Genomic DNA, 90,220 nt, shown 5'->3' on the forward strand with positions numbered 1-90,220 from the left:
TCACCGCGGTCGCGCTCGTCCCCGTCGGCGACCTCGTCGACGAGTCGAGGGGTTCCGCGCTCACGCAGGTCGTCGCGGCGGGTGCGCCGAACCTGCCGTTCGACACGATCTTCCCGTTCATCGGCATGTTCGCCGTCGCGAACTCGGCGCTCATCAACATGCTCATGGCGTCGCGCCTGCTCTACGGGATGGCGAACCAGGGCGTCCTGCCGCGCGCGTTCGGGCAGGTCCACCCCTTCCGCCGCACGCCGTGGGTGTCGATCCTCGTGACGACGGCCATCGCGTTCGCGCTGATCACCTACGTCGTGCTCCAGTCCGCGACCGAGGGCGGGGCGAACGCGATCGCGCTGCTCGGCGGGACGACGTCCCTCCTCCTGCTCGTCGTCTTCACGATCGTCAACATCGCGCTCCTCGTGCTGCGTCGCGACCACGTGGACCACGCGCACTTCCGGACGCGGACCTGGCTCGCGGTCCTCGGCGCGCTGACGTGCGCGTACCTCGCCGGTCCGTGGGCGCGCAGCGCCGAGCAGCAGGAGCAGTACGTGATCGCCGGGGCGCTCGTGGCCCTGGGCATCGTGCTGTCGTTCGTCACCTGGCTCTACAACCGCGCGGTGCGCCACCGGCAGATCCAGTTCTCCGACGTCTCGCGGCTCGAGGACGACATCGACGAGAAGTGAGCCGCCGCCGCCCGGACCGCCTATCGTTCGCGACATGGCGCGACGAACGGACGACGCGGAACCGGGTGCCCCTCGCGTGCAGCACGTCGGCCCCACCGACGTCCTCGCGTTCCTCTGCGAGATCGCTCTGGTCGTCCTGCTCGCCGTCGCCGGCTGGCGCCTCGGGACGTCGACCGGTCTCGCGTCGCCGCTCCCCGTGCTGCTCGGTGTGCTCCTCGCGCTCGCCCTCCCCGCGGCGGCGATCGCCGTGTGGGGCCGCTGGCTCGCGCCGCGCGCCGCGCGTCGCCTGTCCCAGCCGTGGAGGCTCGACGCCCACATCGCCGTCTTCGTCGCGTCCGGTCTCGTCGTCGCCGCGGCAGGGCTCGTCTGGTGGGGCGTGGGCCTCGCGCTCGTCGGCACGACGGCGTTCGCCCTCACCCGGGCCCGCTGAGCCGGCCGAAGCGCACTGTCGCGCACCGGCCGGGCAGGATGGGGTCCATGCAGATCCGCGTCGCCGCCTACGCCGTGATCGTCCGTGACGACGGGAGGCTGCTCCTGCCGCACTGGACCGAGGGCGGTCACGACGGCTGGACCCTTCCCGGCGGCGGGATCGACCCCGGCGAGCATCCCGAGGACGCGGCCGTTCGCGAGGTGCGTGAGGAGACCGGGTACGACGTCGAGCTCGACGGGCTGCTCGGCGTCGACAGCATCGTCGTCGGCGCCCGCGACCGGCTGCGGCCCGAGGACCGGGACCACGCGATGCAGGGGATCCGGATCGTGTACCGCGCGCACGTCGTCGGCGGCGAGCTGACCGTCGAGCAGGACGGGAGCACCGACGACGCCCGCTGGTTCACGTCGGACGAGGTCGACGCGCTCGACCGGGTCGAGCTCGTCGACGTCGCCCGTCGCTGGGCAGGGCTCGTGCCCGACCCGGCCGTGCCGCACCCGTCGTCGACGCCGCGGAACCCGTGAGACGGTCGTCCCCGCGCGCCCGACGCGCGGGGCTCCTCCTCGTCGCGGGCCTCGCCCTGGGCGCGGCGAGCGCGTGCACGACCGACGCTCCCGCGGCACCGGCCCCCGCGACGACGCAGGCCGGCACGTCCGCGCCCGACACCGACGACGAGAGCCCGGAGGAGCAGCCGTCCACGACCGTCGCCACGGCGCGCGTGTCCTCGGGTGACGTGGCCCTGGACGTCGAGGTACCCCGCCCCGCCGAGGCGACCCCGGCCCCGGCCCCGGCCCCGGCCCCGGCCCCGGAGGACGGTGGCCCGGGAGCCGTCGAGGTCGGCACGGACGACGACGGTGCGGCGACCCTGACGGTCGCGGCCGTCACGGGGCCCGTCGCGCCCGTGCTCGCCACGCCCGGGACGTTCGCCGCCAACGCCGACGGGACGGTCACCGTCCTGGCCGCGGACGGCACGCCCGTCGGCGGCCTGACCCGGCCGACCGCCACCCCCGCAGGGTCGGCAGCGGGACCGGCCGGCGGTGCCGACGGACCGGCGGGCAACGGGCCGGGGACCGCACCGCGCGCCCGGTTCGCCGTCACCGGGCCGACCCGGGTCGAGCTGACGGTCGACGCGGCGGAGGCTGCGGCGTCGGGCGCCCCGGGCGCCACCGTGACGACGACGCTCGGCACCGACGCCCTGCGCACCGCGGACTGGGGCGAGCGCGAGGGCGGGCGGTCGCTCGCCGTCGACCCGACGGCCTGGGGGCGCACCGGCGGGACGGCGGCGCAGGACGTCCTGTGGACGGCGCTCGTCGCCGCCGAGCCCGAGGCGGACGCGCCCGGCATGCACGACCAGCTCGCCTGTCACGCGCTGGGCGCACCGGACAAGGCGACGTGGAACCTCGAGCCCTGGCGGCCCGACGTCGGGCTCGTCGCCGTGCTCGCGGCCCGCTGCAACCCGACCTGACCGTCGAGAACGCGCTCGCGCGCCGCCGAGCACGACCTGAGGGACGTCTACGGCCCCGGAACGACCGCCAGGTCGTGATCGGCACAGCAGGAGGCCCGGGCGTCGCGACGGCTGGTGGTCGTCACGACGCCCGGGCCGGGCCCCGACAGGCGGTACCGCTCCGCCGTGCACGTCGGGGCAGGTGGCGCGCCGGACCCACGCGTCCGGGTCGACGCGGTGGCCCGGTGGCGCGGCGTCAGTGGCGGGTGGCCACCGACGAACCCTTCGCGGCCTTCTCGGCCTTGCGGAGCGACTTCTCGCTGAGCGGCTGGTCGCCGCTCGCGCGCAGGCGCCGGTAGTAGTCGCGCGCCTCGTCCTGGCGCTCCTTCTCCGCGCCCGACGCGATCTTCGCCCGCAGGTGCTCGGGGCCGTAGCCCCATGCGTCGACCAGGTCCTGCGCGTGCGGGCGCAGGCGGTCGATCAGGCGGTCGAGGTAGCTCGTCACCGTGCGCGCGCGCTGCGTCGAGAGGCGCCCGTTGAGCAGGTACCACGCGAGGTGGCGCTCGACGAGGCTCAGCCCGTACAGGTCCCGGACCGTCGTGAGGACCTCGCGTGTGCCCTCGTCCTCGACCGTCGGCAGCGCCTGCGTGAACGCCTCCCAGCGCAGCAGCTCGGCGTGCGCGCGGGCGGCCTCGACCAGCTCCACCTGGTGCGCATTGAAGAGGTTCGCCGCGGTCTCGGGGTCGGCCTTCTGCGCGGGGCGCAGCGCCTGCGCGACCTCGGCGACCATCGTCTCGACGCGGTCGGTCAGGAGCGCGCGCTGCGTCTCGGCGTCGCGCAGGTGCCCGGCCGCGCGACGGGGGTCGCCGACGTCCGCGAGCGCCTGCGCGGCGCGCTTGAGCGGCGTGCGGTGCAGCGCCATGTCGCCCGCGCGCTCGACGACGACGCGCGCCATCTGCCCGGGCGTGATGCCCTTGAACTGCTTGCCGTAGTCGGCGAGCAGGCGCTTGGCGACGAGCTGGAGGAGCACGGTGTTGTCGCCCTCGAACGTCGCGTAGACGTCGAGGTCGGCGTGCAGGCTCGTGATGCGGTTCTCGGTGAGGAAGCCCGCGCCACCGCAGGCCTCGCGCGTCTCCTGCAGCGTGTCGAGCGCGAACCGGGTGCTCGTCGCCTTGAGCGCGGCGGCCGTGGTCTCGAGGTCCTCGCGCTGCTCGGGTGTGTCCTCCTCGCCGGAGAACACCGAGTGGAAGAGGTCCAGGAGGCGGTCGTGCGCGAAGTGCCCGGCGTACGCCTCGGCGATCGGGACGACCAGGCGGCGCTTGTGCGTGCCGTAGTCGAGGAGCACGACCTCGTCCGTCGCGGACCCGCCCGTGAACTGACGGCGCTCGTTCGCGTACCGCACGGCGATCGCGAGGCCGAGCTTGGCCGCGGTGACGGCGGCGCCGTCGAGCGACACGCGACCCTGCACGAGCGAGCCGAGCATCGTGAAGAAGCGGCGACCGGGGCTGTCGATGGAGCTTGAGTACGTGCCGTCGGCGGCGACCGACCCGTAGCGCGCGAGCAGGTCGGCGCGCGGGATGCGCACGTGGTCGAAGTGCAGGCGGCCGTTGTCGATGCCGTTCAGGCCGCCCTTCTGGCCGTCGTCCTCGCCGCCGACACCCGGCAGGAAGGGCAGGCGGCCGAGCTCGTCGCGCTCGCCCTGCGGGTCGCGGATCGGCACGTAGAACGCGTGCACGCCGTGGTCGACGTTCTTCGTGACGAGCTGCGCGAAGACCACCGCCGCGGTCGCGTGGACCGCCGCGTTGCCGAGGTAGTCCTTCCACGCCCCGCGGAACGGGGTGTGGACGACGAACTCCTCGGTCTCGGGGTCGTAGGTGGCCGTCGTGCCGATGCTCGCGACGTCGGACCCGTGGCCCGTCTCCGTCATCGCGAACGCGCCGGGGACCGACAGGTCCATCGCGCCGGGCAGGAGGCGGTCCTGCTGCTCGGGCGTGCCGAGGTGGAGGATCGCCGACCCGAACAGGCCCCACTGGACGCCTGCCTTGATCTGCAGCGACGGGTCTGCGGCCACGAGCTCCTCGAAGCCGGCGAGGTTGCCGCCCGGGTCGTCGGCGCCGCCGAGGCGCTCCGGGTACCCCCGCCACACCTGCCGCTTGTCGACGAGGAGGCGCATCTGCTCGAGCACGTGCTCGCGGTGGACCTCCTTGCTCTGGCCCTCGACCCGCCAGAAGGCGGACTCGCCCGCGGTGGCGCGCGCCGCGGCGCGCAGCTCGGACCACCGACCGAGCAGGAGCCGCTCGAGGCCCGGGACGTCGACGCGCGCGTCCGAGCCGGTCGTGAGGGAGCCGTCCACGGGGCTGAGAGCGGGACGGTCGGACGTGGCGGTCATCGGGACTCCTTGGGTGCTGAGGACGACGTCGGAGGACGGTGCGAGCCGCCGGGGTTCTGGGAGAGGACGCCCACCGGCCCGGCCCACAGCCAGGCGGCGACGCGCTCGGTGAGCTGATCGCGGTCGGGGGTGCCGGGACGACCGCGGTGCGCGAGCCACCACTCGCCCGCGCCCCGGACGAAGCCGACCGCGCCGGCCGCCCACGCCGCGGCGTCGGCGGGCGGGACGTCGGTGGCGCGGGCGAAGGGCTCGGCCACGAGCTCGATGACGGAGTCGAGGAACGCGGCGAGCGGGGCCTGCGACCCGGTGGCGACGTGTCCGGCGGCGAGCGCGACGCCCGCAGCCTCCTCGGTCCCGGCGACGGCGCTCGTGCGCGTCACGAAGTAGTAGACGTTGGGCGAGCTCTCGATCATCTCGAGATAGACGCCGACCATCGCGCGCAGCGCGCGCCGCGGCGTCTCGGCGGCCTCGGCCGCCTGGGTCAGCGCGTCGTGCATCTGCCCGACGACGGCGGCGCCGAGCGCGATCTGGAGGCCCGTCTTGTCGTCGAAGTAGCGGTAGATGATCGACTTCGACGTGCCGGACGCCGCGGCGATCTCGTCCATGGAGACCCCCGGGCCGCCACGGTGCACGGCCTTGCTGGCGGCCCGGATGAGCTCGGCGCGGCGCGCGGCGCGGTGCTCGTCCCAGCGGGTGGAACGCCCGTCGGTCGACGGGCCGGGCTGACCCCGTCCTCGGGTCCCGGCGGCGGTGCCGATGCCGCCCACGCTTGTGTTCACGCTGTCCTCCGTCGCGACGTCTGTGTCGTCATGGGTCGTGATGGGTCGTGATGGTTCGTGATGGGTCGTCGCGAGCCCTTCGCGGCACTCACCGCCGGTGCCGTCGGTCGAGGGCAGGGCGGATCGTGTGACCCGACTCACGATACTGACAGTATCAGGTACTGTAGGTCTTGGACACCCGAGCAACGCAGCGCAGCGAGTGCGGACGAGGAAGTGAGACGCAGTGGCCATCAGGAAGACACCGGCGACCAGGTCGACGCAGGCGGGCACCGAGCAGGGCGCAGGCGGTGGGTCCGGTCGCGAGACCCCCGGGCTGCGCGACGCCTACGTGATCGGCGGCAACCGGATCCCGTTCGCCCGCGCGGGCGGCAAGTACTCCCGCGCGAGCAACCAGGAGATGTTCACCGCGGCCCTCGAAGGGCTCGTCGCGCGTTTCGGCCTCCAGGGCGAACGGATCGGCGAGGTCGTCGGCGGTGCGGTGCTCAAGCACTCGCGCGACTTCAACCTCGTGCGCGAGTCCGTGCTCGGCTCGTCGCTCTCGCCGCAGACCCCGGCGTACGACCTCCAGCAGGCGTGCGCGACCGGGCTCGAGGCGACGATCGCCGTGGCGAACAAGATCCGGCTCGGGCAGGTCGAGTCCGCGATCGCCGGCGGCAGCGACACGGTCTCCGACGCACCGATCGCCGTGAGCGAGGGGCTGCGGCGGGCGCTCCTCGACGCCTCGCACGCCAAGACCTTCCAGGCGCGGGTGAAGGCGTTCGCGAAGGTCCGCCCCTCCGACCTCGCTCCGCTCACACCCGCGACCGACGAGCCCCGCACCGGCCTCTCGATGGGTGAGCACCAGGCCGTCACGACGGCGCGCTGGGGCATCACGCGCGAGGCGCAGGACGAGCTCGCGCTCGCCTCGCACGAGCACCTCGCCGCGGCCTGGGACGCCGGGTTCTTCGACGACCTCGTCACGCCGTTCCGCGGCCTCGTGCGCGACCAGAACCTGCGCGCCGACTCGTCGCTCGAGAAGCTCGCGGCGCTCAAGCCGGTCTACGGCAAGCGGCTCGGCGGCGCGTCCGAGGGCGTCGAGCCCACGATGACCGCGGGGAACTCGACGCCGCTCACCGACGGTGCGTCGACCGTGCTCCTCGGCTCGCGCGAGTGGGCCGCCGCGCGCGACCTGCCCCTGCTCGCGCGCGTCGTCGACGCCGAGACCGCGGCCGTCGACTTCGTGCACGGTCACGAGGGCCTGCTCATGGCGCCCGCGCACGCCGTCCCCCGCCTGCTCGCGCGGAACGGCCTCGCGCTCGGCGACTTCGACCTCTACGAGATCCACGAGGCGTTCGCGTCGACCGTCCTCACCACGCTCAAGGCCTGGGAGGACGACGACTACTGCCGGACCGAGCTCGGCCTCGACGGCCCGCTCGGCTCGATCGACCGCTCGCGCCTCAACGTGAACGGCTCCTCGCTCGCCGCGGGGCACCCGTTCGCCGCGACCGGCGGACGTATCGTCGCGACGGCGGCGAAGCTCCTCGCGGCGAAGGCCGCGGAGACGGGCCGCCCCGCCCGCGCGCTGATCTCCGTGTGCGCGGCCGGCGGTCTCGGCGTCGCCGCGATCCTCGAGTCCGTCCCCGCCACCGCGTGACCGCCCCGACGACCGAGAGGACCACCCCGTGACCGACTCCTACGTCCAGGCCGTCAACTCCGGCTTCACCAAGACCCTCGCGAAGAAGCTCGGCCTGCCCCGCCCCGCGGTCCTGCGCCGCCACCGCGCGGGCGACCCGTTGACCGTCGGGCCCGTCCTCGTGCTCGGCGGCACGCCCGGCGTCCACGACGACGCCGACCGGGTCGCCTCCGCGCTGCTCGACACGTTCGGGCTCGACGTGCGGCAGAACGCCGACGACCAGATCCGCTGGGGCGCGATCGTCGTCGTGCTCACGCAGGCCGAGCGGCCGCAGGACGTCTCCGGCACCGTCATGGCGCTGTCGGCGAGCCTGCGCGGCCTCGCGCCGAACGGCCGCGTCGTGACGATCTCCCGTGCCCCGGACGACGGCGACTCCCCTGAGCTCGCCGCGACCCGCGAGGGCGTCGAGGGCTTCCTCCGCTCCGTCGCCAAGGAGCTCCGCAACGGCGCGACCGGCAACGGCGTCCAGCTCACCGACGACGCGCCCGTCGACAGCGCGAGCTCCCTCGCCACGCTGCGCTTCTTCCTCTCCGCGAGGTCCGCGTTCGTCGACGGCCAGGTCCTGCGCGTCGGCGGCTCGACCGCGGCGGACCGGGGTACTACCTCGGCCTCGGGTGAGCCGAGCTCCGGGGCGGGGGTAGCGGCCTCCCCTGCAGCGGCTGACCCGAGCATCACGACCGACCGACCGCTGCAGGGCAAGGTCGCCGTCGTCACGGGCGCGGCACGGGGCATCGGCGCCGAGGTCGCCCGCACGCTCGCGCGCGACGGCGCGAAGGTCGTCGTCGTGGACGTCCCGGCGGCGGGCGAGCAGCTCGCCAAGATCGCCAACGAGATCGGGGGCACGGCCCTCCAGCTCGACGTCACCGCCGACGACGCGGGCGCGCGCATCCTCGAGCACGCCCGGGCACGGCACGGCGGCCTCGACGTCCTCGTCCACAACGCCGGCATCCTGCGCGACAAGCTGCTCGCGAACATGTCCGCCGACAAGTGGGACGCCGTGGTCGCGGTGAACCTCGCCGCGCAGCTGCGCATCACGGAGTACCTGCTCGGGGCCAACGGGTTCTCGGGCGAGCCGCGCATCGTGTCGCTCGCGTCGACGAGCGGCATCGCCGGCAACCGTGGCCAGGCGAACTACGCGTTCTCGAAGGCGGGCGTCATCGGGCACACGCGGGCCTTCGCGCGTCTGCTCGGCGGGCCGGCGGGACCCGGCGGCACGGCGAACGCCGTCGCGCCGGGGTTCATCGAGACCGAGATGACCGCGTCGATCCCGTTCGTCACGCGCGAGGTCGCGCGCCGCGTCTCGTCGCTGCAGCAGGGCGGGCAGCCGGTCGACGTCGCGGAGGCGATCGCGTTCCTGGCCTCGCCCGGGGCGGCGGGGGTCAACGGGCAGGTCCTGCGCGTGTGCGGACAGAGCCTGGTGGGCCGGTGACGGCGGCTCAGGACACCGGGCCGGACCCGGTGGCGGACTCGGTGCCCGAGCGCGTCGAGACCCTGCCCGCGATCCCCGGTCTCAGCGGTCTCTACGCCCGCGGGGTCGTGGCGTCGGCCCGTCTGGCCGCCGCGAGCCGCCTGCCGGGCCGGGGCAGCGGCGACCTCGATCTTCCCCAGGTCGTGTATCGCGTCGCCGGCGTCCCGACGGGTGACGCCGCCGGCCCCGGCGCGGTCGGCAGCACCGAGCACCTCGCGCGGTACGACGACGTCGTGGGCGAGGCGCCGTCGGACGTGCTGCCTGCCGGCTACCTGCACGTGCTCGGCTTCCCGCTCGCGACGGCGCTCATGGTGCGCGGCGACTTCCCGCTGCCGCTGCTGGGCATGGTGCACCTCGCGAACTCGGTGTCGGTCGTGCGGCCCGTGCGTCTCGGCGACTCGCTCGAGGTCCGGGCGTGGGCGCGCGACCTGCGGCCGCACCGGCGGGGCGTCCAGGTGGACCTCGTCACGGAGATCTCGGTCGAGCGCACCGACGCGGAGCGTGCTGCGGGCTCCGGGCTGCCCGCGACGACGCTCGCGTACCGCGGCGTGTCGACCTACCTCGCGAAGGGCGTGCGCCACCCCGACGAGTCCGGCCGACAGGACACCCCGGTGACCTCGGGCCCCGACACGTTCGTGCCACCGCTGCCCACGGCGCGCTGGTCGCTCCGGCCCGGGACCGGACGTGCCTACGCCGCGGTGTCCGGGGACCGCAACCCGATCCACACGTCCGCGCTCGGCGCGAAGGCCTTCGGGTTCCCGCGGGCGATCGCGCACGGCATGTACACCGCCGCGCGCGCCCTCGCCGAGGCAGGCCCGACGCGGGGCGAGACCTACGACTGGACCGTCACGTTCGCGAAGCCGGTCCTCCTGCCGAGCACGGTCGACGTCGCCATCCGGCCGGCCGGGGGTGTCCCGGCCGAGGTGCGGGCCGCCGTCGGGCACGTCGCACCCGCCGTGCCCGACGGCGCGGCCGACCCGGGCTCCGGTCTCACCTACCTCGCGTGGGACCGCACCGGCCGGCTGCACCTGTCGGGGTCGGTCGTCCCGCGCTGACCAGCCCTGGGATGTCGTCGCGACCGGGCGACGGAACGGCCCGGGCAGACCACGTCCCGGGTGCAGCACGCTCCCTGTCAGGAGGTCTGCAGACGGGCGAGGAGCCCGTCGCGGACGGTCGGCCACTCGTCGAGGAGGATCGAGAAGTACGCGGTGTCCTGGCGTGAGCCGTCCGGGGCGACGCGGTGGCTGCGGAGCACACCCTCGGGCACGGCACCGATCCGGGTGATCGCCCCGATCGACCGGGAGTTGCGCGCGTCGGCGCGGAGAGCGACGCGCGCTACACCGAGCTCGTCGAACGCGTGCCGCAGGAGCAGGTACTTGCAGGCCGGGTTCGTCACGCCGCCCCACCACTGCCGGGCGTAGAACGTCGAGCCGAGCTCCACCCTCCCCTGCGCCGGGACCCACTCGTAGAGCGAGGTGCTCCCCCGGACCGTCCACGCGGCGTCAGGCGCGGCGTCCTCGTGCAAGCCGGGAGCCGGGTCCGGCCCGAGGACCGCGAACGCGAGCCGACCGGGCGCGGCGACGGCGTCGCGCACGTACGCGGTCATGGCCTCGTCGCCCCGCGGCGTCGGGCTCGACATCCCTGCCCAGATGCCGTCGTCGACGAGCGCGCCGAGGGCAGGCGCGTGGTGCTCGGCGAGGGGGACGAGGCGGATGCCGAAGCCGTCGAGGGTCGTCTGGTGCTCCACGGAGGACATCTGACCACGATCCCTGGCCGTGGCGAGGGCGGCGCGGACGAGTTGCGGCACGGAGGACCGCGCGAGAACGTCAGCGGGGGCGGTACGGATCGACGCCCTCCACCGCCGTCACCAGCCTGTCGAGGGAGCCACCGTGCCGTACACCCCGAAGGACGCCACCGCCACGACCGCCGCCGCGAACCGGGACGACCGGGCGCTCTACGCTCTCGACGACGTCGAGGACTTCGAGACCGCCCGGCAGGGGAAGATCGCCGACATCCCGGACGGCAAGGTCCGGCTCGCCGACGGGAGCGTCGCCTACGACCGGACCGCCCTGTCGTTCCTCGACGACGACGGCGCACCCAACCCGGACACGGTGAACCCGAGCCTGTGGCGGCAGTCCCAGGTGATCCACGAGCCCGGCCTGTACAAGGTCGTCGACCACCTCTACCAGGTGCGCAACAACGACATCGGCAACCTCACCATCGTCGAGGGCGACGACGGCCTCGTCGTCATCGACTGCACGACCGGCGTGGAGATCGCGCAACAAGGGCTGGCGCTGTTCCGCGAGCACGTCGCGGACAAGCCCGTCGTCGCGGTGATCTACACCCACACGCACATCGACCACTACGGCGGGGTCAAGGGCGTCGTCGACGAGGCCGACGTCGCCTCGGGCAAGGTGCCCGTCATCGCGCCGGGCACGATCGCGAACTTCGACAAGTTCGCGATCGGGGAGAACGTCGTCGCGGGCAACGCGATGAGCCGCCGCGCGGCCTACGCGTTCGGCAACCTCCTGGACAACGACCCGCACCAGATGATCACCAACGGCATCGCGTCCGTCGGCGGCCACGGGATCACGGTGTCGTACATCTCGCCCACGGACCCGATCACCGAGACCGGCACGACGCGGAGCCTCGCCGGCCTCACGTTCGAGTTCCTCTACGCGCCGGACACCGAGGCGCCGGAGGAGATGCACGTCTGGATCCCCGAGCTCAAGGCCCTCACGTGCGCCGAGAACGCGAACCACTCGCTGCACAACATCCAGACCTTGCGCGGCGCGCGCACGCGCGACGCCCGCAACTTCGCCCGCTACCTCGACGAGACGCTCGTGCGGTGGGGCGACGAGGTCGAGGTCCACTACGGCCCGCACACGTGGCCCGTGTGGGGCAACGCGAAGGTCGTCGCGTTCCTCGAGTCGCAGCGCGACACGTACAAGTACATCCACGACCAGGCGCTGCGCCTGGCCAACAAGGGGTACACGCCGCTCGAGGCCGCGGAGGTGGTCGAGCTGCCCGAGGTGCTGCGCCGCCGGTGGTTCAACCGCGGCTACCACGGCACCCTGCACCACAACGTGCGGGCGGTGTTCACCAAGGAGCTCGGCATGTGGGACGGCGACCCGGTGTCGCTGCACCCGCACACCCCTGTGGACACCGCGAGCCGCTACGTGACCGCGTTCGGCCGCGACACGATCCTCGCCGAGGGCCGCCGGGCGTTCGAGGAGGGCGACTACCGGTGGGCCGCGCAGGTCCTGCACCACCTCGTGTTCGCCGACCCGGACGACCGCGAGGCCAAGGATCTCCAGGCCGACACGTACGAACAGCTCGGCTACCAGGTCGAGGGCCCGCAGTGGCGCGGCATCTACCTCACGGCCGCACGCGAGCTGCGCGAGGGCGTCATCCCCGCACGGTTCGCGAGCGGGAGCCCGGACACCATCGCCGGGATGCCCGTGGACATCCTCTTCGACTACGCCGCCGTGCACGTGATCGGTGAGAAGGCGGCCGAGGTCGACGTGCGGTTCGACGTGGACTTCACCGACCGCGGCGAGACCTGGACGGCCTGGGTCGCGAACGGCGTCCTCAACGCCCGCCCCGGCGCGTCGACCGACGCCCTCCTCACCGTCCGCGCACCCAAGGCACTGGCCGCCGCGGTGCTCCTGCAACCAGCAGCGGCGGGGAAGCTCGCGGCGGCCGGGAAGGTCACGCTCGACGGCGACCCCGCCGTCCTCGACGCCTACGCCTCGGTCCTCGACGAGTTCGACCCGAACTTCGCCATCGTCACACCGTGACTCCCGCCCTCGTCGCCATGCGGTCCGCTCACCTCAGGTCGCCCAGCGCGTGCGAACGCGCGCAGCCGTGCTTACGGTCGGAAGGACCGACGAGAGGAGACCCCCATGGGACTCGGTGACAAGATCGAGCACGCTGCCGAAGAGGCCAAGGGCAAGATCAAGGAGACCACCGGCAAGGCGAAGGACGACGAGCGCCTCGAGGCCGAGGGCAAGGCCGAGCAGTCCAAGGCCAACGTCAAGCAGGCCGGTGACGACGTCCGCGACGCCTTCAAGTAGTCGGACCCCGCGGTCCACGTGACCGCGGCTGCGCATCCCGAGGGCCCCGCCGTGAGGCGGGGCCCTCGTCGCGTCCGGGACGATCGCGCAGAGGACCTGATGTCAGGAGGCGACGCGCAGCGCGTCGCGGAGACGATGCCGGCGAGCGGCTCACCGCGCTTCGGGGCCAGCAGCTCCCGGGCGAGAGCACCGACGTCAGTCGGCCGGACCGCACCCCGCGGCGTCGGCGAGGAATCCTGCCGCGGCGGTCGCGAAGAGCCCTTCGAGACCGGAGCCCGCGGGGACGGGACGCGGGTCGTCGACGACGGTCCAGCACCCGTCGACCACGGCGTACCGGACCTGCGGCCCCTCCTCCACGTACGCGCGCACGGCGTCGACGAGGCGCGCGACCTCCGCGCCCGACGTCCCGACGCCGACCGACGCGCGGATGGCACCGGCGTCGTGCCCGAGCCGGGCGAGCAGCGGGTGCGCGCAGAACCGGCCGTCGCGGACACCGATGCCGTGCTCCGCCGACAGGTACGCGGCGACGAGGCCCGGGTCGTGCCCGGTCACGGAGAACGTCACGACGCCCACCGGGTCGACGGCGTCCGGCCACACGCTCACGACCTGCACGCCGTCGATCGCGGACAGCCCGGCGACGAGCCCGGCACGCAGCGCCGCCTCGTGCCCGTGCAGTGCGGCCGGGTCGAGGCCCGCGAGGGTGTCGCACGCCGCGGCGAGGGCGACGGCGCCGACCACGTTGGGCGAGCCGGCCTCGTGGCGCGCGGGGGCCGGCTGCCAGTCGGTGCCGTCGACGCGCACCTGGCGCACCGCCCCACCGCCCGCGAGGTACGGGGTGCCCGCGTCGAGCCAGTCGCGGCGACCGACGAGGGTGCCCGCGCCGAACGGCGCGTAGGTCTTGTGCCCCGAGAAGGCGACGTAGTCGACGCCCGTCTCCGCGAGCGAGAAGCCACGGTGCGGGACGAGCTGGGCGCCGTCGAGCACGACCCGCGCCCCGGCGTCGTGCGCGATCCGCACGACGTCCGCGACGGGCAGCGACTCACCCGTGACGTTGGAGGCCCCCGTGACCGCGAGGAGCGCGTAGTCGAAGCGCGCGAGCTCCGCGCGCAGCCCGGACAGCGTCTCGGCGACGCTCACGCCGCCCGCGAGGACCGTCGCGCCGCCCGTCCGCTGCCACGGCAGGAGGTTCGCGTGGTGCTCGACGTCGAGGACGAGCACGCGGCCGGGCGACCCGTCGGGGTTCGCCGGCACGCAGCCCGCGAGGAGGTTGAGCGAGTCGGTCGTGTTGCGCGTGACGACGGTGACGTCCTCCTCGCGCGCGCCGACGAACGACCCGATCGTGCGGCGCGAGGCCTCGTAGAGCGCCGTCGACACCTGGGAGAGGTAGCCCGCGCCGCGGTGCACGCTCGCGTACAGCGGCAGGACCTCGGTGACGCGGTCGGCGACCGCGCGGAGCGCCGGTGCCGACGCGGCGACGTCGAGGTTCGCGTACGGGACGGTGCGGCCGTCCACGAGCGGGACCAGCGTGTCGGCGCCGACCACGGGGAGCAGGGCCGGCAGCGCGGCGAGGTCCTCCGTCCGAGCGCCCGTCGCGGCGGCCGTCGGACAGGAGAGTTCGGCGAGAGCGGTCATGGCACGGTCCTCCGAGGTCGTGTCGGGGAGGTGCTCCCCGCGCTTGCCGCGCGCCGGTCGGCGTGCGGCCCGGTCGTCACCCGGGGCACCCCGCCGCGAGAGGAGGGTTGCCGGCCAGCAAACCGGGGTTTCACGCTGGCACTCATGACCTGTCACCCAGGATGTGCGCGGGGCGCTCGTCGTGTCAACCGGTGGTCAGCAGGTCTCGCATCGCGGGACGACGCACTGCCGCCCGGCCCTTCCACGACGCGAGACGCACGTTCCGGCCACAGGGCACCGTGACGTACGATCCGAGCAACCATCCGGAGCGGCCGAGTGACGTGGCACGTCGACGCCGCAGCAACCCCCCGACCCGAGAGGGCACGGGCGAGGGTGCTACTGCCACGATCGATGGAGGAGAACCATGAGCGAACTGACTCCCCGACCCGCCGTCGGCTACGCGGGCGACATCACGCCGCAGGAGGCGTGGGACCTGCTCGTCGCGGACGAGCGCGCCGTCCTCGTGGACGTCCGCACCGAGGGCGAGTGGCGCACCGTCGGCGTGCCCGACGTCGCGGGGCTCGGCCGCGAGGTCGTCTTCGACGAGTGGGTGACGCCCTTCGGGCCCAACCCCGCTTTCGTGGACCGGCTCGCCCAGGCGGGCCTCGCCCCGGGCGACGAGCGACCCGTCGTGTTCCTGTGCCGCTCCGGCCAGCGCTCGATCGGCGCCGCGCGCGCCGCGACCGCCGCCGGGCTCGGCCCCGCCTACAACGTCCTCGAGGGCTTCGAGGGCGCGCCCGGCTTCTCCGGCGTGCGCGACGCCGAGGGCTGGAAGGTCCGCGGTCTGCCCACCACCGCCTACGCCGACACCGAGGGCGAGGCCGGTCGGTGAGCGCGGGAGACGGCGTCGGGCAGGTCCCGGGCGGCTCCGGCCGCAAGCCGCTGCCCGCGAGCGCCCGTCCCGCGACGCTCGCCGTGCGGGGCGGCAACGCGCGCACGGAGTTCCAGGAGACGTCCGAGGCGCTGTTCCTCACGCAGGGCTACACGTACGACCGCGCGTCCGACGCCGAGGCCGCCTTCAAGGGCGAGCTCGACCGGTTCGTGTACTCGCGGTACGGCAACCCGACCGTGCACACGTTCGAGGAGCGGCTGCGCCTGATCGAGGGCGCGGAGGCCTGCTACGCGACGGCGTCGGGCATGTCGGCCGTGTTCACGTCGCTCGCGGCGCTCGTGCAGTCGGGGTCGCGGATCGTCGCGGCGCGCGCGCTGTTCGGGTCGAGCGTCGTGATCTTCGACGAGATCTTCGCCAAGTGGGGCGTGCGGACCGACTACGTCGACGGTCACGTGCTCTCCCAGTGGGAGGAGGCGCTGTCGACGCCGGCGGACGTCGTGTTCTTCGAGACGCCGTCGAACCCCATGCAGGACATCGTCGACGCGCGCCGCGTGGCCGACCTCGCGCACGCGGCCGGCGCCGTCGTGGTGCTCGACAACGTGTTCGCGACGCCGCTCATGCAGAAGCCGCTCGAGCTCGGCGCGGACGTCGTCGTGTACTCCGCGACGAAGCACATCGACGGCCAGGGGCGCGTGCTCGGCGGGGCGATCCTCGGGACCGAGGAGTACATCGGCGGGCCGGTCCAGACGTTCATCCGCAACACGGGCCCGACCCTCTCGGCGTTCAACGCGTGGGTCCTGCTCAAGGGCCTGGAGACGATGCCCGTGCGCGTGGCCGCCCAGAACGCCGGGGCCGAGCGGATCGCCCGGGTGCTCGAGGGCCTGCCGGGGATCGCGCGGGTGCGCTACCCGTTCCTCGAGTCCCACCCGCAGGTCGAGCTCGCGCGCTCGCAGCAGACGGGTGGCGGGACGGTCGTGACGTTCGACCTCGCGGTGCCCGAGGGGACGGATCCGGAGACCGCGAAGAAGCGCGCGTTCACGTTCCTCGACGCGCTGCAGGTCGTGGACATCTCCAACAACCTGGGCGACGCGAAGTCCATGGTCACGCACCCGGCGACGACGACGCACCGCAAGCTCGGACCCGAGGGCCGCGCGGCGGTCGGGATCGCCGAGACGACGGTCCGGCTGTCGGTGGGGCTCGAGGACCCGCTCGACGTGATCGAGGACGTCGAGCAGGCGCTGCACGCCTGACCGCGCCCCCGGAGCGTGGTCGACGCCGACATTGCCGTGGACGACGGCGGGCTGCGCGCCTAGCGTCGCGGTCGTGCCCGACGCGATCTTCGACGACCCGACCCTCGCCGCGCTGTACGACCCGCTCGACCCGGACCGCTCCGACCTCGACGCGTACGTGGCGATCGTCGACGAGCTGGGCGCGCGGTCGGTCCTGGACGTGGGCTGCGGCACCGGCACGTTCGCGTGCCTCCTGGCGCTGCGGGGCATCGAGGTCGTGGGGGTCGACCCTGCCGGCGCGTCGCTCGACGTCGCGCGCCGCAAGCCCGGCGCAGACCGCGTGCGCTGGCTCCACGGCGACGCAGCCACGCTGCCGCCGCGCCCGCCGCTGCAGGTCGACCTCGCGACCATGACGGCGAACGTCGCGCAGGTGTTCCTCACCGACGACGCGTGGACCGCGACGCTGCGCGGCGTGCACGCGGCCCTCGCCCCAGGCGGTCACGTGGTCCTCGAGACCCGGGTGCCCGCGCGCCGGGCGTGGGAGGGGTGGGTGCGCGACGAGACGTTCGTGCGGGTCGACGTCCCCGGTCTCGGGATCGTCGAGAGCTGGACCGAGCTGGCGGAGGTCGCCCTCCCCCTCGTGTCCTTCCACGACACGACCGTCCTGCCCGACGGGCGCGTGCTCCGCTCGGACTCGACGCTGCGGTTCCGCTCGCGCGAGGAGGTCGAGGCGTCGCTCGCCGCGTGCGGGTTCGTGGTCGAGGACGTCCGTGACGCCCCGGACCGCCCCGGCCGCGAGTGGGTCTTCGTCGCAAGAGCGGCCGACACGGGTGACGGGGGCGAGACGCACCGCCACCGCCGCGTCGTCCGGCCTGGTCAGGCGTCGCCCCACACGCCGAGCTCGTTGCCGCTCGGGTCGAGGAAGTGGAACCGGCGACCACCGGGGAACTCGTAGGGACCGTTGACGACGGTGCCGCCGGCGGCCTTCACCTGGTCCAGGGTGCCGTCGAGGTCGTCGCTGTAGAGGAGGACGAGCGGGCCGCCTCGGCTGACCGACTCGGCGAGCAGCAGCCCACCGGCCTCCTCGGAATCGCTCTCGGACTCCGCGGCCGTGCGGATGCCCGAGTACTCGTCCCCGTACGAGGTGAACGACCAGCCGAAGGCCGCGCCGTAGAAGTCCTGTGCCGCGCGCATGTCGGTGACGGAGAGCTCGATGTAGTCGATGGTGAGCGGGATGGAGTGCGTGTGCCGAGCCATGCGGACACGTTCCCGCACGCCACCCACAGCGGCGGTGGCCGGAGCGCCGGCTGTGGACGGCGGTTCGACGGTGTCGGTCGCACCTCGTAGCCTCCTCGTAGCGCCCGGCGGTCCGGCCGGCGCGGCGGCCCACCGGCCGGTCGTGGACAGAGTCGAGGGGGCAGCTCCGTGTTGCACGTGCACCGCTCCGAGCGTGCCGACGCGCTCGTCGAGCCGCTCGCGCGCCTCCTGGCCGACCCGCTGGACGACCCGTTCGCGGCCGACGTCGTCGCCGTCCCCACCCGTGGTGTGGAGCGCTGGCTCGCGCAGCGGCTGTCCCACCACCTCGGCGTACCGGCCGACGGGTCCCCCGGCGCGCCCGACGGCGCGTCCGGGGTGTGCGCGAACGTCGACTTCCGTGGACCGCGACGGCTCGTCGAGCAGGTGGTCGCCGACCTCACCGGCGTGGAGCCCGAGGACGACCCGTGGCGGCCCGAGCGCCTCGCCTGGTCGGTGCTCGAGGTGCTCGACGCCCATCTCGGCGAGCCGTGGGCGGCGCCGCTCGCGCGCTACGTCGGCGATCCCGGCGACGAGGTCCGCAGGGGCCGTCGCCTCACGCTCGCGCGTCGCGTGGCAGACCTCCTCGTCGACTACGCGAGGCAGCGGCCCGACGTCGTGCTCGCGTGGTCGGCGGGCGTCGACGCGTCGGCCCCCGGACCGCGGAGGACGCGGGCCGTGGACGTGCCCGACGACCTCGCGTGGCAGCCCGAGCTGTGGCGGCGTCTGCTCGCCCGCGTGCCCGGCACGGACCCGGCCCGCCGTGTCGAGGACGCGGTCGTCGCGCTGCACGCCGACCCGGCGGCGGTCGACCTGCCGCCGCGCCTCTCCGTCTTCGGCCCCACGCGGCTGCCGGAGGACGAGCTGCGGGTGCTGCGCGCCCTCGCCGAGCACCGCGACGTCCACCTGTGGCTCGTGCACCCCTCCCCCGCCCTGTGGGAGAAGGTCGCCGGCCACGACGACGGAGGGACCCTGCGCGCCGACGTGCCGACGTTCGCCCGGCACCCGCTGCTCGCGTCCACCGCGCGCGACGCCGTGGAGCTGCAGCTTCGACTGGCCGGCGCGGAAGCGACCCACCACACGACGACCTCGCCCCCGCGCACCCTGCTCGGCGCCCTGCAGTCGGCCCTCCGCGCGGACTCCCCGGACGGTGCGCACGTCCTGGACCCCGCCGACCGGTCGGTGCAGGTCCTGTCGTGCCACGGCCGCGCGCGGCAGGTCGAGGTCCTGCGGGAGACGCTCGTCGGGCTCTTCGCCGCCGACCCCACGCTGCAGGCGCGCGACGTCATCGTGCTCTGCCCCGACGTGGAGACGTTCGCCCCGCTCGTCACCGCGACGTTCGGCGCGGTGCCGGAGCTCGGCGACGACGCCCACCCGGGCCAGCGCCTGCGCGTCAGCCTCGCGGACCGGGGTGCGGGCACGACGAACCCGGCCCTCGCGCTGCTCGCGACGCTGCTGCGCCTCGCGGACGGGCGCGTCACGGCGTCGGAGGTGCTCGACCTCGCGGCGAGCGACCCGGTGCGCCGCCGCTTCCGGTTCTCGGACGACGACGTCGACCGGCTGCGCCAGTGGGTCGTCGAGGCGGGCGTGCACTGGGGCGAGGACGGCGAGCGTCGCGCGCGCTTCGGGATCGACCCGCACGTGCGGCAGGGCACGTGGGACGCCGCGCTCGACCGCATCCTGCTCGGCGCCGCGATGGCGGACGAGGGCGCCCGGTTCGTCGGTCCGGCGCTTCCGCTCGACGACGTCGGCTCGACCGACGTGGACCTGGCCGGGCGCCTCGCCGAGCTCGTCGCCCGGGTGACCCACGTCCTGGACGGCCTCGACGGCGTCCACCCGCTCGGGCACTGGCTCGACACGCTCGACCGGGCGCTGACGCTGCTCGCGGAAGCGCCACCGACGGAGACGTGGCAGATCGGCGCGGCCCGTCGCGCTCTCGGCGACGTGCGCGCCGCCGGGTCGGACCACGGCGGCGTCCCGCTGCGGCTCGCGGACGTGCGCGCGGTGCTCGCCGACCGGCTCGCGGGACGGCCCACCCGGGCCGGCTTCCGGACCGGAGCGCTCACGGTGTGCTCGCTCGAGCCGATGCGCTCCGTCCCGCACCGCGTCGTGTGCCTGCTCGGCCTGGACGACGGCGCGTTCCCCCGCGTCGGCGCCGCCGCGGGCGACGACCTGCTGGCGCGCCACCCCGAGATCGGTGAGCGCGACCCGCGCAGCGAGGACCGGCAGATCTTCCTCGACGCCGTCGCCGCGGCGGGCGACCACCTCGTCGTCGTGCACACCGGCGCCGACGAGCGCACGGGCGCTCCGCGGCCGCCGGCCGTCCCGGTCGCGGAGCTCCTCGACGCCCTCGGCCGCGTGGCGACGACACCCGACGGCGGACCGGTGCGCGAGCACGTCGTGGTCCGGCACCCGCTGCAGACCGTCGACGCGCGCAACTTCACGCCCGGCGCGCTCGGCGTGCCCAGGGCGTTCAGCCACGACCGCGCGGCGTTCGCCGGCGCGCGCACCGCGCGGGGCGAGCGTCAGACGGTCGGAGCGCTGGTCAGCGTGCCGCTCGCCCTCCCCTCCGCGGACCGCGGTGCGCCGGGCGACGTGGCGCCGGGTGCTCGCGACGTCGAGCTCGACGACCTCGTGCGCCTGCTCGAGAACGCGCCGCGGTGGTTCGCCCAGACGACGCTCGACGTGGGGCTCGTCGTGGACGAGGACGACGTCGACGACCGCCTGCCGCTCGCGCTCACGGGGTTGTCCGGCTGGGGCGTCGGCGACCGCGTGCTGCGTGCCGCGCTGGCGGGAGTCGAACCCGGCCGGGCCATGCAGGCCGAGTGGCGGCGTGGCCAGGTCCCGCCGCGCGAGCTCGGCCGCACCGCGCTGCAGGAGGTGGCACAGGCCGTCGGCCCACTGCGGCTGGTCTCCGTCGAGGCCGCGCGCGAGGCGGACGCGGCGGCAGGGCGTCCCCCGAGCCCGGACGTGCTGCGGTCCGGCGAGACGGTGGACGTCCGTGCCGTGCTGCCGGACGGCCGCACTCTCGTCGGGACCGTGCCCGGGGTGCACGGCCGCCGCGTGGTCCGCACCGAGTACTCGCGGCTCGGCCCCAAGCACCGCCTGCGCGCCTGGGTGCAGGCCCTCGCCCTCGCGGCGAGCAGCCCCGGTCACGCGTGGGACGCCGTGACGGTCGGGCGGTCGCCCCGCGGTCCCGGGGTCGCCTGGTCCACCATCACCCCTCCGGAGGCGGACGCCGCGGCGACGCTCCTCGGCGAGCTCGTCGCGCTGCGCGACGAGGCGGCCCGCGAGCCCCTGCCGCTGCTGCCCGAGGTGTCGTTGAAGTACGCCGAGGAGCGGCGCACCACCGACGCGCGCGACGCCCTGATGCGCGCCGGCTGGCTGTGGAACAAGGGGTTCGAGCGCAAGGACCCGTACGTCGTGCTCGCCTGGGGTCGCGACCCGCAGCTGGCCGACGTCGCCGGTCAGGCGTCGACGGCGGACCTGGGCAGGTTCCCCGACGACCCGTCCCGGCTCGGCGCCCTGTCACGCCGCGTGTGGGAGCCCTTGCTGGAGAACGAGCTGCGAGGTGCCCGATGATCGGCCCGACGTCCGCCCCGCTGCCGACGACGCCGTCGACGACACCGCCCACGCCCGTGACACAGAGCGCGACGAGGTCCGGCGGCGCGCCCCGACGCTTCGACCCCTTCGCCAGCCTCCCCGACGGGACCGTCGTCCTCGAGGCGAGCGCCGGCACGGGGAAGACGCACACCATCGCGACCCTCACGACGCGGTACGTCGCCGAGGGCGTCGCGACGCTGCCCGAGATCATGCTCGTCACGTTCGGCCGTGCGGCGACGTCCGAGCTCCGTGACCGCGTCCGCGAGCGCCTCGTCGCCACGGAGCGCGCCCTGCGCGAACCGGACCCGGCGAAGGACCCGGACCCGCTCGTGGGGTTCCTCGGGGCGGTCGACGCCGCCGAGCTCGACCGTCGCCGCGACCGCCTGCGCGTCGCGCTGTCCCAGCTCGACGCCGCGACCATCACGACCACCCACGGGTTCTGCCAGCAGATGCTGTCCGCCCTCGGCACGGCCGCAGACGTCGACCTCGCCACGGGCTTCCTCCCCGACGTCTCCGACCTCGTCGAGGAGGTCACGGACGACCTGTACGTGCGGCTCTTCGCCGACCAGGCCGAGCCACCGCTCGCCCCGCGGGACGTGTCCGACGTCGCGCGCGCCGCGGTGAGCGACCACGGCGCCGTCCTCGCCCCGGGCGACGCCGCCACGGGCTCGGTGGCGGCCGTTCGGCACGAGGTCGCCGTCGCCGCGCGGCGTGAGGTCGAGGCGCGCAAGCGCGCGATGCACCTGCTCGACTACGACGACCTCCTCGTGCTCCTGCGCCGCGCGCTGACGGACCCCGAGCACGGCGAGACGGCGGCCGAGCGCGTCCGCAGCCGGTACCGGGTCGTCATGGTCGACGAGTTCCAGGACACGGACCCCGACCAGTGGGAGATCCTGCGCACCGCGTTCCACGGGCACCGCACGCTCGTGCTCATCGGGGACCCGAAGCAGGCGATCTACGCGTTCCGTGGGGCGGACGTCGTGACGTACCTGAGCGCCGTCGAGGTCGCGGAGGACGTCGCGACCCTGAGCACGAGCTGGCGCAGCGACGGTCCTCTCCTCGCCGGGCTCCACGCCCTGCTGGGCGAGACCGCGCTGGGCGACCCGCGCATCGTCGTGCGGCCGGTCGACGCCGCGAACCCGCAGGCCCGCCTCGCCGGCGGCGCGCCGGTCCGGCTGCGGCAGGTCACCCGCCGCGCCTACCGGCTCGGCGGGTCGTCCGCGCCGTCCGCCCCCGACGCGCGGTCCCTCCTCGCGAAGGACGTGGCGGCCGACGTCGCAGGGCGGCTCGGGACCGCGAGCGGAGGTGACCGTGTGCTCGACGGCGTCGATCCTTCCGACGGTTCCGAGCACTGGCGCGGGCTCGAGCCGCGCGACGTCGCGGTGCTCACGAGGACGAACGCGCAGGCGGAGGCGGTCCGGTCCGCGCTCGTGGCGCTCGGGGTCCCCGCCGTCGTGTCCGGGCCGTCGAGCGTGTTCGGCTCCGCGGCGGCCCAGGACTGGCTCACGCTGCTCGCCGCCCTCGAGCAGCCAGGTCTGCACCGCCGCGCGACGGCGCTCGCGCTCACGCCCTTCGTCGGGTGGGACGCGCAGCGGCTCGCGACGGCCGACGACACCGACCACGACGAGCTCGGCGACACGGTGCGCGCGTGGGCGCGGTTGCTCGCCGACCGCGGGGTGGCCGCCGTCGCGGAGGTCGCCGCGCGGCGGGGAACGACGCAGCGGGTCATGGCCCGTGCCGACGGCGAGCGCTACCTCACGGACCTGCGGCACGTCACGCAGGCGCTGCACGAGGCCGCCACCACCGAGGGCCTGGGTACGGCGGCGCTCACCGCGTGGCTGCGCAGCAGGATCGCCGAGGTCGGCACGGTGTTCACCGACGAGCGGACCCGGCGCCTCGAGACGGACGCCGCCGCCGTCCAGGTCGTCACCGTGCACGCCGCCAAGGGCCTCGAGTTCGGCGTGGTCTACGTCCCGTTCGGCTGGGAGCGGTTCGAGCCCGACGACCAGGAGCTCTTCGCGTTCCACGACGACCACGGTCAGCGCGTGCTGCACGTGGGCGGCATCGGTTCGCCAGGGTTCGTGGACGCCCGGACGCGCTCGCGCGACGAGGAGCTGGGCGAGGACCTGCGCCTGCTGTACGTCGCGCTCACGCGCGCCCGGCACCAGGTCGTCGTGCACTGGACGCCGTCGAAGCGCAGCACCGGCTCCGGCCCGCTGACGCGCCTGCTGCTCGCCGACCGGCTGCTCGGTGGCGAGCCGGGTCGTCACGCGCGGCCCGACGCGATGCGCGACGACGCGGTGCGCGCCGCGTTCGAGGCCGTCGCTGCGCGCTCGGGCGGGACGGTCGTCGTCGAGCAGGTGGACTCGCGCCCGAAGGGCCGGCGGTGGTCGCCGGCGCAACGCCCCGAGACGGAGCTGGAGGTCGCGACGGCCGGTCACCTGCCCGACCGTGAGTGGCGGCGCGCGTCCTACTCCGCGCTCACCGCCGCCGCGCACCACGGTCCTGTCGGTGGGGTCGAGTCGGAGCCGGAGGACCCCGGGGTGCAGGACGAGCCGGAGGACGTCGCCGACGACGACGCGCAGGACGTCGGCCCTACCGCGACACCCGACGCCGCGCCGGGTGCCGACGTCCCGTCACCGTTCGAGGGCCAGCCCGGCGGGACCGCGTTCGGCACGCTCGTGCACGAGATCCTCGAGTACGTGGACACCGCGGCCGACGACCTGGACGCGGAGGTTCTGGCCCGGTGCGCCCAGGCGGCGACCGTCCGCGTGCCAGGGGTCGAGCCCGTCGCGCTCGCCACGGCGCTCGGACTCGCTCTGCGCACCCCGCTCGGGCCGCTCGCCGGGGGGCTCACGCTCGCCGAGGTGCATCCGCGCGACCGCCTGCCCGAGCTCGAGTTCGAGCTGCCGCTCGCGGGGGGCGACCTCACGGAGGGCGTCCGCCCGTCGACGCTGCGCGACCTCGCCGCCGTCCTGCGCGCCCACCTCGCCCCGGACGACCCGTTCGTCCGCTACCCCGACCTGCTGGCCGCGCTCGCCGACGAGTCCGGGACGGTGTCCGACGGCGTGCCGCTGCGCGGCTACCTCACGGGCTCGATCGACGCGGTGCTCCGCGTGCCGGGACCGGACGGGCGGCTCCGCTACCTCGTCGTCGACTACAAGACGAACCGGGTCGGCCCGCCCGGTCTGCCGCTCACCGTCGCCGACTACCGGCCCGAGGCGACGCGCGACGCGATGCTCGCCTCGCACTACCCGCTCCAGCTCGTGCTCTACCTCGTGGCGCTCCACCGCTACCTGCGCTGGCGGCTGCCCGGCTACGACCCGGACCAGGACCTCGCGGGCGGTGCCTACCTGTTCGTGCGCGGCATGGCCGGGCCGAGCACGCCGACAGGTCCCGACGGCGCCCCGTACGGGGTCGTCGCGTGGACGCCGCCGCCCGGGCTCGTCGTCGCCCTGTCCGCCCTGCTCGACGGAGTCCGCGCATGACCGCTACCGCAACGTCGGTCCCGCTGCCGGACGAGGGCGACCCGCGCCTCGCCGTCGGCGTCCCGGCCTGGCTCGCGCGGTTCAACGCGGCCCGTGTGGTCTCGGCGACCGACCTGCGCGTCGCGCTACGGCTCGGCCGCCTCACGGGCGAGCACGACGACCGGGTGCTGCTCGCCGTCGCGCTCGCCGTGCGCGCGGTCCGCAACGGGTCGGTGTGCGTGCGCCTCGACGACCCGTCCCTCCGGCTCCCCGAGGACGAGGAGGCGGCAGGAGCCGAGGCCGCGCACCTGCCGTGGCCCGACGACGCGGCCTGGGCCGGGGCGGTCGCGCGCAGCCCTCTCGTCGCGGCAGGGGTGGACGCGCCCGACGACCGGCCGGCGCGCTGGGTCGGCGGGCTGCTCTACCTCGACCGGTACTGGCGCGACGAGCTCGCGGTGCGCCGCGACGTCGACGGCCGGCTGGCCACGGACGACCTCCCCGTGGACGACGCCCGCCTGGACGTCGCCCTGGCCCGCCTGTTCCCGTCGGGACGCGACGCCCGCCAGCGCCTCGCCGCGGCGCACGCCGCCCACCGCCGTCTCACCGTCCTGACGGGTGGCCCCGGCACCGGCAAGACGACGACCGTCGCACGCCTTCTCGCCGTCCTGCACGACGCCGCCGTCCCGGCCGGACAGCAGGCCGACGGCCAACCGGCCGGACAGCAGGCCGGTGGTCTGGTGGACGGGTCGGTCGGCGGGCCGACCGAGAGCACCGTGCTCCGGGTCGCGCTCGCCGCCCCGACGGGCAAGGCCGCCGCCCGCCTGCAGGAGGCGGTGCGCGACGTCGTGTCCCGCTTCGACGACCCGGTCGACCGCGAGCGCGTCGGGTCACCGGTCGCCTCGACGCTGCACCGCCTGCTCGGCTACCGGCCGGGCAGCACCACGCGGTTCCGGCACGACGCGCACCACCACCTGCCGCACGACGTGGTCGTCGTCGACGAGACGTCGATGGTCGCGCTGCCGCTCATGGCGCGGCTGCTCGAGGCGTTGCGGCCCGACGCGCGGCTCGTCCTCGTCGGTGACCCGGACCAGCTCGCGTCCGTGGAGGCGGGTGCGGTGCTCGGCGACCTGGTGAACCGGCCACAGGTCGCCGCCCACCCCGCCGCCGCAGCGGTCCGCGCCGTCGCCGACGACGCACTCGCCGACGCTCCTGCGCCCGCCGAGGGCGAGGTGGACGACCGCTCGGCCCTGGGCAACGGTGTCGTCCGCCTGCGCACCGTCCACCGGCAGGAGAGCGGCTCGGCGATCCTTCCGCTCGCCGAGGCGATCCGGCGCGGGGAGGCGGACACGGTCCTCGAGCTGCTGCGCGCGGGCGACGCCTCCGTGGAGTTCTTCGAGTCCCCCGACGGCGAGCCGGACGACGCCGCGCTCTCCGCCGTCCGGGCCGACGCCGTCGCCGCCGGCACACGGCTGGTCGCCGCGGCGCGCGACGGTGACCCCACCGGCGCCCTCTCGGCGCTGGCGCAGCACCGCGTCATGGTCGCGCACCGCCGGGGACCCGCCGGCCGCACCCGCTGGGCGGCGCAGGTCGAGGCGTGGGTCGAGGAGGCCACCGAGCGTCCCGCGACGGACACGCCGTGGGTCGCCGGCCGGCCGCTTCTCGTCACGACCAACGCCCCGGACGTCGGCCTCTACAACGGCGACACCGGCGTCCTCGTCGCCGACGGGGACGGCGTCGTGGCGGTGTTCGGCGACCCGGGCGCCCCCGTGCGCGTCCGCACCCATCGCCTGCCCCCGGTCGAGAGCGTGCACGCGATGACCGTCCACCGCGCGCAGGGCAGCCAGTTCCGCCGCGTCACGCTCCTCCTGCCGCCCGAGACCTCGCCGCTGCTCACGCGCGAGCTGCTCTACACGGCGGTCACCCGCGCCCAGGACGCCGTGCGCGTGGTGGGGAGCGAGGCCGCGGTGCGGGCCGCCGTCGGGCACGCGGTGCGCCGGGCGAGCGGGCTGCGGGAGCCGCTCGGGACCGGCTGAAAGCCCTGGAGCGTGGGTCGCGTGCGTGCGACGATGCAGCGTCGTCCGAGGACGTGCCCGTCCCTGACCCTCGGCTCCCTCTGGAGGTCCCGTGCCGAAGAACGTCACCCTCATCCGTTCACGCGAGCTGTCCGACGTCGCCGAGTACGCCTACGCCGCCACCGTCGCGGCCGACGCGAGGCTGGTCTTCCTCGCCGGCTCGTGCCCGCTCGACGCGGACGGACGGACCGTCGCGCCCGGCGACCACGCCGGCCAGGCCGCGCGCTGCGTCGAGAACATGGTCGTCGCGCTCGCGGCGGCCGGCGCCACCCTCGAGGACGTCGTGAGCACGCGGGTCCTCGTCGCGTCGTCGCGGCAGGCCGACCTCGTCGCCGCGTGGGAGGTCGTGCGCGACGCGTTCGGCGACCACGACGTCCCGAGCACGCTGCTCGGCGTCACGGTGCTCGGCTACGACGACCAGCTCGTCGAGGTCGAGGCGGTCGCGGCCGTCCGGGACTGACGCACGCGGACGTCCGCCGGCATCATCGAGCCGCGAGACCGGGCCACCTCGTCACACGAAGCCCGGGTACTCCCACGGCTCGACGTCGAACAGCGCACGCGACGCCGGGTTGCCCTGGACGAGCGCGTCCACCACGTGCTGGTGCAGCACCTCGGCGCCGCTGCGCGTGAACGACGAGCTGAAGAGGCCACCGGGCTCGACGCGCGTCGAGTACATGAGCGGCATGCGGCCCTCGGACCGGTCGTAGCCGACCCAGCGCGTGAACACCGACCAGCCCGCGACCACGTCCAGCCCGACGACCGACCGGTCGTCCCCGCGCAGCTCGTGCCAGGTCTGCTCGTCGATCGGCATGCCGTCGAAGTCGTAGTACAGCACCACGTCGGCGTGGAAGTTGATCTCGTCGTCCACGGCCGCTCCCCTCGCCCCAGGGTCGTCGTCCCCCAATACGGTCGCCACGTCGTCGCGACCACCGCACCGCCTTGTGCAGCCGATGATGCCGCTCCCGGTCCGATACCGCCATCCGGCGCGCGCACCGCCGGAGGACGGCGGGAATGCGCGTCCGGTGCGCCGGGGTTGTCCCTCGTGATGAGCACCTCGCCCGACGCCGCGGCGTCCCCCAGCCCTCGCCTGTCCGTCCTCGACCTCGTGCCCGTGCGCACGGGCCAGACGAGCCCCCAGGCGGTCCACGCCTCCCTCGACCTCGTCCGTCTCGCGGACCGGCTCGGGCTCGAGCGCTACTGGTTCGCCGAGCACCACAACATGGCCGCGGTCGCGGCGTCGACGCCCCCGGTGATGATCGCGGCGGCCGCGTCGGTGACGGAGCGGATCCGGGTCGGCTCGGGCGGCGTCATGCTGCCGAACCACGCGCCGCTCGTCGTCGCGGAGCAGTTCGCGGCGCTCGAGGCGATCGCCCCGGGGCGCGTGGACCTGGGGCTCGGGCGCGCGCCGGGCTCGGACCCGGTCGTGACCCAGCTCCTGCGCATCACCGGACCGACGGCCGACGTCGACCGCTTCCCGCAGCACGTGACGGACATCCTCGCCCTCATGAGCCCGCAGGGCGCGCAGCTCCGGCTCACGAGCGGCCAGGTGTACGACGTCCACGCGACCCCGGCCGCCGAGAGCACGCCCACCGTCTGGCTCCTCGGGTCGAGCGACTACTCGGCCCGGCTCGCCGCCGAGCTCGGCCTGCCGTACGTGTTCGCGAACCACTTCTCGGGCCAGGGGATCGACGAGGTCCTCGCGCTCTACCGCGAGGGCTACCGCGCGAGCGAGGCCCACCCGGAGCCGCGCACGTTCCTCACCGCGAACGTCGTCGTCGCCGAGACCGCGGAGGAGGCCCACGCCCGCGCGCTGCCGCAGCTGCGGATGATGGCGCGCCTGCGGTCCGGTCAGGCGCTCTCGGCGCTGGAGACCGTCGAGGAGGCGCAGGCCACGCCGCTCGACGCGCTGTCCGAGCAGACCATCGAGGCGATGCGGTCGCGCTGGATCATCGGGACGCCCGACGACGCAGCGGCGGAGCTTCGCCGGCTCGCCGACCGGCACAGCGTGGACGAGGTCATGGTCGTCCCCGTCGCGGCGTCGCGCGCGGACGAGCCGCTCGACGCGACCCCGGGCCGCACCCGCACGCTCGAGCTCCTCGTCGGTGCCCTCGGGTAGCGTCGCCGCCATGACGACGAAGCTCGACGACGCGTCCTGGCACTCCGACGGCGAGGGGTTCCCGCCCGAGGCCGGCCCCGAGGCGGGAGCCACGCACATCGGGGTGTTCCTCGCGTGGGCCGTGCTCGGCGGGCACGTCTCCGACGACCTGGAGGAAGAGTCCGCCGAGGAGCTCGCCGCGCTGCGCGCCCGCGAGCTCACCGGTGGCCGGTTCGTCCACGAGTCGTGCGACGGGAAGCTCGTCACCGACGACCTCGCCCCCGACGCCACCGCGTTCGCCCTCGCGTACTACGCCGGGGACGACGAGGACGAGGACGACGGCGGCCTCTACCTCGAGGACTACGTGGACTCCGTCAGCCCGGGCGACGGCGAGCCCGAGGACGTCTACCGCGTGCCGGACACGTGGGAGACGTACGACCTCGTCGGCCCGCTGATCGACGCGCGGTTCTCGCAGTGGCAGGACGAGGGCCGGCCTGCTGTCCTGCGTCAGCGGTCCTGACCGGGCGTCGTCACTCTGCCGCCCTTCCTCGCCGATCGGTGATGGACTAGCCTGACTTAGTCCGCCTGGTCCAGTCCCGTTCTCGGCGCGGAGGCACCATGAAGACCGTCAATGTCCACGAGGCGAAGACCCACCTGTCGCGCCTGCTCGCCGAGGTCGAGGCAGGCGAGGAGATCGTCATCGCCCGCGCCGGGAGACCGGTGGCCCGCCTCACGGCGGCTTCGCCCGCCACACCTGCGGAACGGCGGCTCGGGTTCTTCCGGGGCCGCACCACGGTCCCTGACGACTTCGACACGTGGGGGCAGGACGAGATCGTCGCGATGTTCGAGGGGACCGAGTGAGGATCCTGCTGGACACGCATCTGCTGCTGTGGGCGGGCGACGAGGTAGACCGCCTGCCACGCGGGGCTCGCGACCTTCTGGCCGACCCGGACGTCGAGCCGTGGTTCAGCGCGGCCAGCATCTGGGAGATCAGCATCAAGCACGCCCGGAGACGGGCGGACTTCAGCGTCGAGCCCGGCCCTTTCCGTCAGGCACTCCTCGGAGCAGGCTTCGTCGAGCTCGCCGTGACGGGTGCCCACGCCGCCGCCGTCGCCGCACTCCCACCGGTCCACCGCGACCCGATCGACCGGTTGCTCGTCGCACAGGCGGTCAGCGAAGGCGTCCAGCTCCTGACGCACGACGCCGTTCTCGGCCGTTACCCCGGCCCGATCCGGGTCGTCTGAGATGACCGCACCCCGACGCGTCACCCGGATCGCCTCCGCCGTGCGCGCCGACAACCCTGGACCCATGACGCTCGACGGCACGCGCTCGTACGTCCTGCGCGCGCCCGGTGCCGACGCGTGCGTCGTCGTGGACCCTGGGCCCGACGACACGACTCACCTCGACGCGCTCGCCGCGGCCGGGCCGGTCGCCCTCGTGCTCGTCACGCACCGCCACGCCGACCACACCGCGGGGTCGGCCCGCCTGCACGCCCTCACGGGCGCGCCGGTCCGCGCGGCCGACCCGGTGCACTGCCACGGAGGCCGGCCGCTCGTCGACGGCGAGACGATCGACGTCGCCGGTGTGCGCATCGCCGTGCTCGCCACGCCGGGTCACACCGCGGACTCCGTCTGCCTGGTCCTGCCCGACGACGGCCCGGTCATCACCGAGGCCGAGGCACCCGGGCACGACGCACGCGCGGACGCGGCCACCGAGGCCGGGGCACGGTCGGGCACGGTGCTCACGGGTGCCACGGTCCTCACGGGTGACACGATCCTCGGGCAGGGCACGACCGTCATCGCCGAGCCGGACGGGTCGCTCGGCCGCTACCTCGCGAGCCTGGACCGGCTGGGCGCGCTCGTCGTGCACCGGCGCGTCATCGGGCTCCCGGGTCACGGCCCGGTGATCGACGACCTCGGTGAGCGGGTGCGCGCGTACCGGGCCCACCGGCTCGAACGGCTCGCGCAGGTGCGGGCCGCGCTCGCGACGCTCGGCCTCGCGCCGGGCGACGAGTTCGCGGCCGAGCGCGTGACCGCGCACGTCTACGCGGACGTCGACCCGTCCGTGCTCGGAGCGGCCCGGCAGAGCGTCCTGGCGCAGCTCGCGTTCCTCGCCGAGGTGGACCGGCGCGCACGCCCACCGCGCCGCGGGCCGTCGGGAGTGCGGCAGCGCGACACCTGAGTGTCCGAGGCGCGCGGCACGATGGGGGCATGACGACACCTCGGCTCGGCATCGCCTACGTCCCCACGCACCCTCCGGAGACGCTGCGCGCGCTCGCGACGGGCGCGGAGGCCACCGGACTCGACGACCTGTGGGTGTGGGAGGACTGCTTCAAGCAGAGCGGTCTCGCGTCCGCGGCGGCGGCACTCGCCTGGACGAACCACGTTCGCGTCGGGCTCGGGCTCATGCCGGCGCCCCTGCGGAGTACGGCGATCACCGCGATGGAGGTCGCGAACCTCGGGCGCATGTTCCCCGGGCGGTTCGTCGCGGGCGTCGGGCACGGCGTCCAGGAGTGGATGGGGCAGGCGGGCGTCCGGGTGTCGTCGCCGCTGACGCTCCTGCGCGAGCACACCGTCGCCCTGCGCGCCCTGCTCGCGGGCGAGGAGGTCACGACGTCGGGCCGGTACGTGACGCTGGACCGCGTGCGTCTCGACTGGCCGCCGACCGAGCCGGTCCCGCTGTGGCTCGGCGGAGTCGGTCCGCGGTCGGTCGCGCTCGCGGGCGAGCTCGGCGACGGACTGATCCTCGCCAACGCGTTCACGCCCGCCGAGGTCCGCGAGACGGTGGACGCCGTCCGGGCTGCGGCGCGAGACGCGGGGCGCCCGGACCCTGACGTGCACGCGACCCTCATCGCGGCGACGGGATCCGGCGCGCAGGAGCGGGTCGACCGCGAGGTGCCGACGTGGGGCCGGGAGGCAGGGATCGGCATCGGGGCGGGCGGCGACGCGCGCGCGATCGCCGACGGCGTGCTCGCCCTCGCGGGCGCCGGGGCGACCGCCGTCGCGGTGCAGCCCACCGCCGACGAACCGGACCTCGACGCGTTCGTCCGGTTCCTCGGCGAGGAGGTCCGGCCGCTCGTCGTCGCGGGCTGAGGACCGGCTGGCCTCAGCGTCCGGTGTGCGCCAGTGCCCGACGCCGCTCGCGCACCCCGTGCACGACGGCGGCCGTCGCGCACACGAGCGCCACCAGGGCGACGGCGAGGAGGAGACGCGAGGGGAAGGCGGCGTAGAGGTCGGTCACCTCGGCCACCGGGATGCCCCAGTCCGTCACGATCTCCCGGGCCTCGGTCGCGAGACCCCCGACACGACCCGGAACGAGCGCGACGGCTCCGAGGACCCAGCCGAGCAGCTCCCCGAGCAGTGCGGGCACGGAGTAGGCACTGGTCAGAGAGGGGATCACGCGGCCCACCCTATCGGCTCACCGGAGGACGAACCAGGGCAAAGCTCCGCCCGCACGCGCCCGTTCGCGACGGACTTCACGGGCGGACGATCAGTGCAGCGTCATGGCGAAGCACAGCGCGATGCCGTTGTCACCGCGGTCGAACGGCGGGTAGGGCAGCACGGCGCGGAAGCCGAGGGATCGGTAGAGCGTGATCGCGCTCGGCTGCCGGATGCCGGTCTCCAGGAGCAGCGCCGTCGCACCACGACGGCGCGCCTCGCGCTCGACCTCCGCCATGAGCAGCCGGGCGACACCGGCACCACGAGCCGACTCGCGGACGAAGACCTTCTTCACCTCGAGCGCCTCCGCGTGGCGGTCGGGCGCACCGGCCGTCGCGCGCTGCAGCGACGCGCAGCCGAGCGGTTCGTCGCCGCGCCAGGCGACGAACGTCGCGACGGAAGCGGCGCCGAGACGGGCGTCCACGGCGTCGAACCCGCCCGCGGCCTCCAGCCCGGCGAACAGCTCCGGGTAGAGGACCGCCGACGACGTGTCGTGCATCTCGCGGCGCAGCGCGGACGCCTCGGGGTCGTCCCACGGCACCGCTCGCACCTCGATCCCGGCGCGCTCATCCGGGCCGGCAGCACGTCGGTCGTACCCACCGCTGCCGAGGCCTCGCGGTCCGAGCGTTCCGGTGCGCGCGACGTCACGAGACGACCGCCGTCGCGCCGTGGCCCCGTCACCGTCCGCCGCTCCGTCGAGGTCGAGCGCGAAGCACCGGGAGAGCGGGTCACCGGCGTAGTGGCCGTAGGACTCGGTCGGGAGGTAGCCGAGGTCGAGGTAGAGGTCGATCGACTCCGGCTGCCGCGTGCCGGTCTCGAGCACGAGGCGCCGCAGGCCGAGCGCGGCGGCGTGCTCGTGCACTGCACCCATCGCGGTCCGTGCGTGCCCGCGCCCCCGGTGCTGGGGCAGGACGAAGAGGCGCTTCACCTCGCCGGTCGACGGCGCGTGGTGTCCGCCGCGACCATCGGGCGTCCCGGAGACGTCGCGCAGCGCGACGCACGCCACGGGCTCCGTCCCGTCACGCACGACGAGCGCCGCGAGGAGCTCCGCTGCGTCGAAGGCACCGCTGTCGGGCTCGCCGTAGCGTTCCGCGAGCTCGGCCTGCTGGCGCGCGAACAGGGCGAGCGCGTCGGCGTCGTCCCCGGGTACCGGGACCACGGTGACACCCGCCGACCCGACGGCCGACGCGCCGTCGGCCGTGCGAGCGACGACGCTCACGCGTGGACGAGCGCGCTCAGCACCGAGGTGAAGAAGCCGAGCCCGTCCGTGCCCGCGCGCGGGCCGGCCTCCGAGGCCGGACCGAAGCCGGCCTCGACGGCGTGCTCCGGGTGCGGCATGAGACCCACCACGTTGCCTGCGGCGTTCGAGATGCCCGCGATGTTGCGGCGCGAACCGTTCGGGTTCCAGCCGTCGTAGCGGAACACGACGCGACCCTCGGCCTCGAGCTCGTCGAGCGTGCGGTCGTCGGCGACGAACTGCCCGTCCTGGTTCTTCAGCGGGATCGTGATGCGCTGGCCGGCGGAGTAGTCGCGCGTCCACGCGGTGTCCGCGTTCTCGACGACGAGGACCTGCTCGCGGCAGACGAAGTGCAGGTGGTCGTTCTTGATCATCGAACCCGGCAGCAGGTGGGCCTCGGTGAGGACCTGGAAGCCGTTGCAGATGCCGAGCACCGGGAGCCCGCCCTGCGCGGCGTCCACGAGGGTCTCCATCACGGGCGCGAAGCGGCTGATCGCCCCGGCACGCAGGTAGTCGCCGTAGGAGAAGCCGCCCGGGAGGACGACCGCGTCGACGTCGTGCAGGTCGGCGTCCGCGTGCCAGAGCGCGACGGGCTCGCCGCCGGCGAGGCGGACGGCGCGCGCCGCGTCGCGGTCGTCGAGCGTGCCGGGGAAGGTGACGACGCCGACCCGCGCCGTCGCGAGGGAGGTGGCCCCGGTCATCAGGCGAGCCCCTCGGAGGCGATCGTGCCGGCCGCGTCGGTCGCGGCGTCGGCAACGCGGACGACGTCCTCGATCACGGGGTTGGAGAGCACCGTCGCGGCGGCCTCCTGCGCGGCGGCGAGGACCTCGGGCGTGACGTCGCCCTCGACCTCGAGCTCGAACCGCTTGCCCTGACGGACCGACGTGAACTGGGTGAAGCCGAGGCGCGGCAGCGCCCCGACGACGGCCTTGCCCTGCGGGTCCAGGATCTCGGGCTTGGGCATGACCTCGACGACGACGCGTCCCACGGGTGCTCCTTGGCGAAGAGTTCGGGAGGGCCGGGGCTCCGGGATCCCGGTCACGGGCGCGTGCTGCACGTGGCGGCACGTCACGGCGTGAGCGAGCGGGAGCCGACGGCGGGATTCCGCGGTCAGTCTACCCGCGCGCCGGGCGCGACCAGGTCGCCGTCCAAGGTCCCGGGAAGACGCCGACGGCCCGTGCGAACCGGCCCTTCGTCAGGGCTCGACGGCGCGCCTCGGTGCGACGGGGATGTTGCCGTCGAGCACGTGCTTGCGCCACGCGCGGGCGACATTCCTCTCGCGCCAAACCGCGCCTGCGAGAGCAAAGGTGGCCATGACCACGAGGACGATCCACGGCGAGAACGTCACGGGACTCTGCCCGAACAGCCAGCCCTGCACCGCCGGCACCCCGAACCAGACCGTCAGCAGAATCACCATGTTGAACACATTCGTGCGCCAGGAGAACAGTGCCCCGTGGATGTCGTCCGCGACCCACCACCAGTAGCGCGCGGGGAGCCGCGCGTCGAACAGCCGGTAGAGCAGCCACCGCCCGAGCGTCGGGTGCTCGCGCCACCGCAGCCCCCATCCCGCCCGGACGAGACCCCACGCCTCGCGGGCGCCGATTCCCGCCACGGAGGACGCGTCGTCGGTTGCGGGCGCGAGGTCCAGCAGGACCCCGAGCGCCTCGTCGCCGTGCGCATCGCGCCACCGGAGCGGGTAGGCGCGGAGCCAGAACCGCGCGGAGCGTTCGTACCGCCCCCCGACACCCTCGCGACGACGGGGCTCGTCACCGTCCGCCTGCACGCTGCGGCGGCCGCCCGGCGTCATGCCGGTCCTCCGGCGGCAGCTGCGCCGTCCACGCCGGGCCGCCGGGAGAGCGACCGCCGTGCCCGCTCGGCGAGCTCGGCGAGGCGCACTGTCTCCGCGCGGGCAGCCCGTCGCCCGCCGCCCGTTGCACGGTAGTAGCGGCGTAGCCGACCGTCGACGACCTCTTCGCCCACGGCCTCGACGAGACCCGACGCGACGAGCCGGTCGAGGTTGCCGTACAGCGTTCCCGCGCCGAGCGAGGTGTGCCCGCCCGAGAGCTCGCGGACGGCCTGGATGACGGCGTACCCGTGACGTCGCTCCTCGACCAGGGCGAGGAGCACGAGGTACGACTGCTCCGTCATGCGGAAGCTATCGCCGGTCGCTGCGTTCATCTCCGATATATATCGCACAACGACCCATGGCGCCAAGGCTGCGTCGACGGAGCGCCACCGCGGCGGTGTGCGCTGTCCAGCACCCGCCGAGTCACTGTCAGAGGCTATCGCTAGTCTCGAACACGTGTTCGAGACGCACGCTCGACCACGCGTGCGAGGGCGGGGTCCTGCCCCTTCCCCGCCCTCGCACGCCTCACGACGCCAGCGGACGGAGACCGGTCATGGCCGCACCACCACTCCCCCCGACCAGCGACCTCGCGACGACGGGCCGCCCCTCGGTGCGGACGGTCGCCGCGGTCCTCGCACGGGACGTCACGTGCACGTTCCCGGGGTGCGCCGTGCCGGCGTTCCGGTGCGACCTCGACCACGTGGTCGCCCCACGGCCCGGCGACGAGTCCGCGCACGCGGCGGACAACCTCGTCGCGCTGTGCCGGCACCACCACGTGGTGCGTGCCCGCGACGGGTGGCGTCCCAGCCTCCTGCACGACGGCACGGTCCGGTGGACGGCTCCGAGCGGTCACACCTACGTCCGCGCGGGAGCACGGACGGCGTGAACGCCTCAGGCCAGCGACGAGCCCGTGAGCCGCTCGTAGGCCTCGAGGTACCGGTCGCGAGTGCGGGCCACGACGTCCGCGGGCAGCGGCGGGGGCGGCGCGTCGGCCGAGCGGTCCCAGCCAGACTCCGGCGAGGTCAGCCAGTCGCGCACGTACTGCTTGTCGAAGCTGGGCTGCGCACGGCCGGGCTCCCACTGGTCCGCGGGCCAGAACCGCGACGAGTCGGGCGTGAGCACCTCGTCGCCGAGCACGGTCGCGCCCGTGGTCGGGTCCACCCCGAACTCCAGCTTGGTGTCCGCGAGGATCACACCGCGCTCGCGCGCGATCTCGTCCGCCCGCGCGTACACCGCGAGGGTGAGGCCGCGCAGCCGCGTCGCGTCCTCGACGCCGATCTGCTCCGCGACCACCTCGAACGACACGTTCTCGTCGTGCTCCCCGACGGCGGCCTTCGTCGCGGGGGTGAAGATCGGCTCGGGCAGGCGCGAGCCGTCGACCAGGCCGTCGGGCAGCGGCACGCCGCACACGCCGCCGCCGGCTCGGTACTCGACGAGGCCCGAGCCCGTGAGGTAGCCACGCGCGACGCACTCCACCGGGAACATGTCGAGCCGGCGGCAGATCATCGCGCGGCCAGCGACGACGTCGGGCACGAGCCCGTCGCCGGGCTCGGCCGACACCTCGGTCGACACGACGTGGTTCGGCACGAGGTCGGCCAGCTGCTCGAACCACCACAGGCTGAGCTGCGTGAGCACGACGCCCTTGTCCGGGATGCCCGGCGACAGCACGTGGTCGTACGCGCTGACCCGGTCGCTCGCCACGACGAGGACCACGTCGCCGAGCGGGTGCACCCCGCCGACGGCGGGCAGGTCCGGCTCGTAGAGGTCCCGGACCTTGCCCGAGTAGACGTGGCGCCAGCCCGGCAGCTCGAGCGTGGCGGTGTCGAACGCGTCGGCCTCGCCGAGCGAGAGCGGCGGCGTGTGGTCCCGTGGCGTGTCAGTCACGGGCCCTAGTTTCGCACCATGCACTTCACGCCCTCCGCCGCGTCCGCGCCCGAGCCTGCCGACGACCTCGCCGACGACGAGCGGACCGCCGACTTCCTGGACACGTTCTCGACGTTCATGGCCGTGGTGAACCAGCGCAGCCAGCGACAGCAGGCCGGATCCGCTCCCTCGGTCGCGTCCGTGCTGCGCGAGCACCTCGGTGCCGACCCGCGCGGCCTGGCCGTGGTCTCCGAGACCGTCTCCTCGCTCCGCCAGGTCGACGCGGACGTGGCGCTCGAGGTCGTGATGGCCCGGCACGGCGGCGGACGGCTCGTCGGCGTCGGTGGTGGCGAGCAGCGCATGCACACGTCGTTCTCGGAGATCGTCGAGCACTCGACCCTGTGGCAGCAGTTCCCCGTCGGAGCGGTCGACTACGCGCGCGCGGCGACCGGACCGGACTCCGACCGGCGGACCGTCGCCTTCGGCCTGCACCTCTTCACGCACGCGAGCACCCCGGTCGCCGTGCTCCAGCGTGCGGGCAGCCCTCGGCACGGGAACGAGGCAGCCCTGGAAGTCATGTGCCAGGGCGAGGACGCGGCGCTCGAGCTCCTCGCCGAGCTGCGTACCGCCATGGTGGAGCACAGCGTGCTGCGCGGGCAGGTCGTCACCTTCACGACGTCCGACTTCGGCCCCACGGCAGGGGGTCTCACGTTCCTGCGACGCGACCGGGTCCCCGCGTCGGACGTCGTGCTCCCCGAGGGCACGCTGGGCCGCATCGAGCGTCAGGTCGTCGGGGTCGCCCGTCACCGGGAGGCGCTGCGGGTGGCAGGTCAGCACCTCAAGCGGGGCGTCCTGCTGTACGGACCGCCCGGCACCGGCAAGACGCACACCGTGCGCCACCTCGTCGGCGAGAGCCCCGGCACCACCGTGCTGCTGCTCGCCGGAGGGGCGCTGCAGCTCGTGCGGCTCGCCGCCGAGACCGCGCGCGCGATGCAGCCCGCGATCATCGTCCTCGAGGACTGCGACCTCATCGCGGAGGACCGGTCGTTCCACGGCGGACCCCAGCCGTTGCTCTTCGAGGTGCTCGACGCGATGGACGGCCTCGGGAACGACGCCGACGTCGCGTTCCTGCTCACCACCAACCGCGCCGACCTCCTCGAGCGCGCCCTCGCGCAACGCCCCGGGCGCGTGGACCTCGCCGTCGAGATCCCGCTCCCGGACCAGGACGCGCGACGGCGTCTCTTCGAGCTCTACCGAGGAGGGTTGCCGTTCGCGCCCGCGACCCTCGACGCCGCGGCGGAAGGCACCGACGGCGTCACCGCCTCGTTCGTCAAGGAGGTGATCCGGCGCGCGGTGCTCCGTGCGGCCGAGGCGGGCCGCGGCCCGACGGACGACGATCTGCTGACCGCCGTCCACGAGATGACCGAGGACGAGGAGCGCATCACCCGGTCGCTCCTCGGCTCGTCGCCCGACGCCGAGCAGTGGCCCGACGTCGACGAGGAGTGACGTCCCTCGGGATCAGGCGGGGGCTCAGCCCGCGGTCGCGACGCCCCCGGCGGCAGCCGTCGCCGCGATGTCGGTCCGGTGGTGCGAGCCGGGCAGCACGATGCGGTCGACCGCGGCGTACGCGCGACGTCTCGCCTCGGCGAGGTCAGCGCCCTGCGCGACCACCGAGAGGACGCGGCCGCCCGACGCGACCAGCCCGCCGTCGTCGTCGCGAGACGTCCCGGCGTGCAGCACGTGCACGCCCTCGACGTCCTCGGCCGCGTCGATACCCGTGATCGGGTCGCCGCCGCGCACCGTACCGGGGTAGCCGTGCGCGGCGACGACCACGGTGACCGACGCGTCGTCGGACCACGAGAGCCGGGGCTGCTCGGCGAGCCGGCCCTGTGCCGCGGCGAGCATGAGCGCGGACAGCGGGGTGAGGAGCCGTGCGAGCACCGACTGGGTCTCCGGGTCGCCGAACCGTGCGTTGAACTCGACGACCCGCGTCCCGCGGCTCGTCAGCGCGAGGCCGACGTAGAGCACCCCGACGAACGGGGTCCCGCGTCGCGCCATCTCGTCGATCGTCGGCTGCGCGACGCGCGCGACGACCTCGTCCACCAGCCCGTCCGGCGCCCACGGCAGCGGGCTGTACGCGCCCATGCCGCCCGTGTTCGGGCCGGCGTCCCCGTCGAACGCGCGCTTGAAGTCCTGGGCGGGCTGCAGCGGCACGACGGTCGCGCCGTCGGACAGGCAGAACAGCGACACCTCGGGTCCGTCGAGGTACTCCTCGACGACGACGCGCGGGTCCTCGGGCGTCCCGTCCGCGGCTGTCCGTGGGGACGAGAAGCACGCCGCCGCGTGCTCGAGCGCCGCCTGCCGGTCCTCCGTGACGACGACGCCCTTGCCCGCGGCGAGGCCGTCGTCCTTGATGACGTAGGGGGGGCCGAACGCGTCGACCGCCGCAGCGACCTCGTCGACGTCCGTGCACACGTGCGCGAGCGCCGTCGGCACGGACGCGGCGGCCATGACCTCCTTGGCGAAGGCCTTGGAGCCCTCGAGCCGCGCGGCCTCCGCGGAGGGGCCGAACACCGGGACCCCGGCGGCGCGCACGGCGTCGCCCACGCCGGCGACGAGGGGCGCCTCCGGGCCGACCACGACGAGGTCCGCGCCGAGCTCCGTCGCGAGCGCGGCGACCGCAGCACCGTCGAGCTGGTCGACGCGGTGCAGCGTCGCCTCGGCGGCGATCCCCGGGTTGCCGGGCGCCGCGTGGATCTCGTGCGGCGCGGTGCCGAGGCGGTCGGCCTCGCGCGCGACGGCGTGGACGATGGCGTGCTCGCGGGCACCGGTCCCGACGACGAGGATCTTCACGGGCGCCGAGTCTACCGAGGATGTCCCCGCGGCCCTCCGACGACGGGGCTCAGTGGATGAGGTCGTGCCGCGGGATGATCGCGTCGCGGCTCGGGCCGACGCCGATCGCCGACATCCGCGTCCCGGACATCTCCTCGAGCGCGAGCACGTAGCGCTGCGCGTTCACCGGCAGGTCCTCGAACGTGCGGGCGCCGGAGATGTCCTCCCACCAGCCGTCGAGCTCCTCGTAGATCGGCGTCGCGTGGTGGAACGCCGTCTGGTCGAGGGGCATCTCGTCGTGGCGGACGCCGTCGACGTCGTACGCGACGCAGACCGGGACCTTCTCGAAGCCCGTGAGGATGTCGAGCTTGGTGAGCACCATGTCGGTGATCCCGTTGACGCGCGTCGCGTAGCGCGCGATGACCGAGTCGTACCAGCCGCAGCGCCGCGCGCGACCCGTCGTCACGCCGTACTCGCCGCCCTGCTTGAGCAGGTACTCGCCGTTCGCGTCGAAGAGCTCGGTGGGGAACGGCCCCTCGCCCACGCGCGTCGTGTACGCCTTGATGACGCCGATGACCGAGCCGATGCGCGTCGGACCGACGCCCGACCCCGTGAGCGCGCCGCCCGCCGTCGCGTTCGACGACGTGACGAACGGGTAGGTGCCGTGGTCGACGTCGAGCATGGTCGCCTGGCCACCCTCGAAGAGGACGTTCTTGCCCTCGTCGAGCGCCTTGTTCAGCACGAGCGACGTGTCGGCGACCATCGGCTTGATGCGCTCCGCGTACTGCAGGAGCTCCGCGAGCGTCTCGTCGACGGTGATCGCGCGGCGGTTGTAGACCTTGACCAGCAGGTGGTTCTTCTGGTCGAGCGAGCCCTCGATCTTCTCCGCGAGGATCTTCTCGTCGAACAGGTCCCACATCCGGATGCCGACGCGGTTGATCTTGTCCGCGTACGCCGGGCCGATGCCACGGCCGGTCGTGCCGATGCGGCGCTTGCCGAGGAAGCGCTCGCTCACCTTGTCGATCGTGCGGTGGTAGCCCGCGATGATCTGCGCCGACCCCGAGACGAGCAGCTTCGAGACGTCGACGCCGCGCGCGACGAGGTCGTCGAGCTCCTGGAACAGGACCTCGATGTCCACGACGACACCGTTCGCGATGACGGGCGTGACGCCGGGCGACAGGATGCCCGACGGGAGCAGGTGCAGCGCGTACTTCTCGTCGCCGATGACGACGGTGTGGCCGGCGTTGTTGCCGCCGTTGAACTTCACCACGTAGTCGACGCGCGACCCGAGGAGGTCTGTCGCCTTGCCCTTGCCTTCGTCGCCCCACTGGGCACCGATGAGCACCACGCCTGGCATGGATTCCCCACTTTCGACTGCCTGTTCCTCGGGCCGGTCATGTCGTGCGCGCGTCGATCGCGCGACAGGTGCCGGTCGTGCCCGACGGCGCGGCTCCCGCGGGGCCCGAGGCGTCCCCCGGGCGGCAGTCACCCGGGGACCGCGACGAGTTTACCGGTCGTTGACCTTCGGGGTGCAGGCCGTCCACGGCGCGCCGCCCGCGGGCTGCCGAACCCCGGGAGCCGCACGACCCCGGGTTCGGCACAATGGGCCCATGAGCGACTCCCACCAGAACCTCCTCGACGGACCGGCGCCGGTCCGTCTCCCCGACGACTTCGCCGCCGTGCGCGACGGCCTCGACGCCGGGGGCGACCCGTACGAGATCGCGGCGCGCGAGCCCGCGTCGTCGCTCGCGTGGGCGTTCCTCGCCGAGGACTACCTCCACGAGAACGGCTCGAAGGGCGCCGTGACCGCGTACGCGTTCGCCCGCACGGGCTACCACCGCGGTCTCGACGCGCTGCGCCGCGCGGGTTGGCGGGGCCAGGGACCCATCCCCGCCGACCACGTCCCCAACCAGGGCTTCCTGCGCGCGCTGCTCGCGCTCGCCGAGTGCGCCGCGTACATCGGCGAGGTCGACGAGGCCGAGCGCTGCGAGCAGTTCCTGCGCGCGTCCGGCACGTCCGCCGACGAGGTGCGCGCCCTGCGCTGAGCGGGCGCCGCCGGGCTCGTCGGTCGGCGCAGCCGCAGAGCCGCGGGGTGCAGGTGCTCCAGGCCGCGTCTACAGTCGACAGCATGATCGAGATCGCCACCTCCCCCGCGACGACGACGCTCGTCATCACCGGGGACCTCGATCTCGCCGAGCGTGACCAGTTCCCGGAGATCGCGGCGCGCGTCGTCGGGCTGCGGCGCCAGCTCCTCGTCATCGACATGTGCCGCGTGACGTTCATGGACTCGACGGGCGCGGCGTTCCTCATCTCGCTCGCCGACTCCGGCCGCAAGCGCGGCGGTGCGACGGTCCTGCGCGGCTGCGACGACCGTGACCTCTTCGTCCTGGAGGTCTGCGGCGCGCTCGAGCTGTTCCGCATCGACGCGGACCACCGCTGCGAGCCCGCGACGCCGCCGTCGGGGTTCGCCAAGGTCGAGCCCCAGGCCTAGCACCTGCTCCCCGCGTGCGCCGGGAGCAGGTGTTCCCGGCGACGCCTACCTGCGCGACGCCTACCTGCCGGTCAGGCCTGACGCGCGGCCGACTGGGGCCGCAGGGTCGCCCAGACGAGCTTGCCGGACGCCGTCGGACGCCAGCCCCAGTCCGCGAGCCGCTCGACGATCTGCATGCCGAACCCGCCCATGCGGTTGGCGTGGCCGTCCGTCGGGACGGGCGGCGCGGGGTTGGAGTCCTCGACCTCGACCCGGATCCCGTCGCCCGTGTCGAACAGCCGCAGCGCGAGGTGGCCCCAGCCGTGGAGCACGCCGTTCGCGACGAGCTCCGACACGACCAGCTCGGCGTTCGCGCTGTCCTTGACCCCCCACGCCTGGCACGTGCGCACGACGGCGTGCCGCGCCCGCCCGATCGACGCCGGCTCGCTCGGCAGGAGCCACCGGCGGCTGCGCGGGCTGAGCACGACGGCCGTCGCGTCGCCCACCGGGTCGGGGATGCGCACGACGACGAGGGCGACGTCGTCCTCCGGGGCGTCCGCGAGCCGCGAGAGGAGCTCCTCGCCGACCCCTGCGGCGTCCACGGCGGTGACGGCGGCGGACGCGGCGACGAGCGCGTCGAGCCCGACGCGCAGCGCGCGGTCCCGTCGTTCGATGAGGCCGTCGGTGTAGAAGACGAGCGTGTCCCCGGGGCGCAGCGACACCTCCCCGGTGGACCGGGTCCGCCCGCCGAACCCGACGAGCGCGCCGCCGGCGTCGTCGAGCTGGGTGACCGTTCCCTCGCGCAGGAGCAGCGGGGGCAGGTGGCCGGCACGCGAGTACTCGATGCGCCACGCGTCCTCGGTGTCCGTCGCGTCGGGGCGCGTGAGCGCGGCGTACACGAGGCTCGCCGAGCGCGGGATGCGCATCCCTTGGACGAGCTGGTCGACCCGGTCGAGGACCGGTCCCGGGGTGGTGAGCTCGTAGGCGTAGGACCGCACGACGGACCGCAGCTGGCCCATCGCGGCAGCCGCCTCGACGTCGTGACCCACCACGTCGCCGATGACCAGGCCCACGACGTCCGGGGTGATCTGCAGGACGTCGTACCAGTCGCCGCCGACCTGGGCGTGCTCGGAGTTCGGCGCGTAGTACGTCCAGACGTCGAGACCCGTGACGTCCGCCTGCTCCGGCAGCATGGCCCGCTGCAGCGTCTCCGCGAGGCGGTGCTCGCGCGCGTAGAGCCGGACGTTGTCGATCGCGGTGCCCGCGCGCCGGGCGATGACCTGCAGCAGCGTGCGGACGCTCTCGCGAGCCTCCGTGTCGACGCCGCGCGGACCCGTGGTGTCCTCGTCGCCGCACGACACGAGGAGCCCCAGGATGCGCCGACGGCCCGGGACGGCCGTGACCGTCACGGCGCGAGGCCGGCGCGCGAGGCGCGAGAGCCGGTGCTCGAGGTCGCGCCGGAGCCAGCCCGAGGCGGACCACTGGGGGAACTCGGCGGTCAGGTCGAGCTCGACCGGGCCCTCGATCCGGCCGTCGAGCAGGTCCTGGACGCGGTCGGGGACGTCGACGAGGCGGGGCCGCGGGGACGACTCGTCGGTGACGGCCGCGTCACCGAGCGCGTCGGTCTCGGCGATGCCCGGACGCCCCAGCGCCCCCACCCCCGGCGTGTAGCGACCGTGGCGCTGCCCGCGTCCGCTGGGCGGGGCCGACGTGTCGACGCCGTCCGCGAAGCGCAGCCCGTCGTCGTTGAGGTAGAAGCCGGCCCAGTCCACGACGTACCCGGCGAGGAGGCTCGTGATGTCGCGCAGGGCGTACGGCTGGTCGAGGTCGGCGAGCAGGTCCGAGCTGCGCGCGACGACGTCGAGCACCGCCCGCTCGCGCCGCTCGAGCGCGAGAGACGCGACCTGGGCCGCGTACCGCTCGAGATGGTCCGACACGTCGACCTGGACGCCGACCCAGTGCGTGACCTCACCCTCGGGGCCGAGGATCGGGGAGAGCGAGAGCTGGGCCCACACCGGCTGGCCGTCGCGCCGTCGCGCACGGACGGTGTGGGTGATCTCACGCCCGGCGAGGATCGCGGCCCGGAGCTCGTCCACCTCGACCGGCTCGGCGAGCAGGGCCTCGAGCGCGCGCGGGCTGCGCCCGACGACGTCCTGCGCGGCGAACCCCGTGTCCCGCTCGAACGCCCGGTTGACCCAGACGAGAGGCATGCCCGCAGACCGTGGGCCCGTGACGAACATCGCGACGCCCGCGCTGTCCATCGCGCGGGTGCACAGCTCGAGGACGTGTGCGGGCAGGTCGGTGCCGAGTCCCAGCGGTCCGCCCATCCTCACCTCCGACGGTCTGCTCTGCGCGTGAGCCATCGTCAGGCACCGTCCTGTGGACGCCTGACGGTCGCATCTGGCTGCACACGCTCCGGTCGCGTTACTGTCCCGACTGGACATTCAACCGTAGATTGGTGCTTCCCGAGACCGGAACGGTCCTGGAGCCGCTGAAAGGAGCGCCGTGCGCGAAGGTACCTCCTCGTCCGCCGACCGGCCGGTCGGCGTCGCCGGTGACCCTGCACGGTCGGGCGACCCGGCGAGCGTGCACGTCATCGTGGGCACCACGCGTGCCCGCATCGTCCTGTCGGGTGAGATCGACGCCGACCTGGGCGCGGACCTCCAGGAGGCGACCGCGGCCGCCGAGGACTCGGGGCTGCCCGTCGAGATCGACGCGCACCACGTGACCTTCATGGACTCGTCCGGCGTCGCGTTCCTCGCCCGTCTGGCGTCGCGCGGCCCGCACCGCGTCCGCGTGCTCCGCGCACCGCCGACCGTCCGGTTCCTCCTCGAGGTGACACGCATCGGCGAGCTGCTCGACATCGTCGACACGGATCCGGGCTTCGACCTCGAGGAGCCTGCCGACGGGCCGGAAGCGCCCGGCTCCTGACCGGCACCCGACCACCACCGCGACACGAGAAGGCCCCCGGTCCGCGGACCGGGGGCCTTCTCGTGCGGCGCAGGTCCTGACGCAGTGCGTCGGGACACCGTGTGCGTCAGCGGAGCTTGTTGCCCGCCGAGCGCAGCTGCTGCGCGGCCTCGACGATGCGGGCGGCCATGCCGGCCTCGGCCAGCTTGCCCCAGGCGCGCGGGTCGTAGGCCTTCTTGTTGCCCACCTCGCCGTCGACCTTGAGGACGCCGTCGTAGTTGCCGAACATGTGGCCGACGACGGGACGCGTGAACGCGTACTGCGTGTCCGTGTCGATGTTCATCTTGATGACGCCGTGGTCGACCGCCTCGGAGATCTCCTCGGCCGTGGAACCCGAGCCGCCGTGGAACACGAGGTCGAACGGGTTCTCCTTGCCGATCTCCGCGCCGACGGTCTTCTGGATCTCGGCGAGGATCGACGGGCGCAGCTTGACGGCACCCGGCTTGTAGACGCCGTGCACGTTGCCGAACGTGAGGGCCGTCAGGTAGCGGCCCTTCTCGCCGGCGCCGAGCGCGCGGACCGTCGCCAGGCCGTCCTCGGCGGTCGTGTAGAGCTTCTCGTTGATCTCGGCCTCGTGGCCGTCCTCCTCGCCACCGACGACGCCGACCTCGATCTCGAGGATCGTGCGGGCCGCCTGCGAGAGCTCGAGGAGCTCCGCGGCGATGACGAGGTTCTCGTCCAGCGGGATGTCCGAGCCGTCGAACATGTGCGACTGGAACGTCGGCAGGCCGCCGTTCCTCACCTGCTCGGCCTCGATCTGCAGGAGCGGGCGGACCCAGGAGTCGAGGTTCTTCTTGACGCAGTGGTCCGTGTGGATCGCGATCTGCACGGGGTAGCTCTTCGCGACCTCGGCGGCGTACGCGGCGAGCGCGAGCGAGCCGGAGATGCGGTCCTTGACCGTCGAGCCCGACGCGTACTCGGCGCCACCCACCGAGACCTGGATGATGCCGTCGGACTCCGCCTCGGCGAAGCCCTGGAGCGCGGCGGTGACGGTCTGCGACGACGTGATGTTGACGGCCGGGTAGGCGAACTTGCCTGCCTTCGCCCGGTCGATCATGTCGGCGTAGACCTCGGGGGTTGCGATGGGCATGCGGAGCTCCTGGGGAGTCGTGCGGGGTGGTGTTGTCGGTCAAAGTCTGGCACGGATGGCCGCGGGGCCGTCAGGGCCGTTCGACCTGTGGTCCCCCGACGTCCGCGTGCTGCACGACCCACGCGTGCATCGCGATCGCGGCGGCCGCACCGGCGTTGAGCGAGCGCGTCGAGCCGAGCTGCGTGATGTGCAGGACGGCCTCGCTCGCCGCGACGGCCTCGGGCGTGAGGCCCGAGGACTCTTGGCCGAGCAGCAGCACGCACGCGCGCGGGAGCGCGAAGCCCTCGATCGGCACCGAGCCCGGCACGTTGTCGACGCCGAGGACGGGAAGCCCTTCGGTCTCCGCCCACGCCGCGAGGTCCTCGACCGTGGCGTGGTGGTGCACGTGCAGGTAGCGGTCGGTGACCATCGCGCCGCGCCGGTTCCAGCGTCGTCGGCCGACGACGTGCACGCCCGCCGCGCTGAACGCGTTCGCCGTGCGCACGACCGAGCCGATGTTGAGGTCGTGCGCCCAGTTCTCGATCGCGACGTGGAAGAACCGGTCCGCGGGCCGTCGTGCGTCCAGGTCCGCGACGACCGCGTCCACCGTCCAGTACCGGTAGGCGTCGACGACGTTGCGCCGGTCGCCGTGCTCGAGCAGCTCGGGGTCGTACCGCGGGTCGAGCGGGTCCTGCGGGTCGGTCGACGGCGCGCCCGCCGCGTCGACGCGCGGCCACGCCGCCCGACCGCCCGGCCAGGGCCCGACGCCGACCTCACGCTCCTCCGCGGGACGCCTCGAAGCATCCGGCGCCCCGGACGCCGCGGTCACGCGTCCGCGGCCCGGCGCGCGACGCGCGCCTCCCAGACCATCGCGCCGGCGACGACGGCCGCGCCGGCGAGAGCCAGCAGCACCGGCACGACCACGGACCCGGTCGGGGCGAGGAGGGTCCCGTCCTCCTCCTGCCAGGGCCACAGCGCCCGCAGCGACCCGATCATCAGGCCCGCGAGCACCGCCATGGTCGTCTGACGGCGGTGGTGCAGCAGCCACTGCAGCAGCTTGACGAACGACGCGAGGCCGACCGCGGCCCCGAGCACGAACGCCCCGACGAACGCGAGGTCGCGGTCGGACAACGCCTGCTGGACGGGCACGTACAGACCCATGGCGAGGAGGACGAACGAGCCGGAGACGCCGGGGAGGACGAGCGCGTTGATCGCGATGGCGGCACCGAGGAACACGAACCACAGCGAGGGGTCGTCGACCTGCCCGGGCGGCAGGCTCGTGAGGAGGAAGCCCACGACCGCGGCGACGACGAGCAGCGCGCCGTCGAGAGCGCGGAAGCGGCCGGGCATGAGTCGCAGCGGGACCGCCACGGAGACGACGATCATGCCGAAGAACACCGACCGGACGGGGACGGGGTGCGACTCGAGCAGCGGCGCGATGAGGCGCAGGGACAGGAGCAGCACGACGAGCATGCCGAGGAGGACGGGGACGAGCAGCGGCCAGTCCACGGCACGGAGCGCGGCCACCGCCGGGGCGACGCCACGGCGCCGGACCACTCCGACGACGAGCTCCCGGGCGGCGTGCAGCAGCTCGCTCGCGGCGTCGATGAGGTCGTCGTACAGGCCGACGACGAGGGCGATCGTGCCGCCGGAGATGCCGGGGACGGACTCCGCGGCACCGACGAGGCCTCCACGGACCGCGGAGGCGGGCGCCGAGCGCCACGAGGTCCGCCGACGCGCGAGGTGCGCGGGGTGCTCGTCGTGCTCGGGCCGGTCGAGCTGGTCCAGCCGCTCACCGAGGTCGGCGGGTTCGTCGCGAGGGGTCGTCACCCGCGAAGGGTAGCCCGGACGCCCAGTACCCTGGCGGTGGCACCACCGGCGAAGGAGAGCGCAACGTGACACACCGGACGATCGAGTCGTGGCTCACGGACATGGACGGGGTCCTCGTCCACGAGGGCCACGCGATCCCCGGCGCGCCCGAGTTCGTCCGGGCCCTGCGGGACAAGGGCCGGCCGTTCCTCATCCTCACGAACAACTCGATCTTCACGGCGCGCGACCTGCGGGCCCGGCTCGCGACGTCGGGCATCGAGGTGCCCGAGGAGGCGATCTGGACCTCGGCGCTCGCCACGGCGCAGTTCCTGCACGACCAGATCCCGGGCGGCAGCGCGTACGCCGTGGGCGAGGCGGGGCTCACGACGGCGCTCTACGAGGCGGGCTACACGCTCACCGAGTCGGACCCGGACTACGTGGTGCTCGGCGAGACGCGCACCTACTCGTTCGAGGCGATCACCAAGGCGATCCGGCTCGTGCTCGGCGGCGCGCGCTTCATCTGCACCAACCCGGACACGACCGGCCCCTCGCAGGAGGGTCCCCTGCCGGCGACCGGCGCCGTCGCCGCGATGATCACGTCCGCGACGGGACGCAAGCCGTACTTCGTCGGCAAGCCGAACCCGATGATGTTCCGGTCCGCGCTCAACCGCATCGACGCGCACTCGGAGAAGACCGCGATGATCGGGGACCGCATGGACACCGACGTCGTCGCGGGCATCGAGGCGGGCCTGTACACCTACCTCGTCATGACGGGCTCGACCCGCATGTCCGAGGTCGACCGCTTCCCGTTCCGGCCGAGCAAGGTCGTCGACTCGGTCGCGGACCTCGTCGACCTGGTCTGAGCCGAGCCCCGCTGAGCCGAGCTCCTCGGAGCCGATCCCTCGGAGCCGAGCCCGCCCACGGGCGTCACCTCACGGGCCAGCGCGGACAGCACGACGGCGCCCGGTCACCGAGGTGACCGGGCGCCGTCGTGCTCCCTGTGCCGTCAGGCGGTCACACGCGCCCGAGCCCGACGACGCGTGGTGGCGCCCACGAGGACCGTGCCCGTGAGGAGCAGGACGAGGGCCGTCAGCGCCACGTCCGCGCCGTCCGAGCCGGTGGCCGCGAGGCCCGAGTACACGTCGCACTCGACGTCGCCGCCGACGGGGAACGAGAACGTCACCGGCGAGAGCGCGGTGCCCGCGTCGTAGAACCCGGCGAACGCCGCCGCCCCGGCCGCGGTGAGCGTCGCGGGCGCGCCGCTCCACGTGACGGTCGAGCCCGACGTCGACCTCGCGCCCGACAGGTCCAGGCTCGCGAACGCGACGCCGTTCGACGAGGACTTGGCGCCCTCCATGTCGCTGCTCCGGACGTCGACCACGAGCGTCCCCGTCGAGCCGTCCACCACGACGCGCGGGTTCGAGATCTGCAGGTCGAGGATGCCGTCGTGGCCCGAGAAGGAGACCGTGCCGCCGTAGCTCGCGCGTCCCTTGCCGAGGTCGGTGTTGAAGGACCCCTTGCCGCCGCTCCACGTGAACGTCGTGCCGTTGTCGCGCACCCCGCTCGTCGAGACGGCGCCCTGGGCGATCGGGCCCGTGACGTAGGCGCGGAAGCGGTCGCTCACGCCCCACGTCAGCGTGGCGCCGTTCACGCCCTGCGCGAAGCACTTCTCCTCCGCAGCACCCTGCCCGGAGCCCGAGCCCGTCGTCGTGCCGCTCCCGACGATCGTGATCGGTGCCGTCGCCTCGTGGCTCGCGCCGACGAGCGCGAGCGTGTGCTCACCCGGCGCGACGTCCGCCGGGATCGTGACCGTCGTGCTCGCGGCACCGCCCGCGTTCGCGACGACGCCGGTCGCGAGGGTCTGCGGCGTGGACCGGATCTCGGAGCGGATGCCGGCCTCGTTCGCGCCGAACCCGACACCGCTGATCGTCACCTCGTCGCCCGGGGCGGCCTGGGAGACCGAGAGCGTCGCCCTCGCCGGGTCGACCGAGCCGCCCGTCGACCCGTCGCCGGGGGTGCCGATCTGGCCGCCGTCGCCGCCGGGCAGCGTCGCCGCGGCGCCGATCGTGAAGGTGACGTCGTCGAGCGCCGTCCCCGCCGGGTAGAAGCCCGCGAACGCGGCGGAGCCGTCGGCCGTGAGCGTCGCGCGCGCGCCGCGGTACGTGACCGCGCCGTCGGCTCCCGTGGTGGGCGTGCCGAGCGCGAGCGTCGCGAACACGACGCCGTCCCGGTCGAACGAGGAGCCGTCGAGGCCCGTCGACGTCGCGTCCACGAGGAGGCGAGCCGTGCCGGCCCCGGTGATGTCGACGACCGGGTTCGTCAGCGCGAGGCCGAGCAGGCCGTCATGGCCGGTGAACCGGACCGCCCCGGCGTACTCGACCGTCCCGCGACCCGCGCTCGACGACCACGTGCCGCCCTCGGCCTGGCCGAAGCGGAAGAGCCCGTCGACGACGGCCGCACCGGCCGTGGCGCTGGCACCGCCGTGCGCGATCGGCCCGACGATGTAGCTCCGGAACGACTCCTTGACGCCCCACGTGAGGCTGCCCGCCGTGCTCGGGCCGGTCGGCTTCGCCGAGACCTTCACGGAGACCGCGTCCGACGTGGAGCCGAGGAAGGCCGCGCCGTCGGCGGGAACGAACGTCGCGGTCACGGCGTGCGTGCCCACGGCGAGGGTCTTCGCCTCGACCGTCGCGGCGCCGTCGACGACGGTCGCCGTCCCGAGCACCGCGCTCCCGGCGACGAACCGGACCGTGCCGGCGGCCCGCGGCGAGACCGTGGCCGTCAGCGTGACCGCGGAGCCCTCGACCAGGCTCGCCGACGACGCCTTCAACGACGTCGTGGTCGGCTGCGCCTCGGGAGCCGGCTGCGCGATCCCCAGCGGGGTGAACGTGTCCAGACGACGGTCGGTCGCCGACAGGCCGTGCGCCGCCGACGTCGCGACCACGTACTGCACCTCGGGGTCGAACGACCCCGCCGGCACCGTGAACGTCGTCGTGAACGCGCCGTCCACGATCTGCCGCGGCTGCACCCACCCCAGGTTCAGCCACCCCGACGCCACCAGCGGACCCGAACCGTCCCAGATCGACGCGTCGCCCAGCACCACGTACGCGCCGTACTGCGCGGCGTCACCGACGAAGCCGGTCCCGGACACCGTGAACGTGTTCTCCACCGCGGGATCGATCCCCGACGACGGCGTGACCGTCACCTGCGGGTCCGCCACGAGCGGCGCCCTCACCGTGAGGGTCGTGCTGCCCGAGACCCCGAGCGCCGACGTCACGGTGACCGTGACGTCGCCGTCGACGGCGTCGTCGGGGATCGTCAGCACGATCGTGCCGCCCTCGCGGGTGTGCGTCGCCGCCTTGCCGCCGAACGTGACGTCCTTGACGGTGTCGTCCGCGGAGAGGCCCCCGACGGTCAGGGTGACCGTGGTGCCCGGCTCGACCGTCGACGACGCGGGCGTCACCGTGAGCGGTGCCGGGGCGTCGTACGCGACCGGGACGTAGAGCTCCTGGTCGGCGTTCGTCACGCCGCCCGCGCCGTAGGTGTAGACGCCGTGGCGTCCCCCCTCGATCGCTGCGGGGTTCTTCACGACGAGCGTGGCCTCGAACGTGCCGTCCTCGGCGATGTCCGCCCACTGCGCCCTGATCGCGGACTGGAACTGCGCGGGCACCTGGTCGAGGACCGGCTCCGCGAGGCCCCACACCTGCGAGCCGACCTTGCGGTTCGCGGACGGGGCGCCCTCGGACGGGCGCCACTGCTCGGCGAAGCTGCCGAACACGACGTAGGTGCCCTGGGGAAGGTGCGCCGGTACAGGCACGCCCCGCCCGCCGACGTTCGCCGCCGGGTCGAAGCCCGAGCCCTTGACGACGACCGTGTCGCCGACCGTCACCTCGGTGTCGCCGAGCGGGGTCGAGCCGTCCGCCGCGAAGACCTCGACGGCGGGCTCCCAGACGGGTGCCGGCGGCTCGGTGGTGAAGGCGACCGGCGCGTAGAGCTCCTGGTCGGCGTTGGTGACGCCGCCGGCACCGTAGGTGTAGACGCCGTAGCGCCCCTCGGCGTCGGACGCGGCGACCGTGAGCGTCGCCTCGAAGGTGCCGTCCGGCGTGATCTCCGCCCACTGGTCCCGGATCGTCTGCTGGAACGCCGCCGGGACCTGGTCGAGCACGGACTCCGCCAGCGCCCACCTCTGCGACACGACCTTGCGGGCCGAGGAGGCGACGCCCTCCGACGGGCGCCACTGCTCGGCGAACTTCCCGAGCACGACGTACGTACCCTGCGGCAGGGTCGCCGGGATCGGCATGCCGCGGCCGCCGACGTTCGCCTCCGGGTCGAACCCGGAGCCCTTGACGACGATCTCGTCACCCGCCCGCACGGCGGTGTCGCCGAGAGGCGTCACGCCGTCCGCGGCGTAGACGGTGATCGACGGCTCCCAGACGGGCTCCTGCGGCTCGGCGCCCTGGACGGCGACCGGCGTGAAGGTGTCCAGGCGGCGGTCGGTCGCCGACAGGCCGTGCGCCGCCGACGTCGCGACCACGTACTGCACCTCGGGATCGAACGATCCCGCCGGCACCGTGAACGTCGTGGTGAACGCGCCGTCCACGATCTGCCGCGGCTGCACCCACCCCAGGTTCAGCCACCCCGACGCCACCAGCGGACCCGAACCGTCCCAGATCGACGCGTCGCCCAGCACCACGTACGCGCCGTACTGCGCGGCGTCACCGACGAAGCCGGTCCCGGACACCGTGAACGTGTTCTCCACCGCGGGATCGACCGGTGCGGAGGGTGTGACCGTCACCTTCGGGTCCGCGACGGGCTCGGGCTCCGGCTCGACGGCGGTGACCGCGTGGCCGACGGCGGCCGACGTCGAGCCGGCGAACGCCGCGGGGTCCGCGGGGGTGAAGACCGCGGAGAGAGCGTGGTCGCCGACGGCGAGGTCGCTCTTCTCGAGGCGAGCGACGCCCTCCGCCGTCTCGGCGGTGCCGAGGACCGAGCCACCGTCACGGAACTCGACCACACCGGCCGCAGCGGGCGAGACGGTCGCGCTGAGCGTCACGGCGTCGCCCTCGGCCGAGGTGCCCGACGGCGAGACGGCGAGCGTCGTCGACGTCTCCACCGCCGGCGAGACGGGCTCCGGCGCCGTGAACGTCGCGGTCAGCGGCGCGATCGCGCGCCCGGAGTACATCGAGAAGTAGCTCGACACGCCCGCGAGCGAGGCGCCGACCGTCCCGTTCGCGGTGAGGGTGACGTCGTCGCCCACCCGGGTCGCCGCGACCGTCACCTCGGCGACCGTGGCGTCGTTCCCGGCGCCCTCGGTGACCGTGCCCGAGAAGTCGGCGCGCAGCACCCCCGTCGTCGGACCGGTGAGCTCGAGCGTGAGGTCCGAGATCGTCACGTCGAGGGCGCCGTGATGACCCTCGTAGCGCGTGGAGCCGGCGAGGTGCACCGTGCCGGTGCCCGTCTGGCTGTCGTACGTGCCCGACGCGGGCGTGTACACCGAGCCCCCGGGCCCGGGCGCCGGCGTGATGGTGCCCTGCGCGATGGGACCCGTGACGTAGCTCGACCACGAGTCCACGAAGTTCCAGGTCGCGGAACCACCCTCGACGGCGGGTGCCGCCGCGTGGGCGGGGGCCACGACGCCCCCGACGGTGAGACCGGCGACCAGTGCGCCGGTGAGGAACGTGGCGAGGGCGCGACTGAGGCGTCCTGGCAGGGATGTGCGCACAAGGTCTCCGGTGCTGGATCTTCGCGGCCGCCTCGGCAGGGCTGCGGGCGGGACGGACAGCGAGGTGACACGCCGTCGCGACGTGACCATATAAGGCAAACCTCACCAAGGCAAGGTAAGCCTTGCCTTTTTCTCGCGGTGTGACCGACCGCACGACGACGCCCCACGGCCGAGGGCCGCAGGGCGTCGCGAGCAGAGGGCCCGGCCGGGCTCAGGCCAGGCCGAGGTCCTCCAGGCTGAAGAGGAAGTGGTACGGCACGCCGAGCGCCTCGATCTTCTCGCCCGCGCCCGTCGCGCGGTCCACGATCGTCGCGACCCCGACGACCTCGCCACCGGCCGCGCGGACGGCCTCGATCGCGGCGATGGGCGACCCGCCCGTGGTCGTCGTGTCCTCCACGACGACGACGCGGCGACCCGTGACGTCGGGCCCCTCGATCTGACGCTGCATCCCGTGCGCCTTCGCGGCCTTCCGCACGACGAACGCGTCGAGGTCCTGGCCTCGGGACGCCGCGGCGTGCAGGAGCGCCGTCGCGATGGGGTCGGCACCCAGCGTCAGCCCGCCGACGGCGTCGACCTCGGCCGTCCCGAGGCCCTGCTCCTCGAGGAGGTCCAGCATCTGGTGCCCGATGAGCGGCGCGGCGCGGTGGTGCAGCGTGACGCGTCGCAGGTCGACGTAGTAGTCCGCCTCCTTGCCCGAGGAGAGCGTGACCTTGCCGTGCACGACGGCGAGCTCGCGGATGAGGTCGAGCAGCTGCTCGCGCGGGGTCGAGGAGAGGTCGGTAGTCACGACCGTCAGGGTAGTCGCCGCGGTCTACCGGTACTTGCCGATCGCCCGTACGGCCGAGCGAGGCATCGCGCGCAGCGCCGCGGAGGCGAGCCGGTACCGCGTCGACGGCGTCGAGATGACGACGCCGCGCCGCACGTCCGCGAGCGCCGTGGCGACGACGCGGTCGGCGTCGAGCCAGGCGACGTCGGGCAGGCCGGACATGTCGATGCCGGCGCGGTCGTGGAACTCGGTGTACGTGAAGCCGGGGCACAGGACCGTCGCGCTCACACCCGAGCCGGCGAGCTCGACGGCGAGGCCCTCGGTGAACGTGCGGACCCACGCCTTGGCGGCGGCGTACGTGCCGCCGGCGGTGAGCGCGGCGACCGAGGCGACGTTGAGGATCGCGCCGCGTCCCCGGGCGGTCATCTGGCCGGCGGCGGCGTGCGACAGGACGAGGACGGCCCGGACCATGACGTCGAGGGCGCCGAGCTCGACGTCGACGTCGCCGCCCACGAACCGCTGGTGCGTCGCGAAGCCGGCGTTGTTGACGAGGAGGCCGACCGGGCGCTGCTCGCCGTCGCCGGACGCGGCGAGGCGCTCGGCGACGCGCGCCACGTCGTCGGGCGCGGCGAGGTCCGCCGGCAGCACCTGGACGTGGACGCCCGCGGCGGCCCGGATCTGCCCGGCGACCTCGTCGAGACGGTCCTCGTCGCGCGCGACGAGGACGAGGTCGTGCCGCGCCGTGGCGAGCTGCCACGCGAACTCCAGGCCCAGGCCGGCGCTCGCGCCGGTGATGAGTGCTGTCGCCATGGCCACAGCCTACGGTCGCGGCGACGGCCGGGCGTGCGGACGTGCGGGCGGGCGTCCGGACCTACGCTGGTCCTCGTGCGCCTCGCGACCTGGAACATCAACTCGATCCGTGCCCGCGTCGACCGGGCGGTCGCATTCCTCGAGAGGTCGGGCACGGACGTCCTGGCGCTCCAGGAGACCAAGTGCACCGACGCGCAGTTCCCCGTCGGGCCGTTCGAGGACGCGGGCTACGAGGTGGCGCACGTCGGGGTGAACCAGTGGAACGGCGTCGCGGTCGTCTCACGCGTCGGCCTGGACGACGTCGAGACCTCCTTCCCCGGTCAGCCCGCCTTCGGGGACCCTGCCCGGGTCGAGGCGCGCGCGCTCGGCGCGACGTGCGGCGGCGTGCGCGTGTGGAGCCTGTACGTCCCGCACGGGCGCGAGGTCGGCGACCCCCACTACGAGTACAAGCTGCGCTGGCTCGACGAGCTGCGCGACCGGGCCGCCGGCTGGCTCGCGGACGACCCGTCGGCACAGGTGGCGCTGGTGGGCGACTGGAACGTCGCACCGCTCGACACCGACGTGTGGGACGTCGCGAAGTTCGCGGGCAAGACGCACGTGACACCCGCCGAGCGCGACGCGTTCGCGGCCTTCGGCGCGGCCGGGTACACCGAGGTCACGCGCGAGGCGATCCCCGCGGAGCGCACCTACACGTACTGGGACTACCAGCGCCTGCGCTTCCCCCGCAACGAGGGCATGCGCATCGACTTCGCGTACCTGTCCCCCGCGGCGCGCGCCCGGGCGACCGGCGTCGTGATCGACCGGGACGAGCGCAAGGGGAAGGGCGCGTCCGACCACGTGCCCGTCGTCGTCGACCTCGCCGGCTGACCGCAGACCGACCGCCGACCGGACGCCGACCCACCCCTTCCTCCCACGACCCTGTGGGCGCCCACCGAGGCTGACCGCCCGGACGACTTACGGTGTGTCCATGACGACGCCGCCCGTCCCGCCGTACGGCTCCCCGGACGACCCCTCGGACCCGTACGCGCCCCGTCGCCCGCAGCAGCAGCCGTGGTCGCCGTACGACCTGCCGGCCGAGGACGACGCCGTCGCCCCGGCCGCACCTTCGGCCGGCAGCACGGCCCCGGGGACCGGGGACGACGGGTTCGCGCCGCCGTCGGGAGCCGTGGGCACGCCGTCCGGACCGGCGGCGTCGCCGTACGGCCCGGCGTCACCGGTGCCGTACGGGACACCGCCCGGCACGACGCCGTACCCCGGGTCGGTCGACCCTGCCGCCGGGTACCCCCCACCGGGCTACCCGCCACCGGGCTACCCGCCACCCGGCTACGGCCCCGTGCACCCGGGCGCGTACGGGCAGCCGTACGCCCCCGTGACACCGATGAACGGGCTCGCGGTCGCGTCGATGGTGGTCTCGGTCGCGAGCCTCCTCCTGTGCCTCGGTCTCACGGGCGTCGTCGGGCTGGTCCTGGGCATCGTCGCGCTGAACCAGGTGATGCGTGACGGCAAGCGCGGCAAGGGCTTCGCGGTCGCCGGGATCGCCGTCGGGGCGGTGGGGACGGTCGCGCTGGGGCTCGTGCTCCTCGGACTGGTCACGGGCGGGGTCTGACCATGGCCGACGACCTCTTCGCCTCGCCCGACGACCGGCCGCGCCCCCCGGGGCCGCCACCGGCTCCCTCGGGCGGCCCACCCGACGCGTCGCCGTCCGGCGTTCCCCCGGCCGCACCGTCGGCGCGGCCGGCGCCGCCTCCCCAGCCCTCCGGCGACCGTGCCGCCACGGAGGGCTACCCGGCGACGGGCGGCTTCGCGCCCGAGACGTACTACGCGCCCGGCTGGGCGCCGCCTCCCCCGCGCACGGAGCCGCTCGCCGTGGCGAGCCTGCCCGCAGGGCTCCTCCTCGGTCCGGTCGGGATCGGCCTGGGCGGCGCCGCGCTGTCCCGGGTGCGCGCGTACCGCACCCGCGGGCGCGGGCTCGCGCTGACCGGGATGGTCGTCGGCGCAGCCGTCACGCTCGGGTGGGTCGTCGGCGGGCTCGCCTGGTGGCAGGGCGAGCAGGCGCGGACGCCCCTCGCGGGCGACGTCGACGAGCCCGCGACCGTGCACGCCCGCCAGCTCGTGCTCGGCAGCTGCCTCGACGAGCTGCCGTCCGACGGCGAGGTCACGCGCGTGCGCGTCGTGCCGTGCGCGGACGAGCACCGCGCCCAGGTCGTCGCGCGCACCGACTTCGGCGCCGACGAGGCGTGGCCCGGGCAGACCGCCGCCGACCGCCGCGTCGCCCGGGTGTGCGGACCGGAGTCGCTCGGCGCCGCGGCGCCCGAGGGCGTCGAGCGCGTCGTGTGGGTACCGACCGAGGCGTCGTGGCGCGACGGCGACCGGACCGGACTGTGCCTCGCCGCGAGCGACGCGCCGCTGCCGGCGGACCTCCTCGGCTGAGGGCGACCGGGCCCGCCTCGGCGGCGCGCCTCAGACGGTGAGGATCAGCCGGAGGTACGCCCGGAGGTCCGACGCCATGTCGACGTGTCCAGCGTCGTCGCGGTCGAGCGAGAGCAACCACTGGACCTGCAGTCCGTCCATGAGCGCGACGAGGTGACGCGCCGCGACGGCGACGTCGACCCCGTCGCGCAGCCGTCCGGCGTCGGCGTAGCGCTGCAGCCCGTCCTGCATGGCCGCGACGGTCGTGGCGTACCGCCGGACGAAGTACTCGTGCGCCGGGTGGTCCGGCGAGGTCGCCTCCGCAGCGAGCGCCGTGAACAGCTCGACGACGACCCGCTTCCTGCTGTTGCGCTCGACGAGCGCGACGAGCGCGTCGAGGTAGTCGACGCCCTGCTCGATCTCCTCGCCGAGATCCGACCGGTCGACGACGTCACGGTGCTCGAGCACGGCCTCGAGCAGCGCCACCTTCGTCGGGAAGTGGTGGAGGAGCCCGGGATGTGACATCCCCACCCGCGAGGCGAGCTCGCGCAGCGACGCCGAGTGGTACCCGACCTCGCCGAAGAGCTGGATCGCCGCCTGGAGGATCTGCTCGCGCTTCGCCCGCCCTTTCGCGTACCCGCGGCCAGGGTCCGCGGGATCGGTCCGACGGCGTGCGCCGCCGGCCTGTCCCGTCCCGATCGTCGCGCTCGTCATCGCGTTCTCCCGTCCGTCGTCCCGACTGGAACCTTACCGACCGGAAAGAGGGTCTCCCGACGACACCGTGCTCCTCGTCGCGTGGCGGTACCGCGGGGTCCCGTCCCGCGCGGGCGAAGCGGTTCGCCTTCAGCGCGGCAGTGTCCCGACGCCGTGACAGCGGTGCGGGACACCGTGACCCCTCCGGCTACGCCCTGCTTCTCGCTGCACGGGCCGCCCGCCGGACCGTGCGGCCCCTTGCCGGACCGTGCGTCGTCCCCTACCGTGACGGTCGAAGCGCTTCGACCGCACAGTCGCGGTGAGGCGTACCAGACCGGGGGCGACGGACCCGTCCCCCCGACGGACCGCTCGCCGGAGAGCATCCCGACGGGCGACGGACCTGCGCGACGAAGGGCATCCCCGTGACACCATCCCGACCCACCCGTCTCCTGGCGCTCGCCGCGACCGTCGCGGTGGCGGCGTCCCTCGCGGCTCCTGCGACCGCGAGCACCGGTACCGCCGCGGACCTCGGCGCGAAGCGACCGGCCCCGACGCCGTCGGCGAGCCAGGTCGTCGCCGCGATGCAGCCCGGCTGGAACCTCGGCAACTCGCTCGACGCCGTCGGCGGGGACGAGACGGCCTGGGGCAACCCCGCGATCACGCGGGCGCTCCTCGACGAGATCGAGGACCAGGGCTTCGAGAGCGTCCGCATCCCGGTGACGTGGGGCCAGCACCAGGGTCCCGCGCCAGAGTTCACGATCGACCCGGCCGTGCTGGACAGGGTCGAGCAGGTGGTGGACTGGGCGGTCGACGAGGACCTCTCGGTGCTCCTCGACGTCCACCACGACTCGTGGATGTGGACCCATCGGATGGGCACCGACCACGACGCCGTGCTCGCCCAGTTCACCGCGACGTGGGAGCAGCTCGCGGAGCGGTTCCGCGACCAGCCCCGCACGGTGCTCTTCGAGAGCATCAACGAGCCGCAGTTCGCGGACGTCGACGACGCGACCGCCTACGCGCTGCTCGACGAGCTCAACACCGTGTTCCACGACGTCGTCCGCGCGTCCGGTGGCCGCAACGCCGACCGCGTGCTCGTGCTGCCCACGCTCCACACCAACGCCGACCAGGGTCGGCTGGACGCGCTCGTCGAGACCTTCGACGCGCTCGACGACCCGAACCTCGCGGCGACGTTCCACTACTACGGCTACTGGCCGTTCAGCGTGAACGTCGCGGGCGGCACACGCTTCGACGACGTGGCCCGGGCCGACATGGACGGGACGTTCGCGCGCGTCCACGACACGTTCGTCGCGCGGGGCGTCCCCGTGATCCTCGGCGAGTACGGGCTCCTCGGGTTCGACCGGCACACCGGCACGATCGAGCAGGGCGAGAAGCTCAAGTTCTTCGAGCGGCTCGGCCACCAGGCCCGGACGACGGGCATCACGACGATGCTGTGGGACAACGGCCAGCACCTCGACCGGACGGCGCTCACCTGGCGTGACCCCGAGCTCTTCGACCACGTCTCGACGAGCTGGACGCGGCGCTCCGGGACGGCCTCCACGGACCAGGTGTTCGTCCGTGCCGGCGCGGTGACCGAGCAGACCGTCGTCCTCGAGCCGAACGGCACGCGGTTCCGCGACCTGTACGACGGGAAGAAGAAGCTCAAGGAGGGACGCGACTACACGCTGGTCGGCAACGACCTGACGCTCTCGGCCGGGCTCCTCGACCGCCTCGCGGGCGACGGGACCCTGGGCACGCGGACGGAGCTGCGCGTGAAGTACGCCGGCGGGCTGCCCTGGTGGATCGAGGTCGTCGGCGCCGACGTCCCCGTCCTGGGCGAGGCCACCGGCACGACGGACGACTTCGCCGTCCCGACGCAGTTCCGCGGCGACCGCCTCGCGACGATGGAGGCCCGCTACGCCGACGGGACGAACGCCGGTCCGCACGCGTGGACGTCGTTCAAGGAGTTCGACGTGACGTTCGCACCGGACGCGACGGCCGAGGAGATCGTCCTGCGTCCCGCCTTCTTCGCCGAGGTGACCGACGGCGCGCCCGTGACCCTCACGTTCCACTTCTGGAGCGGCGAGGTCGTCGAGTACACGGTCCAGCGCGACGGTGCCACGGTCACCGGCACCGCGGTCACCGGGACAGCGGGCTGACCCGGCCTGCGCCGGGGCCGACCGACGGGGACGTCTGTCAGTCGGTCCCGTCGCCGGCGGTGGGCGGCGTGGACTGCACGGACGGCGCAGCGCCCTCGCCGTTCGTCGTGGAGCCGGGAGAGGTCGGCTCGGTGGGCGTCGTCGGCTCCGTCGGCGGTGTCGTGGGCGGCGGGGTCGGGTTCGTCTCCTCGCCACCTCCGGACTCCTCCGGCGCGGCGGCGAGCGCCGCGCGCGTCTGCGTCCCGACCCGGCCGTCGGCCGTCAGGCCGTGCGCCTCCTGGAAGTCGCGCAGAGCCGCGACGGTCGGGGCGTCCATCGTTCCGGTGACCTCGACGTCGACCCCGTGGACCTGCAGGCGCTCCTGGACCCACGTGGCCGAGGGTGCGTCGGGCTCCGTGGTGGGGTCGGGGGCCGGTGTCGCCGTGGGCGTCGGGCTCGGGGCCGGTGCCGCGCTCGGGGTCGGTGCGGGAGCCGGTTCTGCGAGGGGCGGTGCCGGAGGCGTCACGGCGGGCCGGTCAGGGGTCGACGACGGGCGCGGCGCCGGCTCCTCGTCCTCGGGAGGCGGGATCCGGGTGACGACGGGTCGCGGCTCGTCCGGGCGCGGCACGACCACCGGGTCCGCCCCGGCGTCCCAGTCCTCGGCGGCGCTCGCCGGGACGACGACGGGTGGCGACCCACCGGTCGCGGCGCCGACCATGCCTGCCGCCGCGACGACGATCGTCACCGCACCGGCACCCGCGACGACGGCACCCCACGGCAGGGACGACCGCGCACGCCGGCGGACGTCGCGACGGCTCGCGGAGGGCGCTCCGGTGGCGTCGGGGCTGTCCGGGGAGCCCGGTCGGGGCTCGTCGGTCAGGTCGGGACGGCGGTGCACATCGCCTCCTTCCAGCGCGGTCGGGACCGGTGGACGGCGCAGCAGGCAGCCCGCCGAGCGGTCGTGTCGGGCTCACCAGACTGCCCCATGCCCACCCGCCCTGTCACGCTCGCCGCCGTGACCTGCGCCGACACCGGCACGGTCACCCGGCGGCCGGGCGTCGAGCCCCTCCGGGTCCGCCGGAGGTCGCAAGCAGGGTTCCCCCACGCGGCCCAAGACGCGGGACGGCCGTCCCCGCGAGCCTGGTGTGACCGCACGGAGAGCCCGTGCGGTCCACCGGAAGGGGACGCTGTGCCTGCTGTCCAGATCACCGGGTTGCGCAAGTCCTTCGGCCCGTTCGACGCCGTCCACGACGTGACCTTCGCGGTCGAGCCGGGACGCGTCGTCGGGCTGCTCGGGCCGAACGGCGCCGGCAAGACCACCACCCTGCACGTGCTGCTCGGACTGGCGTCGGCGACCGCCGGCACCGCGACGGTCCACGGGCGCGCGTTCCACGAGCTGTCCGACCCGGCCCGCACGGTCGGCGCGCTCCTCGACGCCGGCGGCCTGCATCCCGGCCGCACCGGCCGTGACCACCTGCGCGTGCTCGCCGCGGCGGGCCGGCTCCCGGCGCGCCGCGTCGACGAGGTGCTCGCGCTCGTCGGCATGACGCCCGCTGCCGACCGCCGCGTGCGCACCTACTCGCTCGGCATGCGTCAGCGCCTCGGCCTCGCGGCGGCCCTGCTGGGCGAGCCGCGGGTGCTCGTGCTCGACGAGCCCGCCAACGGCCTCGACCCCGCGGGGATGCGCTGGCTGCGCGACCTGCTGCGCGGGTTCGCCGACGACGGCGGCGCCGTGCTGCTCGCGAGCCACGTGCTGTCCGAGGTGCGCCAGGTCGCCGACGACCTCGTCGTGATCGGCCAGGGGCGCGTCGTCGCCGACGGCCCGCTCGACGCGCTCGTGAGCGACCGCTCCCTCGAGGACTACTACCTCGACCTCACCGCGACGACCGAAGGAGTCCGCTGATGTACCGCGCCGAGATCCTCAAGCTCCGCACCACCCGCGCCGCGTGGGTGATCGGGGGCGTCGCCCTCGCGGGCATGCTGCTCGTCCAGGGCTTCCTCGTGGCCCTCCCCCACGTGCTCGGGAGCCTCGGGTCGCTGGGCGGGACGACCCCCGGTCTTCCGGCCGACCTCGAGCCCGACCTCTCGTCGCTCGCCGACCCGACGCAGGCCGCGTTCCAGCGGACCGTCCTCGACGTGCTCGCCACCGGCGGCGGGAGCGGCGGGTCGACCGGGATCACGGCGGTCTGCATGCTGCTGCTCGGCGTCCTCGCCGTGACCACGGACTTCCGCACCGGCGGCATCGTGCCCACCGCGCTCGTGCAGCCGTCCCGGCTCCGTGTCCTCGCCGGCAAGGCAGGAGCGACGGCGACCGTCGCGCTCGTCGTCGGCGTCGCGCTCGCCGTCGTGAGCGCCGCCGGTCTCCTCGTCGCGATCGCGACGACGCCGGGCGCGCGCCTCGAGCTGTCGCCGGGCGAGGTCCTCGGTATCTGGGGCCGCGGCCTCGCCGTCCTCGTGCTGCTCTCCTGGTTCGGCCTCGCGGTCGGCACGCTCGTGCGCCACCAGGTGGCGGCGGTCGTCACCGTCGGGGCGCTCGCGCTCGTCGAGCCGCTCGTCCAGGCGGTCGTGACGCTGCTCTCGGGCGGACAGTCGGCCGCGGCGTCGTGGCTCCCGCTCGGCCTCGCGTCGCTCGCCACGACGGGGCAGGGCGCGGCCGAGCTGCTCGGCGGGAGCGCGCCGTTCGGCGTGACCGTCGCGCTCGCGGGGCTGTGCGCGTGGGTCGTCGTGCTGCTCGGCAGCGGTGCCCTGACGTTCCGGCGGCGCGACCTCGTGTGAGCGCGTCGGACGCCGCACCGAGATCGGCCGGTCGGCGTGACGTCGGTCGTTGAGAGGACCGATCTCACACCGACCGACCGGTCTCACGCCGACCGACCGATCTCACCGCACCCCGCCTAGGGTGGGCGCACCACCCTCCCGCCCCCCGACCCTGGAGACCCGTGTGACCCTGACCCTGCGCCGGTGGCTCGCCGCCCTCGGAGTGCGCACCGAGACGGGACGCGACGCCGTCCTCGCCGGTGTCGTCGCGCTCGTGAGCGTCGCGCTCTTCCTCGGCGTCGAGCGGGTCGTCGTGTCCGACGCCGGGAGCGCGTTCGGCGCCGGCCCGGGCGCCGTCGTCGTCACGACGGGCGAGCGCGTCGCCGTGCTCGTGGTGCTCGTCGCGCAGGCGGCGTGCCTCGTGGTCCGGCGCCGGTTCCCGGTCATGTGCCTCGCGCTCACCGTCGCCGGGCAGGTCGCGCTCCTCGCGATCCTGCCGTCGTACCTGTCGTTCCAGGCCCCGGCGACGCTCGTCTCCGCATACTCAGCGGGCGCCTACGCGCCGCGGCGGCGCGGGCTCGTCGCCGCGGCCGCGGCGGCCGCAGGGCAGGCGCTGCTCCTGTTCGCGCTCGGCGGGGTGGGCACGCTCGGCACGAGCGGCGCCGCCTATGCGGCGCAGGCGTCCGGGGCGCTCCTCAACGCGCTCGCGACCTACCTCGTCGCCGCGCTCGTCGGGGAGTACGTCGCGACGCGGCGCTCGCTGCTCACCGAGCTCCGCGACCGGGTGCGCCGTGCGGAGCGTGAGCGCGAGGCCCTGGCCGCGAGCGCCGTCCTCGAGGAGCGGGGACGCATGGCGCGCGAGCTGCACGACGTCGCGGCCCACCACCTCTCCGGCATCGTCGTCCAGGCCGCCGCCGCCGAGCGGCTCGTCGACCGCGACCCCGAGCAGGCCAAGGAGTCGATGCGCCGCATCCGCGCGCAGGGCCGCGAGACGCTCGACAACCTGCGCCTCGTCGTCGGCCTGCTGCGCGGGTCCGGCGCCGCCGAGCCCGCGCCGCAGCCGACCCTCGACGACGTGCCCGCCCTGCTCGACGACGCGCGCGCGGCGGGCGCCGTCGTGCGCGACGAGGTGCGGGGCGACCCCTGGGACCTGCCGCCCGCTGTGCAGCTCACCGTGTTCCGGGTGCTCCAGGAGGCCCTCTCGAACGCGCGCCGGCACGGCCCCGGCCGGCCCGTCGACGTGCTCCGCGAGTACGGTCCGACCGACCTCGTCCTCACGGTCCGCAACGCGGTCCCGGCGGGCGCCCCCGGGTCGGCCGGCGGACCACCGGGGCACGGCGTCATCGGCATGGGCGAGCGGGCCGCGATGGTCGGCGGCACGCTCGCCGCGGGACTCCTGCCCGACGGCGCGTGGCGCGTCCGCCTGACCGTCCCCCGGTCCGCCCCGCCCGACCGCCGCGCGGCGCCCGCGCACCCGTCCACGACCGGCAAGGAGAACCCGTGACCCGCGTGGTGCTCGTCGACGACCAGGCCGTCGTGCGCGCCGGCTTCACCGTGATCCTCGAGAGCGAGGGCCTGGAGGTGGTCGGCGAGGCGTCCAACGGCGCGGACGCCGTGCGCGTCGCCCGCCGCGAGCGGCCCGACGTCGTGTGCATGGACGTGCGCATGCCCGGCGGGGACGGGATCACGGCGACGCGCGCGCTCGCCGGGCCGGACGTCGTCGACCCCGTGCCCGTGCTCGTCGTGAGCACGTTCGACCTCGACGACTACGTGTTCGGCGCGCTCGAGGCGGGCGCGAGCGGGTTCCTCCTCAAGGACGCGGAGCCCGAGGTGCTCGTCGAGGCCGTGCGGCGCGTCGCGTCCGGGGACGGGCTCGTCGACCAGTCGCTCACGCGCCGCGTCATCGACGAGTTCGCGCGGCGCCGCTCCCCCGCGACCCGGGACGAGGACGCGGCCGGGCTGCTCACCGCTCGCGAGCACGACATCGTCGCGCTGCTGTGCCGGGGGTCGTCGAACGCGGAGATCGCGGCGGCCCTCTTCCTCGAGCCGAGCACCGTGAAGTCGCACCTGAGCCGGGTCATGACGAAGACGGGCGCGCGCGACCGCGTGCAGCTCGTCGTGTGGGCGTACGAGCACGGGCTCGTCACGCCCGGGGCGTGACCTCCGGGCGCCCGGCGGGCCGCGGGAACCCGAGGCGCGCGTCGACCGGCCGGGCCGCGACGTGGACGAGCGGCGCTCCGGCGGCCGAGAACCCGTGGCGCTCGAGCGCGTCGGTCGCGAGGTGCTCGACGCTGCCGCGGCGCAGGGTCCAGGGCTCGTGCTCGACCGGGATCCGCCACGTCCGCCCCGCCCTCACGGCGTACGCGGCCCAGCGCGCGGTAAGCCACCGCTCGAGGCCGGACGACGCGTCCACCTCGCCGAGCGCCCGCACCTGGGCGTCGAACCGCACGGGCGCGGAGCGCGACGTCGAGGCGTACCGGTACCGCAGGACGTCGCCCGCGTCGTCGCGCACCGCCGCACGGCACCGGTGGTACGGCACCCCTGCGGCGCGCGTCACCGCGACGAACGCGGCGCGCTCGCACCAGAGCGCGAGGAACCACACGCCCTCACCGCCGGCGCCGTCCCGGACGTAGACGCGCAGGTTGAGCTCACCGAACGTCGACCACCCCGGGACCACGGGCAGCGGCCCGAGCCGTACGTCCTCCATGCGGAACGGCACGAGGCCGACGTACGTCGCGCCGTCGTACGTCTGGACCCGCAGGTCGCGGGGCAGCAGCCGCTGCACGGCGGCGGCGTCGACCGGCCAGTGGAGGAAGGTCAGCGCAGCCCACCGCTGCGTCGTGACGGGGAGCCGGACGGCCGCGTCGGGGACGGCGGTCGTCACGCGTCGCGCGTCCCGAGTCCCGCCGCCTCGGCGGCGACGCGCAGGTCGGCGGCGAGCGCGGCGAAGGCCTCGTCCCAGCCCGAGCGGTCGCGCAGACGAAGGAGCGCCGAGGGGTGGGTGGTGACGACCACGAGGGGCGACCCCCCCGTCGTGCCGCCGCGGGAACCCTGGGTGCCGTCCTGCGGCCCGTCACGACGGGACTCCTCCGAACCGTCGTCCGGGTCGAGGACGCGCCCCCGCTCGGCGGTGACCCGGGCCGGTCGGCCGAGCACGGCGCGCGCGGCGGTGGCGCCGAGCGCGACGACGACACGCGGCCGGACCGCGGCGACCTCCGCCTCGAGCCAGGGCAGGCAGGCGCGGACGTGCGCGACGTCGGGAGTCTTGTGCAGCCAGCGCTTCCCCCGCTGCTCGAAGCGGAAGTGCTTGACCGCGTTCGTGAGGTACACACGCTCGCGGTCGATCCCGGCGGCCTCGATCGCGTCGGCGAGGACGCGACCTGCCGGCCCGACGAACGGCTCTCCCTCGCGGTCCTCGCGATCGCCCGGCTGCTCGCCCACGAGGACGATCGGAGCGTCGTCGGCTCCCCGCGAGAACACCGCCTGCGTCGCGTCCGCCCACAGCTCGCACCCTCGGCAGCCCTGGACGGCCCCGGCGAGCGCGTCGACGTCGCGGGCCGCTGCGCCGTCGGGGACCCACTTCTGCGCGCCGGGTCGGCGTGGTGCGGTCGCAGCACGGGACGGGCTCATCGCCCCACCGTGCGCCCGACGGCGGCGCCTCGCACCCGTACGTCGTCGTGGACGCCGGCCGGCGACGGAGCGGTTCAGAAGGTCCGCAGGATCACGCCCTGGAGGAGACCCAGCACGACGCTCACGAGAGCCGCCGCCCCGAGCGCCGTGCCCGCGGCCGCGAAGCCGGTCCCGGGCGCGCGCCGCACGAGCACGACGAGCCCCGTGACCACGGCGACGAGAGCGAGGACCACGGACAGGATGCCGTGCCCGGCCTGCAGGACGACGTACGACGTCGAGGTGAAGCTCATCGACCGGATCACGACGGGCAGCGCGAGCGTGTAGACGGCGCCGACGAGCACCGTCGCGACGCCCGCCCAGAACGACACGAGGGCGAGGCCCGACCGGAGCGTGGGCTTCGTCGGCGCTGCCGGGGACGGAGCGCCCGGCTGCGCACCGGGCGGGTAGGCGTCGCCGTACGGGTGGGGCGCCGCGCCGTACGGCGAGGCGGGTGGCGGGGTCTCCGGGGCGCTCATGGCCGTCATCCTGCCGGAGTCCTCCGTGGCCAGGGCGGCGACCCGCCGCCGGCGGCGGCCGCGAGGTCAGGGAGAGTCAGGAGCCCTTCGGCCCGCCCTCGGCGAGGTCGTCGGACTCCTCGGGCTGGTAGACGCACACCACGAGCGCGTCGGGGCGGACGCTCACGTCGAGCCGTTCGGACGGCTCGATGACGTCGCCGTCGAGCTGTCGCGGCTGGGGCCGGTCGGAGACGACGGAGATCTCCCGGCCCCGCACGACCTCGCGGCTCGGCACCCGGCTCTTGCCGCGCACGACCCCCCACAGCAGCTGGACCCAGTGCTTTACGTTGCGCGGCGCGATGATCGCGACCTCGAGCTGGCCGTTGTCGGGCTCCGCGTCGGGGAGGAGGTTCGTCCCGGCCTGGAGCCGGCCGACGTTCCCCACGACGACGGTGCGAGCGCGGCGGCGACGGGTCGCGCCGTCGACGGTCACCTCGAGGTGCATCTCGTCGTCCGCCAGGTGCTTGAGGGCGGAGAACACGTACGCGATCGACCCGGCGCGCGCCTTGAGCGCCGTGGGGGCGTCGTCCATCATCGCGGCGTCGAGGCCCATCCCGGCCATGACGGCGAAAGCCTGGCCGTCGACCTCGCCGACGTCGATCGTCCGACGCCCCCCTTCGAGCGCGATCCGGATGCCGTCGACGGAACGCGTCGGGATGCCGAGGTTGGTCGCGAGCAGGTTGCCGGTGCCCCCGGGGAGGATCGCGAGCGCGGCGCCCGTGCCCGCGAGCCCTTCGATGCAGGCGCGCACCGTGCCGTCGCCCCCGGCGACGAAGACGACCTCGGCGCCGCCCTCGACAGCGCTGCGCGCCTGGCCCGTCCCCGGGTCCTCGGCGGTCGTGTCGAACCAGGCCGGCTCGGGCCAGCCCGCGTCCGCGAGCGCGTCGGCGATCTCCTCGCGGAGCTCGTCGAGCCCCTCGACGCGGTTCGGGTTGACGATCACCGCCGAGCGCAGCGGGCGGCGGTCGTCCTCCCGCTGCTCGACGGCGGGCTGGGCGGTCTCGGGGGCCTGCGGGTCGTTGGGCACACCTGAGTATGGCGAGGTCGGCGCCTCCGCGCGCCCCGGCGGGGGTCCGGCGGCGCACGACGACGGTTCGGGAGCCCGGACGCGCCTCGGCGGCCCGGGCCGTGCTCGGCAGCGCGAGCTGCCGAGGACGCGACCGGGCCGCCGAACCGTCACCGCCCTCAGGCGGTCAGCACCTCCGTGGCCAGGGTGAGGCCCCCGCCGTCGGGATCGCGGTCCACGCGCACGACGTCTCCGTCCGCGACGTCGCCCGCGAGGAGCATTCGCGCGAGGCGGTCGCCGATCTCGCGCTGCACGAGGCGGCGCAGCGGGCGCGCGCCGTAGGCGGGGTCGAAGCCCTCGAGCGCGAGCCACTCGCGCGCGGCGGGCGACACGTCGAGCGTGATCCGGCGGTCGGCGAGGCGCGCCGCGAGGTGCGCCACGCTGAGGTCCACGATCCGGCCGAGCTCCTCGAGGTTCAGCGGGTCGAACACGATGACGTCGTCGAGGCGGTTGAGGAACTCCGGCTTGAAGCTGGCCCGGACGGCGCTCATGACGGCCTCGTGCTTGGCGGAGTCCTCGAGCAGCGGGTCCACGAGGAACTGCGAGCCCAGGTTCGACGTGAGCACGAGGATGACGTTGCGGAAGTCGACGGTGCGGCCCTGGCCGTCGGTGAGACGGCCGTCGTCGAGCACCTGGAGCAGGATGTCGAAGACCTCGGGGTGCGCCTTCTCGACCTCGTCGAGCAGCACGACCGAGTACGGCCGACGGCGCACGGCCTCGGTGAGCTGGCCACCCTCCTCGTAGCCGACGTAGCCCGGGGGCGCGCCGACCAGGCGGGCGACGCTGTGCTTCTCGGAGTACTCCGACATGTCGATGCGCACCATGGCGCGCTCGTCGTCGAACAGGAAGTCCGCGAGCGACTTCGCGAGCTCGGTCTTGCCGACGCCCGTGGGGCCGAGGAAGAGGAACGAGCCCGTGGGACGGTCCGGGTCGGCGACGCCCGCACGCGCGCGCCGGACGGCGTCGGACACCGCGGACACCGCGGAGCGCTGCCCGATGAGGCGCTCGCCGATGACCTCCTCCATGTGGAGGAGCTTCTCGGACTCGCCCTGGAGCATGCGGCCCGCCGGGATGCCGGTCCACGCCGAGACCACCTCGGCGATCTCGTCCGCACCGACCTTGTCCGCGATCATCGGCGCGGTGTCCGCTCCGCCGACCGCGTCGGCCGCGCCCTCGGCGGCCTCGGCGCGCTCCGCCTCGTCCACCTCGCGCTGCACCTGCGGGATCTCGCCGTACTGCAGGCGCCCGGCGGTCTCGAGGTCGCCCTCGCGGATCGCGCGCTCGACCTGGACGCGCAGCTCGTCGAGCTTCGCGCGCAGGTCGCCGACGCGGTTGTGCCCGGCCTTCTCGGCCTCCCACCGCGCGGTGAGCGACGCGAGCTCCTCCCGGCGGTCGGCGAGGTCGGCACGCAGCCGCTCGAGGCGCTCGAGGCTCGCGGGGTCGGTCGACTCGGAGAGCACGACCTCCTCCATCTCGAGACGTGTCACCGCGCGCTGCAGCTCGTCGACCTCGACGGGCGACGAGTCGAGCTCCATGCGCAGGCGCGACGCGGCCTCGTCGACGAGGTCGATCGCCTTGTCGGGGAGCTGGCGGCCGGGGATGTACCGGTCGGACAACGATGCGGCGGCGACGAGCGCGGAGTCCGCGATCGTCACCTTGTGGTGCGCCTCGTACCGCTCCTTGAGGCCGCGCAGGATCGCGACCGTGTCCTCGACGGACGGCTCGCCGACGAAGACCTGCTGGAAACGGCGCTCGAGCGCCGGGTCCTTCTCGACGTGCTCGCGGTACTCGTCGAGCGTCGTGGCGCCGACGAGCCGCAGCTCGCCGCGGGCGAGCATGGGCTTGAGCATGTTGCCCGCGTCCATCGCGCCCTCTCCACCTGCGCCGGCGCCCACGACGGTGTGCAGCTCGTCGATGAAGGTGACGACCTCGCCGTCGGACGAGCGGATCTCCTCGAGCACGGCCTTGAGCCGCTCCTCGAACTCACCGCGGTACTTCGCGCCCGCGACCATGCTCGCGAGGTCCAGGGAGATGAGCCGCTTGCCCTGCAGGGACGTGGGGACGTCGCCGGCGACGATGCGCTGCGCGAGGCCCTCGACGACGGCCGTCTTGCCGACGCCGGGCTCCCCGATGAGGACGGGGTTGTTCTTCGTGCGGCGCGACAGCACCTGGACCACGCGGCGGATCTCGGAGTCGCGGCCGATGACGGGGTCGAGCCTGCCGTCGGCGGCCGCGGCCGTGAGGTCGGTGCCGTACTGCTCGAGCGCCTTGTAGGTGCCCTCGGGGTTGGGGCTCGTGACACGTGCGCTCCCCCGGACCGCGGGCAGCGCGGAGCGCAGCGCGTCCGCCGGGGCGCCGGCCTGCTGGAGGATCGTCGCGGCCTGCGACGAGCCCGCGGCCAGACCGATGAGCAGGTGCTCGGTCGAGACGTACTCGTCGCCGAGCCCCTGCGCCTCCTTCGAGGCGTTCTCGAGCACGGCCGAGGTCGCCCGCGACGGCTGGGGCTGCGCGACGGCGGAGCCGCTCACCGTGGGCAGCGCGACGAGCGCGGCGCGCAGCCGCTGGCCGATCGCCTGCTTGTCCGCGCCGACGGCGTCGAGCAGCCCGACGGCGACGCCGCCGTCCTGGGCGAGCAGCGCCGCCAGGAGGTGGGTCGGCTCGAGCTGGGGGTTGCCCGCAGCGGTGGCGGTCTGGATCGCGTCGCCGATCGCCTGCTGCGACATCGTGGTGAACTTCGTCTCCATCGGGGCTCCGGTGGTTGATCAGGGAACAGGGTCTGACCAGTGGAACGGTCCTCAAGTTGAGTGTATTCCGCTCAACTTGGCTCGCCCGCCATGCGCACGGCCCTGCGGGCCGGGACGGATGAAGTCTCCGGACGTTCGTCTCAAATCGGCATCGACCCTCGCCCCCGCCGCGGATCCGCGACATGCTGGACAGGTGAACCCCTCGCCACTGCGCAAGCGACTCGGACTCGGCGCCCTCCTCGCCACCCTTGCACTGTTCCTCGCCGGGTGCATGAGGATCGACATGGACCTCACGCTCAACGAGGACGACACGGCCGACGGCACGATCGTCATGGCGATCTCCGACGAGACGGCCGAGGCGCTCGGCCAGGACCCGCAGGCGCTGTGGGACCAGATGGGCTCGGAGATGGAGGGCGAGCTCCCGCCCGGTGCGACCCAGGAGCCCTACGCCGAGGACGGCTACACCGGCACGCGGATGACCTACACCGGTCAGCCGATCTCCGACATGTCGACGGGCGCCACGGACGAGCTCTCCATCACGCGCGAGGGTGACGAGTTCGTGGTGAGCGGCTCGATGGACATGTCCGACGAGGAGATGGGCATGGACGGGACCGATCCGGAGTCGGACGAGATGACCCGCCAGATGATGGAGGGCTTCGAGGTCAGCATCTCCATCACGTTCCCCGGTGAGGTCGCGGAGACCAATGGCGAGGTCGACGGCAACACCGTGACCTGGACCCCCGTGATCGGCGAGGTCACCGAGCTCTCGGCCCGCGGGTCGGCCGTCGCCGGGGGCGCCGCGGCGGACCCGGGCGACGGGACCACGGACGGCTCGACCGACGGCTCCGACGACGGCACGGACGACGGCACCACGGGCTCGTCCGCGGACTCGGACGGCGACGAGGGCTCCGGCTTCCCCTGGTGGGTCCTCGGCCTGGTCGGCGGGCTCCTCCTGCTCGCGATCATCGGCCTCGTGCTCTGGCTGGTGCTGCGCAAGAAGCCGGACGCGCAGGACGGTGACGCGGGACTCGCCCAGGGCGGCTACCCGGGTCAGCCCGGCGCGCCGCAGGGTCAGTACCCGGGCCAGTACCCGGGCCAGCCGGGTCCCCCGCAGGGCCAGTACCCCGGTCAGCCCGGCCAGTACGCCGGTCAGCCGGGTCAGTACCCCGGTCAGCCGGGCCAGTACCCCGGCCAGCCGGGTCAGCAGCCGCCCGCCGCCTACCCCGGGCAGCAGGGCCAGCCTGGCCAGTACCCCCCGCAGCAGGGCGGCTATCCCGGTCAGCAGGGCCGACCCGGCCAGTACCCGCCGCAGCAGGGCGGATATCCGGGCCAGCAGCCCGGCCCGCAGGGTCAGCAGTCCGGCCCGCAGGGGCAGTACCCGCCCGCGCCGGGCCAGCAGCCCGGCCGTCCGGGTACCCCGCAGGGCCCGTACGCGCCGCCGCAGGGCCAGCAGCCCGGATACCCCGGCGCACCTGGGCACCCGCAGCAGGCACCGACGACTCCGTACCAGCAGGGCCCGGCCACCACGCAGCCGCTGCCTCCGCAGCCCGGACCGGTGCCGCCCGCCCCGACCCAGCCGCTCCCGCCGCAGCCGGGCGCCGCGGCGTCGGACCCCGGTCGCACGGGGCCCGGCAACGACGACGGTGACGACGAGATCGACGACGCGACGCGGCTCCGCCCGCCGACCTGATGTCTCGCCCGTCGAAGTAGTACCGCAGGTCGCGAGGTAGAACCCGCCGGGTTCTACCTCGCGACCTGCCGTACTACTTCGCGACCCTGCCGGCCGAGCCCCAGAGGGGTTCTGCCGGTTCGTAGGCGAGCCCGACGGCGCCGAGCCCGGGGTCGACGTCGGCCAGCGAGCCCGGCGACCACGAGGGGTCGCGGTCCTTGTCGACGACCTGGGCGCGGATCCCCTCGACGAGGTCCGGCTGCGTGTCGACGAACCAGGCGACGAGGCGGTACTCCTGCTCGAGGGCGGACCGCAGGTCGGTGAGCCCACGAGCGCTGCGGACCGCTGCGAGCGCGACGGTCACGGCGGTCGGGGACAGCGCCTCGAGCTCGTCGGCCTCGGCACCGGACTCCTCGTCGCCCGCGTCGGCCTCCGCACGCAGCGCGGCGACGATCCCGGGCACGCCCTCCTCGCCGTAGCAGCGGTCGACGCGGTCCTGCCGGGCCGCGAGCGCCGACGGGGGCGGCACGATCGCGTGCCGCAGCGCCACGGCGTGGACGGCCTGCGGGTCCAGCGGGTCGACGCCGGAGGTCGCGAGCGCGACGAGGTCCTCGTGCAGCAGCCCGATCCGCTCGGTCGGCACGTAGTGGTCGGCGAGGCCCGCGTGGATCGCGTCGGCGCCGTCCATCGTCACGGCGCCGAGGGCGAGGTGCTCGCCGAGCCTCCCGGGCGCCCGCGCGAGCAGCCACGAGCCCCCGACGTCGGGCGTGAAGCCGATGCGCGTCTCGGGCATCGCGACCCGTGAGCGCTCCGTGACCACGCGCACGGTCGCGTGCCCGGCCAGCCCGACCCCGCCGCCCATGGTGACGCCGTCCATGATCGCGACGACGGGCACCGGGCTCTCGGCGAGCGCCGCGTCCACGGCGTACTCCCGACGGAAGTACCGCCGCGCGTCGGCCGTCCGTCCCGCGACGATCGACGCGTGCAGCTCCCGGATGTCGCCGCCCGCGCAGAGTCCGCGGTCGCCGGCGCCGTCGAGCAGGAGCACGCGGACCGTCGGGTCGTCGCGCCACGCGTCGAGGACGGCGGCGATCTCGCCGAGCATGTCGTAGCCGAGCGCGTTGAGCGCACGGGGTCGGTCGAGGGTCAGGTGGCCGACGGCGTCGTCGGCGCGCGCGATGATCTGGCTCGTCATCCGTGTCACGGTACCGTCGGGCATGGCTTCCGCGACGGACGACTGGCGACCCGACGTCCTGGGCGACGACTGGGTCGCCCGCGACCTCCCCCTGCCCGACGGCGCGGTGGCGACCCTCGTGCGGCGGGTGCGCCCCGGCGTCGGGCACCCGGCGGAACCGGCCGACGGCGAGGCCGCGGACGGCGAGGCCGCGGACGGCGAGGCCGCCGCCGTCCGGCCCGCCGACCGCCCGGCCGTGCTGTACGTGCACGGGTACATCGACTACTTCTTCCAGACCCACGTCGCCGCGGCGTTCGAGGCCCGCGGCTACCGGTTCTACGCGCTCGACCTGCGCGGGTACGGCCGGTCCGTCGGTCGCGGCTCGGGCGCGCCGTCGCGGCCCGACGACGACCCGAACTTCGTCACCGACCTCGCCGTGTACGCGCAGGACCTCGATGCCGCCGCGCGCGCGATCCGCGCTGAGGGTCACGACCGCCTCGTCGTCCTCGGCCACTCGACGGGCGGCCTCGTCGCGAGCCTGTGGGCCGACGCGCGGCCAGGGTTGCTCGCGGCGCTCGTCCTCAACAGCCCGTGGTTCGAGCTCAACAGGCCGTGGATCTACCGCGGCCCGGTCACGTGGGCGATCGACGTGGTCGGGCGGTTCGCGCCGCGGCTCGTCGTCGGGCATCTGGACGAGAGCTGGCCGCGAGCGCTGCACGTGAGCACGGGCGGCGAGTGGGACTTCGACCTCGCCTGGAAGCCGCTCGAGGGGTTCCCGGCGCGGGCCGGCTTCGTGCGCAGCGTGCGCCGGTCGCAGTCGCGCCTCGCCCGAGGCCTGGCGATCGACTGCCCCGTGCTCGTGCTCTCGTCGGCCCGGAGCGGTCCCGCCGCCGGATGGCACGAGGAGCTGCTCACGACGGACTCCGTGCTGGACGTCGAGCACATCACGACGCGCGCGCGGCACCTCGGAGACGACGTGACGGTCGTGACCGTGGAGGGCGGCGCGCACGACCTCGCGCTCTCCCCCGAGCCCGCCCGGACCACGTACCTCCGCGAGAGCCTCGACTGGCTCGACCAGCACGTCTGACGGACGCCTCCGCCATGTCCGATTCCCGCTAGCCAGCGACGCCTGCCGCGCGCGAGGATCGGGTCATGACCACGACGCAACCGACCTCGACGCCCACCGACGCGCCGACGACGGCGAGCGACGACCCGGTGTTCGCCGAGCGCTACCGCGCCATCGCGTCGCGTGACCGCCGGTTCGACGGGCAGTTCATCACCGCCGTGCGGACGACGGGCATCTACTGCCGCCCGTCGTGCCCCGCCCGTACGCCGCGGCCCGAGAACGTCACGTTCTACCGCACGTCCGCCGCTGCGCACGAGGCCGGCTACCGCGCCTGCAAGCGGTGCCTGCCCGAGGCGGTCCCCGGGACGCCCAGCTGGGACCTGGGGCACGACCTCGCGGCCCGCGCGATGCGGCTCGTCGGCGACGGCGTGGTGGACCGCGAAGGTGTCGACGGCCTCGCCGCGCGCCTCGGCTACTCGCCGCGCCACCTGCACCGCGTCCTGCTGGCCGAGCTCGGCGCGGGGCCCATCGCGCTCGCCCGCGCGCTGCGCGCCCAGACGGCGCGGTCCCTGATCACGGGGACCGACCTCCCCCTGGCCGACGTCGCGTTCGCCGCGGGCTTCGGCAGCATCCGCCAGTTCAACGACACCGTCACCGAGGTGTTCGCGACGACGCCGAGCGAGCTGCGCCGTCGGGCACGGCCCCGCACCACGCCGGCCCCCCACCGCCCGCCGGTCGACGCCGCGGTCGACGTCTCGGTCACCGCGAGCGCTGTCGACGGTCCGCCCGACGCGCCGGCCGCCGCAACCACCACGGCGACGCTGGCGCTCACGCTGCCGCTGCGCGAGCCGTACGACGCCCGCGGGGTCTTCGGCTTCCTCGCCGCCCGCGCGGTGGGCGGCGTGGAGGTCGTCGGTCCGCTCGACGCACCCCACCTCACGTACGCGCGCACGATCGCCCTGCCCCACGGGCCCGGGGCGTTCCGCGCGTCCTACGGCCCGGTGCCGGGCAAGTCACGGTTCCACGTCGAGCTCGAGCTCACGTCCGTCGCCGACCTGCCCGCTGCCGTCGCGCGCGTCCGCCGCCTGTTCGACCTCGACGCGGACCCGCAGGCCGTCGACGCCGCGCTCGCCGTCGACCCGGCGCTGGCGGGCTCCGTCCGCGCGACGCCGGGCGTCCGGGTCCCCGGCGCGGTCGACCCGGTCGAGATCCTCGTGCGCGCGCTCGTCGGTCAGCAGATCTCCGTCGCGGCCGCGCGCACGCACCTGACCCGCCTCGCGGGCGCGCTCGGCACGCCCTTCGCGTCCCGGTTCGGGCCGACGTGCCTCTTCCCGACGGCAGCGGCGATCGCCTCCGAGGGCGCCCACCACCTGCGCGGGCCGGCGCGCCGGACCGCCGCGATCCTCGGCGTGGCCCGCGCGCTGGTCGACGGCGGCCTCAGCCTGTCCACGGCCGACGAGCCGGTCGCGATGCGGTCCGCGCTCGAGGCGCTGCCCGGCGTCGGGCCGTGGACCTCCGGCTACGTCGCGATGCGGGTCCTGCACGACCCGGACGTCCTGCTCGACGGCGACCTCGCCCTGCGGGCCGGCGCCCGCGCGCTCGGCCTGCCCGACGACCGCCGCGCCCTGGCCGACCACGCCGAGCGCTGGGCCCCCTGGCGCTCCTACGCAGCGATGCACCTGTGGCGCGCCGCCGCGACGTCGCCCGCGGCCCCGATGACGACACCGCCCACCACGACCCTCCTGGAGGAGACCCCGTGACCCCCACCGCCACCACCACCGCCACCGCCACCGCCACGACGACCACGGTCGCCACGCCCGACGGGCCCTTCACCGTCGTCGCCGCGCCCGACGGCGCCGTGCTCGCCTCCGGGTGGACGGACGACGTCGACGCGCTCGTCGCGCTCGTCCACCCGGACCTGCGGCCGACCGACGTCACGCCCGTGCCGGACGACGCGACCCCTGTCGCGGCCGCCGTCGTCGCGGTCCTCGCGTACTACGAGGGCGACGTGCACGCCATCGACGGTGTCCCCGTCCGGCAGGTGTCCGGACCGTTCCGCGCCCACGCGTGGGACGTGCTGCGCACGGTCGAGCCCGGCGCGCCCGTGACCTACACCGGGTACGCCGAGCTGTCGGGCCGGCCCGCCGCCGTGCGCGCCGCGGCGGGGGCGTGCGCCATGAACGCCGCGGCGCTGTTCGTGCCGTGCCACCGCGTCCTGCGGACCGACGGCAGCCTCGGCGGGTACCGCTACGGCCTCGAGATCAAGCGCAGCCTGCTCGACCGGGAGCGCGCCGTCGCCGGCGCCGTCGGGACCCTTGCCGTGTGAGACGCCTGGCCGCCACCGCCGGGCCGCCGGCCCGCAGTGCGGCGTCCCCCGCGGAGGACGGCACGGAGGATGCAGCTGGGCGGTGGCCTGCTCAGCCCCGACCGAAGAGCTGCGTCCAGACGCGCTCGGCGTGCCCGACGCCGATCTCCCGCAGGTCGCAGTCCAGGATGTTCGCGCGGTGCCCCGGCGAGTCCATCCAGGCGCGCACGACCTCCTCGGCCGTGGCCTGCCCCTTCGCGACGTTCTCCGCACCCGGGTTCTCGTAGCCCTGCGCCTCGGCCCGGTCCCACGGTGAACGCCCGTCGAGGCTCGTGTGGTCGAAGTAGTCCTGCGCGAGCATGTCCTCGCTGTGGAGCTGGGCCGCGGCGGTGAGGCGCTCGTCGACGGCGAGCGGCTCGCACCCCGCGGCGGCACGCTCGGCGTTCGTCAGCTCGACCACCGCCGCTCCCTCCGCCGAGAGCACGCCCGGTCCAGGTGCGGCGGCGACGGTCGGCGCCGCGGCGGGCGGTGACGCGCTCGGCGGGGCGGGTTCCACCGTCGCGTCCGGCGCGGCCGTGGGCGCGGGTGACGGCTCGGGCTGCGGAGCGGCCTCCGCGGCCGGTGGCGCGGCGTCGGTGGTCGGCGTTCCCGCGGCCGGGGGTCCCGAGGCGGAGTCGCTCGGTCCCGGGGTGCCCGACGGCGCGGCGGGCCCGGCGCCGTCGACGTCGTACCGCTCGGGCAGCGTCCGGGAGGCGGCGTACCGCTCGCGCTCCGCGAGCAGGTCGCCGGGCACCGCACCGGGAGACCAGGGCAGGGCGGCGACGACAGGCCCCAGGCGGCCGGCGTGCTCAGGGCGCAGCTCGCCGGTCATCGTCGCCGCGGTCAGCCCGGCCGACGGCCCGAGGACCAGCACCGCCGTGACACCGGCGGTGACGGCTCCCAACGCACCGGGCGTCGACCGCAGGTGGCGCGCGGGGGCGCCCGAGCGCCGTCGGGCACCGGACGGCGGCGCTGCTGCGGGCGCCGGTACCGGGACCGGACCGCCGCGGAGGTGCCTGGGCGTGCGGGGCGGGGCCATCGCACGACCCTAGCGAGGTTCGTCCGATCTGTGCACGCGAGCCCCCCTGCACATCAGAGCAGCGAGGGCTCCTCCGGCGTGGACACGGTGAACACGGCGCCCGCGACGAGCGTCGACGCCGTCGCCGCCCGCTCGAGCTCGTCGAGGCGGCGAGCGACGGACGTCTCGGCCTCGTCACCCGTGAGGTCGACGCTCGCGACGAGGTAGAGCGAGCGCGGCCCCACGTACTCGAGGCGCAGGTAGGTGACGCGCTCGACCTGCGGCATCGCCGCGATCGCGCGGAGCACCGCGTCGCGCGTCGCGGGCAGGGCCGCCTCGCCGACGAGGAACCGCCGGTTGCGGTCGATGAGCACGACCGACACGACGGCCAGCACGACGCCGACGACGATCGACCCGAGCGCGTCGGGCACCGGCGAGCCCGTGAGCTGGTGGGCGAGCACGCCGCCGAACGCGACGACGAGCCCGACGAGCGCCGCCGCGTCCTCGGCGAAGACCGCGCGCAGCGTCGGGTCGGAGGTCACGAGGACGTGGTGCAGGGTGTCGTGCTGCGCACGCCGCGCCTCGGCTCGCACCTGCCGGCGCGCCTGGAGGAACGAGATGCCCTCGAGCACGAACGCGAGCCCGAGCACCGCGTAGGCGACGCCGAAGCTGCCTGCCGGCTCAGGATGCACGAGCTCCTGGATGCCGTGCGTGATCGAGACGCCCGCGCCGACGGCGAACAGCCCGATCGCCGCGAACATCGACCACACGTACGCCTCGCGGCCGAAACCGATCGGGTGCGCGGCGTCGGCCGGGCGTCGCGAGCGCCGGTTCGCGACGAGGAGGAACACCTCGTTCCCGGTGTCGGCCCACGAGTGGACCGCCTCCGCGAGCATCGAGGCCGACCCGGTCACGACGGCGGCGAAGGACTTGGCGACGGCGATGAGCGCGTTGGCGCAGAACGCGACCACCACCGTGAGCGTGCTCTCCCCGCCGCCGTCGCCCTGCACGACACGCGGGCTCGTCCCGGGGAACGGGGCGGCCGGCGCCGGGCGGTGGTCGGACGGCATGTCGCTCGCTGGCACGGGTCCGGTCTACCACGCGCCCGCCCGCCCGGCACGAGGACTCCTCGGCTACCGCGCCCGCGTCCCGTACTCCCCCGGTACCACCCTCACGACAGCCGCACTACCTCGCGTGACAGCCGTACTACCTCGCAACAGCCGTACTACCTCGCGACAGCCGTACTACCTCGCGCGACCGCCGTCCTCGTTCGGCGGGGCGGGGACCGCCCTCCCGTGGTCGGCCGCGTCGCCCGTGCCGGCCAGGTCTGCCGTGGGCCGACGGCCGGCCGGGAGGTCGTGCTCGCCGACGTCCTCGCGGTCGGCAGCGTCCTGGTCGCGCGTCAGCTCGTCGACCACGAGGTGGGACGTGTCGACCTTGCCCGTGCGGTACCCCGCACGGCCGACCATGTGCGCCGCGACCGGCGAGGTGAGGAGCTGGAAGACGACGACGAGCGCGAGCGTCGCGACGGCTCCCCACGACCGCAGGCGCAGGCTCAGCCCGAGCAGCACGAGGATGAGCCCGAGCACCTGCGGCTTCGTCGCCGCGTGCATGCGGGCGAGCAGGTCGGGGAAGCGCACGACGCCGACACCGGCGGCGAACGCGAGGAACGCACCGAGCAGCAGGAGCACGGCGGACACGATGTCGGCGACCCCGTCCCAGAACGCGGTGTCCATCAGCGCACCTCCCCCTCGGGGGTGGTGCCGTGGTGGTCGGCGTCGATCGCGGCGTCGCGCTCGTCCTCCTCGGCGGCGCGGCGCTCGGCGTCCTCGCGCGCCACCTCCTCGGGGGTGCGGATGCGGCCCTCTCCCTCGGGCTCGACGGACGCGAACCGGGCGATCGTCACCGACCCGATGAAGCCGACGAGCGAGAGCACGACGAGCAGCGGGATCGTGTCGGTGCGGCGCGAGAACGCAGCCTCGAGCGCGATCGCACCGACGAGCGTCGTCGTGAAGACGTCGAGCGCGATGGTGCGGTCGAGCATCGACGGACCGCGCTCGGCCCGGACGACGGCGAGCGTCGCGGCCGCCCCGAGCAGCACCGCCGCCGCGATCACGACGACGAGGTAGACGGTGTCGGTCACGGCTCGCTCCTCTCCCCGGTGGCCGGTCCTCGGGCCGCGCCCGTCTCGTGGCCGGGCCGCCCGCCGCCCTCGCCCGGGTCGTCGACCGCAGGCGTCCCCCCGGTGCCGTGGTAGAGCCCGGCCGCGCGCAGGTCCTCGTTCGACGCGAACGCGTGCAGGATGCGCGCCTCGAGCGCGAGCGTGTCGGCGCGCACCTGCTCGACGCCGCCCACCTGGTCGACGTCGAGCACGTGCAGGTAGAGCATCCCCGTGAGCCGGTGCGCCTCGACGACGAGCGACCCGGGGACGAGCGAGCTGAGCTCTGCCGTCATGGTCATGTACAGGTCGGACGGGTTCCGCAGGCGCACCCCGACGACGGCCCCGTGCGGCGTCCGCCGCGGGTCGAGCGCGAGGAGGCTCACCTGGAACGACGCGGTGACGAGGTCGGCCACGAACCTCGCGAGCAGCACGAGGAGCGGCCACGGGCGGACGCGGCCGCTGGTCGCGACCGACGGCAGCGGGAACATCACGAGCACCACGGCGCCCAGCACCGCACCCGCGACGACGTTGCCCCACGACAGGTCGCCCCAGAGCATGACCCACACGAGGGTCAGCCAGAGGACCGTGCGCCACTGCGTGGTGACGCGGCGGAACCACCCGACGGCCAGGTTGCTGCGACGGCGGTGCAGGCTCATGACCCGTCACCGTCCTCGGCGACGTCGCTCGAGACACCCTGCCCGCGCTCGGAGCCGCCGACGAACACCGCGTCGACGTAGGTGTGGCCGTCGAGCAGGGTCGCGGCCGCGCGTTCCGTGTAGGAGTAGAGCGGGCCGGCGACCACGGTGAGCGCGAGGCCGAACGCCACGAGCGCCGCCGCGGGCCCCACCATGCCGCGCGGCATGGTGACGCCCTGCGGGATCTCGACGGGCGGCGTCTGCCAGAACGCCTTGTTCCAGGCCTTGACGATCGCGTAGAGCGTGAGGAGCGACGTCACGACGGAACCGACGACGAGCGCCCACGTGAGCGGCGTGCCCTGCGCGACACCCTCCTCGAGCAGCCCGAGCTTGCCGAGGAAGCCCGAGAGCGGCGGGATGCCCGCGAGGTTCATCGCCGGGACGAAGAACAGGATCGCCAGGCCCGGCGCGAGCTTGGCGAGACCACCGAGGCGGTCGAGCGACGTCGACCCGCCGCGACGTTCCACGAGGCCCACGACGAGGAACAGCGTGGTCTGCACCGTGATGTGGTGCACGACGTAGAAGATGGCCGCCGCCATGCCCGGCTCGGACGCGAGCGCGATGCCGAAGATCATGAAGCCGATGTGGCTCACGAGCGTGAAGGACAGCAGCCGCTTGATGTCGTTCTGCGCGACGGCGCCGAGGATCCCGACGACCATCGTCAGCAGGGCGAGCCACAGGAGCAGGTCGTCGACGCGGTCGTCCTGCGGGAACAGCAGCGTCTGGGTGCGGATGATCGCGTACACGCCGACCTTGGTGAGCAGGCCCGCGAACACCGCGGTGACCGGTGCGGGCGCCGTCGGGTAGGAGTCCGGGAGCCAGGACGACAGGGGGAACAACGCGGCCTTGATCCCGAACGCGAGCAGCAGCAGGAGCTGGATCGTCAGCCGCACGCCGGGGTCGATCTCGGCGAACCGCTCGGAGAGCTGCGCGAGGTTGACCGTGCCCGTCGACGCATAGGTGAGCGCGATCGCGACGAGGAAGATGATCGACGACAGCAGCGCGACGACGACGTAGATCGATCCCGCCCGGATCCGCTCGCCCGTCCCGCCGAGCGTGAGCAGCACGTAGCTCGCCGCGAGGAAGATCTCGAACCCGACGTAGAGGTTGAACAGGTCGCCGGACAGGAACGCGTTGAACACGCCCGCCGCGAGGACCATGAACGTCGGGTGGTAGATCGCGACCGGCGCCTCCTCGTCCCCGTCGGCCACGCCCTGGGCCAGCGAGTACAGCAGGACGCACAGCATGACGAAGCTCGACACCGTGAGCATGAGCGCCGAGAGCCGGTCCGCCACGAGGTCGATGCCGACCGGGGCTGCCCACTCGCCCACGTCGACCACGATGGGGCCGGAGTCCGCGGCGACGAGCAGCACGACGGACGTGACGAGCACGAGGGAGAGCGCCGCCGTCGCGATGATCCGCTGGGCGCGCGCGTGGCGCCACAGCGCCAGGGTGAGCCCGGCCGCGATGAGCGGCAGCACGACGGGCAGGGGGACGACGGTGCGTGCGACCTCGGTCAGGTCCATCAGCGCTCCTCCCCCTCGTCGTCGTCCGTGCCGTGCGGCCGGGACCGCTTGCGGCCGAGCCGCGCGTCGGTGATCCCGTCGCGGTCCGCGTCGGTCTCGTCGTGCACCTCGGCCGCCTCGTCGTCCAGCGTCTGCCCGCTCTCCTCCGTGTCGAGGTCCTCGAACGCGGGTGCGTTGCGCGCCGCGTGGCGCGCGACGCGCCGGTCCTCGAGGTCGTCCTGGACCTCGTCGTGGCCGTGGAGCTGCCACGAGCGGTACGCCATGGCGAGGACGAACGCCGTGAGCCCGAGGGTGATGACGATCGCGGTGAGGACCATCGCCTGGACGAGCGGGTCGCTCATCTCGTCGTCGGGCGTGGTCCCGACGATCGGTGCCCCGCCCGCCCGGCCGCCGGCGACGAGGAAGAGCAGGTTCGCGCCGTTCCCCATGAGGATGAAGCCGAGCAGCACCCGGGTGAGGCTGCGCTCGAGGAGCAGGTACACGCCGGTGGCGAAGCACACGCCGATCGCCAGCACGAGGACGATGCTCGGGGTCATGTCGATCACGCCCGCGGGCCCGTTCATCGTCGACCACCGCCGATCGCGTCCGGCTCCATCGCCTCGAGCGGACCGGTGTCCTCGCCGGGCTCGCGCCCGGCGGCGGCACGTTCGGTCTGCCGGTCGATCTCCGCGCCGAGCGTGCGCAGGATGTCGAGGACCAGGCCGACGACGACGAGGAACACGCCCACGTCGAAGAACAGCGTCGTGACGAACTTGACGTCCCCGAACACGGGGACGGTCACCTCGAGGATCGCGCTCTGGAGCACCGAGCCGCCGAAGAAGAGGGGGACGAGGCCGGCCCCCGCGGAGAGGAACAGGCCGAGACCCAGGAGCAGGCCGGGGTGCACCGGCGCGGCCTCGCCCAGCTCGTACCGCCCGCCCGCGAGGTACCGCACGACCAGCGCGATGCCGACGACGAGGCCCGCCGCGAAGCCGCCGCCGGGGTTGTTGTGGCCCGAGAAGAGCAGGAACAGCGCGAAGACGATCATCGAGTGGAAGAGGACCCGGGTGACGACCTCGAAGATCACCGAACGTCGTTGCGGCGCGAGCGTGCGGCCCGCGTTGAGCCACACGGACATGCGGGGCTGCGCCGCGTCGTCCACGCCGCGCCGCCGCAGCGCCGCACCCGGGTCGGGCTCGCCGCCCCAGACGCCCGTGCCCTTGCCGTCGGGCTTGCCCGTGACGACCCGGGCGTTCGCGATCCGCAGCACCTCGCCGCTGCGCGTGCGCAGGAAGACGAGGGACGCGACGCCGGTCGCCGCGGCGAGGAGCACCGAGATCTCGCCCATCGTGTCCCACGCGCGGATGTCGACGAGCGTCACGTTGACGATGTTCTTGCCGCCGCCCCACTCGTACGCCTCCTCCGGGAAGTCGACGGAGACCGGGATCGCGACGCGCGCCAGCGGCACGACGACCGCGAACCCCATCATCACGACGCCCACCGCGACGGCGACGCCCAGGCGCACCCACCGGCTCGACGCGAGCGGGCGGTCGGAGAAGTAGGGCGGCAGGCGGCGCAGGACGAGCACCATGACGACGAGCGTGATGGTCTCGACGAGGACCTGGGTGAGCGCGAGGTCAGGTGCGCCGTGCAGGAGGAAGAGCACGGCGTTGCCGTAGCCCGCGATGCCGATGAGGATCACGGCCTTGAGCCGGCGCCGCGAGCGGGCGGCGAGGATCGAGGCGACGCAGATCGCGACGACGGCCGCGAGCTGCGCGGGGCGGTCCCACGCCTTGAGCTGCTCGGGCCAGCTCGTCTGCGCGACCATCACGAGCCCGGGCCCGAGGACCAGCACCGTGAGGATGATGCCGAGGTACAGCGGGAGCGAGCCTCGCTGGGTCACCGCGGTGACGTCCGCGGCGACGTCGTCGAGCTTGCGCATGACGCGCCGGTAGGTGACGTCCGCCTCCGGGCCGGTCCACAGCGAGGCCTGGAACCGCTCGACGCGCGAGCGCTGCCAGAAGAGCAGGACGCCGACCGCCAGGACGAGCACCGTGAGGGCGAGCGCGGGAGTGAACCCGGCCCACAGCACGAGGTGGCCCGGCTCCCCCGCCGGGTACGTCTCGGCGTAGGGCTGCAGCAGGTCCTCGCCGAAGTGCGGCACGAGGGCGGCCGCGAGGCCCAGCACCGCGAGCACGACGGCGGGCGCCACGAGCAGGAACGGCAGGGGCTTGATCCGGGCCGGGTCGACGGGCGCCTCGTCCGCCTCGATGACGGGGCCCCGGCCGGGGGCGCGGAGGTCCAGGTGGTCGTTCGCGCGCGCCGGGGAGCCGTGGCGCTTGTGCGACGAGAAGGCGCCCCACCAGAACCGGAGACCGTAGGCGACCGTGAACATGGAGCCGACGACGACGGACCACAGGACGACGGCGTCGACCCACGCGGGCCCCTCGCCGTGCAGCAGCGCCTCGAGCGCCGCCTCCTTCGCGACGTAGCCGGCGAAGGGCGGCAGGCCGATCATCGACGCGGTCGCGAGCCCGCCCGCGAACGCCGTCCACGGCAGCCGCCGGCCGACGCCCGTCAGCCGGCGCAGGTCGCGCGTCCCGGTGGCCGCGTCGACGGCGCCGACGACGAGGAACAGCGACGCCTTGAACATCGCGTGCGCGCCGATCATCGCGAGCCCGGCGAGGGCGGCACCGCGCGTGCCGATCCCGACCAGGAGGATGATCAGGCCGAGCTGGCTCACCGTGCCGAACGCGAGCACGAGCTTGAGGTCGTACTGGCGCAGCGCGCGGTAGCCGCCGACGAGCAGCGTCCCGGCGCCGAGGGCGATGACGATCGAGCGCCACACCGTCGTGTCCGAGTAGGCGGGCGCGAACCGCGCGACGAGGTAGACGCCGGCCTTGACCATCGCCGCGGCGTGCAGGTAGGCGCTCACCGGCGTCGGAGCGGCCATCGCGGCGGGCAGCCAGAAGTGCAGCGGGATCAGCGCCGACTTGCTCACCGCACCCACGAGGACGCACACGACCGCGGCCGTCACCGCGCCGCCGGTGGGCGGGTCCGCGACGATCTCGGAGAGGCGGTACGTGCCCGCCTGGACCCCGAGGACGATGAGCCCGACGAGCATCGCCAGGCCACCCGCCGTCGTCACGACGATCGCCTGCATCGCCGCACGCCGGCTCGCCTTGCGGTCGGCGTAGTGGCCGATGAGGAGGTAGGAGAAGACGGTCGTCAGCTCCCAGAAGACGAACAGCAGGAGCACGTCGTCGGCGACGACCAGGCCGACCATCGCGCCCGCGAACGCCGTGAGGACGCCGCCGAAGCGGCGCAGGCCCTGGGCCGTCGGCGAGAAGTACGCCGAGCAGTAGACGAGCACCAGCGCACCGACGCCGCCGACGAGCAGCAGCATGAGCCACGACAGCGTGTCCATGCGGAACGCGAGCTCGAGCCCGAGGCCGGGCACCCACTCGACGACCGACGTCGGGTGGTCGCCGGCCATGACGCGGTCCGTCCACGCCAGCGCGTAGACGGCGGCGGACGCCGGCGCGAGCGCGAGGACGAGGAAGGCCCGGCGACCGAGGAGGGAGACGAGTGCAGGCGCGCCCAGTGCCATCGCGAGATGCGCGAGGAGCACGTAGAGCACGGGCCGCTCCGTCCGGGTCGGGGGCGGGTGGGCGGGTCTTGCTGACCTTGCTGGACTTGTCAGACGCCGCGGCGACCGGCCTTCCGGCGGCGCGCGCGACGAAGCAGGGCGTCGACCCCCGCGGGGACGAGGTGTCGAGCCGCCTCTACTTTACCGACTGCCGACATGTGCCCGCGGGCCGGGGGCCGGATCGTGACCGATTCCTCACCCGCTGCGCGGCCGGGACGGGCCGTCGGCGTCAGAGGTCCTCGGGCTCCACCAGGAAGTCGGACTCGTCCGCGACCTCGCCGCCCACCGCGCCGTGCAGAGCGGTCGTGATCTGCCCGACGACCTCCCCGGCGCGCTTGCGCGCGATCCGGTGCTCCATCGACGGCTGCTCCTGCTGCGACTCGAGGAGGTCGCGCGGCTCCCACCGGACCCGGTAGCTCACCGCGCCGCCCGCCGTCCACGGCAGGCCGCGCAGGAGCAGCGGGAGCTGGTCCTCGCCGCCCACCTCGACCGCGACGAGCCCGTCCAGGCCGAGGTCGACGAGCAGGCCGTAGCCGTCGAGCACCGAGCCGGTCGTCAGGGCCTTGATGTCGACGTCGTCCGCGGCCGCGTGGATCGCGCGACGCAGGTCCGGGTCCATCTTCTCGCCCGGGTACAGGGGCATCTCGGTGATGCCCTTCGGCGGGCCCTGGTAGGACGCACCCTCGGTCGCGAGGGTCGTGCGCGGGTGCAGGCGCGCGACGAGCGCGAGCGCGGCGTTCGGCTCGAGCCAGACGTCGGAGTACAGGCACATGTCGATCGTGACACCCGGGTCGGGCGTGAGGACGACCCCGGGTCCGGCCGGGTTCCCGACGTCGGTGCGCACGGACCCGCCGAGCCGCCGTGCGGCCGCGACGAGCCACGCGACGACGCGCTCCTCCTCGCGCACGGGCAGGCCGCCCGGGAACGCGCGGCCGACGCCGTCGCGGTCGCTGCCGCCGGGCCAGGGCGCCTCGCCCCGCTCGCGAGGGCACACGACGTCGAACACGAGCTCCGTCCCGGGCGGCAGACCCGAGCCGGTCGCGGCGAACGGACCGGTGAGCGACGAGTGCCGTGAGGTGCGCAGCACCCCGGGCTCGCTCGGGCCTGCCGTGCGCGCGGGCGGGACGAGCGGCTCGGTGCCCGCCGGTGCGACGTCCCACCGGGCGCCCGCGAAGCGCGAGAGCGCGAGGGTCTCGACCTCGTCGACCAGCACGTCCCCCGGCAGCCCGAGCAGGTGCCGCGCCTGGTACCCCTGCGCGGCACCGCGGCCGTCGGGGTTCGCCAGGAGGGGCAGGGTCGTCATCGGGGCCACCTCACACGTCCGTCCGGTGGAAGTTCTGGAACGAGCGCGACGCCGTCGGCCCACGCTGGCCCTGGTAGCGCGAGCCGTACTGCTGCGACCCGTACGGGTGCTCGGCGGGCGACGACAGCCGGAAGAAGCACAGCTGGCCGATCTTCATGCCCGGCCACAGCGTGATGGGCAGCGTCGCGACGTTGCTCAGCTCGAGCGTCACGTGACCGGAGAACCCGGGGTCGATGAAGCCGGCCGTCGAGTGCGTGAGCAGCCCGAGCCGCCCGAGGCTCGACTTGCCCTCGAGGCGCGCCGCGACGTCGTCGGGCAGCGTCACCGCCTCGAACGTGGACCCGAGGACGAACTCCCCCGGGTGCAGCACGAACGGCTCGGCCGGGTCGACCTCGACGAGGCGCGTGAGGTCCGGCTGGTCCTGCGCCGGGTCGATGAACGGGTACTTGTGGTTGTCGAACAACCGGAAGAACCGGTCCAGGCGCACGTCGATGCTCGACGGCTGGAGCATCGCCGGCTCGTACGGCTCGAGCTGGACGCGGCCGGCGTCGAGCTCGGCCCTGATGTCGCGGTCGGAGAGCAGCACGGGGCCACGCTAGCCGACGCCACGACCCGCGCCGACGCACGCCCACGCCTCGCCCGTACCGGCCCCGTTCCGGGCCCAGCCCGCGCGAGCAGGCACGCCACTGACTACGTTCGCCTGACCAGCCGAACGAGGAGGAACCCCATGAAGTCGAAGATCGCACTCGTCGTCGGGATCGGGATCGGGTACGTGCTCGGGACCCGCGCCGGACGCGAGCGGTTCGAGGAGATCAAGGTCAAGGCCAAGGACCTCTGGCAGTCCGAGGACGTCCAGTCGGCGGTCCACACCGCGCAGGACAAGGTGACCACGGTCGCGAAGGAGCAGGGCGCGAAGCTGGCGGACGTCGCCAAGGAGCAGGGCGGCAAGGTCGCCGGGGCCGTCAAGGACCAGGCGTCCGGACTCGGCAAGCACGGAGGGCCCGACGACGCGGCGTCGCCCGACCCGAAGGGCCGGGACGACTACCGCATCTGAGCCGTCGGCTCAGGCCCGGAGCGGGCGACCCGTCGAGTCCACCGCGTAGGAGCCCTGCTTCGCCGTGAGGTAGAGGATGCCCTCGACGAGACCCCAGACCGACACCGCGACCGGAGCGAGCCCGAACGTGGGCAGCGCGCCGATGACGGAGACGAGCAGCATCGTCAGGCCGATCCCCGTGTAGCCCAGGTAGAAGCGGTGGATGCCGAGGCTGCCGAGGAAGATGCCCAGCAGGCCCGCGGCGAGCCGCGACTTCGCGTTCGGGTCGAGGTTGGGGTCGTAGCCGCCCGGGTAGCCGTACGGCTGGCCGGGCTGGCCGGGGTGGCCGGGGTGGCCCTGCGGCGGGTACCCGTACGGCTGGCCCGGTGGCGGGTACCCGCCGCTGGCGAACGGCGTGAAGCCCGTCGACCGCCGCGAGGTCGGGACCGGCCGCGGCACCCTCCGGCCCGCGACGCCCTACGGGAAGAACGGCGGCGTCATCACGTGGGCGCTCCACTGGGCCCAGACCAACGGCCACGCGGGCGCGGACGTGATCGGTGGCCGGCTCCCGAGCCGCCCCGCCCGCCCGGCCC

General features: G+C 74.5%; 82 protein-coding genes and 2 riboswitches (1 of these 84 cut by a window edge). Of the genes, 41 read left to right on the forward strand and 41 right to left on the reverse strand.

The window, feature by feature from the left end:
* The 4 genes in view from NFS20_RS14905 to NFS20_RS14920 are tightly spaced (at most 47 nt apart) and all read left to right on the forward strand, a layout consistent with a single transcriptional unit that may run on beyond the window.
* Window positions 1-677, forward strand: partial view of an APC family permease gene (locus NFS20_RS14905; protein WP_251152574.1) — the end only. Its footprint begins 790 nt before the window's first position; the window shows 677 of its 1,467 coding nt (coding positions 791-1,467); its start codon lies beyond the left edge, outside the window; it ends in the stop codon at window positions 675-677.
* Window positions 678-711: 34 nt separating this feature from the next.
* Complete coding sequence (locus NFS20_RS14910; protein ID WP_251152575.1) at window positions 712-1,107, forward strand: YrdB family protein; 396 nt, start codon at window positions 712-714, stop codon at window positions 1,105-1,107.
* A 47-nt stretch (window positions 1,108-1,154) separates the two neighbouring features.
* Window positions 1,155-1,628, forward strand: coding sequence for an NUDIX hydrolase (locus NFS20_RS14915; protein WP_251152576.1), 474 nt, complete (start codon window positions 1,155-1,157; stop codon window positions 1,626-1,628).
* The gene (locus NFS20_RS14920) at window positions 1,625-2,569 is read left to right on the forward strand and encodes a DUF2599 domain-containing protein (protein ID WP_251152577.1); all 945 of its coding nucleotides are present in this window, start codon (window positions 1,625-1,627) and stop codon (window positions 2,567-2,569) included. Before NFS20_RS14915 ends, NFS20_RS14920 begins: the two co-directional genes overlap by 4 nt.
* A 235-nt stretch (window positions 2,570-2,804) precedes the next feature.
* Here the strand turns inward: NFS20_RS14920 and NFS20_RS14925 are convergent, their stop codons facing one another.
* The gene (locus NFS20_RS14925) at window positions 2,805-4,937 is read right to left on the reverse strand and encodes an acyl-CoA dehydrogenase family protein (protein ID WP_251152578.1); all 2,133 of its coding nucleotides are present in this window, start codon (window positions 4,935-4,937) and stop codon (window positions 2,805-2,807) included.
* Window positions 4,934-5,716: a TetR family transcriptional regulator gene (locus tag NFS20_RS14930; protein WP_502800822.1), complete on the reverse strand. Its 783-nt coding sequence runs from the start codon at window positions 5,714-5,716 to the stop codon at window positions 4,934-4,936. The genes NFS20_RS14925 and NFS20_RS14930 overlap by 4 nt, the downstream gene beginning before the upstream one ends.
* A 223-nt stretch (window positions 5,717-5,939) precedes the next feature.
* Between NFS20_RS14930 and NFS20_RS14935 the strand changes: the two genes are divergently transcribed.
* From NFS20_RS14935 to NFS20_RS14945, 3 genes are read left to right on the forward strand one after another with little or no spacing between them, the layout of a single operon-like run.
* Complete coding sequence (locus NFS20_RS14935) at window positions 5,940-7,349, forward strand: acetyl-CoA C-acetyltransferase (protein WP_502800823.1); 1,410 nt, start codon at window positions 5,940-5,942, stop codon at window positions 7,347-7,349.
* Between the two features lie 28 nt (window positions 7,350-7,377).
* Complete coding sequence (locus NFS20_RS14940) at window positions 7,378-8,817, forward strand: 3-oxoacyl-ACP reductase (RefSeq protein ID WP_251152579.1); 1,440 nt, start codon at window positions 7,378-7,380, stop codon at window positions 8,815-8,817.
* Window positions 8,814-9,911, forward strand: coding sequence for a MaoC/PaaZ C-terminal domain-containing protein (locus tag NFS20_RS14945; protein WP_251152580.1), 1,098 nt, complete (start codon window positions 8,814-8,816; stop codon window positions 9,909-9,911). Before NFS20_RS14940 ends, NFS20_RS14945 begins: the two co-directional genes overlap by 4 nt.
* A 77-nt stretch (window positions 9,912-9,988) precedes the next feature.
* Here NFS20_RS14945 and NFS20_RS14950 read toward each other — a convergent pair whose 3' ends face one another.
* Entirely contained in the window at window positions 9,989-10,612 is a 624-nt protein-coding gene (locus NFS20_RS14950) for a GNAT family N-acetyltransferase (protein WP_251152581.1), read from the reverse strand.
* A gap of 133 nt (window positions 10,613-10,745) precedes the next feature.
* Here NFS20_RS14950 and NFS20_RS14955 point away from each other — a divergent pair, with 133 nt between their 5' ends.
* Entirely contained in the window at window positions 10,746-12,656 is a 1,911-nt protein-coding gene (locus NFS20_RS14955; RefSeq protein WP_251152582.1) for an alkyl/aryl-sulfatase, read from the forward strand.
* Window positions 12,657-12,761: 105 nt separating this feature from the next.
* A complete protein-coding gene (locus tag NFS20_RS14960) occupies window positions 12,762-12,932 on the forward strand; it encodes a CsbD family protein (protein ID WP_251152583.1) in 171 nt (56 codons plus the stop codon).
* Between the two features lie 195 nt (window positions 12,933-13,127).
* On the opposite strand, the gene NFS20_RS14965 is transcribed toward NFS20_RS14960, so the two are convergent.
* Entirely contained in the window at window positions 13,128-14,564 is a 1,437-nt protein-coding gene (locus NFS20_RS14965; RefSeq protein ID WP_251152584.1) for an aminotransferase class V-fold PLP-dependent enzyme, read from the reverse strand.
* Between the two features lie 34 nt (window positions 14,565-14,598).
* Window positions 14,599-14,714, reverse strand: a riboswitch (SAM riboswitch).
* A gap of 145 nt (window positions 14,715-14,859) precedes the next feature.
* Window positions 14,860-14,961: riboswitch (SAM riboswitch) on the forward strand.
* 6 nt (window positions 14,962-14,967) lie between these two features.
* Here NFS20_RS14965 and NFS20_RS14970 point away from each other — a divergent pair.
* The 3 genes from NFS20_RS14970 to NFS20_RS14980 all read left to right on the forward strand — a co-directional run bounded on the left by NFS20_RS14970 (window position 14,968) and on the right by NFS20_RS14980 (window position 17,619).
* A complete protein-coding gene (locus NFS20_RS14970; protein WP_251152585.1) occupies window positions 14,968-15,435 on the forward strand; it encodes a rhodanese-like domain-containing protein in 468 nt (155 codons plus the stop codon).
* Window positions 15,432-16,685, forward strand: coding sequence for an O-succinylhomoserine sulfhydrylase (locus NFS20_RS14975; protein WP_463103628.1), 1,254 nt, complete (start codon window positions 15,432-15,434; stop codon window positions 16,683-16,685). Before NFS20_RS14970 ends, NFS20_RS14975 begins: the two co-directional genes overlap by 4 nt.
* A 73-nt stretch (window positions 16,686-16,758) precedes the next feature.
* Window positions 16,759-17,619: a class I SAM-dependent methyltransferase gene (locus NFS20_RS14980; protein ID WP_251152586.1), complete on the forward strand. Its 861-nt coding sequence runs from the start codon at window positions 16,759-16,761 to the stop codon at window positions 17,617-17,619.
* Here NFS20_RS14980 and NFS20_RS14985 read toward each other — a convergent pair.
* Window positions 17,541-17,921, reverse strand: a complete 381-nt coding sequence (locus NFS20_RS14985) for a VOC family protein (RefSeq protein WP_251152587.1) — start codon at window positions 17,919-17,921, stop codon at window positions 17,541-17,543. The two genes, NFS20_RS14980 and NFS20_RS14985, sit on opposite strands and share 79 nt — an antisense overlap.
* A gap of 168 nt (window positions 17,922-18,089) precedes the next feature.
* Here NFS20_RS14985 and recC point away from each other — a divergent pair, with 168 nt between their 5' ends.
* The 4 genes from recC to NFS20_RS15005 all read left to right on the forward strand — a co-directional run bounded on the left by recC (window position 18,090) and on the right by NFS20_RS15005 (window position 27,559).
* A complete protein-coding gene (gene recC, locus NFS20_RS14990) occupies window positions 18,090-21,539 on the forward strand; it encodes an exodeoxyribonuclease V subunit gamma (protein WP_251152588.1) in 3,450 nt (1,149 codons plus the stop codon).
* Window positions 21,536-25,048, forward strand: coding sequence for a UvrD-helicase domain-containing protein (locus NFS20_RS14995; RefSeq protein WP_251152589.1), 3,513 nt, complete (start codon window positions 21,536-21,538; stop codon window positions 25,046-25,048). The genes recC and NFS20_RS14995 overlap by 4 nt, the downstream gene beginning before the upstream one ends.
* Window positions 25,045-27,060 carry an exodeoxyribonuclease V subunit alpha gene (recD, locus tag NFS20_RS15000; RefSeq protein WP_251152590.1) on the forward strand — a complete coding sequence of 672 codons (2,016 nt, stop codon included), beginning with the start codon at window positions 25,045-25,047 and terminating at the stop codon, window positions 27,058-27,060. The genes NFS20_RS14995 and recD overlap by 4 nt, the downstream gene beginning before the upstream one ends.
* Window positions 27,061-27,151: 91 nt before the next feature.
* On the forward strand, window positions 27,152-27,559 hold the full coding sequence (locus NFS20_RS15005) for a RidA family protein (protein ID WP_251152591.1): 408 nt from the start codon (window positions 27,152-27,154) through the stop codon (window positions 27,557-27,559).
* 51 nt (window positions 27,560-27,610) lie between these two features.
* Here the strand turns inward: NFS20_RS15005 and NFS20_RS15010 are convergent, their stop codons facing one another.
* Entirely contained in the window at window positions 27,611-27,967 is a 357-nt protein-coding gene (locus NFS20_RS15010) for a hypothetical protein (protein ID WP_251152592.1), read from the reverse strand.
* Window positions 27,968-28,144: 177 nt separating this feature from the next.
* Between NFS20_RS15010 and NFS20_RS15015 the strand changes: the two genes are divergently transcribed.
* The 6 genes from NFS20_RS15015 to NFS20_RS15040 all read left to right on the forward strand — a co-directional run bounded on the left by NFS20_RS15015 (window position 28,145) and on the right by NFS20_RS15040 (window position 32,286).
* Complete coding sequence (locus tag NFS20_RS15015) at window positions 28,145-29,215, forward strand: LLM class flavin-dependent oxidoreductase (protein WP_251152593.1); 1,071 nt, start codon at window positions 28,145-28,147, stop codon at window positions 29,213-29,215.
* Window positions 29,216-29,225: 10 nt separating this feature from the next.
* Entirely contained in the window at window positions 29,226-29,714 is a 489-nt protein-coding gene (locus tag NFS20_RS15020) for a DUF7832 domain-containing protein (RefSeq protein ID WP_251152594.1), read from the forward strand.
* A gap of 98 nt (window positions 29,715-29,812) precedes the next feature.
* Window positions 29,813-30,055: a type II toxin-antitoxin system Phd/YefM family antitoxin gene (locus NFS20_RS15025; protein WP_251152595.1), complete on the forward strand. Its 243-nt coding sequence runs from the start codon at window positions 29,813-29,815 to the stop codon at window positions 30,053-30,055.
* The gene (locus NFS20_RS15030; RefSeq protein ID WP_251152596.1) at window positions 30,052-30,438 is read left to right on the forward strand and encodes a type II toxin-antitoxin system VapC family toxin; all 387 of its coding nucleotides are present in this window, start codon (window positions 30,052-30,054) and stop codon (window positions 30,436-30,438) included. The genes NFS20_RS15025 and NFS20_RS15030 overlap by 4 nt, the downstream gene beginning before the upstream one ends.
* Window position 30,439: 1 nt before the next feature.
* A complete protein-coding gene (locus NFS20_RS15035; protein ID WP_251152597.1) occupies window positions 30,440-31,375 on the forward strand; it encodes an MBL fold metallo-hydrolase in 936 nt (311 codons plus the stop codon).
* Between the two features lie 29 nt (window positions 31,376-31,404).
* The gene (locus NFS20_RS15040; protein WP_251152598.1) at window positions 31,405-32,286 is read left to right on the forward strand and encodes an LLM class flavin-dependent oxidoreductase; all 882 of its coding nucleotides are present in this window, start codon (window positions 31,405-31,407) and stop codon (window positions 32,284-32,286) included.
* Between the two features lie 13 nt (window positions 32,287-32,299).
* Here NFS20_RS15040 and NFS20_RS15045 read toward each other — a convergent pair whose 3' ends face one another.
* The 6 genes from NFS20_RS15045 to NFS20_RS15070 all read right to left on the reverse strand — a co-directional run bounded on the left by NFS20_RS15045 (window position 32,300) and on the right by NFS20_RS15070 (window position 36,046).
* Window positions 32,300-32,593 carry a hypothetical protein gene (locus NFS20_RS15045; RefSeq protein ID WP_251152599.1) on the reverse strand — a complete coding sequence of 98 codons (294 nt, stop codon included), beginning with the start codon at window positions 32,591-32,593 and terminating at the stop codon, window positions 32,300-32,302.
* A 90-nt stretch (window positions 32,594-32,683) separates the two neighbouring features.
* Window positions 32,684-33,850 (reverse strand): GNAT family N-acetyltransferase, encoded by a 1,167-nt coding sequence (locus NFS20_RS15050; protein ID WP_251152600.1) that lies wholly within the window; start codon window positions 33,848-33,850, stop codon window positions 32,684-32,686.
* On the reverse strand, window positions 33,847-34,569 hold the full coding sequence (purQ, locus tag NFS20_RS15055) for a phosphoribosylformylglycinamidine synthase subunit PurQ (RefSeq protein WP_251152601.1): 723 nt from the start codon (window positions 34,567-34,569) through the stop codon (window positions 33,847-33,849). The genes NFS20_RS15050 and purQ overlap by 4 nt, the downstream gene beginning before the upstream one ends.
* Window positions 34,569-34,856 carry a phosphoribosylformylglycinamidine synthase subunit PurS gene (purS, locus tag NFS20_RS15060; RefSeq protein ID WP_251152602.1) on the reverse strand — a complete coding sequence of 96 codons (288 nt, stop codon included), beginning with the start codon at window positions 34,854-34,856 and terminating at the stop codon, window positions 34,569-34,571. Before purS ends, purQ begins: the two co-directional genes overlap by 1 nt.
* Before the next feature lie 207 nt (window positions 34,857-35,063).
* On the reverse strand, window positions 35,064-35,675 hold the full coding sequence (locus NFS20_RS15065) for a hypothetical protein (protein WP_251152603.1): 612 nt from the start codon (window positions 35,673-35,675) through the stop codon (window positions 35,064-35,066).
* The gene (locus NFS20_RS15070) at window positions 35,672-36,046 is read right to left on the reverse strand and encodes a PadR family transcriptional regulator (protein WP_251152604.1); all 375 of its coding nucleotides are present in this window, start codon (window positions 36,044-36,046) and stop codon (window positions 35,672-35,674) included. The genes NFS20_RS15065 and NFS20_RS15070 overlap by 4 nt, the downstream gene beginning before the upstream one ends.
* Window positions 36,047-36,267: 221 nt before the next feature.
* On the opposite strand from NFS20_RS15070, the gene NFS20_RS15075 reads away from it, so the two are divergent.
* On the forward strand, window positions 36,268-36,600 hold the full coding sequence (locus tag NFS20_RS15075; RefSeq protein ID WP_251152605.1) for an HNH endonuclease signature motif containing protein: 333 nt from the start codon (window positions 36,268-36,270) through the stop codon (window positions 36,598-36,600).
* 5 nt (window positions 36,601-36,605) lie between these two features.
* On the opposite strand, the gene NFS20_RS15080 is transcribed toward NFS20_RS15075, so the two are convergent.
* Window positions 36,606-37,598, reverse strand: coding sequence for a phosphoribosylaminoimidazolesuccinocarboxamide synthase (locus NFS20_RS15080; protein ID WP_502800824.1), 993 nt, complete (start codon window positions 37,596-37,598; stop codon window positions 36,606-36,608).
* An 18-nt stretch (window positions 37,599-37,616) separates the two neighbouring features.
* On the opposite strand from NFS20_RS15080, the gene NFS20_RS15085 reads away from it, so the two are divergent.
* The gene (locus NFS20_RS15085) at window positions 37,617-39,083 is read left to right on the forward strand and encodes an AAA family ATPase (RefSeq protein WP_251152606.1); all 1,467 of its coding nucleotides are present in this window, start codon (window positions 37,617-37,619) and stop codon (window positions 39,081-39,083) included.
* 24 nt (window positions 39,084-39,107) lie between these two features.
* Here NFS20_RS15085 and purD read toward each other — a convergent pair whose 3' ends face one another.
* Window positions 39,108-40,430, reverse strand: coding sequence for a phosphoribosylamine--glycine ligase (gene purD, locus NFS20_RS15090; protein WP_251152607.1), 1,323 nt, complete (start codon window positions 40,428-40,430; stop codon window positions 39,108-39,110).
* Between the two features lie 49 nt (window positions 40,431-40,479).
* Window positions 40,480-41,766, reverse strand: a complete 1,287-nt coding sequence (locus NFS20_RS15095; RefSeq protein ID WP_251152608.1) for an adenylosuccinate synthase — start codon at window positions 41,764-41,766, stop codon at window positions 40,480-40,482.
* 253 nt (window positions 41,767-42,019) lie between these two features.
* On the opposite strand from NFS20_RS15095, the gene NFS20_RS15100 reads away from it, so the two are divergent.
* Entirely contained in the window at window positions 42,020-42,454 is a 435-nt protein-coding gene (locus NFS20_RS15100) for a DUF3151 domain-containing protein (protein ID WP_251152609.1), read from the forward strand.
* An 83-nt stretch (window positions 42,455-42,537) separates the two neighbouring features.
* A complete protein-coding gene (locus NFS20_RS15105; protein WP_251152610.1) occupies window positions 42,538-42,900 on the forward strand; it encodes an STAS domain-containing protein in 363 nt (120 codons plus the stop codon).
* Between the two features lie 71 nt (window positions 42,901-42,971).
* Here NFS20_RS15105 and NFS20_RS15110 read toward each other — a convergent pair whose 3' ends face one another.
* Window positions 42,972-45,206 (reverse strand): SpoIIE family protein phosphatase, encoded by a 2,235-nt coding sequence (locus NFS20_RS15110; protein ID WP_251152611.1) that lies wholly within the window; start codon window positions 45,204-45,206, stop codon window positions 42,972-42,974.
* A gap of 178 nt (window positions 45,207-45,384) precedes the next feature.
* Between NFS20_RS15110 and NFS20_RS15115 the strand changes: the two genes are divergently transcribed.
* Entirely contained in the window at window positions 45,385-45,810 is a 426-nt protein-coding gene (locus tag NFS20_RS15115; RefSeq protein WP_463103646.1) for an STAS domain-containing protein, read from the forward strand.
* Between the two features lie 106 nt (window positions 45,811-45,916).
* On the opposite strand, the gene fbaA is transcribed toward NFS20_RS15115, so the two are convergent.
* The 3 genes from fbaA to NFS20_RS15130 form a co-directional block, all read right to left on the reverse strand.
* Complete coding sequence (gene fbaA, locus NFS20_RS15120; RefSeq protein WP_251152612.1) at window positions 45,917-46,939, reverse strand: class II fructose-bisphosphate aldolase; 1,023 nt, start codon at window positions 46,937-46,939, stop codon at window positions 45,917-45,919.
* Window positions 46,940-47,009: 70 nt separating this feature from the next.
* Window positions 47,010-47,747, reverse strand: a complete 738-nt coding sequence (locus NFS20_RS15125; protein ID WP_251152613.1) for a TrmH family RNA methyltransferase — start codon at window positions 47,745-47,747, stop codon at window positions 47,010-47,012.
* Window positions 47,744-48,748, reverse strand: coding sequence for a DUF368 domain-containing protein (locus NFS20_RS15130; RefSeq protein WP_251152614.1), 1,005 nt, complete (start codon window positions 48,746-48,748; stop codon window positions 47,744-47,746). The genes NFS20_RS15125 and NFS20_RS15130 overlap by 4 nt, the downstream gene beginning before the upstream one ends.
* Before the next feature lie 101 nt (window positions 48,749-48,849).
* Between NFS20_RS15130 and NFS20_RS15135 the strand changes: the two genes are divergently transcribed.
* Window positions 48,850-49,590, forward strand: coding sequence for an HAD-IIA family hydrolase (locus tag NFS20_RS15135; RefSeq protein ID WP_251152670.1), 741 nt, complete (start codon window positions 48,850-48,852; stop codon window positions 49,588-49,590).
* A gap of 143 nt (window positions 49,591-49,733) precedes the next feature.
* On the opposite strand, the gene NFS20_RS15140 is transcribed toward NFS20_RS15135, so the two are convergent.
* The 3 genes from NFS20_RS15140 to NFS20_RS15150 all read right to left on the reverse strand — a co-directional run bounded on the left by NFS20_RS15140 (window position 49,734) and on the right by NFS20_RS15150 (window position 56,025).
* Window positions 49,734-54,449: an HtaA domain-containing protein gene (locus NFS20_RS15140; RefSeq protein ID WP_251152615.1), complete on the reverse strand. Its 4,716-nt coding sequence runs from the start codon at window positions 54,447-54,449 to the stop codon at window positions 49,734-49,736.
* Window positions 54,450-54,660: 211 nt separating this feature from the next.
* A complete protein-coding gene (pyrE, locus tag NFS20_RS15145) occupies window positions 54,661-55,236 on the reverse strand; it encodes an orotate phosphoribosyltransferase (RefSeq protein WP_251152616.1) in 576 nt (191 codons plus the stop codon).
* A gap of 24 nt (window positions 55,237-55,260) precedes the next feature.
* Window positions 55,261-56,025: an SDR family NAD(P)-dependent oxidoreductase gene (locus NFS20_RS15150; RefSeq protein WP_251152617.1), complete on the reverse strand. Its 765-nt coding sequence runs from the start codon at window positions 56,023-56,025 to the stop codon at window positions 55,261-55,263.
* Window positions 56,026-56,100: 75 nt separating this feature from the next.
* On the opposite strand from NFS20_RS15150, the gene NFS20_RS15155 reads away from it, so the two are divergent.
* The 3 genes from NFS20_RS15155 to NFS20_RS15165 all read left to right on the forward strand — a co-directional run bounded on the left by NFS20_RS15155 (window position 56,101) and on the right by NFS20_RS15165 (window position 58,455).
* Window positions 56,101-56,892, forward strand: a complete 792-nt coding sequence (locus NFS20_RS15155) for an exodeoxyribonuclease III (protein ID WP_251152618.1) — start codon at window positions 56,101-56,103, stop codon at window positions 56,890-56,892.
* Window positions 56,893-56,992: 100 nt separating this feature from the next.
* The gene (locus NFS20_RS15160) at window positions 56,993-57,631 is read left to right on the forward strand and encodes a DUF4190 domain-containing protein (RefSeq protein ID WP_251152619.1); all 639 of its coding nucleotides are present in this window, start codon (window positions 56,993-56,995) and stop codon (window positions 57,629-57,631) included.
* A 2-nt stretch (window positions 57,632-57,633) separates the two neighbouring features.
* Window positions 57,634-58,455: a DUF4190 domain-containing protein gene (locus NFS20_RS15165; protein ID WP_251152620.1), complete on the forward strand. Its 822-nt coding sequence runs from the start codon at window positions 57,634-57,636 to the stop codon at window positions 58,453-58,455.
* A 30-nt stretch (window positions 58,456-58,485) separates the two neighbouring features.
* Here NFS20_RS15165 and NFS20_RS15170 read toward each other — a convergent pair whose 3' ends face one another.
* A complete protein-coding gene (locus NFS20_RS15170; RefSeq protein WP_251152621.1) occupies window positions 58,486-59,148 on the reverse strand; it encodes a TetR/AcrR family transcriptional regulator in 663 nt (220 codons plus the stop codon).
* A gap of 401 nt (window positions 59,149-59,549) precedes the next feature.
* Here NFS20_RS15170 and NFS20_RS15175 point away from each other — a divergent pair, with 401 nt between their 5' ends.
* Window positions 59,550-61,283, forward strand: a complete 1,734-nt coding sequence (locus tag NFS20_RS15175; protein ID WP_251152622.1) for a cellulase family glycosylhydrolase — start codon at window positions 59,550-59,552, stop codon at window positions 61,281-61,283.
* A 37-nt stretch (window positions 61,284-61,320) separates the two neighbouring features.
* Here NFS20_RS15175 and NFS20_RS15180 read toward each other — a convergent pair whose 3' ends face one another.
* Window positions 61,321-62,160, reverse strand: coding sequence for a peptidoglycan-binding domain-containing protein (locus NFS20_RS15180; protein WP_251152623.1), 840 nt, complete (start codon window positions 62,158-62,160; stop codon window positions 61,321-61,323).
* A 291-nt stretch (window positions 62,161-62,451) separates the two neighbouring features.
* On the opposite strand from NFS20_RS15180, the gene NFS20_RS15185 reads away from it, so the two are divergent.
* The 4 genes from NFS20_RS15185 (at window position 62,452) to NFS20_RS15200 (ending at window position 66,176) form a co-directional block, all read left to right on the forward strand.
* On the forward strand, window positions 62,452-63,165 hold the full coding sequence (locus NFS20_RS15185; RefSeq protein ID WP_251152624.1) for an ABC transporter ATP-binding protein: 714 nt from the start codon (window positions 62,452-62,454) through the stop codon (window positions 63,163-63,165).
* The gene (locus NFS20_RS15190; protein WP_251152625.1) at window positions 63,165-64,037 is read left to right on the forward strand and encodes a hypothetical protein; all 873 of its coding nucleotides are present in this window, start codon (window positions 63,165-63,167) and stop codon (window positions 64,035-64,037) included. Before NFS20_RS15185 ends, NFS20_RS15190 begins: the two co-directional genes overlap by 1 nt.
* 163 nt (window positions 64,038-64,200) lie before the next feature.
* Complete coding sequence (locus tag NFS20_RS15195; protein ID WP_251152626.1) at window positions 64,201-65,520, forward strand: sensor histidine kinase; 1,320 nt, start codon at window positions 64,201-64,203, stop codon at window positions 65,518-65,520.
* Window positions 65,517-66,176 carry a response regulator transcription factor gene (locus NFS20_RS15200; protein ID WP_251152627.1) on the forward strand — a complete coding sequence of 220 codons (660 nt, stop codon included), beginning with the start codon at window positions 65,517-65,519 and terminating at the stop codon, window positions 66,174-66,176. The genes NFS20_RS15195 and NFS20_RS15200 overlap by 4 nt, the downstream gene beginning before the upstream one ends.
* Here NFS20_RS15200 and NFS20_RS15205 read toward each other — a convergent pair.
* From NFS20_RS15205 to clpB, 5 genes are all read right to left on the reverse strand, one after another.
* The gene (locus NFS20_RS15205) at window positions 66,160-66,900 is read right to left on the reverse strand and encodes a YqjF family protein (RefSeq protein ID WP_251152628.1); all 741 of its coding nucleotides are present in this window, start codon (window positions 66,898-66,900) and stop codon (window positions 66,160-66,162) included. The two genes, NFS20_RS15200 and NFS20_RS15205, sit on opposite strands and share 17 nt — an antisense overlap.
* On the reverse strand, window positions 66,897-67,646 hold the full coding sequence (locus NFS20_RS15210) for a UdgX family uracil-DNA binding protein (protein WP_251152629.1): 750 nt from the start codon (window positions 67,644-67,646) through the stop codon (window positions 66,897-66,899). Before NFS20_RS15210 ends, NFS20_RS15205 begins: the two co-directional genes overlap by 4 nt.
* Window positions 67,647-67,720: 74 nt before the next feature.
* Window positions 67,721-68,161: a hypothetical protein gene (locus tag NFS20_RS15215; protein WP_251152630.1), complete on the reverse strand. Its 441-nt coding sequence runs from the start codon at window positions 68,159-68,161 to the stop codon at window positions 67,721-67,723.
* Between the two features lie 76 nt (window positions 68,162-68,237).
* The gene (locus NFS20_RS15220; protein WP_251152631.1) at window positions 68,238-69,227 is read right to left on the reverse strand and encodes a diacylglycerol/lipid kinase family protein; all 990 of its coding nucleotides are present in this window, start codon (window positions 69,225-69,227) and stop codon (window positions 68,238-68,240) included.
* Between the two features lie 158 nt (window positions 69,228-69,385).
* Window positions 69,386-72,010 carry an ATP-dependent chaperone ClpB gene (gene clpB, locus NFS20_RS15225; RefSeq protein ID WP_251152632.1) on the reverse strand — a complete coding sequence of 875 codons (2,625 nt, stop codon included), beginning with the start codon at window positions 72,008-72,010 and terminating at the stop codon, window positions 69,386-69,388.
* A gap of 193 nt (window positions 72,011-72,203) precedes the next feature.
* Here clpB and NFS20_RS15230 point away from each other — a divergent pair, with 193 nt between their 5' ends.
* Window positions 72,204-73,700, forward strand: a complete 1,497-nt coding sequence (locus tag NFS20_RS15230) for an LppM family (lipo)protein (RefSeq protein WP_251152672.1) — start codon at window positions 72,204-72,206, stop codon at window positions 73,698-73,700.
* Window positions 73,701-73,773: 73 nt separating this feature from the next.
* On the opposite strand, the gene NFS20_RS15235 is transcribed toward NFS20_RS15230, so the two are convergent.
* Entirely contained in the window at window positions 73,774-74,874 is a 1,101-nt protein-coding gene (locus NFS20_RS15235) for an enoyl-CoA hydratase/isomerase family protein (RefSeq protein ID WP_251152633.1), read from the reverse strand.
* 22 nt (window positions 74,875-74,896) lie between these two features.
* Between NFS20_RS15235 and NFS20_RS15240 the strand changes: the two genes are divergently transcribed.
* From NFS20_RS15240 to NFS20_RS15250, 3 genes are all read left to right on the forward strand, one after another.
* Window positions 74,897-75,940, forward strand: a complete 1,044-nt coding sequence (locus NFS20_RS15240) for an alpha/beta hydrolase (RefSeq protein WP_251152634.1) — start codon at window positions 74,897-74,899, stop codon at window positions 75,938-75,940.
* 65 nt (window positions 75,941-76,005) lie between these two features.
* Window positions 76,006-77,679, forward strand: coding sequence for a DNA-3-methyladenine glycosylase 2 family protein (locus tag NFS20_RS15245; protein WP_251152635.1), 1,674 nt, complete (start codon window positions 76,006-76,008; stop codon window positions 77,677-77,679).
* A complete protein-coding gene (locus NFS20_RS15250) occupies window positions 77,676-78,245 on the forward strand; it encodes a methylated-DNA--[protein]-cysteine S-methyltransferase (protein WP_251152636.1) in 570 nt (189 codons plus the stop codon). Before NFS20_RS15245 ends, NFS20_RS15250 begins: the two co-directional genes overlap by 4 nt.
* A 91-nt stretch (window positions 78,246-78,336) precedes the next feature.
* On the opposite strand, the gene NFS20_RS15255 is transcribed toward NFS20_RS15250, so the two are convergent.
* From NFS20_RS15255 to dcd, 10 genes are all read right to left on the reverse strand, one after another.
* Window positions 78,337-79,302, reverse strand: a complete 966-nt coding sequence (locus NFS20_RS15255) for a CAP domain-containing protein (RefSeq protein WP_251152637.1) — start codon at window positions 79,300-79,302, stop codon at window positions 78,337-78,339.
* 53 nt (window positions 79,303-79,355) lie between these two features.
* Entirely contained in the window at window positions 79,356-80,366 is a 1,011-nt protein-coding gene (locus tag NFS20_RS15260; RefSeq protein WP_251152638.1) for a cation diffusion facilitator family transporter, read from the reverse strand.
* A 159-nt stretch (window positions 80,367-80,525) separates the two neighbouring features.
* Window positions 80,526-81,017, reverse strand: coding sequence for a monovalent cation/H(+) antiporter subunit G (gene mnhG / locus NFS20_RS15265; protein WP_251152639.1), 492 nt, complete (start codon window positions 81,015-81,017; stop codon window positions 80,526-80,528).
* Window positions 81,017-81,424 carry an MrpF/PhaF family protein gene (locus NFS20_RS15270; RefSeq protein WP_251152640.1) on the reverse strand — a complete coding sequence of 136 codons (408 nt, stop codon included), beginning with the start codon at window positions 81,422-81,424 and terminating at the stop codon, window positions 81,017-81,019. The genes mnhG and NFS20_RS15270 overlap by 1 nt, the downstream gene beginning before the upstream one ends.
* Entirely contained in the window at window positions 81,421-82,098 is a 678-nt protein-coding gene (locus tag NFS20_RS15275) for a Na+/H+ antiporter subunit E (RefSeq protein ID WP_251152641.1), read from the reverse strand. Before NFS20_RS15275 ends, NFS20_RS15270 begins: the two co-directional genes overlap by 4 nt.
* Entirely contained in the window at window positions 82,095-83,663 is a 1,569-nt protein-coding gene (locus NFS20_RS15280; RefSeq protein ID WP_251152642.1) for a Na+/H+ antiporter subunit D, read from the reverse strand. The genes NFS20_RS15275 and NFS20_RS15280 overlap by 4 nt, the downstream gene beginning before the upstream one ends.
* Window positions 83,663-84,226 (reverse strand): Na(+)/H(+) antiporter subunit C, encoded by a 564-nt coding sequence (locus tag NFS20_RS15285; RefSeq protein WP_353050466.1) that lies wholly within the window; start codon window positions 84,224-84,226, stop codon window positions 83,663-83,665. Before NFS20_RS15285 ends, NFS20_RS15280 begins: the two co-directional genes overlap by 1 nt.
* Window positions 84,223-87,282: a Na+/H+ antiporter subunit A gene (locus tag NFS20_RS15290; protein WP_251152643.1), complete on the reverse strand. Its 3,060-nt coding sequence runs from the start codon at window positions 87,280-87,282 to the stop codon at window positions 84,223-84,225. Before NFS20_RS15290 ends, NFS20_RS15285 begins: the two co-directional genes overlap by 4 nt.
* A 238-nt stretch (window positions 87,283-87,520) precedes the next feature.
* On the reverse strand, window positions 87,521-88,594 hold the full coding sequence (locus tag NFS20_RS15295) for a hypothetical protein (protein WP_251152644.1): 1,074 nt from the start codon (window positions 88,592-88,594) through the stop codon (window positions 87,521-87,523).
* A gap of 10 nt (window positions 88,595-88,604) precedes the next feature.
* Window positions 88,605-89,180 (reverse strand): dCTP deaminase, encoded by a 576-nt coding sequence (gene dcd, locus NFS20_RS15300; protein WP_251152645.1) that lies wholly within the window; start codon window positions 89,178-89,180, stop codon window positions 88,605-88,607.
* 141 nt (window positions 89,181-89,321) lie between these two features.
* Here dcd and NFS20_RS15305 point away from each other — a divergent pair, with 141 nt between their 5' ends.
* The gene (locus tag NFS20_RS15305; protein ID WP_251152646.1) at window positions 89,322-89,648 is read left to right on the forward strand and encodes a YtxH domain-containing protein; all 327 of its coding nucleotides are present in this window, start codon (window positions 89,322-89,324) and stop codon (window positions 89,646-89,648) included.
* 9 nt (window positions 89,649-89,657) lie between these two features.
* Here NFS20_RS15305 and NFS20_RS15310 read toward each other — a convergent pair whose 3' ends face one another.
* Window positions 89,658-90,086, reverse strand: coding sequence for a TM2 domain-containing protein (locus tag NFS20_RS15310; protein ID WP_251152647.1), 429 nt, complete (start codon window positions 90,084-90,086; stop codon window positions 89,658-89,660).
* Between the last annotated feature and the right edge of the window lie 134 nt (window positions 90,087-90,220).

The sequence above is a fragment of the Cellulosimicrobium sp. Marseille-Q4280 genome (assembly GCF_943181405.1).
Taxonomy (GTDB): domain Bacteria; phylum Actinomycetota; class Actinomycetes; order Actinomycetales; family Cellulomonadaceae; genus Cellulosimicrobium.

What these genes read in the sequence shown, in the direction of transcription:
- NFS20_RS15285 (WP_353050466.1), bottom strand. Translation starts at nt 84,226, where the DNA reads ATGAACGGGCCCGCGGGCGTGATCGACATGACCCCGAGCATCGTCCTC.
- NFS20_RS14970 (WP_251152585.1), top strand. Translation starts at nt 14,968, where the DNA reads ATGAGCGAACTGACTCCCCGACCCGCCGTCGGCTACGCGGGCGACATC.
- NFS20_RS15305 (WP_251152646.1), top strand. Translation starts at nt 89,322, where the DNA reads ATGAAGTCGAAGATCGCACTCGTCGTCGGGATCGGGATCGGGTACGTG.
- NFS20_RS15035 (WP_251152597.1), top strand. Translation starts at nt 30,440, where the DNA reads ATGACCGCACCCCGACGCGTCACCCGGATCGCCTCCGCCGTGCGCGCC.
- NFS20_RS15070 (WP_251152604.1), bottom strand. Translation starts at nt 36,046, where the DNA reads ATGAACGCAGCGACCGGCGATAGCTTCCGCATGACGGAGCAGTCGTAC.
- NFS20_RS15085 (WP_251152606.1), top strand. Translation starts at nt 37,617, where the DNA reads ATGCACTTCACGCCCTCCGCCGCGTCCGCGCCCGAGCCTGCCGACGAC.
- NFS20_RS15100 (WP_251152609.1), top strand. Translation starts at nt 42,020, where the DNA reads ATGAGCGACTCCCACCAGAACCTCCTCGACGGACCGGCGCCGGTCCGT.
- NFS20_RS14965 (WP_251152584.1), bottom strand. Translation starts at nt 14,564, where the DNA reads ATGACCGCTCTCGCCGAACTCTCCTGTCCGACGGCCGCCGCGACGGGC.
- NFS20_RS15295 (WP_251152644.1), bottom strand. Translation starts at nt 88,594, where the DNA reads ATGACGACCCTGCCCCTCCTGGCGAACCCCGACGGCCGCGGTGCCGCG.
- NFS20_RS15135 (WP_251152670.1), top strand. Translation starts at nt 48,850, where the DNA reads ATGGACGGGGTCCTCGTCCACGAGGGCCACGCGATCCCCGGCGCGCCC.
- NFS20_RS15275 (WP_251152641.1), bottom strand. Translation starts at nt 82,098, where the DNA reads ATGAGCCTGCACCGCCGTCGCAGCAACCTGGCCGTCGGGTGGTTCCGC.
- NFS20_RS14915 (WP_251152576.1), top strand. Translation starts at nt 1,155, where the DNA reads ATGCAGATCCGCGTCGCCGCCTACGCCGTGATCGTCCGTGACGACGGG.
- NFS20_RS15210 (WP_251152629.1), bottom strand. Translation starts at nt 67,646, where the DNA reads ATGAGCCCGTCCCGTGCTGCGACCGCACCACGCCGACCCGGCGCGCAG.
- NFS20_RS15105 (WP_251152610.1), top strand. Translation starts at nt 42,538, where the DNA reads ATGATCGAGATCGCCACCTCCCCCGCGACGACGACGCTCGTCATCACC.
- NFS20_RS15255 (WP_251152637.1), bottom strand. Translation starts at nt 79,302, where the DNA reads ATGGCCCCGCCCCGCACGCCCAGGCACCTCCGCGGCGGTCCGGTCCCG.
- NFS20_RS15020 (WP_251152594.1), top strand. Translation starts at nt 29,226, where the DNA reads ATGACGACGAAGCTCGACGACGCGTCCTGGCACTCCGACGGCGAGGGG.
- recD (WP_251152590.1), top strand. Translation starts at nt 25,045, where the DNA reads ATGACCGCTACCGCAACGTCGGTCCCGCTGCCGGACGAGGGCGACCCG.
- NFS20_RS15280 (WP_251152642.1), bottom strand. Translation starts at nt 83,663, where the DNA reads ATGGACCTGACCGAGGTCGCACGCACCGTCGTCCCCCTGCCCGTCGTG.
- NFS20_RS15240 (WP_251152634.1), top strand. Translation starts at nt 74,897, where the DNA reads ATGGCTTCCGCGACGGACGACTGGCGACCCGACGTCCTGGGCGACGAC.
- NFS20_RS14960 (WP_251152583.1), top strand. Translation starts at nt 12,762, where the DNA reads ATGGGACTCGGTGACAAGATCGAGCACGCTGCCGAAGAGGCCAAGGGC.
- NFS20_RS15165 (WP_251152620.1), top strand. Translation starts at nt 57,634, where the DNA reads ATGGCCGACGACCTCTTCGCCTCGCCCGACGACCGGCCGCGCCCCCCG.
- NFS20_RS14985 (WP_251152587.1), bottom strand. Translation starts at nt 17,921, where the DNA reads ATGGCTCGGCACACGCACTCCATCCCGCTCACCATCGACTACATCGAG.
- NFS20_RS15065 (WP_251152603.1), bottom strand. Translation starts at nt 35,675, where the DNA reads ATGACGCCGGGCGGCCGCCGCAGCGTGCAGGCGGACGGTGACGAGCCC.
- NFS20_RS15075 (WP_251152605.1), top strand. Translation starts at nt 36,268, where the DNA reads ATGGCCGCACCACCACTCCCCCCGACCAGCGACCTCGCGACGACGGGC.
- NFS20_RS15190 (WP_251152625.1), top strand. Translation starts at nt 63,165, where the DNA reads ATGTACCGCGCCGAGATCCTCAAGCTCCGCACCACCCGCGCCGCGTGG.
- NFS20_RS15110 (WP_251152611.1), bottom strand. Translation starts at nt 45,206, where the DNA reads ATGGGCGGACCGCTGGGACTCGGCACCGACCTGCCCGCACACGTCCTC.
- NFS20_RS14925 (WP_251152578.1), bottom strand. Translation starts at nt 4,937, where the DNA reads ATGACCGCCACGTCCGACCGTCCCGCTCTCAGCCCCGTGGACGGCTCC.
- NFS20_RS14950 (WP_251152581.1), bottom strand. Translation starts at nt 10,612, where the DNA reads ATGTCCTCCGTGGAGCACCAGACGACCCTCGACGGCTTCGGCATCCGC.
- NFS20_RS15150 (WP_251152617.1), bottom strand. Translation starts at nt 56,025, where the DNA reads ATGGCGACAGCACTCATCACCGGCGCGAGCGCCGGCCTGGGCCTGGAG.
- NFS20_RS15215 (WP_251152630.1), bottom strand. Translation starts at nt 68,161, where the DNA reads ATGAGCGCCCCGGAGACCCCGCCACCCGCCTCGCCGTACGGCGCGGCG.
- purQ (WP_251152601.1), bottom strand. Translation starts at nt 34,569, where the DNA reads ATGACCGGGGCCACCTCCCTCGCGACGGCGCGGGTCGGCGTCGTCACC.
- clpB (WP_251152632.1), bottom strand. Translation starts at nt 72,010, where the DNA reads ATGGAGACGAAGTTCACCACGATGTCGCAGCAGGCGATCGGCGACGCG.
- NFS20_RS14995 (WP_251152589.1), top strand. Translation starts at nt 21,536, where the DNA reads ATGATCGGCCCGACGTCCGCCCCGCTGCCGACGACGCCGTCGACGACA.
- fbaA (WP_251152612.1), bottom strand. Translation starts at nt 46,939, where the DNA reads ATGCCCATCGCAACCCCCGAGGTCTACGCCGACATGATCGACCGGGCG.
- NFS20_RS15235 (WP_251152633.1), bottom strand. Translation starts at nt 74,874, where the DNA reads ATGACGAGCCAGATCATCGCGCGCGCCGACGACGCCGTCGGCCACCTG.
- NFS20_RS15245 (WP_251152635.1), top strand. Translation starts at nt 76,006, where the DNA reads ATGACCACGACGCAACCGACCTCGACGCCCACCGACGCGCCGACGACG.
- mnhG (WP_251152639.1), bottom strand. Translation starts at nt 81,017, where the DNA reads ATGGACACCGCGTTCTGGGACGGGGTCGCCGACATCGTGTCCGCCGTG.
- NFS20_RS15015 (WP_251152593.1), top strand. Translation starts at nt 28,145, where the DNA reads ATGAGCACCTCGCCCGACGCCGCGGCGTCCCCCAGCCCTCGCCTGTCC.
- NFS20_RS15095 (WP_251152608.1), bottom strand. Translation starts at nt 41,766, where the DNA reads ATGCCAGGCGTGGTGCTCATCGGTGCCCAGTGGGGCGACGAAGGCAAG.
- NFS20_RS15040 (WP_251152598.1), top strand. Translation starts at nt 31,405, where the DNA reads ATGACGACACCTCGGCTCGGCATCGCCTACGTCCCCACGCACCCTCCG.
- NFS20_RS15025 (WP_251152595.1), top strand. Translation starts at nt 29,813, where the DNA reads ATGAAGACCGTCAATGTCCACGAGGCGAAGACCCACCTGTCGCGCCTG.
- NFS20_RS14910 (WP_251152575.1), top strand. Translation starts at nt 712, where the DNA reads ATGGCGCGACGAACGGACGACGCGGAACCGGGTGCCCCTCGCGTGCAG.
- NFS20_RS15160 (WP_251152619.1), top strand. Translation starts at nt 56,993, where the DNA reads ATGACGACGCCGCCCGTCCCGCCGTACGGCTCCCCGGACGACCCCTCG.
- NFS20_RS15170 (WP_251152621.1), bottom strand. Translation starts at nt 59,148, where the DNA reads ATGACGAGCGCGACGATCGGGACGGGACAGGCCGGCGGCGCACGCCGT.